The 112,713-nt window shown below is 64.0% G+C and carries 105 protein-coding genes (1 of these 105 only partly in view); 47 read left to right on the top strand and 58 right to left on the bottom strand.

Annotation, left to right across the window (positions count from 1 at the left end):
- Nucleotides 1-268 carry the final stretch of an SDR family oxidoreductase gene (locus ACTJLC_RS02770; protein WP_440843234.1) on the top strand. Its footprint begins 470 nt before the window's first position, so only the last 268 of its 738 coding nucleotides appear in the window; its start codon lies off the left edge, out of view; it ends in the stop codon at nt 266-268.
- Here the strand turns inward: ACTJLC_RS02770 and kynA are convergent, their stop codons facing one another.
- From kynA to kynB, 3 genes are read right to left on the bottom strand one after another with little or no spacing between them, the layout of a single operon-like run.
- On the bottom strand, nt 269-1,204 hold the full coding sequence (kynA, locus tag ACTJLC_RS02765) for a tryptophan 2,3-dioxygenase (protein WP_310129968.1): 936 nt from the start codon (nt 1,202-1,204) through the stop codon (nt 269-271).
- Nucleotides 1,205-1,214: 10 nt separating this feature from the next.
- Entirely contained in the window at nt 1,215-2,465 is a 1,251-nt protein-coding gene (gene kynU / locus ACTJLC_RS02760) for a kynureninase (RefSeq protein WP_310129970.1), read from the bottom strand.
- 27 nt (nt 2,466-2,492) lie between these two features.
- On the bottom strand, nt 2,493-3,131 hold the full coding sequence (gene kynB, locus ACTJLC_RS02755; RefSeq protein ID WP_310121194.1) for an arylformamidase: 639 nt from the start codon (nt 3,129-3,131) through the stop codon (nt 2,493-2,495).
- Nucleotides 3,132-3,262: 131 nt separating this feature from the next.
- Here kynB and ACTJLC_RS02750 point away from each other — a divergent pair, with 131 nt between their 5' ends.
- A complete protein-coding gene (locus tag ACTJLC_RS02750; RefSeq protein ID WP_073426977.1) occupies nt 3,263-3,778 on the top strand; it encodes an Lrp/AsnC family transcriptional regulator in 516 nt (171 codons plus the stop codon).
- Nucleotides 3,779-3,892: 114 nt separating this feature from the next.
- On the opposite strand, the gene ACTJLC_RS02745 is transcribed toward ACTJLC_RS02750, so the two are convergent.
- A complete protein-coding gene (locus ACTJLC_RS02745) occupies nt 3,893-4,402 on the bottom strand; it encodes a flavin reductase family protein (RefSeq protein ID WP_073427221.1) in 510 nt (169 codons plus the stop codon).
- 256 nt (nt 4,403-4,658) lie between these two features.
- On the opposite strand from ACTJLC_RS02745, the gene msrA reads away from it, so the two are divergent.
- On the top strand, nt 4,659-5,207 hold the full coding sequence (msrA, locus tag ACTJLC_RS02740) for a peptide-methionine (S)-S-oxide reductase MsrA (protein ID WP_310129973.1): 549 nt from the start codon (nt 4,659-4,661) through the stop codon (nt 5,205-5,207).
- Nucleotides 5,208-5,270: 63 nt separating this feature from the next.
- On the opposite strand, the gene ACTJLC_RS02735 is transcribed toward msrA, so the two are convergent.
- The 3 genes from ACTJLC_RS02735 to pdxH all read right to left on the bottom strand — a co-directional run bounded on the left by ACTJLC_RS02735 (nt 5,271) and on the right by pdxH (nt 8,599).
- The gene (locus ACTJLC_RS02735; RefSeq protein WP_310129975.1) at nt 5,271-6,491 is read right to left on the bottom strand and encodes a DUF72 domain-containing protein; all 1,221 of its coding nucleotides are present in this window, start codon (nt 6,489-6,491) and stop codon (nt 5,271-5,273) included.
- Nucleotides 6,492-6,602: 111 nt separating this feature from the next.
- Entirely contained in the window at nt 6,603-7,817 is a 1,215-nt protein-coding gene (locus ACTJLC_RS02730; protein ID WP_073426980.1) for an SAM-dependent methyltransferase, read from the bottom strand.
- Between the two features lie 140 nt (nt 7,818-7,957).
- On the bottom strand, nt 7,958-8,599 hold the full coding sequence (gene pdxH / locus ACTJLC_RS02725) for a pyridoxamine 5'-phosphate oxidase (RefSeq protein WP_073426981.1): 642 nt from the start codon (nt 8,597-8,599) through the stop codon (nt 7,958-7,960).
- A 255-nt stretch (nt 8,600-8,854) separates the two neighbouring features.
- Here pdxH and tcdA point away from each other — a divergent pair, with 255 nt between their 5' ends.
- Entirely contained in the window at nt 8,855-9,715 is an 861-nt protein-coding gene (tcdA, locus tag ACTJLC_RS02720; RefSeq protein ID WP_310129977.1) for a tRNA cyclic N6-threonylcarbamoyladenosine(37) synthase TcdA, read from the top strand.
- A gap of 49 nt (nt 9,716-9,764) precedes the next feature.
- On the opposite strand, the gene trxA is transcribed toward tcdA, so the two are convergent.
- Both trxA and ACTJLC_RS02710 read right to left on the bottom strand, forming a co-directional pair.
- A complete protein-coding gene (trxA, locus tag ACTJLC_RS02715; protein ID WP_310121210.1) occupies nt 9,765-10,613 on the bottom strand; it encodes a thioredoxin in 849 nt (282 codons plus the stop codon).
- 89 nt (nt 10,614-10,702) lie between these two features.
- A complete protein-coding gene (locus ACTJLC_RS02710) occupies nt 10,703-11,578 on the bottom strand; it encodes a pirin family protein (RefSeq protein WP_154873451.1) in 876 nt (291 codons plus the stop codon).
- Nucleotides 11,579-11,752: 174 nt separating this feature from the next.
- Between ACTJLC_RS02710 and ACTJLC_RS02705 the strand changes: the two genes are divergently transcribed.
- Entirely contained in the window at nt 11,753-12,634 is an 882-nt protein-coding gene (locus ACTJLC_RS02705) for an EamA family transporter (RefSeq protein WP_310129981.1), read from the top strand.
- A gap of 109 nt (nt 12,635-12,743) precedes the next feature.
- Here ACTJLC_RS02705 and ACTJLC_RS02700 read toward each other — a convergent pair whose 3' ends face one another.
- Nucleotides 12,744-14,312, bottom strand: a complete 1,569-nt coding sequence (locus ACTJLC_RS02700) for an N-acetylmuramoyl-L-alanine amidase (protein ID WP_310129983.1) — start codon at nt 14,310-14,312, stop codon at nt 12,744-12,746.
- Nucleotides 14,294-14,890, bottom strand: coding sequence for a tRNA (adenosine(37)-N6)-threonylcarbamoyltransferase complex ATPase subunit type 1 TsaE (gene tsaE / locus ACTJLC_RS02695; protein WP_310129985.1), 597 nt, complete (start codon nt 14,888-14,890; stop codon nt 14,294-14,296). The genes ACTJLC_RS02700 and tsaE overlap by 19 nt, the downstream gene beginning before the upstream one ends.
- A gap of 17 nt (nt 14,891-14,907) precedes the next feature.
- On the opposite strand from tsaE, the gene queG reads away from it, so the two are divergent.
- The 3 genes from queG (at nt 14,908) to xerD (ending at nt 17,636) form a co-directional block, all read left to right on the top strand.
- Nucleotides 14,908-16,149, top strand: coding sequence for a tRNA epoxyqueuosine(34) reductase QueG (gene queG / locus ACTJLC_RS02690; RefSeq protein ID WP_310129986.1), 1,242 nt, complete (start codon nt 14,908-14,910; stop codon nt 16,147-16,149).
- An 84-nt stretch (nt 16,150-16,233) separates the two neighbouring features.
- A complete protein-coding gene (locus tag ACTJLC_RS02685; RefSeq protein WP_073426989.1) occupies nt 16,234-16,704 on the top strand; it encodes a methylated-DNA--[protein]-cysteine S-methyltransferase in 471 nt (156 codons plus the stop codon).
- Entirely contained in the window at nt 16,701-17,636 is a 936-nt protein-coding gene (gene xerD, locus ACTJLC_RS02680) for a site-specific tyrosine recombinase XerD (RefSeq protein ID WP_154873447.1), read from the top strand. Before ACTJLC_RS02685 ends, xerD begins: the two co-directional genes overlap by 4 nt.
- Nucleotides 17,637-17,693: 57 nt before the next feature.
- Here the strand turns inward: xerD and ACTJLC_RS02675 are convergent, their stop codons facing one another.
- Nucleotides 17,694-19,256, bottom strand: coding sequence for a class I adenylate-forming enzyme family protein (locus ACTJLC_RS02675; protein WP_310129991.1), 1,563 nt, complete (start codon nt 19,254-19,256; stop codon nt 17,694-17,696).
- Between the two features lie 357 nt (nt 19,257-19,613).
- Here ACTJLC_RS02675 and ybaK point away from each other — a divergent pair, with 357 nt between their 5' ends.
- Nucleotides 19,614-20,105 (top strand): Cys-tRNA(Pro) deacylase, encoded by a 492-nt coding sequence (gene ybaK, locus ACTJLC_RS02670; protein ID WP_154873445.1) that lies wholly within the window; start codon nt 19,614-19,616, stop codon nt 20,103-20,105.
- A 161-nt stretch (nt 20,106-20,266) separates the two neighbouring features.
- On the top strand, nt 20,267-20,914 hold the full coding sequence (gene plsY, locus ACTJLC_RS02665; RefSeq protein ID WP_073426993.1) for a glycerol-3-phosphate 1-O-acyltransferase PlsY: 648 nt from the start codon (nt 20,267-20,269) through the stop codon (nt 20,912-20,914).
- Between the two features lie 148 nt (nt 20,915-21,062).
- Here the strand turns inward: plsY and ACTJLC_RS02660 are convergent, their stop codons facing one another.
- Nucleotides 21,063-21,548, bottom strand: a complete 486-nt coding sequence (locus tag ACTJLC_RS02660; protein ID WP_007180572.1) for a YajQ family cyclic di-GMP-binding protein — start codon at nt 21,546-21,548, stop codon at nt 21,063-21,065.
- 195 nt (nt 21,549-21,743) lie between these two features.
- On the opposite strand from ACTJLC_RS02660, the gene murB reads away from it, so the two are divergent.
- Nucleotides 21,744-22,790, top strand: a complete 1,047-nt coding sequence (gene murB / locus ACTJLC_RS02655; RefSeq protein ID WP_440843233.1) for a UDP-N-acetylmuramate dehydrogenase — start codon at nt 21,744-21,746, stop codon at nt 22,788-22,790.
- A 100-nt stretch (nt 22,791-22,890) separates the two neighbouring features.
- Here the strand turns inward: murB and ACTJLC_RS02650 are convergent, their stop codons facing one another.
- Both ACTJLC_RS02650 and argF read right to left on the bottom strand, forming a co-directional pair.
- Nucleotides 22,891-24,117, bottom strand: a complete 1,227-nt coding sequence (locus ACTJLC_RS02650; RefSeq protein WP_440843232.1) for an argininosuccinate synthase — start codon at nt 24,115-24,117, stop codon at nt 22,891-22,893.
- Between the two features lie 240 nt (nt 24,118-24,357).
- Nucleotides 24,358-25,287 (bottom strand): ornithine carbamoyltransferase, encoded by a 930-nt coding sequence (argF, locus tag ACTJLC_RS02645; protein ID WP_073426996.1) that lies wholly within the window; start codon nt 25,285-25,287, stop codon nt 24,358-24,360.
- A 460-nt stretch (nt 25,288-25,747) separates the two neighbouring features.
- On the opposite strand from argF, the gene ACTJLC_RS02640 reads away from it, so the two are divergent.
- Nucleotides 25,748-26,086: a DUF3579 domain-containing protein gene (locus tag ACTJLC_RS02640; RefSeq protein ID WP_073426997.1), complete on the top strand. Its 339-nt coding sequence runs from the start codon at nt 25,748-25,750 to the stop codon at nt 26,084-26,086.
- 224 nt (nt 26,087-26,310) lie between these two features.
- Here the strand turns inward: ACTJLC_RS02640 and rpsT are convergent, their stop codons facing one another.
- Entirely contained in the window at nt 26,311-26,589 is a 279-nt protein-coding gene (rpsT, locus tag ACTJLC_RS02635; protein ID WP_020069158.1) for a 30S ribosomal protein S20, read from the bottom strand.
- A 516-nt stretch (nt 26,590-27,105) separates the two neighbouring features.
- Between rpsT and murJ the strand changes: the two genes are divergently transcribed.
- On the top strand, nt 27,106-28,656 hold the full coding sequence (gene murJ, locus ACTJLC_RS02630; protein ID WP_310129999.1) for a murein biosynthesis integral membrane protein MurJ: 1,551 nt from the start codon (nt 27,106-27,108) through the stop codon (nt 28,654-28,656).
- Between the two features lie 5 nt (nt 28,657-28,661).
- On the top strand, nt 28,662-29,504 hold the full coding sequence (locus tag ACTJLC_RS02625) for a SirB1 family protein (RefSeq protein ID WP_073427222.1): 843 nt from the start codon (nt 28,662-28,664) through the stop codon (nt 29,502-29,504).
- 111 nt (nt 29,505-29,615) lie between these two features.
- Here ACTJLC_RS02625 and ACTJLC_RS02620 read toward each other — a convergent pair whose 3' ends face one another.
- From ACTJLC_RS02620 to lpxK, 5 genes are all read right to left on the bottom strand, one after another.
- The gene (locus ACTJLC_RS02620) at nt 29,616-30,374 is read right to left on the bottom strand and encodes a 3-hydroxyacyl-CoA dehydrogenase (protein ID WP_114163577.1); all 759 of its coding nucleotides are present in this window, start codon (nt 30,372-30,374) and stop codon (nt 29,616-29,618) included.
- Nucleotides 30,375-30,562: 188 nt separating this feature from the next.
- On the bottom strand, nt 30,563-31,228 hold the full coding sequence (adk, locus tag ACTJLC_RS02615; RefSeq protein WP_073427000.1) for an adenylate kinase: 666 nt from the start codon (nt 31,226-31,228) through the stop codon (nt 30,563-30,565).
- 222 nt (nt 31,229-31,450) lie between these two features.
- Entirely contained in the window at nt 31,451-32,251 is an 801-nt protein-coding gene (gene kdsB / locus ACTJLC_RS02610) for a 3-deoxy-manno-octulosonate cytidylyltransferase (protein ID WP_440843231.1), read from the bottom strand.
- Nucleotides 32,252-32,481: 230 nt separating this feature from the next.
- Nucleotides 32,482-32,685, bottom strand: coding sequence for a Trm112 family protein (locus tag ACTJLC_RS02605; RefSeq protein ID WP_007180583.1), 204 nt, complete (start codon nt 32,683-32,685; stop codon nt 32,482-32,484).
- Entirely contained in the window at nt 32,666-33,682 is a 1,017-nt protein-coding gene (gene lpxK / locus ACTJLC_RS02600; RefSeq protein ID WP_114163116.1) for a tetraacyldisaccharide 4'-kinase, read from the bottom strand. The genes ACTJLC_RS02605 and lpxK overlap by 20 nt, the downstream gene beginning before the upstream one ends.
- 589 nt (nt 33,683-34,271) lie before the next feature.
- On the opposite strand from lpxK, the gene xseA reads away from it, so the two are divergent.
- The 3 genes from xseA (at nt 34,272) to ACTJLC_RS02585 (ending at nt 37,436) form a co-directional block, all read left to right on the top strand.
- The gene (gene xseA / locus ACTJLC_RS02595) at nt 34,272-35,651 is read left to right on the top strand and encodes an exodeoxyribonuclease VII large subunit (RefSeq protein ID WP_310130004.1); all 1,380 of its coding nucleotides are present in this window, start codon (nt 34,272-34,274) and stop codon (nt 35,649-35,651) included.
- 219 nt (nt 35,652-35,870) lie between these two features.
- Nucleotides 35,871-36,449 carry a superoxide dismutase [Fe] gene (gene sodB, locus ACTJLC_RS02590; RefSeq protein ID WP_073427004.1) on the top strand — a complete coding sequence of 193 codons (579 nt, stop codon included), beginning with the start codon at nt 35,871-35,873 and terminating at the stop codon, nt 36,447-36,449.
- Nucleotides 36,450-36,863: 414 nt separating this feature from the next.
- Nucleotides 36,864-37,436 (top strand): glycine zipper family protein, encoded by a 573-nt coding sequence (locus ACTJLC_RS02585; protein ID WP_073427005.1) that lies wholly within the window; start codon nt 36,864-36,866, stop codon nt 37,434-37,436.
- A gap of 132 nt (nt 37,437-37,568) precedes the next feature.
- On the opposite strand, the gene ACTJLC_RS02580 is transcribed toward ACTJLC_RS02585, so the two are convergent.
- Together ACTJLC_RS02580 and clpP are read right to left on the bottom strand one after the other, a co-directional pair.
- Nucleotides 37,569-39,011: an NYN domain-containing protein gene (locus ACTJLC_RS02580; RefSeq protein WP_440843230.1), complete on the bottom strand. Its 1,443-nt coding sequence runs from the start codon at nt 39,009-39,011 to the stop codon at nt 37,569-37,571.
- 212 nt (nt 39,012-39,223) lie between these two features.
- Nucleotides 39,224-39,871 carry an ATP-dependent Clp endopeptidase proteolytic subunit ClpP gene (gene clpP, locus ACTJLC_RS02575; RefSeq protein ID WP_073427007.1) on the bottom strand — a complete coding sequence of 216 codons (648 nt, stop codon included), beginning with the start codon at nt 39,869-39,871 and terminating at the stop codon, nt 39,224-39,226.
- A gap of 269 nt (nt 39,872-40,140) precedes the next feature.
- Here clpP and ACTJLC_RS02570 point away from each other — a divergent pair, with 269 nt between their 5' ends.
- Complete coding sequence (locus tag ACTJLC_RS02570) at nt 40,141-41,109, top strand: sigma-70 family RNA polymerase sigma factor (RefSeq protein WP_440843229.1); 969 nt, start codon at nt 40,141-40,143, stop codon at nt 41,107-41,109.
- A gap of 104 nt (nt 41,110-41,213) precedes the next feature.
- On the opposite strand, the gene ACTJLC_RS02565 is transcribed toward ACTJLC_RS02570, so the two are convergent.
- From ACTJLC_RS02565 to ACTJLC_RS02555, 3 genes are all read right to left on the bottom strand, one after another.
- Nucleotides 41,214-42,470 (bottom strand): EAL domain-containing protein, encoded by a 1,257-nt coding sequence (locus tag ACTJLC_RS02565; RefSeq protein ID WP_073427223.1) that lies wholly within the window; start codon nt 42,468-42,470, stop codon nt 41,214-41,216.
- A gap of 424 nt (nt 42,471-42,894) precedes the next feature.
- Complete coding sequence (mdtD, locus tag ACTJLC_RS02560) at nt 42,895-44,346, bottom strand: multidrug transporter subunit MdtD (protein WP_073427009.1); 1,452 nt, start codon at nt 44,344-44,346, stop codon at nt 42,895-42,897.
- A 95-nt stretch (nt 44,347-44,441) separates the two neighbouring features.
- The gene (locus tag ACTJLC_RS02555) at nt 44,442-45,863 is read right to left on the bottom strand and encodes an aminotransferase-like domain-containing protein (protein ID WP_114163576.1); all 1,422 of its coding nucleotides are present in this window, start codon (nt 45,861-45,863) and stop codon (nt 44,442-44,444) included.
- A 198-nt stretch (nt 45,864-46,061) separates the two neighbouring features.
- Between ACTJLC_RS02555 and ACTJLC_RS02550 the strand changes: the two genes are divergently transcribed.
- A complete protein-coding gene (locus ACTJLC_RS02550) occupies nt 46,062-46,367 on the top strand; it encodes a DUF2917 domain-containing protein (RefSeq protein ID WP_073427011.1) in 306 nt (101 codons plus the stop codon).
- A gap of 32 nt (nt 46,368-46,399) precedes the next feature.
- On the opposite strand, the gene ACTJLC_RS02545 is transcribed toward ACTJLC_RS02550, so the two are convergent.
- Nucleotides 46,400-47,629, bottom strand: coding sequence for a citrate synthase family protein (locus tag ACTJLC_RS02545; RefSeq protein WP_440843228.1), 1,230 nt, complete (start codon nt 47,627-47,629; stop codon nt 46,400-46,402).
- 115 nt (nt 47,630-47,744) lie between these two features.
- Here ACTJLC_RS02545 and ACTJLC_RS02540 point away from each other — a divergent pair, with 115 nt between their 5' ends.
- The gene (locus ACTJLC_RS02540) at nt 47,745-49,136 is read left to right on the top strand and encodes a CoA transferase (protein ID WP_440843227.1); all 1,392 of its coding nucleotides are present in this window, start codon (nt 47,745-47,747) and stop codon (nt 49,134-49,136) included.
- 91 nt (nt 49,137-49,227) lie between these two features.
- Here the strand turns inward: ACTJLC_RS02540 and ACTJLC_RS02535 are convergent, their stop codons facing one another.
- Nucleotides 49,228-49,974: a GntR family transcriptional regulator gene (locus ACTJLC_RS02535; protein ID WP_073427014.1), complete on the bottom strand. Its 747-nt coding sequence runs from the start codon at nt 49,972-49,974 to the stop codon at nt 49,228-49,230.
- A 223-nt stretch (nt 49,975-50,197) separates the two neighbouring features.
- Between ACTJLC_RS02535 and ACTJLC_RS02530 the strand changes: the two genes are divergently transcribed.
- The gene (locus tag ACTJLC_RS02530) at nt 50,198-51,043 is read left to right on the top strand and encodes an aldo/keto reductase (protein WP_440843226.1); all 846 of its coding nucleotides are present in this window, start codon (nt 50,198-50,200) and stop codon (nt 51,041-51,043) included.
- Between the two features lie 42 nt (nt 51,044-51,085).
- Here the strand turns inward: ACTJLC_RS02530 and ACTJLC_RS02525 are convergent, their stop codons facing one another.
- The 11 genes from ACTJLC_RS02525 to ACTJLC_RS02475 form a co-directional block, all read right to left on the bottom strand.
- On the bottom strand, nt 51,086-51,592 hold the full coding sequence (locus tag ACTJLC_RS02525) for a Rap1a/Tai family immunity protein (RefSeq protein WP_114163108.1): 507 nt from the start codon (nt 51,590-51,592) through the stop codon (nt 51,086-51,088).
- Nucleotides 51,593-51,669: 77 nt separating this feature from the next.
- Nucleotides 51,670-53,853, bottom strand: coding sequence for an ABC transporter ATP-binding protein (locus tag ACTJLC_RS02520; protein WP_440843225.1), 2,184 nt, complete (start codon nt 53,851-53,853; stop codon nt 51,670-51,672).
- The gene (locus tag ACTJLC_RS02515; RefSeq protein WP_440843224.1) at nt 53,850-54,719 is read right to left on the bottom strand and encodes an ABC transporter permease; all 870 of its coding nucleotides are present in this window, start codon (nt 54,717-54,719) and stop codon (nt 53,850-53,852) included. The genes ACTJLC_RS02520 and ACTJLC_RS02515 overlap by 4 nt, the downstream gene beginning before the upstream one ends.
- Nucleotides 54,716-55,726 carry an ABC transporter permease gene (locus ACTJLC_RS02510; protein WP_073427019.1) on the bottom strand — a complete coding sequence of 337 codons (1,011 nt, stop codon included), beginning with the start codon at nt 55,724-55,726 and terminating at the stop codon, nt 54,716-54,718. The genes ACTJLC_RS02515 and ACTJLC_RS02510 overlap by 4 nt, the downstream gene beginning before the upstream one ends.
- A gap of 77 nt (nt 55,727-55,803) precedes the next feature.
- Nucleotides 55,804-57,486 carry an ABC transporter substrate-binding protein gene (locus ACTJLC_RS02505; RefSeq protein WP_440843223.1) on the bottom strand — a complete coding sequence of 561 codons (1,683 nt, stop codon included), beginning with the start codon at nt 57,484-57,486 and terminating at the stop codon, nt 55,804-55,806.
- Nucleotides 57,487-57,799: 313 nt separating this feature from the next.
- Nucleotides 57,800-58,819: a HoxN/HupN/NixA family nickel/cobalt transporter gene (locus ACTJLC_RS02500; RefSeq protein WP_440843222.1), complete on the bottom strand. Its 1,020-nt coding sequence runs from the start codon at nt 58,817-58,819 to the stop codon at nt 57,800-57,802.
- 29 nt (nt 58,820-58,848) lie between these two features.
- Complete coding sequence (locus ACTJLC_RS02495) at nt 58,849-59,364, bottom strand: cupin domain-containing protein (RefSeq protein WP_073427021.1); 516 nt, start codon at nt 59,362-59,364, stop codon at nt 58,849-58,851.
- 177 nt (nt 59,365-59,541) lie between these two features.
- Nucleotides 59,542-61,647: an elongation factor G gene (gene fusA / locus ACTJLC_RS02490; protein WP_073427022.1), complete on the bottom strand. Its 2,106-nt coding sequence runs from the start codon at nt 61,645-61,647 to the stop codon at nt 59,542-59,544.
- 301 nt (nt 61,648-61,948) lie between these two features.
- The gene (locus tag ACTJLC_RS02485; protein WP_073427023.1) at nt 61,949-62,452 is read right to left on the bottom strand and encodes a DUF192 domain-containing protein; all 504 of its coding nucleotides are present in this window, start codon (nt 62,450-62,452) and stop codon (nt 61,949-61,951) included.
- Nucleotides 62,453-62,597: 145 nt separating this feature from the next.
- Nucleotides 62,598-62,804 (bottom strand): hypothetical protein, encoded by a 207-nt coding sequence (locus ACTJLC_RS02480; protein ID WP_073427024.1) that lies wholly within the window; start codon nt 62,802-62,804, stop codon nt 62,598-62,600.
- Between the two features lie 469 nt (nt 62,805-63,273).
- Nucleotides 63,274-63,843 (bottom strand): pseudouridine synthase, encoded by a 570-nt coding sequence (locus ACTJLC_RS02475; RefSeq protein ID WP_073427025.1) that lies wholly within the window; start codon nt 63,841-63,843, stop codon nt 63,274-63,276.
- A 334-nt stretch (nt 63,844-64,177) separates the two neighbouring features.
- On the opposite strand from ACTJLC_RS02475, the gene icd reads away from it, so the two are divergent.
- The gene (gene icd, locus ACTJLC_RS02470) at nt 64,178-65,434 is read left to right on the top strand and encodes an NADP-dependent isocitrate dehydrogenase (protein ID WP_073427026.1); all 1,257 of its coding nucleotides are present in this window, start codon (nt 64,178-64,180) and stop codon (nt 65,432-65,434) included.
- A 202-nt stretch (nt 65,435-65,636) separates the two neighbouring features.
- Here the strand turns inward: icd and ACTJLC_RS02465 are convergent, their stop codons facing one another.
- Nucleotides 65,637-65,843, bottom strand: coding sequence for a cold-shock protein (locus ACTJLC_RS02465; protein WP_007180614.1), 207 nt, complete (start codon nt 65,841-65,843; stop codon nt 65,637-65,639).
- Nucleotides 65,844-66,392: 549 nt separating this feature from the next.
- Between ACTJLC_RS02465 and clpS the strand changes: the two genes are divergently transcribed.
- Complete coding sequence (clpS, locus tag ACTJLC_RS02460) at nt 66,393-66,707, top strand: ATP-dependent Clp protease adapter ClpS (RefSeq protein WP_028197902.1); 315 nt, start codon at nt 66,393-66,395, stop codon at nt 66,705-66,707.
- A complete protein-coding gene (gene clpA / locus ACTJLC_RS02455; RefSeq protein ID WP_073427027.1) occupies nt 66,704-69,001 on the top strand; it encodes an ATP-dependent Clp protease ATP-binding subunit ClpA in 2,298 nt (765 codons plus the stop codon). Before clpS ends, clpA begins: the two co-directional genes overlap by 4 nt.
- Nucleotides 69,002-69,112: 111 nt before the next feature.
- On the opposite strand, the gene dut is transcribed toward clpA, so the two are convergent.
- The 6 genes from dut to ACTJLC_RS02425 form a co-directional block, all read right to left on the bottom strand.
- The gene (gene dut / locus ACTJLC_RS02450) at nt 69,113-69,559 is read right to left on the bottom strand and encodes a dUTP diphosphatase (protein ID WP_073427028.1); all 447 of its coding nucleotides are present in this window, start codon (nt 69,557-69,559) and stop codon (nt 69,113-69,115) included.
- A gap of 12 nt (nt 69,560-69,571) precedes the next feature.
- Complete coding sequence (locus ACTJLC_RS02445; protein WP_310130029.1) at nt 69,572-70,591, bottom strand: LLM class flavin-dependent oxidoreductase; 1,020 nt, start codon at nt 70,589-70,591, stop codon at nt 69,572-69,574.
- A 71-nt stretch (nt 70,592-70,662) separates the two neighbouring features.
- Nucleotides 70,663-71,877, bottom strand: a complete 1,215-nt coding sequence (gene coaBC / locus ACTJLC_RS02440; RefSeq protein WP_310130031.1) for a bifunctional phosphopantothenoylcysteine decarboxylase/phosphopantothenate--cysteine ligase CoaBC — start codon at nt 71,875-71,877, stop codon at nt 70,663-70,665.
- Nucleotides 71,878-72,007: 130 nt separating this feature from the next.
- A complete protein-coding gene (lspA, locus tag ACTJLC_RS02435; RefSeq protein WP_073427030.1) occupies nt 72,008-72,514 on the bottom strand; it encodes a signal peptidase II in 507 nt (168 codons plus the stop codon).
- Nucleotides 72,514-75,351, bottom strand: a complete 2,838-nt coding sequence (ileS, locus tag ACTJLC_RS02430; RefSeq protein WP_310130033.1) for an isoleucine--tRNA ligase — start codon at nt 75,349-75,351, stop codon at nt 72,514-72,516. Before ileS ends, lspA begins: the two co-directional genes overlap by 1 nt.
- A gap of 167 nt (nt 75,352-75,518) precedes the next feature.
- Nucleotides 75,519-76,514, bottom strand: coding sequence for a bifunctional riboflavin kinase/FAD synthetase (locus ACTJLC_RS02425; protein ID WP_073427032.1), 996 nt, complete (start codon nt 76,512-76,514; stop codon nt 75,519-75,521).
- A gap of 116 nt (nt 76,515-76,630) precedes the next feature.
- Here ACTJLC_RS02425 and purN point away from each other — a divergent pair, with 116 nt between their 5' ends.
- From purN to nadC, 6 genes are all read left to right on the top strand, one after another.
- The gene (purN, locus tag ACTJLC_RS02420; protein WP_073427033.1) at nt 76,631-77,284 is read left to right on the top strand and encodes a phosphoribosylglycinamide formyltransferase; all 654 of its coding nucleotides are present in this window, start codon (nt 76,631-76,633) and stop codon (nt 77,282-77,284) included.
- Nucleotides 77,281-78,540: an RsmB/NOP family class I SAM-dependent RNA methyltransferase gene (locus ACTJLC_RS02415; protein WP_073427034.1), complete on the top strand. Its 1,260-nt coding sequence runs from the start codon at nt 77,281-77,283 to the stop codon at nt 78,538-78,540. The genes purN and ACTJLC_RS02415 overlap by 4 nt, the downstream gene beginning before the upstream one ends.
- 73 nt (nt 78,541-78,613) lie before the next feature.
- Complete coding sequence (locus ACTJLC_RS02410; RefSeq protein ID WP_114163097.1) at nt 78,614-79,969, top strand: mechanosensitive ion channel family protein; 1,356 nt, start codon at nt 78,614-78,616, stop codon at nt 79,967-79,969.
- A gap of 205 nt (nt 79,970-80,174) precedes the next feature.
- Nucleotides 80,175-81,371 carry a DesA family fatty acid desaturase gene (locus tag ACTJLC_RS02405; RefSeq protein ID WP_073427035.1) on the top strand — a complete coding sequence of 399 codons (1,197 nt, stop codon included), beginning with the start codon at nt 80,175-80,177 and terminating at the stop codon, nt 81,369-81,371.
- A 130-nt stretch (nt 81,372-81,501) separates the two neighbouring features.
- The gene (nadA, locus tag ACTJLC_RS02400) at nt 81,502-82,641 is read left to right on the top strand and encodes a quinolinate synthase NadA (RefSeq protein ID WP_440843221.1); all 1,140 of its coding nucleotides are present in this window, start codon (nt 81,502-81,504) and stop codon (nt 82,639-82,641) included.
- On the top strand, nt 82,641-83,540 hold the full coding sequence (gene nadC / locus ACTJLC_RS02395; protein ID WP_310130040.1) for a carboxylating nicotinate-nucleotide diphosphorylase: 900 nt from the start codon (nt 82,641-82,643) through the stop codon (nt 83,538-83,540). Before nadA ends, nadC begins: the two co-directional genes overlap by 1 nt.
- A 91-nt stretch (nt 83,541-83,631) precedes the next feature.
- On the opposite strand, the gene nadB is transcribed toward nadC, so the two are convergent.
- The 4 genes from nadB to radC all read right to left on the bottom strand — a co-directional run bounded on the left by nadB (nt 83,632) and on the right by radC (nt 86,911).
- The gene (gene nadB / locus ACTJLC_RS02390) at nt 83,632-85,230 is read right to left on the bottom strand and encodes an L-aspartate oxidase (protein ID WP_073427038.1); all 1,599 of its coding nucleotides are present in this window, start codon (nt 85,228-85,230) and stop codon (nt 83,632-83,634) included.
- Nucleotides 85,231-85,477: 247 nt separating this feature from the next.
- A complete protein-coding gene (gene rpmG, locus ACTJLC_RS02385; RefSeq protein ID WP_008919555.1) occupies nt 85,478-85,645 on the bottom strand; it encodes a 50S ribosomal protein L33 in 168 nt (55 codons plus the stop codon).
- Between the two features lie 10 nt (nt 85,646-85,655).
- Complete coding sequence (gene rpmB, locus ACTJLC_RS02380) at nt 85,656-85,889, bottom strand: 50S ribosomal protein L28 (RefSeq protein WP_007180631.1); 234 nt, start codon at nt 85,887-85,889, stop codon at nt 85,656-85,658.
- A gap of 239 nt (nt 85,890-86,128) precedes the next feature.
- Entirely contained in the window at nt 86,129-86,911 is a 783-nt protein-coding gene (gene radC / locus ACTJLC_RS02375) for a RadC family protein (RefSeq protein ID WP_310121324.1), read from the bottom strand.
- A gap of 201 nt (nt 86,912-87,112) precedes the next feature.
- Between radC and ACTJLC_RS02370 the strand changes: the two genes are divergently transcribed.
- The 7 genes from ACTJLC_RS02370 to ACTJLC_RS02340 all read left to right on the top strand — a co-directional run bounded on the left by ACTJLC_RS02370 (nt 87,113) and on the right by ACTJLC_RS02340 (nt 94,159).
- Nucleotides 87,113-87,568: an FKBP-type peptidyl-prolyl cis-trans isomerase gene (locus ACTJLC_RS02370; protein ID WP_154873418.1), complete on the top strand. Its 456-nt coding sequence runs from the start codon at nt 87,113-87,115 to the stop codon at nt 87,566-87,568.
- A 2-nt stretch (nt 87,569-87,570) separates the two neighbouring features.
- Nucleotides 87,571-88,530 carry a 4-hydroxy-3-methylbut-2-enyl diphosphate reductase gene (gene ispH, locus ACTJLC_RS02365; RefSeq protein ID WP_073427041.1) on the top strand — a complete coding sequence of 320 codons (960 nt, stop codon included), beginning with the start codon at nt 87,571-87,573 and terminating at the stop codon, nt 88,528-88,530.
- A 538-nt stretch (nt 88,531-89,068) separates the two neighbouring features.
- Nucleotides 89,069-90,268, top strand: coding sequence for a branched-chain amino acid ABC transporter substrate-binding protein (locus ACTJLC_RS02360; RefSeq protein ID WP_073427042.1), 1,200 nt, complete (start codon nt 89,069-89,071; stop codon nt 90,266-90,268).
- Nucleotides 90,269-90,497: 229 nt separating this feature from the next.
- Nucleotides 90,498-91,448 carry a branched-chain amino acid ABC transporter permease gene (locus ACTJLC_RS02355; protein ID WP_073427043.1) on the top strand — a complete coding sequence of 317 codons (951 nt, stop codon included), beginning with the start codon at nt 90,498-90,500 and terminating at the stop codon, nt 91,446-91,448.
- A 26-nt stretch (nt 91,449-91,474) separates the two neighbouring features.
- Nucleotides 91,475-92,644: an ABC transporter permease subunit gene (locus ACTJLC_RS02350; RefSeq protein ID WP_073427044.1), complete on the top strand. Its 1,170-nt coding sequence runs from the start codon at nt 91,475-91,477 to the stop codon at nt 92,642-92,644.
- A 19-nt stretch (nt 92,645-92,663) separates the two neighbouring features.
- Nucleotides 92,664-93,437: an ABC transporter ATP-binding protein gene (locus tag ACTJLC_RS02345; protein ID WP_073427045.1), complete on the top strand. Its 774-nt coding sequence runs from the start codon at nt 92,664-92,666 to the stop codon at nt 93,435-93,437.
- A gap of 17 nt (nt 93,438-93,454) precedes the next feature.
- On the top strand, nt 93,455-94,159 hold the full coding sequence (locus tag ACTJLC_RS02340; RefSeq protein WP_090518686.1) for an ABC transporter ATP-binding protein: 705 nt from the start codon (nt 93,455-93,457) through the stop codon (nt 94,157-94,159).
- A gap of 97 nt (nt 94,160-94,256) precedes the next feature.
- Here ACTJLC_RS02340 and ACTJLC_RS02335 read toward each other — a convergent pair whose 3' ends face one another.
- The gene (locus ACTJLC_RS02335) at nt 94,257-94,727 is read right to left on the bottom strand and encodes a GNAT family acetyltransferase (protein WP_114163092.1); all 471 of its coding nucleotides are present in this window, start codon (nt 94,725-94,727) and stop codon (nt 94,257-94,259) included.
- 21 nt (nt 94,728-94,748) lie between these two features.
- The gene (locus ACTJLC_RS02330) at nt 94,749-95,933 is read right to left on the bottom strand and encodes an acetylornithine transaminase (RefSeq protein WP_073427048.1); all 1,185 of its coding nucleotides are present in this window, start codon (nt 95,931-95,933) and stop codon (nt 94,749-94,751) included.
- Between the two features lie 530 nt (nt 95,934-96,463).
- On the opposite strand from ACTJLC_RS02330, the gene ACTJLC_RS02325 reads away from it, so the two are divergent.
- Nucleotides 96,464-97,396 (top strand): hypothetical protein, encoded by a 933-nt coding sequence (locus tag ACTJLC_RS02325; protein ID WP_440843220.1) that lies wholly within the window; start codon nt 96,464-96,466, stop codon nt 97,394-97,396.
- Here the strand turns inward: ACTJLC_RS02325 and ACTJLC_RS02320 are convergent.
- Complete coding sequence (locus ACTJLC_RS02320) at nt 97,365-98,396, bottom strand: CDP-6-deoxy-delta-3,4-glucoseen reductase (protein ID WP_440843219.1); 1,032 nt, start codon at nt 98,394-98,396, stop codon at nt 97,365-97,367. The genes ACTJLC_RS02325 and ACTJLC_RS02320 overlap by 32 nt on opposite strands.
- A gap of 123 nt (nt 98,397-98,519) precedes the next feature.
- Between ACTJLC_RS02320 and ACTJLC_RS02315 the strand changes: the two genes are divergently transcribed.
- On the top strand, nt 98,520-99,566 hold the full coding sequence (locus ACTJLC_RS02315) for an NAD-dependent epimerase/dehydratase family protein (RefSeq protein ID WP_310130051.1): 1,047 nt from the start codon (nt 98,520-98,522) through the stop codon (nt 99,564-99,566).
- A 119-nt stretch (nt 99,567-99,685) separates the two neighbouring features.
- Here the strand turns inward: ACTJLC_RS02315 and ACTJLC_RS02310 are convergent, their stop codons facing one another.
- Both ACTJLC_RS02310 and ACTJLC_RS02305 read right to left on the bottom strand, forming a co-directional pair.
- Nucleotides 99,686-99,874 carry a hypothetical protein gene (locus ACTJLC_RS02310; protein WP_073427051.1) on the bottom strand — a complete coding sequence of 63 codons (189 nt, stop codon included), beginning with the start codon at nt 99,872-99,874 and terminating at the stop codon, nt 99,686-99,688.
- Nucleotides 99,875-100,041: 167 nt separating this feature from the next.
- Nucleotides 100,042-100,752, bottom strand: a complete 711-nt coding sequence (locus tag ACTJLC_RS02305; protein WP_310130053.1) for a pseudouridine synthase — start codon at nt 100,750-100,752, stop codon at nt 100,042-100,044.
- A 369-nt stretch (nt 100,753-101,121) separates the two neighbouring features.
- Here ACTJLC_RS02305 and ACTJLC_RS02300 point away from each other — a divergent pair, with 369 nt between their 5' ends.
- The 8 genes from ACTJLC_RS02300 to ACTJLC_RS02265 all read left to right on the top strand — a co-directional run bounded on the left by ACTJLC_RS02300 (nt 101,122) and on the right by ACTJLC_RS02265 (nt 110,756).
- Complete coding sequence (locus ACTJLC_RS02300; RefSeq protein WP_310130056.1) at nt 101,122-102,132, top strand: MurR/RpiR family transcriptional regulator; 1,011 nt, start codon at nt 101,122-101,124, stop codon at nt 102,130-102,132.
- Nucleotides 102,129-103,121: an isoaspartyl peptidase/L-asparaginase family protein gene (locus ACTJLC_RS02295; RefSeq protein ID WP_310130059.1), complete on the top strand. Its 993-nt coding sequence runs from the start codon at nt 102,129-102,131 to the stop codon at nt 103,119-103,121. Before ACTJLC_RS02300 ends, ACTJLC_RS02295 begins: the two co-directional genes overlap by 4 nt.
- Nucleotides 103,122-103,205: 84 nt before the next feature.
- Complete coding sequence (locus ACTJLC_RS02290) at nt 103,206-105,128, top strand: dipeptide ABC transporter ATP-binding protein (RefSeq protein WP_073427227.1); 1,923 nt, start codon at nt 103,206-103,208, stop codon at nt 105,126-105,128.
- A 131-nt stretch (nt 105,129-105,259) separates the two neighbouring features.
- Nucleotides 105,260-106,822, top strand: coding sequence for a glutathione ABC transporter substrate-binding protein GsiB (gene gsiB / locus ACTJLC_RS02285; protein WP_310130063.1), 1,563 nt, complete (start codon nt 105,260-105,262; stop codon nt 106,820-106,822).
- A gap of 125 nt (nt 106,823-106,947) precedes the next feature.
- A complete protein-coding gene (gene gsiC / locus ACTJLC_RS02280) occupies nt 106,948-107,868 on the top strand; it encodes a glutathione ABC transporter permease GsiC (RefSeq protein ID WP_073427228.1) in 921 nt (306 codons plus the stop codon).
- A gap of 7 nt (nt 107,869-107,875) precedes the next feature.
- Nucleotides 107,876-108,781, top strand: coding sequence for a glutathione ABC transporter permease GsiD (gene gsiD, locus ACTJLC_RS02275; RefSeq protein WP_073427056.1), 906 nt, complete (start codon nt 107,876-107,878; stop codon nt 108,779-108,781).
- Nucleotides 108,778-109,926, top strand: a complete 1,149-nt coding sequence (locus ACTJLC_RS02270; protein ID WP_310130067.1) for a DmpA family aminopeptidase — start codon at nt 108,778-108,780, stop codon at nt 109,924-109,926. Before gsiD ends, ACTJLC_RS02270 begins: the two co-directional genes overlap by 4 nt.
- The gene (locus tag ACTJLC_RS02265) at nt 109,923-110,756 is read left to right on the top strand and encodes a M55 family metallopeptidase (protein ID WP_310130070.1); all 834 of its coding nucleotides are present in this window, start codon (nt 109,923-109,925) and stop codon (nt 110,754-110,756) included. Before ACTJLC_RS02270 ends, ACTJLC_RS02265 begins: the two co-directional genes overlap by 4 nt.
- A 77-nt stretch (nt 110,757-110,833) precedes the next feature.
- Here the strand turns inward: ACTJLC_RS02265 and ACTJLC_RS02260 are convergent, their stop codons facing one another.
- The 3 genes from ACTJLC_RS02260 to ACTJLC_RS02250 form a co-directional block, all read right to left on the bottom strand.
- On the bottom strand, nt 110,834-111,160 hold the full coding sequence (locus tag ACTJLC_RS02260; RefSeq protein WP_310130073.1) for a hypothetical protein: 327 nt from the start codon (nt 111,158-111,160) through the stop codon (nt 110,834-110,836).
- Nucleotides 111,161-111,369: 209 nt separating this feature from the next.
- Entirely contained in the window at nt 111,370-111,867 is a 498-nt protein-coding gene (locus tag ACTJLC_RS02255) for a hypothetical protein (RefSeq protein ID WP_440843218.1), read from the bottom strand.
- 120 nt (nt 111,868-111,987) lie between these two features.
- The coding region (locus ACTJLC_RS02250; RefSeq protein WP_440843217.1) for an alpha/beta hydrolase at nt 111,988-112,713 on the bottom strand (726 nt) is incomplete at its 5' end.

The following is a 112,713-nucleotide window of genomic DNA, read 5'->3' as shown; positions in this document are numbered from 1 at the left end:
GGATGCGGTGACGCGCGCGTTGTGCATCGAACTCGGGCCGTTCGGCATTCGCGTGAACAGCGTCAATCCGACCGTCACGTTGACGCCGATGGCGGTGCAGGCATGGAGCGATCCCGCGAAGCGCGAGCCCGCGTTGCGGGCGATTCCCTTGCAGCGGTTTGCGGAGTCCGCCGAGGTCGCCGCGCCGATCATGTTTTTGTTGAGCGACGCGGCGTCGATGATCAGCGGTGTGTGTTTGCCGATCGATGGGGGCTATACCGCGAGGTGACTACAGCATCGTCCTCACATGCCAAAGCTCGGGAAACAGCACCACGTCCAGCATCTTTCGCAGGTACGGCGCGCCGCTCGTGCCGCCCGTGCCTTGCTTGAAGCCGATGATCCGTTCCACCGTGGTCACATGCCGGAACCGCCACTGGCGAAACGCGTCTTCGAGATCGACCAGTTCCTCGGCCATCTCATACAACTCCCAATGCTGCGACGGGTTGCGATAGACCTCGAGCCAGGCCGCCTCGACGGAAGCATCGTGCGTGGTGGGCTGCGTCCAGTCGCGCTCCAGTCTGGAAGGTGAAATCGCAAACCCGCGACGTGCAAGCAGCCTCACCACCTCGTCGTAGAAAGAAGGCGCTTCCAGCGAAGCCTTCACCTCGGCAAGCCCGTCAGCGCGATGCGCGTGCGGCTTTAGCATCTGCTCGTTCTTGTTGCCGAGCAGGAACTCGATCTGCCGGTACTGATACGACTGAAACCCGGAAGAACTCCCCAGGTATGGTCGCATGGCGGTGTACTCGGACGGCGTCATCGTCGCGAGAACGCTCCATGCCTGTACGAGTTGTTCCATGATCCGCGAGACGCGCGCGAGCATCTTGAACGCCGGCGGCAACTCGTCGCGATGCACCGCCTTCAACGCCGCGCGCAATTCATACAGTGCGAGCTTCATCCACAACTCGCTGGTTTGATGCTGGATGATGAACAGCATCTCGTTGTGATCCGGCGACAGCGGATGCTGCGCATTCAGCACCGTTCCCAGCGACAGATAGTCGCCGTAGCTCATCGATTCGGAGAAGTCGAGTTGCGCGTCGTGCCAGCCTTCGCCGGAAGAAGCGGACTTCGTGGGTGCGCCAGGCGCCGCGGTCTGCCCATGCCCAAACGGACATCCTTGCGCCGGTTTTTCTTCCGGCAAACCCGGCGTTTGCATGTGATCGGTCATTGCATGCTCCTCAGGTCACAGCGCCGCGTGCGGCGAATTCAGGCGCGCGCCAGGTCTCGTTCGCGAGCACGTCGCGCAGCGTTTCCACGGCATCCCACACGTCGACAAAGCGCGTGTACAGCGGCGTAAAGCCGAAGCGCAATACGTGCGGCTCGCGGTAGTCGCCGATCACGCCGCGCGCGATCAACGCCTGCATCACCTCATAGCCGTGCGGATGCTCGAAGCTCGCATGCGAGCCGCGCTGCCGATACGCGCGCGGCGTGACGAGCTTCAGCGGAAACTCGCCGCAGCGCGTTTCAACGAGTTCGATGAACAGATCGGTCAGCGCCAGCGATTTCTTGCGGATCGCCTGCATGTCGGTCTGCAGGAACACGTCGAGCCCGCATTCGACCAGCGACATCGACACCATCGGCTGCGTGCCGCACAGGAAGCGGCCGATGCCGTCGTCCGGTTGATAGGTCGGGTCCATCTTGAACGGCGCGCGATGACCCCACCAACCGGACAGCGGTTGAGCGAAGTCGTTCTGGTGACGCTGCGGCACCCATACGAACGCGGGCGAGCCCGGTCCGCCGTTCAGATACTTATACGTGCAGCCGACCGCGTAATCGGCGCCGACGCCGTTCAGGTCGACCGGCACCGCGCCCGCCGAATGCGCGAGGTCCCACAGCGCGAGCGCGCCCTGGTCGTGGATCAGCTTCGTGACGGCGGCCATGTCGTGCATATAGCCGGTGCGGTAGTTCACGTGCGTGATCATCGCGATGGCCGTGTCGTTGTCGATCGCGGTCGGTAGTTCCGACGGATCGTCGACGAGACGCAGTTCGTAGCCGCGATCGAGCTGCTCGATCAGCCCTTGCGCGATGTACAGATCGGTGGGGAAATTCGAGCGCTCGGAGACGATCACGCGCCGCTTCGGATCGCGCGCATTCGCCAGCCGCAACGCGGCCGACAGCAGCTTGAAGAGGTTGATCGAAATCGTATCGGTAATGACGACTTCGTCCTGCTCCGCGCCGATCAGCGGCGCGAGCTTGTTGCCGAGCCGGCGCGGCAACGCGAACCAGCCGGCGCTGTTCCAACTGCGGATCAGGCCTTCGCCCCATTCGGCGCCGATCACGGTTTGCGCGCGCTGCGCGGCGGCGGCGGGCGCCACGCCGAGCGAGTTGCCGTCCAGATAGATAGTGGCCGGCGGCAGCGCGAACTGGTCGCGCAGGGCCGCGAGCGGGTCGGCGCGGTCGAGCGCCAGTGCTTCGTCACGATGGTTCATGGTGGTCCAGTCGGTCAGGAAAAGCGTTCAGTGGGTGCTGGTCAGCGCGCGCAACACCGCGCGCACCGGGCTGGCGTCGAGCGTGGTCAGCTTCAGCGGCAGCGCGATCAGTTCATAGTCGCCGGGCGCGACGGCATCCAGCACGATGCCTTCGAGTATCGCCATGCGATGCGCGCGGACGCGGTGGTGAGCGTCCATCGTTTTCGATTCCTGCGGATCGAGCGACGGCGTGTCGATGCCGATCAGCTTCACGCCCTTCGCGGCCAGCAGGTCGATGGTCTCCGGCGCGACCGCGCAGAACGCGCTGTCCCAGGCCGCGGTGGGCGCGTTCCTGTAAGTGCGCAGTAAGACTCGCGGCGGCAGATCGTCGAGCGAACCGTTCAGGTGTTGTGGCGTGACAACAGGCGAGGCGCCGATGCAATGAATCACCCGGCAGCGGCCCAGGTAGGCGTCGAGGGGCACGTGGCCGATGGCGGCGCCCTCGGCGTCATAGTGCAGCGGGGCGTCGGTGTGGGCGCCGGTGTGCGGCGACAGGGTCAGCCGCGCGACGTTGACCGGCGAGCCCGCCTCCATGCGCCACACGCGTTCTATGCCGACCGGCGTGTCGCCCGGCCAGACCGGCGTCGCGGTATCGACGGCGGGGGTGATGTCCCAGAGTGTGTCCATATCTCCATCTGCGGTGTTTTGTCTATCCGGGAATGATAGGTGGCTTGCCGCGAAATGTGATTGCGAAAAAATCTCCTTCTACGCGTTGTCTTGGAACATAATTTGAGTCAAATGGGAAAGGGAGACCGAATATGAACGCGATCTCGCTCGACGCCACCGATTGCCGTATTCTGGCGGTGCTTCAGCAGGAAGGGCGCATCAGCAATCTGGATCTCGCGGAGCGCATCTCGCTCTCGCCGTCGGCGTGTCTGCGACGCTTGCGCCTCCTGGAAGAGCAGGGCGTCATCGAACATTACCGCGCGTGTCTGAATCGCGAAGTGCTGGGTTTTGAACTGGAGGCGTTCGTGCAGGTGTCGATGCGCAACGACCAGGAGAACTGGCACGAGCGTTTTGCACAGGCGCTGCAAGACTGGCCGGAAGTGGTCGGCGCATTCGTCGTGACCGGCGAAACGCATTATCTGCTGCGCGTGCTCGCGCACAACCTCAAGCACTATTCCGATTTCGTGCTGCATCGCCTCTATAAAGCGCCGGGCGTGATGGATATTCGCTCGAATATCGTGCTGCAGACGCTCAAGGAGGATTCGGGCGTGCCGGTGTCGCTGGTGACGAAAACCGGTGGGCATGGCGCGTCGCATAACGATCGTTGAATCCACCGCCGATCGCGCAAGCCCCGAAGTGCCATGCGTTTATCGGACGTTTCACACATCGCCCGCTCATGCTGCGCGGCCTACCTGTACCGCGTGTAAAACAGGGCGTCGCCTTCAGAGTGGTTTGAGTCCGTGGAACTGGCCGTTCTGGAACACCAGCGGCGACACCTCCGCGACATGCTCATGCACGCCGCAGCGCTCCACTTCGCCGACGAAAATCACGTGGTCGCCTTCTTCGTAGCGGCTGCGGTTATGGCATTCGAACCAGGCGAGCGCGCCGTCGAGCACCGGCATGCCGGTATCGCCTTGCGCGTGCGACACGCCTTCGAAGCGATCCCCCTTCACGGTGGCGAAGCGCTTGCACAGATCGAGTTGCGAGCCGGCCAGCACGTTGACCACATAGTGGCTGTTGGCGCGGAATACCGGCATCGACGCCGAGCGCGTGGCGAGACTCCATAGCACCAGCGGCGGATTGAGCGAAACCGAATTGAACGAGCTGGCCGTGATGCCGATCAATTGGCCGGACTCCGCACGCGTTGTAATGACGGTGACGCCGGTGGCGAATTGGCTGAGCGCCTGCTTGAAGGCGTTCTGGTCGAAGTTGGGCGGGCTGGCGCGCTTCATCGGATGAAAGCCTTCGGCGCAAGCCTTGAGAATCCAAGGCTGAACCCATCGCGCGTGCGGCCGGAAACAAATGATTCGAAAGTCATAGTGAAAATCGTCGATTTGTCCCAATTTTAACTGCAATCGCGGCGGGATTGGCCGCGACCCCTGCCGGTATGTGGAAAACCCGCTAAGCTGGAACGCCGCGATGGGCATGAGCGTTGCGGCCACGCGGGGACCGGCATCGGCCGACTATGAGTCTCAAGGAGCGAGCAGCATGAGTCAGACAGGCGAAGTCGCCACCCTCGGTGGCGGGTGTTTCTGGTGCCTCGAAGCGGTATATCTGGGCGTCGATGGCGTGAACTCGGTGGAGTCGGGCTATGCGGGCGGTCATACGCAGCATCCGACCTACGAGCAGGTATGCGACGGCGTCACCGGCCACGCGGAAGTCGTGAAGGTCGACTTCGATCCGGCGAAGATCGGTTATCGCGAGATCCTGGATATCTTCTTTGCGATCCACGATCCGACGCAATTGAACCGGCAAGGCAACGACGTCGGCACGCAATATCGCTCGGTGATCTTCACGCATTCGGACGCGCAGCGCGAAACGGCGCTACAGGCGATTCGCGAGATCGGCGAACAGGGCATTTACGACGGGCAGATCGTCACGCAAGTGCTGCCGCTCGACGGCAACTACTGGCCTGCCGAGGCCTATCATCAGAACTATTTCGCGCAGCATCCGAATCAGGGATATTGCTCGTTCGTGGTGGCGCCGAAAGTCGCGAAGTTTCGCCAGAAGTTCGCGCATCGCGTCAAGGCGAGTTGAGCGGAGCGGTGGTTCGATTCAGCCGGGCGATAGCCAACGAGCCCTCGTTGAGCGAGGGTTCGCCTAGCCTGGTTCGCCGCTTTCGTTTCGTTCATGTTCGCCGGGCGCCGGCTGCATTGGGCCATGCTCATGCTCGTGAGCCAGCCGCGCATACGCCTCGACGATCGCCCGCGCCAGTTCGACGCAACTGAGCGGCGCGGACCCTTCCGCTTTATTGTTGACCGCGATCACCACCGGCTGGCCGGCCAGCGCGTAGCGCGCGGCCAGTTCGGCGAGCGACGCGCGCGTGGCCGGGTCCTGGTCCACCAGTCGATCGAACGGTTCGTACTTCGCCTTCGCCTGTTCGTATTTGAAGCCGCCGTGCAGACTCCAGCGCACGATCAGCGGCCCGGCCGGCTCGCCGTCCAGCAGCGCGAGCGCCGCGGCCTGGCGCAGCGGGTCGGGCATGCGCGCGTGAATGCCGACGCAATAGCGCACGCCCGCCGCCTTCAGCGTGCGGATAAAGCGCGGCGTCAGCAAACTGGCGTCGCGGATTTCGATTGCGTAGCAGGTGCCTTCGGGCAACGTCGGCAATGCCGCGAGGAATCCGGCGAGGCGTTCGATGAACGCCGCCGGCTCGGCCAGCATCTGATCGGGCAACGGCGATAACTGAAACACCAATGCGCCGGCTTTCGCGCCGAGTCCTTCGAGACATGGCGTGACGAAGTCGTCGATCGCCATTTGCGCATTCAGAAAACACGGGTTCAGCGAGACCGGCTCGCCGCGTTCGGCGCGCACGGTGGCGTCGGTGATCGTCATCGGCGCCTTCACGATGAAGCGGAAATGCGCCGGCACTTGCTGCGCGTAGCGCAAATACTCGGTGACGGTGAGCGCCTGATAAAACGACCGGTCGATGCTGACCGTCTTGAGCAGCGGATGCGCGCCGTAGGCCGCGAGACCTTCGCGCGAGAGTTTGCTGTTGCTGTATTCGTCGCCGTAGACGATGCCGTTCCAACCGGGAAACGACCACGTCGACGTGCCGAGGTGGACTTGCGGCGGCAGTTCGGCGGCGAGCGCGAGGAGTTCCGGCGAGGGCGTGGCCGCCAGCACCTCGCGGGCGCGGCGTTTCTTGGGGGCGTCGGCGGGAACGGCCGGGCGCTCCGCTTGTGCGATTTGAGCCGCTTTCGATGGCGATGGCGCGGGCTCCGCCGGCATGCCGAACAGATCGAATTGCCCGGCCTCGGCTGCCGCGTCATGCTCGCCGTTCACCGGCTCTCCCACTTCACTCGTCCCGCTCTGGTCCATCGATGTTCGGCCTGCTGTTCAAAGGTTGCGCCACGTCGGGCCGCCAATGGACGCCGCCCCGTCACGCAACCTGGGTACGCCGCCACGGCAACTCGTGGCGGCGTACCCGTATCACAGCGGTTTCTCGTACATATAGCGGCGCGACCACGGCAAGGTTTTCGCGCTGCGCCCGGCTTTGCGGCACACCACCTGGTAGATGGACACGTCGTCGTTCTCGAACGCATACGCGCAGCCAGCCAGATACACGCGCCAGATGCGGAATTTTTCGTCGTCGACCAGGCTGCGGGCTTCCTCCGCATGCGCCTCGAAGTTCTCCGCCCAGATTTCCAGCGTGTGCGCATAGTGACGGCGCAGGCTTTCCACGTCAACCGCTTCGAGCCCGCCGCGCTGCATCGATTCGAGCGCGAGGCTGATGTGCGGCAGTTCGCCGTCCGGGAACACATAGCGGTCGATGAATTCGCCGCCGCCGAGCGCGGTTTCGCCGCTGTCCGCATCGCTCGACGTGATGCCGTGATTCATCGCGATGCCGTCGTCGACCAGCAGGTCGCGGATCTTCTCGAAGTAGCCCGGCAGATTCTTGCGGCCGACGTGCTCGAACATGCCGACGCTGGTGATGCGGTCGAATTGCCCGACGACGTCGCGGTAATCCTGCAGACGAATCTCGATCTGGCTTTCGAGGCCCGCGGCTTTCACGCGAGCGGTGGCGAGATCGTACTGATTCTGCGAGAGCGTCACGCCCACGCACTTCGCGCCGAATTTCCGTGCCGCGCGCAACACGAGCGCGCCCCAGCCGCAGCCGATGTCGAGCAGGCGTTGCCCCGGCTGCAACTGGATCTTGGTGAGGATGTGGTCGATCTTCTTGATCTGCGCGGTGGCGAGATCCTCGTCGCCGTTTTCGAAGTACGCACACGAGTACACCATGTTCTCGTCGAGCCACAGCTTGTAGAACTCGTTCGAGACGTCGTAGTGATACTGGATCGCCTTCTTGTCCGACGCTTTCGAATGATTGAAGTAGCGCCGCACGCGCGCCAGCTTGCTCGCACTGGTGACGGTGCTGCGCGCGAGCTGGTAGCTGATATTGATGATGTCCGACAGCTTGCCTTCGATGTCGATCTTGCCCTTGACGTAGGCCTCGCCGAGATTGTCGAGGCTCGGTTCGAGCAGATAGGGCAGCGCCGTGGCGCTTTTGACGTGCAGCGTGACCTGAGGCGCGGCGAACTGCCCGAAGTCGTGTTGCTGGCCGTCCCACAGCACAAGGCGCGCTGGCAAGTTCGCCCTCGTTTTTACATCGTCCACCCACTGCGCCAGCTTTTTCTCCCAGAACATGTGATTTCTCCGTGTCTGTTGAACTAAAGCAAAGCTCGTGCGGATCGTTACTCAGTGCGACGCAACTCCCATGCCGCGAGCACGATCCTGCCGCCGCGCGCTGCTGCGTTGGCAACGCGCTGGCGGCGTTGTATCCGGGTTCAAGGCGAGAGGCGGGAGATCAGCCAGTCGCTGCTTTCGCTTGAACGTGTGTAGAGCAGCCGGTCGTGCAAACGCGACGGCCGGCCCTGCCAGAATTCGATGGCCTCGGGGACCAGACGATAGCCGCCCCAGTGCGGCGGGCGCGGCGGCTGGTCGCCGTATTGCAGGCGGATTTCGCGCTCGCGTGTTTCAAGCTGCGAGCGGCTTTCAATTATCTGACTTTGATTGGACGCCCACGCGCCGATGCGTGAACCGAGCGGGCGCGACGCGAAGTACGCATCGCTTTCTTCCTCGCTGGTTTTAACGACGCGGCCCTCGACGCGCACCTGGCGCTCGAGTTCGATCCAATAGAACAGGAGGCTGGCGTAGGGGTTGGCGGCCAGCTCCAGGCCCTTGCGGCTCTGGTAGTTGGTGAAGAACACGAAGCCTCGTTCGTCCACGCCTTTGATCAGCACAATGCGCGCCGAAGGCCGGCCGCGCGAGTCGACCGTGGCCAGAGTCATCGTGTTCGGCTCCGGCAGCCTGGCGTCCACCGCTTGTTGAAACCACGTTTCGAATTGACGGAACGGGTTGCGGTCGACATCGCCAACGTCCAGCGAACCGAGCGAATAATTTTTTCGAAGTTCGGCGAGTGAGGTCATGTTCTTATGCGAACGCTACAGTTCGGCCAGTATAGCTAAGGAGCGAAATCTTTGCGCGCGGCCAGATCAAGGGACCGGACATTGCACCGAGGCATGCCGTCTCGCGCTTGCGCGCCTTTCGTAAAGCCTTCGGTTAGCTGGCGACGCCGCGACGCCCACGGCCATCCCGACCGACGCGTTCAGGCAAAATACCGACTGCGAGTACCCAGGCGTCGCCCCGTTCTGTATTGCCTCTTTTCAACGAGCCTTGTCACCATGTCCAGCACCACCGCGCAATCCGATCTTACTACCAGCGTCGACGGGAGCGAAACCGCCGACCGCGCACGGCGCTTCGGCGGCATCGCTCGCCTGTATGGCGCGCCGGCGCTCGCCGCGTTCGAAGGCGCGCATGTCGCGGTGATCGGCATCGGCGGAGTGGGCTCGTGGGTGGCGGAGGCGTTGGCGCGCAGCGCGGTCGGCACGCTCACGCTGATCGATCTCGACAACGTCGCCGAAAGCAACACCAACCGGCAGATCCACGCGCTCGACGGCAACTTCGGTAAGCCGAAAGTCGAGGCGATGGCCGAGCGCATCGCGGCGATCAATCCGTTTTGCGACGTGCGGCTGGTGGAGGATTTTGTCGAGCCGGATAACTTCGCGGCGACGCTCGGCGGCGGTTTCGATTATGTGGTCGACGCGATCGACAGCGTGCGCACCAAGACCGCGTTGATCGCATGGTGCGTCGAGAGGCAACAGCCGTTGATCACGGTGGGCGGCGCGGGCGGCCAGCTCGATCCCACGCGCATTCGCATCGACGATCTCGCGCTGACGATCCAGGACCCGTTGCTCTCGAAAGTACGTGGGCAGTTACGCAAACAGCATGGTTTTCCGCGCGGGCCGAAGGCGAAGTTCAAGGTGAGCGCGGTGTATTCCGACGAGCCGCTGATCTATCCCGAAGCGGCCGTCTGCGATATCGACGAGGAAGCCGAGCACGTCACGACCTCGCCGGGGCACACCGGGCCGGTCGGTTTGAACTGCGCGGGTTTTGGTTCGAGCGTGTGCGTGACGGCAAGCTTCGGGTTTGCCGCGGCCGCGCACGTGTTGCGGGCGTTGGCGAAGCAGGCGGCAGCAGCTTGAGAGCGCATCCAGGCGCGGCGCACTGGCCGCACCTGAACGGCGGCACGGATCAGAACAGCGACGCGCTCAGCTTGCGCCGCCATTGCGACACGAGTTCCGGCTGATGCGCGGCCAGATCGAACACCGACAGCATCGTCTTGCGGCCGATGTCGTCGCGGAACGTGCGGTCGCGCTGCACGATCGCCAGCAGGTGTTCGAGCGCCCCCGCGTACTTGCGGCGCGCGATCAGCGCGCTAGCCAGATCGAAGCGCGCTTCGAGATCGTCCGGGTTCGACGCGACCCTGGCCTCGAGCGCATCCGTGGGCGGCAGGTCGGCGGCGGCGTCCACGGCGTCGAGCCGCGTCTTGATCGCGTTGAAGCGTGCGTCGATGCCTTGCGTGGTTTTCGGCGACAGCAGATCGACTTCGTTGCGCGCTTCGTCGATACGGTTGTCTTCGAGCAGCATTTCGATGCGGTCCATGCGCGCTTCGTCGAAGCCGGGGTCGTAGGCGAGCGCGGCTTGCAGCGCGTCGTACGCATCTTCACGGCGGCCTTCGGCCAGCGCGGTTTGCGCTTCGAGACGCGACGCGTCCGCGCCTTGCGGCACGAGCCGCTCGATAAACTCGCGCAACTGGCCTTCCGGCAGCACGCCGACGAACTGATCGACCGGCCGGCCGTCGGCGAACGCCATGACGTGCGGAATGCTGCGCACCTGGAAGTGCGCGGCCAGTTCCTGATTCTCGTCCACGTTCACCTTCACGAGCTTCCATTTGCCGGCGGCTTCGGCTTCGAGCTTTTCGAGCATCGGGCCGAGCGTCTTGCAGGGGCCGCACCACGGCGCCCAGAAATCGACCAGCACGGGAGCCAGTGTCGACGCCGTGATGACGTCCTGTTCGAAAGTGGCCAGAGTGGTGTCCATTGCGTCCTCGTCGATAAAACGGTTTGTTGACTAGTTGGGGGCGAGTGCCGTGGATTCAACGCGGCGCGTTCGGCCGCGCCTGCCGGTGTTCATTTTCGTGTCGGCAGCGGAATCCATTCGGTTTCTCCCGGCACCTTGCCCATCTCCTGATTGCTCCACGCGAGCTTCGCGGCTTCGATCTTCTCGCGCGAACTGGCGACGAAATTCCATTCGATAAAGCGCTCGCCATCGAGTTTCTCACCGCCGAGCAGCATGACGCGCGCCCCCTGCGTGCTCGCGAGCGTGACCGTTTCGTCGAGCGCGAGCACCGCCATCTGACCGGGTTCGAGCGGCGCGCCGTCGATCTCCAGGTCGCCGTCCACGAGGTACACGCCGCGTTCCTCGTGCTCCGGTTCGAGCGCGAAGGCGCCGCCCGGCGCGAACTGCGCGGCGACGTACAGCGTGCCCGAAAACGTCGCGACCGGCGAGGTTTCGCCGAAGGCGGTGCCCGCGATCACGCGCAGCGTGACGCCGTTGCGCTCGACCACGGGCAGCGTGTTTGCGGCGTGATGCGCGAACGACGGCTCGATGTCCTCGTCCTCCAACGGCAGCGCAACCCAGGTCTGGATGCCGTGCATGGTGAGGCCGCTCGCGCGGTCTTCGGCGGGCGTGCGCTCGGAGTGGACGATGCCGCGCCCGGCCGTCATCCAGTTGACGTCGCCTGGGACGATCTTCTGCTCGGAGCCGAGGCTGTCGCGATGCATGACCGCGCCTTCGAACAGATATGTGACGGTGGCGAGGCCGATATGCGGATGCGGGCGCACGTCGAGACCGACACCGGGTTCGAGCGTGGCGGGGCCCATGTGGTCGAAGAAGATGAACGGCCCGATCAAACGCGCAGCCAGGGCGGGCAGCACGCGCCGCACCGTCAGATTGCCGACGTCGCGCAGATGCGGCTTGAGGACTGCTTTGATCGAGGAGGACATGGGGGGCTCGGCTGGAAGGATGGGTTGGGATTTTGCTCAATGGATGATTCTACTGCGGAGGGCGGAATGCTGACGGATCGAAGCACGTCGGCGCTCCGGCAATCCGTAGCGCGGCCCATCGCTTGCGGCCGCCTCCGCTAAACTGCCGGATTGAACAACCAATCGGAGACTGGGATGTCGCCCAGGGATTTGCTGCTCGCGCTGGTGGTCGTCCTGGCGTGGGGCGTCAATTTCGTCGTGATCAAGGTGGGCCTGCATGGTGTGCCGCCGATGCTGCTCGGCGCGCTGCGCTTCACGCTCGCCGCGGTGCCGGCGGTGTTTTTCGTCAAGCGTCCGCGCATGCCGTGGGGCTGGCTGCTCGCCTACGGCGCGACGATCTCGTTCGGTCAATTCGCGTTTCTGTTCTCGGCCATGTATGTGGGCATGCCGGCGGGGCTCGCTTCACTGGTCCTGCAGGCGCAGGCGTTTTTCACGCTGATGTTCGCGGCGCTGTTCCTGCATGAGCGCTTTCGCGTGCCGAACATCGTCGGATTGCTGATCGCCGCGGGCGGGCTCGCGCTGATCGGCATGCAAGGCGGTCACGAGATGACGCTCGCCGGTTTCGTCCTCACGCTGTGCGCCGCGTGTTCGTGGGCGCTCGGCAACATCGTCACGAAGAAGGTGGGCAAGGTCGATCTGGTCGGGCTCGTGGTGTGGGGCAGCCTGATTCCGCCATTGCCGTTCTTCGCCTTCTCGTATGCGTTCGAGGGACCGCAGCGAATCGCCGCCGCGCTCTCGGGCATCAGCGCGATGTCGATTTTCGCCGTCGTCTATCTCGCGTTCGTTGCGACGCTGCTCGGCTACGGGTTGTGGAGCCGGCTGCTCTCGCGCTATCCGGCGAGCCAGGTCGCGCCGTTCTCGTTGCTGGTGCCGATCGTCGGGCTCGCGTCCGCCTCTTTGTTTCTCGACGAGCGCTTGTCCGTCGCGCAAATCGTCGGCGCCTTGCTGGTGATGGCGGGGCTGGCGGTGAACGTGTTCGGCGGCTGGGTCGTGCAGCGTTTGTCGCCGGCGCGTTGAGCGTTGAGCGGATGTGAGTCCGGATAGCAGAACGGCCGCGATCGAGCGGCCGTTCTTCGTTGCGCACCAGGGCGCGGCTTGATGCGGGGCGGCGCGACTGCGCGCGCCGTCAAGTCATGCGGTTCTTCGCCAACGGCGGATTCGCCGCGAAATAGCGCTTGATGCCGGTCATGATCGCATCGGCCATCTTCTCGCGATAGGCGTCGTCGTTCAAACGGCGCTCCTCATCGGGGTTGCTGATGAAGGCGGTTTCCACGAGGATCGACGGAATGTCAGGCGCTTTCAGTACCGCAAACCCCGCCTGTTCGACCGAGCCCTTGTGCAGCTTGTTGATGCCGCCGATCTCCTTCAGCACGAAGTTGCCGTAGCGCATGGAGTCGCGAATCTGCGCGGTGGTCGACATGTCGAACAGCGCGCGGTTGACGGTGGCGTCGGCGGATTTGATGTTGATCCCGCCGATCTGATCCGAGGCATTCTCCTTGTTCGCCATCCAGCGCGCCGCCGCGCTCGACGCGCCATGCTCGGACAACGCGAACACCGAGGAGCCCTTCGCGTCGGGCGTGGTGAACGCGTCCGCGTGAATCGATACGAACAGATCCGCGCCGACGCGCCGCGCCTTCTGCACGCGTACGTTCAGCGGCACGAAGAAGTCGGCGTCGCGGGTCATCATCGCGCGCATGTTCGGTTGCGCATCGATCTTCGCGCGCAGCTTCTTGGCGATGTCGAGTGCGACGTGCTTCTCGTAAGTGCCCGAGCCGCCGATCGCGCCGGGGTCCTCGCCGCCGTGACCCGGATCGATCGCGACGGTCAACAGACGCACCGTGTTGCTTTTGCCGGGTTTCGGCGTGGTGAAGGCGTAGGTGTCGTCGCCGCCGTTGTCGTCGCCGAGCTTGCCGGCGCTGCTTCCGCCGCTGGCGCCGCCCTTGTTGCGGGCGATCGCGCTCGGCGGCGTGACGGGCGCGGCGGGCGCGGCCGGCTTGCCGAGAATCGGCGGCAGCGGCGCCGGCGCGTGCGGCACGTTGGGCGTGGCAGAGCCGCCGTTCTGCGCATAACGCTCGAAGAACGCTTCGCTGTTATCGGCGGTGGGCGGTGTGGTGCCGGGGCCGCTCAGCGTGGCGGGCGGCGCGCTGTTTTCATTCAGGCTCTGTTCCTTGCGCTCGGTCTGCGCGAGGAGGTCCATCAACGGATCGGGCGCGACGGCGGGGTACAGGTCGAACACCAGCCGGTACTTGTACGCGCCGACCGGCGGCAGCGTGAACACCTGCGGCTTCACCGAACCCTTCAGGTCGAACACCATTCGCACCACATGCGGCTGATATTGCCCGACGCGCACCGACTGGATCTGCGGATCGTTCGGCGTGATCTTCGACACGAGATCCTTCAGCGCCTGGTCCAGATCGAGGCCGTTCAGGTCGACCACCAGCCGGTCCGGGCCTTGCAGCAATTGCTGCGCGTTTTGCAAAGGCTGATCCGATTCGATCGTCACGCGCGTGTAGTCGCGCGCCGGCCAGACGCGCACGCCGAGCACCGAGCTGGCCCACGCGAGGCGCGGGGCGACGAGGCCGAGCACGAGCGTGGATGCGCCCGCGCGCAGCATCTGCCGGCGCCGCCAGTTATGCGTTGCGGTGGCCGCCGATTCGATCGAGCGGAACGGTTTGATCAACATCTTTCGAGACATGCCTTTCCTGATTCGCTGTAGGCCCGTGCGACGAGTACGCGGCCGTCGCCCGCGTGGTCCAGGTCGAGCGAGAAGACGAGATCCGGCACGCCAAGCAGGCGGCCCGCGCGTTGCGGCCATTCGACGAGGCAGATCGCGCCGCTGTCGAAGTATTCGCGGAAGCCCGCATCGGCCCATTCGGCCGGATCGGTGAATCTATACAGATCGAAGTGATAGAGCGCGAGTTCCCCATTGGGCCGCGCGAGCACATAAGGTTCGACGAGCGTGTACGTGGGACTGCGCACGCGGCCGGTGTGGCCGAGGCCGCGCAACGTGGCGCGCACGAGTGTGGTTTTGCCGGCGCCGAGGTCGCCGATGAGTTGGACTTGCAGCCCGTGAAATGCCTGGCCGCCGGCAGCGACCGGAGCGTGCCGCTGTGCTTCCCGCGACGCTTCTTGCGCCATCGCGCGTACGCTTTCGATCGCCAGCGCGAAGCGCTCGCCGAACGCGTGCGTGGCGGCTTCGTCCGCGAGCGCGAAGGTGCGTTCGAGCAGGAGCTTCGCGGGCGGTTGGATCGCGTGATCGGGATTGACGGGCATTCTCGTAAAATGACGTGATGAACCGAAGTCCGGAGTCCCCTGTGTCCCGCACGCCTGCGTCTGACGACGATGCGCGTGCCGAGCGTCGTTTGGATGAAGCGGCGCTGCATGCGCTCGCGCTGGACATCAAAACGTGGGGCCGTGAACTGGGTTTCGCGGCGATCGGCATTAGCGATACCGATCTCTCCGCCGCGGAGGCGCCGCTTGCAGCCTGGCTGGAAGCGGGTTGCCACGGCGAGATGGATTATATGGCGAAACACGGCATGAAACGCGCGCGGCCCGCCGAGCTTGTGGCCGGCACGCGACGTGTGATTACCGCGCGCATCGCCTATTTGCCCGCGCGGACATTGAACGGAAAGGCGAACGAAAGCGCCTTGCCGGACGCGCCGCCCGCACCGCGAGACTGGCGCGCGGCCGAGCATGCGCGGCTCGCGGATCCGTCGGCAGCGGTGGTGTCGATCTATGCGCGCGGCCGCGATTATCACAAGGTCATGCGTAACCGTTTGCAACAACTGGCCGAGAAAATCGAAGCCGCGATCGGCGTATTCGGCTACCGCGTGTTCACCGATTCGGCGCCGGTGCTCGAAGTGGAACTGGCGCAAAAGGCCGGCATCGGCTGGCGCGGCAAGCATACGCTGCTGCTGCAACGCGACGCCGGTTCGCTGTTTTTCCTCGGCGAGATTTACGTCGACGTGCCCTTGCCGACCGATGCCGAGACCTCGCCCGACGTGGCCCCGGAAACGCCGGGCTCGCATTGCGGCAGTTGCACGCGCTGCATCGGCGCCTGTCCGACCGGCGCGATCGTCGCGCCTTACAAGGTCGATGCGCGCCGCTGCATTTCCTATCTGACGATCGAACTGAAGGGCAATATTCCCCTGGAAATGCGGCCGCTGATCGGCAATCGTGTGTATGGCTGCGACGATTGCCAACTCGTGTGTCCGTGGAACAAGTTCGCGCAAGCCGCGCCGGTCGACGATTTCGACGTGCGGCATGGGCTGGATCGCGCGTCGCTGGTCGAGCTATTTGCATGGAGCGCGCAGGAGTTCGACACGCGCATGCAGGGCAGCGCGATTCGCCGCATCGGTTACGAGAGCTGGCTGCGCAATCTCGCGGTGGGGATGGGCAATGCGCTGCGTGCGTCTTCGGAAAGTCTGAGCGGGGACGCACGCGAGGCGATCGTGGAGGCGCTGCGCTCGCGTGCCGACGACCCGTCCGCCGTCGTGCGCGAGCATGTGGAATGGGCGTTGGAAGCGGCGTAAAGTAGCGGCACTCGAACGCCTGCACGCCACGCAGGTACGCTAGCCAAATCGGAAAAAAGCGCCGCCAGTGAGGAGCAGGCAACCATGTTCAACGCAGTGATCGATGCGCCGTTCGGCAAGGTCGGCATCCGGCTCGAAGGCGATGCCGTGCGCGAGATCGTCTATCTTCCCGACTCGATTGCGAACGTCGCGCCCGAGACGCCACTGGCGAAACAGACGGCCGAACAGATCGAACGGTATTTCGAGCGCGCGTCCGCGAAGTTCGACTTGCCGTTGGCATCGGTCGGCACGGCGTTTCAGCAGCGCGTGTGGCAGGCGATCAGCGACATTCCGCCGGGTGCCGTGCGCACCTACGGGCAGTTGGCGAAGCAACTCGGCAGCGCGCCGCGCGCGGTCGGTCAGGCGTGCGGCGCCAACTATTTTCCAATCGTGATTCCGTGCCATCGGGTGGTGAGTTCGAGCGGCATCGGCGGGTTTTCGCATCACGCCGAAGACGGCTTCTTTCGCAACGTCAAGCGCTGGCTCCTGGCGCATGAAGGCATTCCATACGCATGAGCGACACTCTGGCTGACGACGCACCCATCGCGTCACCTCTTTTTCTGGCGAGCTCCGCGTCGATCGATGCGTTCTGCGACGCGCTGTGGCTCGAACACGGCCTGTCGCGCAACACGCTCGATGCATACCGGCGCGACCTGCGGCTCTTTTGCGAATGGCTCGCGAAAACCCGCAACACGTCGCTCGACACCGCCAGCGAGGCCGATCTCAATGCCTATAGCGCGGCGCGGCAGAAAGACAAATCAACCTCCGCGAACCGGCGGCTTTCGGTGTTTCGCCGCTACTACGGCTGGGCGGTGCGCGAGCATCGCGCGAAGATCGATCCGACGCTGCGCATCCGCTCGGCCAAGCAGCCGCCGCGTTTTCCGTCGACGCTCAGCGAAGCGCAAGTCGAAGCGCTGCTCGGCGCGCCCGACGTCGGCACGCCGTTGGGTTTGCGCGACCGCACGATGCTGGAGCTGATGTACGCGAGCGGTTTGCGCGTCACCGAACTCGTCACGCTGAAGACCGTGGAAGTGGGTCTGAACGAAGGCGTGGTGCGCGTGATGGGCAAGGGCTCCAAGGAGCGCCTGATTCCGTTCGGCGAGGAAGCGCACGGCTGGATCGAACGCTATCTGCGCGAAGCGCGCCCGGCGCTGCTGGGTGCGCGAGCGACGGACGCGCTCTTCGTCACCAGCCGCGCGGAGGGCATGACGCGGCAGCAATTCTGGAACATCATCAAGCGGCACGCTGCGACGGCCGGCGTGCATGCGCCGCTTTCGCCGCATACGCTGCGGCACGCGTTCGCCACGCATCTGCTGAATCACGGCGCCGATCTGCGCGTCGTGCAACTGCTGCTCGGCCATACGGACATTTCCACGACGCAGATCTATACGCACGTGGCCCGCGAGCGCTTGAAGTCGCTGCATGCGCAGCATCATCCGCGGGGGTGAGGGGCGGGCGTTCGCGCCGTGGCGGATGCGGTTATCGTTGCTGTCCCGACGCTTGCTTCAGACGAATTCCCGCAGCCGGTGCTTGAGAATCTTGCCGGTCGACGCCGCCGGCAGCGCGGCGAGCACCTTCACTTCGGCAGGGCGCTTGTACGGCGCGAGACGCTCGCTGCACCACTCGACCAATTCGGCCGGCGTCACCTGCGCACCGGCAATCAGTTCGACGAACGCGACCACCTCCTCATTACCCTCGACCGGGCGTCCGATCACCGCCGATTGCACGACCTGCGGATGCGCGTTCAACACGTGTTCGACCTCGGCCGGATACACGTTGAAGCCCGAACGGATGATCAGCTCCTTGCTGCGTCCGACGATATGCAACGCGCCATCCGCGTCCTGGCGCGCGAGGTCGCCGGTCTTGAGCCAACCGTCTTGGGTCACGACGGCGCGCGTTTGCTCCGGGCTGCGGTAATAGCCGAGCATCACGTTCGGGCCGCGCACCCATAGCTCGCCGATTTCACCTCGCGCGGCATCGACGCCGTCGAGCCCGACGAAGCGCACCTCGACGCCCGGAATGACTTCGCCGACCGAGCAGTCGCCGCGTGGCGCATCGAGCATGGTGTGCGAGACAGTCGGGCTGCTTTCGGTCATGCCGTAGCCATTGTGCAGCGGCAGACCGTAGACGCTTTCGACGCGCGCCTTCAACGCGGCGTCGAGCGGCGAGCCGCCCGAATAGGCAAAGCGCAGATGCGGCGCGCACCACGGATGACCGTGCGTCTCCAGATGTTCGAGCAGTTTGGCGTGCATGGCCGGCACGCCCTGGAAGATCGACACGTGTTCTTCGGCGAGTGCGCGGCGCACGGCTTCCGGCGCGAAGCGCGGCGCGAGCCGCAACGTTGCGCCGGCATGGAGACTGCCGAGGCAAACCGACGCGAAGCCGTACACGTGCGAGATCGGCAGCACGGCATAGACGACGTCGTCGGGGCCGACTTTGCGCAAGCGGCTCGAGATCGCGGCGATGAACAGCAGATTGCGATGCGACAACATCACGCCCTTCGGCGCGCCGGTGGTGCCGGTGGTGTAGATCAGCGCGGCGCATTGGCGGTCGTTGGCGGCTTCGATGGGTTCGGCTTTCGCCGTGGCGTCCACCGTGAACGACCATGCGCCGATGTCCGGCGTGCTGGCCGGCGCCGGTTGCGCTTCATGCCGCTGCGCGTGCTGTTGGGCGTCGGTTGAGCTTTCCACCGCATAGGCGACCACGCGCGGCTGCGCGTGCGCGCGAATCGAGTCGAGTTCCGCCGCGGACAGCCGCGCGTTGGACACGAGCGCCCACGCGTCGAGCCTCGCCGCCGCGAACAGCAGCACGATCTGGACGATGCTGTTTTCCGCGACGATCATCACGCGATCGCCGCCGCGCACGCCCCAATCACTTAGCAACGCGGCGACGATTTCGACTGCCTGCGCGAGCTGCGCGCAGGTCAAACGACGCGCGTCCTCGATCAACGCGATGTGTTGCGGATCGCGCGCGGCCGCGAGCGCCGGAATCTCGGCGATGCGCGTGGGCAGCGCCGCCAGCAGCGCGGGGATATCGATGGTGGAACGGGTGGATAAGTCAATACTCAACACTGTCTCCTGTCGACCAGAGTTGCCGCTTTAGCGGCTTACTCTGGTCCCATGCAAGGCGGTCGACCAGAGTTGCCGCTTTAGCGGCTTACTCTGGTCCCATGCAGAGCGGTCGACCAGAGTTGCCGCTTTAGCGACTTACTCTGGTCCCATGCAAGGCGGTCGACCACAGTTCACGCTAAAGCGCGTTACCCCGGTCCCATGCAAAGCAGCCGACCACAGTTCCCGCTCTAGCGGCTCGCGCCCGGCGTACACTGCGCCGGAACATTCCCGAACGATCGTGCCACAAGCGCCCGACCCGCACAATTGGCCATTCGGCAAATAGCCGTTGTGCAGACTCGCCATTACAATGCGCCGATGAGCAAATCCAGACACGTCTCCGAAACGCCCGCGACGCAGTTTCTGCGCCGTCACGGCGTCGCGTTCGGCGAGCATCCTTATGATTACGTCGAGCACGGCGGCACCGCGGAGTCGGCGCGTCAGCTCGGCGTGGACGAGCATCACGTCGTCAAGACGCTGGTCATGGAAGACGAGCATGCCAAGCCGCTGATCGTACTGATGCACGGCGACCGCACCGTCAGCACCAAGAATCTCGCGCGGCAGATCGGCGCGAAACGCGTCGAGCCGTGCAAGCCGGAGGTGGCGAACCGTCATTCGGGTTACCTGATCGGCGGCACGTCGCCGTTCGGCACGCGCAAGCCGATGCCGGTCTACGTGGAGTCGAGCATCCTCGAGATGGACACCGTCTGGCTGAACGGCGGGCGGCGCGGTTTTCTGGTCAGTATCGAGCCGAAGGTGCTCGCAGATTTGCTGGCGGCGAAACCGGTGCAATGCGCGAGCGTCGATTGACGTTTGCCTGAATGTTTTCCGGGCGGGCGGGTTCGGTAGAATGTGCGCCGCTTTGTTCCGCGCTTTGTTCCGCGCTTTGTTCCGCGCTTTGCTCCGTGTTTCGTTCCCTGTTGCGGTTGGGGTATCGAGTTTCAGACCGCCGATCCTTATAAGAGTCCTAGATGCAAAATCTGATCGTTGCCGTCGTTGCCTATCTGATCGGTTCGGTGTCGTTCGCCGTGATCGTGAGCGCCGCGATGGGGCTGGACGACCCGCGCTCGTATGGCTCGGGCAACCCCGGCGCCACCAACGTGCTGCGCAGCGGCAGCAAGAAGGCCGCGATCCTTACCTTGATCGGCGACGCGTTCAAAGGCTGGCTGCCGGTATGGTTCGTCGTGCACTTCGGCGCGCGTTACGGACTCGACGACACCTCGGTTGCCATCGCAGCCGTTGCGGTGTTTCTCGGCCACCTGTATCCGGTCTTTTTCCGCTTCAAGGGCGGCAAAGGCGTGGCGACCGCGGCGGGCGTGCTGCTCGCGATCAATCCGATTCTCGGCCTTGCGACTTTGCTGACGTGGTTGATCGTGGCTTTCTTCACGCGTTATTCGTCGCTCGCGGCATTGGCCGCGGCGGCGTTCGCGCCGATCTTCGACGGTTTTCTGTTCGGGCCGCACGTCATTGCGCTCGCGATCGTCGTGATGAGTTCGCTGCTGATCTGGCGTCATCGCGGCAATATCGCCAAGCTGATCCGCGGTGAGGAAAGCCGCATCGGCGACAAGAAAAAGAAGGTCGATGCGGCAGGAGGGCCGGCGTCGGGCAACGGAGCTTGAGCGGGAGCTGCGTTGCGCGTCGAACGGTGTTGATTGGTCCAACTTGTAATCGTGGCCGCTTCGCGGCCGGCGCGCGATGACGCAATGACTATCCACCGCGCGTGCGCCAAGCCTTCAGCGCGCGCTCGATACCGCGCGCGCTACGCGTTCAATCGCGGAAGTTGTTGAAGTCGAGCGGCGTATCGGTGACGTCCTTGCGCAGCATCGCGATCACGCTTTGCAGATCGTCGCGCTTGCCGCCGGTGATGCGCACCGCGTCACCCTGAATGCTCGCCTGGACCTTGATCTTGCTGTCCTTCACGAGGCGCACGATTTTCTTCGACAGGTCGCCGGACACGCCTTTCTTGATCTTTATGACCTGCTTGACCTTGTCGCCGCCGATTTTCTCGATCTTGCCGTAGTCGAGGAAGCGCACGTCCACGTTGCGCTTGGCCATTTTCGACAGCAGCACGTCTTTCACCTGACCGAGCTTGAAGTCGTCGTCCGCATAAGCCGTGATCTCGTTTTCCTTGTGTTCGACGCGCGCGTCCGACCCCTTGAAGTCGAAGCGGGTTGAAATTTCCTTGTTGGACTGCTCGATCGCGTTCTTGACTTCGATCATGTTCGCTTCGCAGACGACGTCAAACGATGGCATTGCTTTCTCCCAATAGTGCTGCGGTGCATGACGCGGCCGGTCGGCCGCTCACGGGGCACTCGCTATAATCACGGACCGGATGTCATTTTACCGACGCCACTCCCTTTTGCCCAAGGCCGCCGCGCATTGTCGCGCGGCCGAGGCTCGATCTGGTCTTATCCGCCGCCCATTCGTCGTTTCATTGTTCCCGCTCCGATGTCCGAATCCGCTTCCGCCGCATTCATTGCCGGCTATCCGCTAAAGGCGCACAACACCTTCGGCTTCGATGTTCGCGCGCAGCTTGCGTGCCGTATCGAGCGCGAAGAGCAACTGATGGCGGCCGTGCGCGATCCGCGCGCCGCTGGCCTGCCGCGCCTCGTTCTGGGCGGCGGCAGCAATGTCGTGCTGACGGGGGATTTCGCGGGGCTGGTGCTGCTGGTGGCGCTGCGGGGCCGCCGCATCGTGCGGGAGGACGGCGACGCCTGGTATGTCGAGGCCGCAGCCGGCGAGCCGTGGCATGAGTTCGTCGCGTGGACGCTGGCGCAAGGGCTGCCGGGTCTGGAGAACCTCGCGTTGATTCCCGGCACGGTGGGCGCGGCGCCGATTCAGAACATCGGCGCTTACGGGCTGGAAATGTGCGAGCGGTTTGCGTCGCTGCGCGCGGTGGAGCTGGCAACGGGGGCGGTGGTCGAACTCGATGCGAAGGCTTGCCGGTTCGGCTATCGCGACAGTTTTTTCAAGCGGGAAGGGCGCGACCGTTTCGTGATTACGTCGGTTACTTTCCGCTTGCCGAAGGTTTGGCAGCCGCGCGCCGGTTACGCCGATCTGGCGCGTGAACTGGCCGCGAGCGGCAATGGGGACGACGCCGCGTCGCCGAGCGCGCAGGCTATCTTCAATGCAGTGGTCGCGGTGCGTCGCGCGAAGCTCCCCGACCCGCACGAGCTGGGCAACGCGGGGAGTTTTTTCAAGAATCCGGTCGTGGAGGCAGCGCAGTTCGAGGCGCTGAAGCTGCGCGAGCCCGGCCTCGTGTCCTACGTTCAACCGGACGGCCGGGTCAAACTTGCGGCGGGGTGGCTGATCGATCGATGCGGCTGGAAGGGGCGCGCGATGGGCGCCGCGGCCGTGCATGAGCGGCAGGCGCTGGTGCTGGTGAATCGCGGCGGCGCGAGCGGCGCAGAAGTGCTGGCGCTCGCGAAGGCGATTCAACAGGATGTGCTGACGCGCTTTGGCGTGGAACTGGAAGCGGAGCCGGTTTGTTTGTGATGGCGTGATTTGTCCGCGGGACGGAAAAAGGCGCCGGGAGTCGCCTCCCGGCGCCTTTTTTGTGTCTGCGTTTTGGTTGCTGGCTTGCGCCTTGCGGCGCTTAGCTGCGCTGACGACGCGCGTTTTCCGCGATTCGCATGCGTAGGGCGTTGAGCTTGATGAACCCGCCAGCGTCCGCCTGGTTGTAAGCACCGCCGTCGTCGTCGAACGTGGCGATCGTCTTGTCGAACAGCGTTTCCTTCGAATCGCGCGCAACGACCGAGACGCTGCCCTTGTACAGCTTCACACGCACCCAGCCGTTGACCTTCTCCTGCGTATGGTCGATCAGCACCTGCAGCGCGCGGCGCTCCGGACTCCACCAGTAGCCGTTATAAATCAGCGACGCGTAACGGGCCATCAGATCGTCTTTCAGATGCGCCACTTCACGGTCGAGCGTGATCGACTCGATGCCGCGGTGCGCCTTCAGCATGATCGTGCCACCCGGCGTTTCATAGCAGCCGCGCGACTTCATGCCGACGTAACGGTTCTCCACCAGATCCAGCCGACCGATGCCGTGCTTGCCGCCCAGACGGTTCAACTCGGTCAGCATTTCGGCCGGCGACAAACGCTTGCCGTTGATCGCAACCGGATCGCCGTGCTCGTACTCGATGTCCAGGTATTCCGCCTGGTCCGGCGCCTCTTCCGGCGACACCGTCCAACGCCACATTTCCGGCTCGGCTTCCGCTTTCGGATCTTCCAGGTGACGGCCTTCGAACGAGATGTGCAGCAGGTTCGCGTCCATCGAATACGGCGCGCCGCCTTGCTTGTGCTTCATTTCGATCGGAATGCCGGCCTTTTCCGCGTAGGCGAGCAGTTTTTCGCGCGACAGCAGGTCCCATTCGCGCCACGGTGCGATCACCTTGATGCCCGGTTCAAGCGCGTAGTAACCGAGTTCGAAGCGAACCTGGTCGTTGCCCTTGCCGGTTGCGCCGTGCGAGACCGCTTGCGCGCCGGTGGCGCGGGCGATTTCGATCTGGCGCTTGGCGATCAGCGGACGCGCGATCGACGTGCCCAACAGGTATTCGCCCTCATAGATCGTATTGGCGCGGAACATCGGGAACACGAAGTCGCGCACGAATTCTTCGCGCAGGTCTTCGATAAAGATGTTGTCTTGCTTGATGCCGAGTTGCAGGGCTTTCTTGCGCGCCGGTTCCAGCTCTTCGCCCTGGCCGATGTCGGCCGTGAACGTGACGACTTCGGCGTCGTAGTTGTCCTGCAACCACTTCAGGATGACGGAGGTGTCGAGGCCGCCCGAATAGGCGAGCACGACTTTCTTGATATCGCTCATGGTGAACTCGTAGCTGGAGAAAGCGGGAAAACAAGGCGCGCCGGCGGTTCCGGAGCACGGAAAAACACTATTTTGACACTAAACCGCCGGCGGCCCGCGTTTTTGGGACGGTGCGGTGTGATCGGCGGGGCCGCTTGCGCAATGGACTGCAGCCGGATGCGGCGCGCGCGATGTGGATTCGTAGTCAAAACCCGTCGCACTTCACGCAGCGGCCGGCTGAGCTGCTGAAACGCGGCTCGCTCAGTGATTGAGCTTGCCGAGCAGCAGATACTCCATCAACGCCTTTTGCACGTGCAGACGGTTTTCCGCCTCGTCCCACACGACGCTTTGCGGACCGTCGATCACTTCCGCGCTGACTTCCTCGCCGCGGTGGGCGGGCAGGCAGTGCATGAAGAGCGCATTGGAGTTGGCGCGCGCCATCATTTCGGCGTCGACGCACCAGTCGGCGAAGGCTTTTTTGCGCGCTTCGTTTTCCGCCTCGAAGCCCATGCTGGTCCACACGTCCGTGGTGACCAGGTCGGCGCCCGCGCAGGCCTCGTTCGGGTCGTCGAATTCCGCGTAGAAAGGCGCGCTTTCGGCGGCGACCAGCGCGCGGTCGAGCTTGTAGCCGGGCGGCGTGGACAGGCGCAGCTTGAAGCCGAGAATCTGCGCGGCTTCGATCCACGTGTAGAGCATGTTGTTGGCGTCGCCGACCCACGCGACGGTCTTGCCGCGAATCGGGCCGCGATGCTCGAAAAAGGTGAAGACGTCCGCCAGCACCTGGCACGGGTGATATTCGTTGGTCAGTCCGTTGATCACCGGCACGCGCGAATTCTCGGCGAATCGCTGGATGATGTCCTGGCCGAACGTGCGGATCATGATGATGTCGACCATGCGCGAGATCACTTGCGCCGCGTCTTCGATCGGCTCGCCGCGGCCGAGCTGCGTGTCGCGCGTGCTCATGAAGACAGCGTGGCCGCCCAGCTGGAAGATGCCGGCTTCGAACGACAGGCGCGTGCGTGTCGAATTCTTCTCGAAGATCATTGCCAGCGTTCGGTCGTGCAGCGGGTGGTAAGTCTCGTAGTTCTTGAATTTGCGCTTCAGAATGCGCGCGCGTTCCAGCACGTACTCGTAGTCTTCCAGCGAGAAATCCTTGAACTGCAGATAGTGGCGAATTTTCTTGGCGGTCATGAAACAAATACGGCGGTCTCACCCGGCAGGGATTGCCGGACGGCGCCGCCGTCGTTTGTGGTAACTCAATGCAGCATAAAGGATTTCGCCTGATTTGACGAGTCAGGCAAAAGGCTGGGAAAGCTGTCCGAAAGGCTCGCGGGCCCGTCGGATAAAGCTTGTGTGCGGTGCGGAAAAAGGCACGCTGCGCTATAATCCGCAAGTTATCCCAAAGCCCGGCAGGCTGGTATTTCGCTTGCGGGACATGGCTCACGCGGTTCGAAAAACCTTCCCGGGTGCGGTCATGGCTGGCGCCGAGGTGGCTCAGTCAAGCAACGCAGTCAAGCTAGCTGGCCGGCGCTTCGCCATTGCACCTGGCGCAGTTCGCCAACGCCGCATGCATGGCGGGCTCAGGCATCTCAGAGCCGCATCGCCGTCATGGTGCCGTCATCCCGCCGGGCAGTCACACAGGTATTTCTACATGGCCGAAGCAGCTCCAACCGAATATTTCATTCAGGGCATCACGTCGACGGGAAAGAGGTTTCGGCCGAGCGACTGGTCGGAGCGGCTCGCAGGCGTGATGTCATGCTTCGGCCCCGGTGCAAAGGGGCCGAACGCTTATCTGCAGTACTCGTCGTACGTCCGCCCGACCATGATCGGCGACCTCAAATGCGTGATCCTCGATTCACGCTTGCGCGACATCGAACCCATGGCTTTCGATTTCGTTCTGAACTTCGCGAAAGACAATGATCTCGTGGTGACCGAGGCATGCGAGTTGCCGCCTGAGCACGGCACGCAGCAAGGTAAGAACACGCGTTAAGGCGCACGTCGTCGCAGGGCCGGCAAAAACAAAAAACCCGCGAGCAGCGGGTTTTTTGTGGCCTAAAAGCGGGAAGCTTCAGCGGACGGCCTCTCTCGCTCATGTATGAGACGAGTCGCGGAGCCGGCGGCGGGGGAGTTGAATCGAGGCAAAAAAGCCCGCCGAGGCGGGCTTTTCCGTGCAGCGGAAACAGGACGTGGCCCACCGGAGCGGGCCGACCGGAATTACTGGGCTGCGGACGCTTGCAGACCCTTGATGGCTGCAGCGAGACGGCTCTTATGGCGAGCTGCCTTGTTCTTGTGAACGATTTTCTTGTCGGCGATGATGTCGATGGTCTTCGACGATGCCTGGAAGATTTCAGCGGCCTTGGCCTTGTCGCCGGCGTCGATCGCCTTGCGGACAGCCTTGATAGCCGTGCGGAACTTCGAGCGCAGTGCCGAGTTGTGCGAATTTGCCTTGGCGGCCTGGCGGGCGCGCTTGCGTGCTTGTGCGGAGTTAGCCATGACGGTTCCTTATCCTGTTCCTGTTTCCAGTACCTGACCTTCAAGTGGTGAGGTGCTGCTTTTAGATCCGAACTCTTGGAAGCGATTGCCCAAGAGCGCAAAAAGTGTCGAAAAATTCGATCGAACTACGCGAAGGCGGGCCCGTGTTCCGGCGTGCTTCGAGGTTGGTTGACGCTTTCTCACGCTTGAATGCGGCGTGCTTGATTGCGTACTTTCACCCCGTCCGAAAGTTAAGCGAGCTTCGAAACCGGCGATTATAGCAACAAAATCAGGCACGTGACAACGGGGAATCGCCGATTCCGATGCGCCTGACGATCCGCGCGGCCACGTTTCCATCAGCCCGCCGAAGTCCACGAGCGGGCGGCGATATGAGCGGGCGATGAACCAAACGCGCGCCCTCCTCAACAAAAAACGCCTCGGCCGACGACACCTCAGCGAACGTCCACCTCGAAAAACGGTCCGAATCGCGTTCCGGCTCGTCGTCCGCCTTTGCGGCACCCGTATAATAAGCGCCCCATGAATCTATTCCGAGCCCTGCTGACGGTCAGCGGCTTCACGCTGCTGTCGCGCGTGACCGGTCTGGCCCGCGAAACGCTGATTGCTCGCGCGTTCGGCGCCAGTCAATATACCGACGCGTTTTACGTCGCCTTCCGCATCCCCAACCTGCTGCGCCGCATTTCCGCCGAAGGCGCGTTCTCCCAAGCCTTTGTACCGATCCTCGCCGAATTCAAGAACCAGCAAGGGCACGACGCCACCAAGGCGCTGGTCGACGCGACCTCGACGGTGCTCGCGTGGGCGCTGGCGATCCTCTCGCTGATCGGCGTCGTGGGCGCCTCGGGCGTGGTGTTCGTCGTCGCGTCGGGTCTCGCGCATGAGGGCCAGGCGTACGCGCTCGCGGTCACCATGACGCGCATCATGTTCCCGTACATCATTTTCATCTCGCTGACGTCGCTGGCGTCGGGCGTGCTCAATACGTACAAGAACTTTTCGCTGCCCGCATTCGCGCCGGTCCTGCTGAACGTTGCGTTCATCGTCGCGGCCATGTTCGTCGCGCCGCATCTGAAAACGCCGGTTTATGCGCTCGCGTGGGCCGTGATCGCGGGCGGTGTGCTGCAGTTCGCCGTGCAACTGCCGGGTCTGAAGAAGATCGACATGATTCCGAGCATCGGCCTGAACCCGGTGAAGGCGCTCGCGCATCGCGGCGTGAAGCGCGTGCTCTCCAAGATGGTGCCCGCCATGTTCGCGGTGTCGGTCGCGCAAATCAGCCTGATCATCAACACGAATATTGCATCGCGCATCGGTCCGGGCGCGGTGTCGTGGATCAATTACGCAGACCGCTTGATGGAGTTTCCCACCGCGCTGCTCGGCGTCGCGCTCGGCACGATCCTGTTGCCGAGTCTCTCGAAGGCGCACGTCGACGCCGATCCGCACGAATATTCGTCGCTGCTCGACTGGGGGCTGCGCGTCACGTTCCTGCTGGCCGCGCCGAGCGCGGTCGCGCTGTTTTTCTTTGCCCAGCCGCTCACCGCCACGCTGTTTCATTACGGCAAGTTCGACGGCAACGCGGTCGTGATGGTCTCTCGCGCGCTGTCGGCCTACGGCGTCGGCCTGATCGGCCTGATCCTCATCAAGATCCTCGCCCCCGGTTTTTACGCGAAGCAGGACATCAAGACGCCGGTGAAAATCGGCGTCGGCGTGCTGATTCTCACGCAGTTGAGCAACTATCTGTTCGTGCCGATTTTCTCGCACGCCGGCCTCACGCTGAGCGTCGGGCTCGGCGCTTGCGGCAACGCGCTGTTGTTGTTCCTCGGCTTGCGCAAGCGCGGCATTTATATGCCGTCGCACGGCTGGCCCAAATTTTTCGTGCAGTTGCTCGGCGCCTGTCTGGTGCTGGCCGGCGCGATGCACTGGCTGGCAATCAGCTTCGACTGGATCGGCATGCATAGCCGGCCGCTCGACCGGATGGCATTGCTGGGCGCGTGCCTCGTGCTGTTCGCCGCGCTATATTTCGGTATGCTTTGGCTGATGGGCTTCAAGTACGCGTATTTCAGAAGGCGAGTGAAGTGATCACGATGACGCGGGTTCTCGACTATTTCAGCACACTCGTCGCCGAGGACGAGAGCCTGCCGCTGACCGAGGCGGCGCTCTCGCTCGCGCAGGATGCTTATCCCGACCTCGATCTGCAAGGCACGCTGGCCGAGATCGACGAACTGGTGGTGCGCCTGCAGCGCCGCATGCCGGACGACGCCGACATCAAGCAGAAGGTCGGCATCCTGAACCGGTTTTTCTTTCGCGAGCTGGGTTTCGCCAGCAACCTCAACGATTACTACGACCCCGACAACAGCCACCTGAACGCCGTGCTCAAGCGGCGCCGCGGCATTCCGATTTCGCTGGCGGTGCTGTATCTGGAGATGGCCGAGCAGATCGGCATTCCGGTGCGTGGCGTGTCGTTTCCGGGGCACTTCCTGCTGCGTGTCACGACGCCCGACGGCGATGTGATGCTCGATCCGACCAGCGGGCAATCGCTGTCCGAATCGGAGATGGTGGAAATGCTGGAGCCGTATGTGGCGTCGGCGGGCGAGTCGGTGAGCCGCGCGCTGCGCATCTTGTTGCAGCCGGCCACGCGGCGCGAGATTCTCGCCCGCATGCTGCGCAATCTCAAGTCCACGTATCTTCAGACGGAGCGCTGGCAGCGTTTGCTGGCCGTGCAGCAGCGTCTCGTGATCCTGCTGCCGGAAAGCATCGAGGAAGTGCGCGACCGCGGCTTCGCCTATGCGCGGCTGGATTATCTGCGCCCCGCGCTCGAGGACCTCGAGCGTTATCTCGGCGAGCGGCCGGATGCCGAGGATGCAACGGTGGTGGAGTCGCAATTGCATGAACTGCGTCAACGCACCCAGCCCGACGATCGCGACTGACAGACCGGCAATCGGTCCGAACGATGAGCCAAAACAAAACGCCTGCGCATGACTCATGCGCAGGCGTTTTAATTTGCGGCGCGCCTATCAAACAGCGCACCGGACACCTCGTTATTTCGGCTGCATGCGGATCGCGCCGTCCAGCCGAATCACTTCGCCGTTGAGCATCGGATTGTCGAAAATCTGTTTGGCCAGCATCGCATATTCCGCCGGTTTGCCGAGGCGCGGCGGGAACGGCACCATTGCGCCGAGCGCGTCCTGCACTTCCTGCGGCATGCCGAGCAGCATCGGCGTTTCGAAGATGCCTGGCGCAATCGTCATCACGCGAATTGCGTTGCGCGACAGGTCGCGTGCGATCGGCAGCGTCATGCCGACCACGCCGCCTTTCGATGCCGCGTAAGCCGCCTGGCCGATCTGGCCGTCATACGCGGCCACCGACGCCGTGTTGATGATCACGCCGCGTTCGCCGTTCGCATTCGGTTCGTACTTCGACATGGCCGCGGCGGCGAGCCGGATCATGTTGAAGGTGCCGATCAGATTGATGGAGATGGTGCGCGCGAATGAATCGAGCGGATGCGGGCCGTCCTTGCCGACCGTCTTGATGGCCGGCGCGACGCCCGCGCAATTGACGAGGCCGCGCAGCGTGCCGAGCTTCGTTGCCGCTTCGACCGCTTGCGTGGCGTCGTCTTCGCGGCTGACGTCGCATTTGACGAACACGCCGCCGAGTTCCTTCGCGAGCGCGTCGCCGGCATCCTGATTCAGATCCGCGAGCACCACCTTGCCGCCGTTCTCCACGACGAGGCGCGCAGTGGCCGCGCCCAGGCCCGATGCACCGCCGGTGATCAGGAATACGTTGTCACGAATCTCCATGTCTTCTCCTTTGCTACGGTTCGGTAATGTGTCGATCGAGTATGTTTTGGACGATCGATTGTAGCGACTATGCTGCAACGCATAAAAGAAAGCGGCCGCGCGACAAGGCAGCGCGGGGCGCGCGGCACGCAACAAAAAACCCGCCGACATGGGCGGGTTTCAGCACAACGAATGCAGCGACGAGCGAGTTACTTCAACGCCTCGAACGCGCGTTCGCGAATTTCGTCGACGCTACCGAGACCCGAGATACGACGGTATTGCGGCGCCTTCAGCGGGGAGGCGGCATCACCGTTCTTCGCCCAGTTGTTGTAGTACTCGATCAACGGCTTGGTTTGCGCCTCGTACACTTGCAGACGCTTCTTGACCGTTTCTTCCTTGTCGTCGTCGCGCTGGATCAGCGGTTCGCCGGTCACGTCGTCCACGCCTTCGACTTTCGGCGGATTGAACCTGACATGATACGTGCGGCCCGAGGCCGGATGCGAGCGGCGCCCGCTCATGCGCACGATGATCTCCTCGAATGGCACGTCGATTTCGAGCACGTAGTCGATCGCGACGCCGGCTTGCTTCATCGCTTCCGCTTGCGGGATGGTGCGCGGGAAACCGTCGAACAGATAGCCGTTCACGCAGTCGGGCTGCTGCAAACGCTCCTTCACGAGATTGATGATCAGTTCGTCGGTGACCAGTTCGCCGGCGTCCATGAAACGCTTGGCTTCGATGCCGAGCGGCGTGCCCGCCTTCACGGCCGCGCGCAGCATGTCGCCGGTGGAAATCTGCGGAATGCCGAATTTTTCCTTGATGAACGTGGCCTGAGTGCCCTTACCCGCGCCGGGCGCACCCAAAAGAATCAAACGCATGTGATATCTCCAGATCTATGTGAATTCTTTGGTGGCGCTGCGGCCATCCCGCGATTCGTGGGGACCCGCATCGAACTGCCGTTCAAGTCTCGCGCTGCACATCGGCTATGACGGCGCTGCAAGACTGAAGCGGTGCGACCGGGCAAACCCTCGTTCTCGCTGCTTAACGGGAGGCGCCAGGAGGCGCGCACAACCGTCCGATTATGCCACGGGTTTTTACGCTCAAGACCCGAATAAAGCCCGCACGCGCGCGAGATCGGCGGGTGTGTCGACGCCGGGAAGCGGCACGTCGTGGGTCACGAGCACCGCGATCCGCTCGCCGTGCCACATCGCGCGCAGTTGTTCGAGCGCCTCGGCTTGCTCGATCGGCGAGATCGCGAGACTCGGGTACGTGCGCAGAAATTGCGCGCGATACGCGTACAAGCCGATATGCCGGTGAACGATCGCGGGCGCGGGCGGCGTGGGCATCGCGCCGACGTTGGGCCAATGCGGCTGATAGGCGTCGCGCGCCCACGGAATCGGCGCGCGCGAAAAGTAAAGCGCGAAGCCGCGCGCATCGATCACGACCTTGACGACGTTCGGGTTGAAGATTTCGGCGGGGTCGGTGATCGGATGCGCGGCGGTGGCGATCGCGCAGCCATTGCTGGCCGCGAGGTGCGACGCCACGCCGCACACGAGCGCTGGATCGATCAGCGGTTCGTCGCCTTGCACGTTCACCACGATCGTTTCGTCGCTCCAGCCGAATCGCGCCGCGACTTCCGCGAGACGGTCGGTGCCCGACGGATGATCGGCGCGCGTCAGCACGGCTTCGAAGCCATGCTCGCGGGCGGCGTCGAGGACCGACTGCGCGTCCGACGCGATCAGCACGTGGTGCGCGCCCGATTCGCGCGCGCGTTCGGCGACTCGCACGACCATCGGTTTGCCGCCGATGTCGGCGAGCGGCTTGTTGGGCAGACGGGTGGAGGCGAGCCGGGCCGGCACGACGGCGACGAACGGGGGAGGGCTGACGTTGGCGTGAGTCATCTAAAGACGGGCGGCGATGAGACGGGAAGTAAGCGACCGCGCATGCAGCGGACGCGGATGGGAAAGACGGCAAACGAGGACTGCGGACGCGGCGTGAAAACCTGGGTGGGGGCTCCGACCAGACGCGCGGACCCTGACGCAACCCGGCGGCGTTGCTCGAACCTGCCGCTCAAACCCGCGGGGCGCCGCGACCGAAGCAGCCTCGCAAGCGCAACGCCGATCCCGCCAATTCAAGCCACGGAACCCGGATTCAAATCCACCGGCGTGCCTTCGACGGTCTGCCGCGCTTCGTCGACCAGCATGACGGGGATGCCGTCGCGGATCGGATAGGCGAGCTTGTCAGCGTTGCAAATCAATTCCTGCGCGGCGCGGTCGTAGCTGAGCGGGCCCTTGCAGATCGGGCAGACGAGAATTTCAAGCAGGCGAGCGTCCACGGATTTTCTCCACAACTAATGCAATGAGGCGATGATCGAGCGCGGCTTCGACCGGGACAACCCAGATGCGCGCGTCGTGCCAGGACCCCAATTTTACCGCATCCTTTTCCGTTATCAGGATGGCGTCGGCGTCGACGTCGGTAAACGGATTGCGCTCGAACGCATAGTGATCGGGCAGCGCGCGGGTGGCGGGCGTGAGGCCGGCGGCGCGCAGCGTGGCGAAAAAGCGCTCCGGCGCGCCGATGCCGGCCGCGGCCAGCACGCGCTCGCCCTGGAATTGCGCGAGCGGACGGCGCAGCGCGGGATTGTCGAGATGCCACGCGTCAGCGGGCGCGAGCCGCAGCGCGAACGTGTTCGGCCACGCGGGCAGGCTGCGCGCATACGGATCGTTGATCAGCGTCGCGTCGCGGCGGCGCGACAGCGGCTCGCGCAACGGCCCGGCGGGCAGCAAAAAGCCGTTGCCGCCGAGCCGGTGATCGAACACGACCACTTCGGCGTCGCGCGCGAGGCGGTAATGCTGCAAGCCGTCATCGCTCACGATCACGTCGACATCGCGATGCGCGGCGCACAGCGTTTGCGCGGCCGCCACGCGGTCTGGACAGACCCACACCGGCGCGCCGGTGCGGCGCGCGATCAGCAACGGCTCGTCGCCGCCGACGCTCGCCGTGGAAGCGGGCGTGACCGGCGTCGGCTGGTTCACGCGCGCGCCGTAGCCACGCGACACCACGCCGGGTTCGAAGCCCGCCGCGCGCAGCGCTTCGACCAGCGCGATCACGGTCGGCGTCTTGCCGGTGCCGCCGACGGTCACGTTGCCGACCACCACCACGGGCACGCCGACGCGCACCGATTTCAGCCAGCCGAGCGCAAAGGCGGCGCGGCGAGCGGCGGCGATTGCGCCGAACACGCAGGCGAGGGGCGTCAGCGCCCATGCAAGCGGGCCGCGCCGTTGCCATTCGCGCGCAAGGCGGGCCTCGAGACGGTCGGTGAGATTGCTCATCGGCACGCCGGATGAACGAGCGGCGCGCCGTTCGTCGTCGTAAAGGACGGCGGCGTGGAGAGGCTAGGCGCAATACGCGGGACAGACATCAACGCGGTTCTCCTGGCGATCGAAAAATGAAGCGCAAATGAAGCTGCGGCGGCATCCAATGCAGTTGCGCCGCATGCCGCGCAATTGCCTGCCGATGGGCCGTACTGGCGCGACCGGCGCAGCGTTCGGCATGCGGTCGAACCCGCCACTCTAGCGCGCGCGTGTCCCGCCCGGCAAGTCGCGTGCTTCACCGCCGCGCGGCGGACAAGCGCTTCAGCCGATGCGCGTGGCCTGTGGATAACTTTGTGGAGAACCTGCCATCGAATGGGCTGGAACGGCCGTCGCGAGCGCGACTTATCGGCAATCGCTCTCGTTATTGGGATGGAAACGCGATATAAATCAATGACATGCTTCGACTTCGTGCGCTCCGGCGGATGCACCGGCGCTATTTGCCGAGCGCGTCCCGCCATGTGGACACTTTTAACAATTCAGCCGCCGTGCTGGACGTCGATAGCCACTCGGTCTATCGTCTGTCCGGCCAGTCACGGATAGTCCCCGCATGAATCCCGAAAGTCCTTTTTCTTCGTCCGCCACGCCGGGCGGTGAGGTTGTCGTCCCCGTCTCCGCGCTCAACCGAGCGATCGGCACGATGCTCGAACGCTCGTTTCCGCTCGTCTGGGTGGCTGGCGAAGTGTCGAACTTCACGCGCGCCGCGAGCGGCCATTGGTATTTCTCGATCAAGGACGCGCAGGCGCAGATGCGCTGCGTGATGTTCCGCGGCCGGGCGCAGTACGCGGAGTTCACGCCGCGCGAGGGCGACCGCATCGAGGTGCGCGCGCTCGTCACCATGTACGAGCCGCGCGGTGAACTGCAACTGAATGTCGAGGCAGTGCGCCGCACAGGGCAGGGGCGTCTGTACGAAGCGTTCCTGAGGCTCAAGGCGAAACTCGAAGCCGAGGGGCTCTTCGCCGCCGAGCGCAAACGCGCGTTGCCGGCGCATCCGCGCGCGATCGGCATCGTGACGTCGCTGCAAGCCGCCGCGTTGCGCGACGTATTGACCACCTTGTGCCGCCGTGCGCCGCATATTCCGGTGATCGTCTACCCCGCGCCCGTGCAAGGCGCGGGCGTGAGCGCCAAACTCGCCGCGATGGTCGACAAGGCGAACGCGCGGCGCGAAGTCGACGTGCTGATCATGTGCCGCGGCGGCGGCTCGATCGAGGATCTGTGGGCGTTCAACGAAGAAGTGCTGGCCCGCGCGATCGCGGAAAGCGCGATACCGGTGGTGAGCGGCGTCGGTCACGAGACCGATTTCACGATCGCCGATTTCGCCGCCGACGTGCGCGCGCCCACGCCGACCGGCGCCGCCGAACTCGTCAGTCCGCAGCGCGTCCTGTTGTTGCGCGAGCTCGATCACCGGCATGCGACGCTCGCGCGCGGCTTCGGCCGCATGATGGAGCGGCGCGCGCAACAACTCGACTGGCTCGCGCGCAGGCTCGTGTCGCCGAGCGAGCGCCTCGCGCGGCAACGCACGCATTTGCAGCAACTGAGCATGCGCCTCGCGTCGGCGGGCGCGCGGCCGGTGCGTGACGCGCGAGCGCGGTTTTCGTTGCTGCAGATGCGCTGGCAGCATTGGCGTCCGGACCTCGCCGCGCATCAGGCGAAGCTCGGCAATCTCACGCAGCGGCTGGACGCCGCATTGTTGCGCCACCATGAACGTCAGACCGCTCGCATCGCAACGCTCGCCGCACGGCTGGAAGTGCTGAGTCCGCAGCGCACGCTCGAGCGTGGTTATGCGGCCGTGCTGGATGCGCAAAGCGGACGCGCGATACGCGCGCCGTCGTCGTTGAAACCGGGCCGGCGCCTGACGGTGCATCTCGCGGAAGGCGCCGCGGACATCGCGCTCGCCGATGTGCAGCCGCGTCTTACCGACGGTTTCTGACATTTCGCCGACAGGTTGCGGCAGCGGGATTTCGCGCTCTCGCATGGAGCGGGCACATGCGATGCGAGAGCACTCAATACGCTTTATTCACGGCGGTTTCACCCATGCCGTGCATAAAGTCCGTTGGTTTGCGGGGTTATTCCAACTCGCCTACAATCGAGTGCTCTATAGCGTTATCCGCAGACTCCCCACAACAGATACAGACAGAAGGAAAGCACCATGGAACATACGCTCCCGCCGCTGCCGTTCGCGAAAAACGCACTCGCTCCGCACATGTCGGAAGAGACGCTCGAATTTCACTACGGCAAGCATCACCAGACCTATGTGACCAACCTGAACAATCTGATCAAGGGCACGGAGTTCGAGAATCTGTCGCTCGAAGAAATCGTCAAGAAGTCCTCCGGCGGCATCTTCAATAATGCGGCTCAAGTGTGGAACCACACGTTCTTCTGGAACAGCCTGTCGCCGCAAGGTGGCGGCGCGCCGACCGGCGCACTGGCTGACGCGATCAACGCCAAGTGGGGTTCGTTCGACAAGTTCAAGGAAGAGTTCGCGAAGACCGCGGTCGGCACCTTCGGCTCGGGCTGGGCATGGCTGGTGAAGAAGGCAGACGGTTCGCTGGATCTCGTGTCGACGAGCAACGCCGCCACGCCGCTCACGACCGACGCAAAAGCACTGGTTACGATCGACGTGTGGGAACACGCGTACTACATCGACTATCGCAATGCGCGTCCGAAGTTCGTCGAGGCATACTGGAACATCGTCAACTGGGAATTCGCGGCGAAGAACTTCGCGTGAGGTTGCCGGTGAGCTCAAGTGCGGCGTGATAAACAGGCTGGGCAATCCAGACGCGGCGTTGCACGGTAAAGCTCGATAGCTGACAAGAAGGCCCTCGAATGCGAGGGCTTTTCTTTTTGTGGCGCCGGATCCGGAGTGGTTATCGGGAGCGGGATTCGTCAGTAGAACCGTCCGGCCATCGCTCTTCTGACGGCGTCGTGAAGCGCGTGGCGACGCATCTTTGTCACAGTTAGTAACGACAACGGCAGGCAGAGCAATGCGTGCACCAGCACCCCAGCCGACGCGCGCGACTTTCGCGCAAGCCCTTGGCGGCGCGTGTAGTGCGGATGAAAAACATACGGTAACGATCTGGTAAACATGCTTCACGTGGATTGGCCTAACGTATGTTTCTCATCCCATGCAAGCTGCGCCACCATGATCTCAAGTCTTAAACCGATGCGCGTCGCGTTACCTGTCGGCGCCGTCGCACTCGCGTTCCTCGGCGGTTGTGCGGTAGTGCCGCCGAGCGGTCCCTCCGTGGTCGCGCTGCCGCGCAGCGGGCAGTCGCTCAACCAGTTCCAGCAGGACGACTACGCTTGCCGCGATTACGCCTACCGTTCGTCCGACGCGACCGGCGCGTCGCAAGGCTCGACCGCGAACAGCGTCAACAGCGCCGCCGTCGGCACGCTCGGCGGCGCCGCGGTCGGCGCGCTGATCGGCGCGGCAGCCGGCAACGCCGGCACGGGCGCGGCCATCGGCGCGGGCAGTGGCCTGCTGCTCGGTGGCGCGGCCGGCGCGAACGGCGCGCAGTATTCGGCCAATAGCCTCCAGGCCCGGTATGACGCCGCGTACGCTCAATGCATGACGTCGAAGGGCAACACGATTTCGCAGCCGCAAATGCCGGTCTACGTGCCGCAGCCGGTCTATGCGCCTCAGCCGGTCTACGTCGCGCCGCCGCCGCGTTACTACGGGCCGCCGGTCATGTACGCCCCGTATCCGTATTACTAACGAAACCTGGCTGCAACACGTTCGCCACACCGATGATCGCGCGCGACAAAAATACATACGCGCCACCAACGGTATCGCGCGGTATTCCGCTTACGGTGATGCGGCGCCGCGCACATCACGCAAACCGGACGCTTATTCTGCGTCGCTCGTGGCCGCGGTCTTACGCGGACGGCGGCTGCGCGGCGCGGTTTTCCGCGCGGCTTTTTTTGCAGGCGCGGGCGCCTGTTCTTCCCTGACAGGCTGCGCCGGTGCTTCAGCGGGCGCGGCGATTTCCGGTATCTCGTCGATTGCTCGCGGCGCGTTCTTTCTCGCCTTTTTGGCTGCCGTCTTGCGCGGCGTGCGTTCGTTGCGACGCTTGGGCGGCGCAGCGTTCGCCGGCTGCTCGCCGGTGTTCTCCTCGTTGACCGGTTCGACTGGCGCGTTTTCCGCTTGCGCCCACGGCTGCGCCCACTGCTCTTCCGGCTGCTGAGAAATCGGCTCGCTGCTCGTGGGCGCATGCCAGTGCGCTTCTTCGGCTTGAGCTTGCGCGCTCGCGCCGTATTCGGCCGACGTGCGCTCTTCGTGAACGGCTTCCTGCTGACCACGTCCTGTCTTGCGATTGCCGCGACCGCGCCGGCGTGATTCGTGTTTGCCGCTCGACTCGGCGATCGCCGCTTCGGCAACCTGCGCCTCGTACAGTTGTTCCGCCGATTCCGCGGCTTCGCTCGACTCGCTCGCGTGTTCGCCCGCTACATTCGCCGCCGTGCTCCGATATACGTAGGCGCCGGATTTCTCGTCACGGCCGAACTCGAGCAGCCCGCGCGCATGCGCCTCTTCCAGCAAATTGCCGAAGGCGCGAAAACCATAGTACGTCTCGTTGAAATCCGGCTTGCGGCGTTTGATCGCGTTCTTCAGCACCGAAGCCCAGATCTTGCCGCTGTCGCCACGTTCGGACGCGAGCGCGTCGAACGTTTGCACTGCGATTTCGACCGCCTTGGTGCGGCGTTTTTCCAGGTCTTCCTTGTTGCGGCCTTTCTCTTCGTCGGGCGAGCGTTTGGCCGCCGGCTGCGCCGCTTGTTGCGGACGTGACGACTCGCGTTTGGCGACCGTGCGCTGACTCTCGCGCACGAGGTCGTCGTAGAAGAAAAACTCGTCGCAATTCGCGATCAGCAGATCGGAAGTGGACTGCTGCACGCCGACGCCGATCACCTGCTTCGCGTTCTCGCGCAGCTTCGACACGAGCGGCGAGAAATCCGAATCGCCGCTGATGATGACGAACGTATTGACGTGCGATTTCGTATAGCAGAGGTCGAGTGCGTCGACCACGAGCCGGATGTCGGCGGAATTCTTGCCCGATTGGCGCACGTGCGGAATCTCGATCAATTCGAAATTGGCCTCGTGCATCGCGCCTTTGAAGCTCTTGTAACGGTCCCAGTCGCAATACGCTTTCTTCACGACAATGCTGCCCTTGAGCAGCAGCCGTTCGAGCACCAGCTTGATGTCGAACTTGTCGTACTTCGCGTCGCGCACGCCGAGCGCGACGTTTTCGAAGTCGCAGAATAGCGCCATGCTGACGGTTTCGTTGGATGACGCCATATATCTCTCCATTGAAGCGAACGTCGAATTCGACGAATCGCGATCATGATAGCGATTCCAGCGAGGGTGATCAGCTTTTGTATTCCAGGCGCACCGATGCGGCAAGCGAAAGCTTTCCGGCAGCGAGCGTTTTCCCGCGAAAATTCAGGCGCGGGAGAATCGTTTCGCGAAGCCCGCTTCCGTTGGCGGAACCGCTGGGCGGACGTGCCGCGCTACATGTGCTGATGACGAGTCATGCCGGCGAGCGCCGCGCGGCTTTCCAGCACGTCGTCGATCAACCCGTACGCCTTCGCGCCCTCCGCCGACATGAAGTTGTCGCGATCGGTATCGCGCGCGATCTCCTCGACGCTGCGCCCCGTGCGTTCGGCCATCATGCCGTTCAGGCGTTCACGCAGATACAGCACTTCCCTTGCCTGAATCTCGACGTCGGCGGCGGTGCCTTGGCTGCCGCCGGACGGCTGGTGAATCATGATGCGCGCGTTCGGCAGCGCATACCGCTTGCCGCGCTGGCCCGCGGTGAGCAGGAAGGTGCCCATGCTTGCGGCGAAGCCGGTGCATAAGGTGGACACCTCCGGCTTGATGAACTGCATGGTGTCGTAAATGGCGAGGCCGTCGTACACGGAGCCGCCCGGCGAATTGATGTAAAAGGAAATATCCTTGTCGGGGTTCTCGGACTCGAGAAACAGCAACTGCGCGACGATCAGGCTGGCTGACTGTTCGTTGACGGGGCCGACCAGAAAGACGATGCGCTCGCGCAGCAGACGCGAATAGATGTCGTACGCGCGCTCGCCACGCCCGGACTGTTCGATGACGGTGGGCACGAGGCCGAGGCCGGTGATCTGCGAATAGTTGAAGTGCATGAGTTGCCCCAGGTGATGCGGCGCCGCGCCGATAGCCGTAGCGGCACCTGATTCGAAAGGGCGCACCATTGCGCCGCTTGTTGTCCTTATGACGAGGCGGCGTGATCCGGCGTGACCGAAATATTTTTGCGCCGAGCTGTCACATCGGCCGGTGCCCAGCCGTCAAGCTGAGAGATGCCGGCAGCGTTTGCCGGCAGCGTCGCGCGCCCCGACAAACCCGCAGGCGGCGCGCCGCGTCTTTTCACCACGCACGATCTGGAGGTCTACCCATGACGAAACAAGAAATCGACAAGGCATCCAGTTTCGAGGCCGCGCGCGCCCGCCTGCTCGCGTTGGCGTACCGCATGCTGGGGAGCCGCGCCGAAGCGGAAGACGTGGTGCAGGACGTCTGGCTCAAATGGCATCTCGCCGATGCGCGCGAACTGCATACGCCCGCCGCCTGGCTCACCACGGTCGCCACGCGCGCGGCGATCGACCGGTTGCGGCATGCGCGGCGCGAGCGCGCGTCGCAAGCCGCCGGCTGGTTGCCGGAGCCGTGGCTCGACGAACTGGCGCCCTCGGCCGAGGAACTGGCCTTGCGCGCGGCGGACATGTCTTATGGCGTGATGCTGCTGCTCGAACGTCTGAAGCCCGACGAACGTGCGGCGTTCGTGTTGCACGAAGCGTTCGATTGCGACTACAAGGAGATCGGCGCGATCCTCGAGCGCACGCCGGCTGCATGCCGGCAGATCGTCCATCGGGCGAGAGAGCGCTTGCGGCGTGCGGGTGCGCCGATCGGCCGGCCCGACCCCGCCGCCCATGCGCGGATCGTGGAGCGCTTGCGCACGGCGTTGGAGGCACAAGACAGGGCCGGCTTGCTGCGCCTCTTCAGCGACGCCCCGGAAGTCGTCAGCGACGCGCCGGTGTGCACGCGCGAACCGGCAGTGACGGGCTGGATGGACAAGGTGACGTCGCTCGCGCGGCAGGCGAGCCATGCGGAGGTGCTGTCGATGGAGGGCGCGATGTGTATCGCGTTGCTTTCCGAGGGCGAGGTGGTCGGCTTGATCGAGGTGTCCACGAATCGCTTCGCGGACGGCTCGGCGAAGATCGTCGCGTTGCGCGTCGTGACCAGCGCCGCGCGTTTGCAGGCAACCAACCGTGTGCTGGGCCGCCCGGCCGTCACCCGATTGCTCGCGCGAATCCAGCACGGCCCGGCAGCCGTGGCGGCCCCGGCGGACTCAATGGCGGTGCCGGTCTAAGTGGCCTGGGCGGCGGGCGGCCTTGGTCGTCCTGTTGGGTCGTTCCGTTGCGCCACCCGTCCTGGCGGCCCCGTTTCCGCAGCCGCCTCGATTACGCCGAGCCGCTACTTCCAGTTGATATCGACGCATAGCACCTGGGTGCCGTGCGGCGTGTGCGCGGCGATCGAGGCCGTCACGCACAGGTGTGCTTCGTTGATCGACAGATAGGGCGGCGTGAGATGCACATGGTCGGGCAGGCGCATCGCCTGGATAAAGTAGGGCCGGCGCTCCCAGCTCGCGCCCTCCGAATGCAGCAGCGGGCGAAAGCGCTTGGCGCGTTGCGAGGCGCGCCCTGGCGGCAGCAGGTTGTCGCCGATCTGCCGGCCTGAACCGTCGAGTACGAAGCAGCGCGCCGTTTCGCCGAGCGTGAGCAGCGGCGCCGTCGCGCGGGAAACCGGCTCGCCGGCGACGAGTTGCGCGGCCGCGGTTTCCAGCGCCGTCACGTAGGGGGCGAGCCGCGCGGACTGCGCGCGTTCGCGTTCGGTCACGCGCTTGCGCAGCGCCGCGGAGAGCGAGTCCATCAAACCGGCCGCCGCTTGCGGCTTGACCGGTTCCACGCTCGGACCCGCGAAGAACGCGCCTTGCACGAAGTCCACGTTGCATTCCAGCGCGATCAACGCGTCGCGTTCGGTGGTCAGGCCGCCCATCAGCACCAGTTGGCCGGATTCGTGCAGCAGCGAGACGAGGCCCGGCAGCACGCGTTCGATATGCGAGTGTTCGCTGGCCTGCGCGAGAATGCAGCGGTCGAGCGTGACGATGTCCGGCCGCAGGTTCCACACGCGGTCGATATTCGAATGCTTCGCGCCGAAGCCGTCGAGCGCGATCAGGAAGCCGGATTTGCGCAGCGCGTCGATGATCTCGGCGAAGCGGGTGGTTTCGCCGCCGGCCTGCTCGGACACCTCCAGCACCACGCGCTGCGGCGGCAAACCCATCGCCTTGAGGCCGGCAAGCAGCGCGTCGCCGTAGCTGGTGTCCATCAGCGCGGCCGGATGAAGGCTCAGGAAGAGCCATTCGTCGTGACTGTCGAACGCGTTGAAGTTGCCCAGATGCAGCGATTCGGCGAGCCGTCCGAGTTCCAGCAGATCGCCGCGCCGGGCGGCTTGCGTGAACACTTCGTGGGAGGGCACTTGCAGCGCATGTTCGTCGTGGGCGCGCAGCGACGCGTGGTAACCGATCGCACGCCGGTGCGATACCGAGAAAACCGGCTGAAACACGCTGAAAACGGTGTAGCCGCCGTACAGAACAGTGCGCCGCGAGCCTTCGTCGCCGGCCATCGGGCGCGGCGGCTGGAAGCCGGGTGGATCGAGTTCGATCATGCTCATCATGTCAGTCGTGTGTTGGTGGCGGCGCGCTTGCCTGCTCGGCCCGGGTCAGCACGCGCAAAGCATAAGTTTATAGGATAGCCAGCAAGAACTATGCGAGTGCTGAGACACAGCCTCCGTGCGCGCCCGTCACGCTTGCACGCGTCGATTGGGCGTCAGCGCGGGCGCGAAGGCGATTGTTCGCACTTCGCTGGTGCGAGGCTCGCCCCGTTGCGGTTCGTCGGCGGCTCCTTGGCGGTTCGTCCGCGGCTCGCGTCGCAAGATCGTCGGCGGCTCCTCAGCGGCCCGCGTCGCAAGATCGTCGGCGCTTCGTCAGCGGCTCGCATCGCAAGATCGTCGGCGGCTCCTCAACTGTTTTCGTCACAAGCTCGTCAGCGGCTTATCGCCGGTTCATCGCTCATTCATGAGCGCGCCCGCGCAAGCATCAAGTGCGCTCCGACGGATCGGTCTTTTTCGCCGGCGTGCGGATGTCCGGCGACAGTTGCGCGAAGATCCACGACGAGCCCGCCGTGATGATGCCCACAGCTAGAAAAGTGGCATGAAACGCGGGCAGCGAGTTGGCGGCGGTCACGCGCGGCAGCAAGCCGGTGAAGGTGGCGAGCAGGGCGCCGGCCACCGTCACGCCGAGGCTCATCGAGAGCATTTGCACCAGTGAGAACAGGCTGTTGCCGCTGCTCGCGCCGCCGGTGCCGAGGTCCTTGAGCGTCAGCGTGTTCATCGCGGTGAACTGCATCGAGTTGACGCCGCCGAAGAACGCCAGTTGCACGAGCCGCAGCCATAGCGGCTGGCCCGTGCTGGTGAGCGCGAAGCTGGCCATCGTCAAGCCGACCAGCACCGTGTTGACGATCAACACGCGCCGATAGCTGTACTTCAGGATCAGCGTCGTCACGAGACGTTTGGACGCCATGCCCGCGGCCGCTACCGGCAGCATCATCATGCCGGCCTCGAACGCGCTATAGCCGAGACTCACCTGCAAGAGCAGCGGAATCAGGTACGGCATCGCGCCGCTGCCGATCCGCGCGAACAGATTGCCGAGCAGGCCGACGCTGAACGTGTGAATCTTGAAGAGGTCGAGCGAGAAGATCGGCGCGGGCTCGCGTACCGCATGCAACCCGTATGCAACGAAACAGGCGAGGCTCAGAATCAGCAGCACGAGCACCGTGGCGTGCTGAATGCCGAACTCGGTGCGGCCGTCGAGCGCGAATGAAATCGCCACCATGCCGACGATCAGCAGCAGGTAGCCCTTCATGTCGAACTTGCCGACGTTTTCGTTGCGGCTATCCGGCATGAAGATGAACGTGGCGATGCAACCGACGATGCCCACCGGCACGTTGATCAGAAAGATCCAGTGCCACGAGGCGATCTTCACGAGCCAGCCGCCGAGCGTCGGGCCGATCAACGGACCGATCAGGCCCGGAATCGCGACGAACGACAAGGCCGGCAGATAGCGTTCCGCCGGAAAGGTGCGCAGCACGGCCAGCCGTCCGACCGGCAGCAGCATCGCGCCGCCCACGCCTTGCACGATGCGAAAGACCACCAGTTGATTCAGCGTATGCGCGTTCGCGCACAGCAACGAACCGACCGCGAACACGAGAATCGCGCTGAAGAACACGCGCCGCGTGCCGAACTTGTCGGCGAGCCAGCCGGACACCGGGATCATGACCGCCATCGTCAGCGAATAGGCGATCACCACCGATTGCATGCGCAGCGGCAACTCGCCGAGGCTCGTCGCCATCGCGGGGAGCGCGGTGTTGACGATCGTCGCGTCGAGCGTCTGCATGAAGAAGCCGGTGGCGACCAGCCACAGCATCACGGTGAGCGAGCGGGCCGATGGCGTTGCGGAGATGTCGGCGAGGGGCGGAGTCGGCGTGGACATGGAGAGCGCTTAGGCGCGCAGGGGCTGGCTGGGACTCGCCATTCTAGGGAAAAGCCCGGCCTCGCGCAGGCGCCGTGCCCTTGCGATCGCGCAAGTCAGCCGCGCAGATCCGGCAACGCCGCCGCCGCACGGAAGAACGCCTGGGCACGCGGCTCGTTGCCGAACGCCGCGTGAATCCTGATCCACGGGCTCACCTCCATGCTCGGGCGGAAGTAGTTGCCGGGCGCCACCGTCACGCCCAACGGCGCACCGCATTCCACCAGCCGTTGCGCGTCCTCCACATGCGGCACGCGCGCCCACAGAAACTTGCCGCCGACCGGCTTCTCGAACAGTTCCCAACCCGCGTCTTCCAGCGTCTGGATGGTCGAGCCGAGCGCGTCGCGCATGCGGCGGCGCAGGCGCTCCAGATATTTGCGGTACGCGCCGCGCTCCAGCAGCGATACCGCGACCGCTTCGGCAAAGCGCGAACCGCCGATGCTCGTCAGCATCTTGATGTCGACCAGATCCTTGATGATCGCGTGGCTCGCCACCACGCAGCCGATCCTCAGCGACGACGACAGCGTCTTCGACAGCCCGCCGATGTAGATCACGTGTTCGAGCTGGTCGAGGGTCGCGAGGCGATCGGTGGGGTCGGCCTGGAAGTCGGCGTAGACGTCGTCCTCGATGATCGAGAAGCCGTGCTCGCGCGCCAGTTGCAGCAGCCGGAACGCCACGGGCGGCGCGACCGTGGTGCCGGTCGGATTGTGGAAGACGGTGTTGATGAAGAACAGCTTGGGCCGGTGCAGCTTCAACTGCGCCTGCATCACCTCCAGATCGGGACCGGTGCGGGTGCGCGGAATGCCGACCAGTTTCACGCCGTGCAGCTTCAACAGGCCGTACAGGTTGTAGTAGCCGGGGTCCTCGACGAAGATCGTGTCGCCCGCCTTGAGCATGTAGCGCATCAGCAGATCGAATGCCTGGCTCGCGCCGTTGGTGATCAGGATTTGCGATGCGTCCGCGTGAATCCCCAACTGGCCGATGCGGCCTTGCAGATGCTCGCGCAAGGCGACGTTGCCGAGCGGGGTGGCGTAATCGACCATGCTCGCCGGGTCCGTGCGCGAGACGTGACGGATCGCCTGCGCGATGCCGTCCGTGTCGCGCCAGCTTTCGGGAATGAAGCCGCTGCCGAGCTTGAGCGTCTCGCCCGGATGGTTGAACTGCTGGAGGAGATGACCCGATTCGTCCTCGGCGCGGCGCGGGTCCGAGCTGCCCTGGCACGGCGTGTTCGCCGGCTGGCGATCGGCGACGTAGAAGCCGGAGCCGTGGCGCGAGTCCACGTAGCCGAGCGAGACCAGCCGGTCGTAGGCCTCGATCACCGGAAAGCGGCTCACGCCGTAGTCGGCCGCGAACTGGCGGATCGACGGCAGCTTCGAGCCGGGACGCGCGGTGCGCGAGCGGATCCACGCGGTGACGCCCGTGACGATCTGCTCGGTGAGCGGCACGCCGTTGTCGCGATCGATTGAGATGTCGAGTTTCATGCGGTTCTTTCCTTCGCCCCTGGCCTCCGGTGTGCGCGCGAAGCGTTCAACGCGTGGTTTCGTCACGCGCAGGCGTCGCCAACTGTCTGGTTTTTCGACTGAACAGTTCCGATGGAACTGTTCGGAACTGTGCATGGGTTTCCGATGATCGCACGTCAATAATCAATTCAACGGAAAAGTTCTCTGAAGGAGGAAGCGATGCGTGAAGTCCGGATTTTCGAATTGGAACATGGCGAGCCCGCGGCGGCCTGGCGTGTCGCGCGTCCGTCGATCTTCAAGGTGATCTCGGGCGAGATCTGGCTGACCGTGGAAGGCGACAGCGAGGATCATTGGCTCGCAACGGGGCAGTCGATCGAGTTGCCGCGCAAGGCGGTGGCCTGGGTCAGCGCCGGGCAGACCGGCGCGCGTTTCGCGTTGGCGAGCGGCTCGGAGCGGGCGGCCACGAGTCCGGTGCTCCACTTGCCGGTGTTGCGCTGGCTGCCGCGCTGGTTAGGCGTTGCCTGACAACGGGCCGTGGTGACGCGATCGCCACGCGCTCACCTATTCCCGATGTACCGCGCGCGCGGCCGGATCAAGCGGCCGTCGCGCGTCTGTTCCATTGCGTGGGCAATCCAGCCGACTACCCGGCCCGTCGCGAACAGCGTGAAAGCTGCGCCGGCCGGCAGAGCCAGCACCCGCTCGATGGCGGCGAGCGCGAAGTCGAGGGTCGGCTCCGCGCCTGTTGTGTCCCGTACCGCGCGCGCCAGCGCGAGCACTTCGCCGAGCGGCGAGCGGGCCGGCGCGCAGTCGGCCAGCATCTGCAGCAGCAGTCGCGCGCGCGGGTCGCCCGCGGGATAAAGCGGATGGCCGAAGCCCGACAACACCGGCCCCTGCGCGCGGTGTTCATCGCGCGCGAGACGGTTCGCCAGATAGCGGTCGAGATCGGCCGAACGCGACGCTTCGTCGAACAGCGCGGCGATGCGCGCGGTCTCGCCGCCGTGACGCGGCCCGGCCAACGCCGCCAGGCCGCCCGCCACCGCGCCGAACAGATGCGTGCCCGTCGACGTGATGCAGCGAACCGTGAAGGTCGACGCGTTCAGTTCATGGTCCGCGCAGGCGACCAGCGCCGCGCGCAGCAGCCCAGCCTGCTGCCGGTTGCGCACATGCCACGCTGAAGCCAGTTGCCGATGCAGCGGCTCGTTCGACGGCGCCGCCGAGATCATCGCGGCCGCCAGCAGCCGCATGACGGCGCAGGCATTGTCGAGTTCGGCGTCGCGGCCGAGCGCCCATACTCGCGGCATCTGCGCCGCGGCGGCCGGCAGCAGCACGAGCGCGCGGTCGAGCGGCGTGCTGTCGCTCCAGAGTTTCAGCCATGCCGCCCATTGCGCATTGCCGAGCGGCACGGCAGGCGCATCGGCAATGCGCCGCGTGCCGCATTCCCATAGCAACGCGGCGACATCCTCCAGCGATGCCGTGCGCGCCAGCTCCATCGCGTCGTGCCCGCGGTACAGCAGACGGCCCTCGGCGACCAGCGTGATCGACGATTCGAGCACCGGCACGCCCCAGTCCAACACCTTTTGCGCGACCTTGCCGGCGCGCTTGCCGTCTTTCTTGCGCCGCGCGAGGCGCCGCACTTCGCCGGCGTCGTAAAGCCGGTGCTTGCCTTGCGCGTCCATATTCGGTGACGAACTCAGCATGCCGCGGCTCACATACGCATACAGCGTGGGAAGGCTGACGCCGAGCTCGGCGGCGGCTTGCGGCGCGGTGAGGAAGGTCGATGTCGGCATGGCGAGAAGCAAAAACCCAAGAAATCAGTATATGTTGATTATCATAATCAAGATTGATCCACGCGGGACGAAAACCTAGACTCGGTGTACCTTCCTTTGACTTTGGTGCAACGACATGACGCCTGAACTCGCGCTCGAACATATCTGGACCGTCGCGGGATGCGACCCGGCGGCGCTTCGTTCGGTCTCGCTGACCGGCGCCGATCCGGGCCTGCCGTCGGTCTATCGGGTCGGCACGCTCGCCTCGGCGACCATCGCCGCGACCGGCCTCGCGGCGGCCGAATACCGGCGCTTGCGTAGCGGGCGCGGGCAACACGTCACGGTCGAGATGCGGCGCGCGCTAGCGTCGTTTCGCAGCGAACGCTATTTGCGCATCGACGATGGGCCGCCGCCCGCCTTGCGCGATCCGGTGACGGGCTTCTACGAAACGCGAGACGGCCGCTGGATTCAACTGCATACGAATTTCGCGCATCACTTGCACGGCGTGCTGAAGGTGCTCGGCTGCGAGAACGATCGCGCCGCGGTGGCCGAGGCGATTCGCGGCTGGGATGGCGCGGCGCTCGATCAGACGCTCGCCGACGCGGGCTTGTGCGCCGCGCTGATCCGCTCGCCCGACGAGTGGGCCGCGCTCGACCAGGCGAAAGCGATTGCGGGACTGCCGTTGTTCGAGATCGAGCGTATCGGCGACGCGCCGGCCGAGCCGCCGCGAGAGGGCGGCGCGGATCGTCCGCTGACGGGTGTGCGCGTGCTGGACCTGTCGCGCATCATTGCGGGGCCGGTGGCCGGACGGGCACTCGCGCAGCACGGCGCGGACGTGTTGATGATCAACGGGCCGCACTTGCCGAACATCGCGCCGCTCGTAATCGACAACGGACGCGGCAAGCGTTCGGCGCTGCTCGACCTGCGCGACGCGGCTGGACGCGACACCTTACGCGGACTCGCCGGCGACGCCGATGTGTTCTTGCAGGCGTATCGCCCCGGCGCCCTGGCGGCGCGAGGCTTCGGTCCCGACGATCTGGCGCGCGTGCGGCCCGGAATCGTTTATGTGTCGGTCTCAGCCTACGGGCACGAGGGACCTTGGGCTCGTCGGCGCGGGTTCGACAGTCTCGTGCAGTCGGCAAGCGGCATCGCTTTCACTGAACGCGAGGCGGCAGGCGCGGATGAGCCCCGGCACCTGCCGTGTCAGGCGCTGGACCACGCGACCGGCTATCTGGCTGCCTTCGGCGCGATGGCCGCGCTGGCCCGACGCGCCACCGAAGGCGGCAGTTGGCATGTCAGAGTCTCGCTCGCGCAGACCGGCCGATGGTTGCAGTCTTTTGGCTTGCTTGCCGACGGCTGGAAAACGCCTGACGTTTCCATCGACGATGTGCGGGATTGTCTCGGGACCGTGCAATCCGAATTCGGCCATGTTCTGGCCGCGTTGCCCGCTGAGCGCCTCGATGAAACGCCTGCTTTTTTTGCGCTGCCGCCGGCGAGGGTCGGCGCTCACGAGGCCAAATGGGTATGACGCTTGATTGACGGTTCGGCGCTTCGCGGGCGGCGTCGCGCCAGTCGGCATGACGGTGCGCTTGCCCGCAAGCGCCTCGAAGTCACAACGCTTACTTCCTCAACTCCGCCACGAAATCGTAGTAATCGTTGCGGCAGTACGTGTCGGTCAACTCGATCGCCCGCTGATCGGCGGTGTAGCCCACGCGCGTGATCAACAGCAGCGCCTCGTTGGGGGCGATGCTCATCTGCTGTGCGATTTCGTCGCTCGCGTTCACCGCGCGAAAATGTTGCAGCGCGCGGACGATCGTCAGTCCGCGATTTTCCAGGAACGTGTACAGCGAGTCGCCGATCGCCTGCGGATCGGGAATCACCGCGGCAGGGAACGTGGAATTCTCCACCGCCATCACGATGCCGTCGGCCAGACGCAAGCGCCGCAGCCGGGTCACCGCCGCCGCCGGCGACAAACCGAGCTGAATCACTTCATCGCGGTTAGCCGGCGAGATTTCGCGCGACAGCCACTTCGAACTCGGCGTAAAACCGCGCCGCCGCAGCATTTCGCTAAAGCTCGACAAACGCGACAGCGGATCTTCGTAGCGCGGCGTGATGAAACTGCCCGCGCCTTGGGTGCGCCGGATCAAACCCTGCTCGACCAGTAACGCAATCGCCTTGCGCGACGTGATGCGCGAGACGCCGAGCGCCTCGGACAACACGCGCTCCGAAGGCAGCGCTTCGCCCGCGTTCCAGCGGTTCTCGTGAATCGCCGTGCCGAGCTTGCGAGCGAGTTGCAGATACAGCGGCGTGTCGTTTTCCGGGTCCGGGCGCAGATCGCGCCAGCGGTCTTCCGAGGCAGAGGTCATGGGGCTCACGCAAGAAGGGCAAGCGGCAATTCTAAGACATCGGCGCGCCGTTGTTATAGCGGGCTTTTGCCTGGTGGCCGATGCGAGAGCCGGGCAACGGCTAAACTCGTCGCTATGATTTCCGTAGCATGCGGCGTGAGCGTTCGCGTGAGCCGCTGCATCTTCATACGCATTCGGACCACGCCTTACCGTCCATTCAATTCAGCCACTTCAAGGAGTCAGCATGAAGAGCGAGATCGCAAGCGTGAGCCTGCCCGACGGCGAGCGCATTCCGAAACTGGGGCAGGGCACCTGGGAGATGGGTGAACAGCCGGCGCGCCGAGCCGCTGAAATCGCCGCGCTGCGCTGCGGCGTCGACCTGGGCATGACGCTGATCGACACCGCCGAAATGTACGGCGACGGCGCGACCGAATCGCTGCTTGCCGAAGCACTGGCCGGGTTGCGCGAGCAGGTGTTTCTGGTCAGCAAGGTGTATCCGCACAACGCGAGCCGGCGCGGCGTGATCGCGGCCTGCGAACAAAGTCTCAAGCGCCTGAAAACGGATCGGCTCGATCTGTACTTGCTGCACTGGCGCGGCTCGGTGCCGCTCGCCGAAACCGTCGAGGGGTTCGAGGCGCTGCGCCGCGCCGGCAAGATCCGCCATTGGGGCGTCAGCAACTTCGACACCGACGACATGGAAGAACTGCTGGCCACGCCGGGCGGCGACGCGTGCTCGACCAATCAGATTCTCTACAACGTCGCGCGCCGCGGGGCCGAATTCGATCTGCTGCCGTGGCTCGCCGCGCGCAAGATGCCGACGATGGCTTACAGCCCCGTCGATCACGCCCGTTTGCCGAAACACTCGCCGCTCGACGACATCGCGGGTGCGCGCGGCGTTTCGGTTGTTCAACTGGCGCTCGCGTGGGTGCTGCGCGATCACCGCGTGTTCGCGATTCCGAAGGCGGGCCGCGTCGAGCACGTGCGTGCCAACCACCTTGCTTCGCAACTGCAACTCGATGCGGGCGAACTCGCGGCTATCGACGCTTACTTCAAGCCGCCGCGCGGCAAGCGTCCGCTGGAAATGCTTTGATGAGCGCGGCCCAACGTTGAGCGGCTCGCCGCGCGCGCGTTATCAATTGCAACTGTGATGCATGTGCACGGAACCCAGCACGGCGACTTCGGCGGGCGTGTGCTTGAGCGAGTCTTCGTTGACCTGGGCGGCGTCCGCGACGAATTCCTCGACGATCGACGACACCTGCGCGTTGCGCAAACAGAGCGACACACGCTGCGTTTCATTGGCCGGCAGCGACACGCGCTGACCGAGGAACAGCACGCCGTACTGATAGCCGTGGATGATGCCGCGGATCGCGCCGACGCATTGGCCCTGCGCGACGTTGTCGTTTTTCTTCTTGCAGGTTTGCACGAGCGAGTAGGCGGAAAAGCTGGGATCGACCGGCGGTGCCGCTTGCGACAGCGTTTGTGGCAGCGGCTGCGCGGCTTGCGCCGGGGTTTGCGCGGGTGCGGGTGCCGGAGGTTGCGCCGCGGTTTGCGCATGAGCGAGCGATGCGAGGCCGAGAGCGGCGGCCATCACGAGGCCGGTGGCCGCGCGCGCGGCAAGGCGGGGGACGTTTCGTTGCATGTTGTGGTGCCCTCATATCGAACGTTGAATCTGATATGAGGCAATCGCGCCGGTTTGGTTCCGGTCAGACGTAGGCGCTATTCGTTGCGCGCGGCGCTTTCCGATGGATTTCCCGAGCCGTCGCCGACCTTGCCTGCGTCGTCGCGTCTTGAGGCGGCCTGCAGGACGCGCAATTCATCGACGGGGATATGGCAGCGGATGCGATGCGTGGTCCGTCGACCCGCGTCGCCTGAGCCGGACCCCGCCTCGAGAAACGGCGGGTCTTGCTGCTCGCAGATCGCGCCGAGCTTGCGCGGACAGCGCGTATGGAATACGCAGCCGGACGGCGGCGACGCCGCGCTCGGCAGGTCGCCGGACAGGCGGATGCGCGCGCGGTTTGCGCGAGCGTCGAGCGTCGGCACGGACGACAGCAGCGCTTCCGTATAAGGATGCTGCGGCCCGTCGAACACGGCGGCGGCCGGCCCGATTTCCAGCAGCCTGCCGAGGTACAGCACCGCGATGCGGTCCGACAGATAGCGCACCACGTGCAGATCGTGCGAGATGAACACATAGCTCACGCCGCGCTCGCGTTGCAGATCGGCGAGCAGGTTGAGAATCGCCGCCTGCACGGAGACGTCGAGCGCGGAAGTCGGCTCGTCGCATACCACCACGCGCGGCTCGCCGGCAAACGCGCGCGCGATCGCCACGCGCTGCTTGAGCCCGCCGGACAGTTGCCGCGTGCGTGAGCCGAGGTAGCGTTCGGGCAGGCGCACAGCCGCCGTCAACGTGGCGAGCCGTTCGTCGATCGCGGGGCCGCGCAGCGCGGTGAGGCGCGACAACGCGCGGCCGATCAGCCGCTTCACCGAATGCGCGCGATTGAGCGCCGAGTCGGGATTCTGGAACACGATCTGCAATGACTTGACCTGCTCGTCGTTGCGTCGCGTGACGCGCGCGGCGAGCGGCGCGCCGTCGAGTTCGAGCACGCCGCCGGCGTCCGGTGCGAGCAGGCCGAGCAGCAGTTTCGCGAGCGTCGTCTTGCCGCTGCCCGACTCGCCGACGAGGCCCAGCGTCTCGCCGCTCGCCAGGTCGATCGAGACATTGTCCACCGCGCGCAGCGGCGCGCCGGATACGTGGAACGTCTTCGACAGTTTTTCCGCGCGCAGCACGATGTTCGTGCGGCCGCCGTTTGTCGCTGTCGCGGCATGACCATGCTCCGCCAATGCCTCGGCGCTCGCGCGCGGCAACTCGATCGCGCGTTCGTGGTAATGGCAGCGCGACATCTGATCGCCGTGCGCGGCGCTCACCCGATACGGCGGCGGCGCTTCGCGGCGGCAACGATCGTCGGCGAGGCGGCAGCGATCCGCGTAAATGCAGCCTTGCGTGACCGAGCCCGGCGAGGGCAGACTGCCCGCGATCGTATCGAGCCGCTCGGTGTCCTTGCTGCGCCCCGTGGTCGGCAAGCAGCGCAGCAATCCGACCGTATAGGGATGGCGCGGCCGCGCGAACACATCCTGCGTCGCGCCTTCCTCCACCAGCTTGCCCGCGTACAGCACGCCGACGCGCTCGCACATCCGCCCGATCACCGCGAGGTTATGGCTGATGAAGAGCACGGCCGTGTCGAGCTCCTCGCGCAACTGCGCCACGAGGTCGAGCACTTCGGCTTCGACGGTGGCGTCGAGGCCGGTGGTCGGCTCGTCGAGAATCAGCAGCGCGGGGTTCGAGGCGAGCGCCATCGCGATCACCACGCGCTGCTGCATGCCGCCCGACAACTGATGCGCATAGCTGTCCATCACGCGCTCGGGCGCGGCGATGCGCACGCGCTTCAGCATGTCGAGCGTGCGCTCCACGGCTTGCTCGCGCGAGACGCCGGCGGCCTCGAACGCTTCGGTCACCTGGCGCGCGATCGTCAGCGATGGATTCAGCGCGCGCCCCGGGTCCTGGTAGACCATCGAAATCGCGTTCGCGCGCATCGTGCGCAACGCGTCGGCGTCGAGCTTGTGCACGTCCTTGCCGGCGATCACGATCTTGCCCGCCTTCACCTTGCCGTTGCGCGGCAGATAGCGCAGCGCCGCCATTGCGACCGTCGATTTGCCGCATCCCGATTCGCCTACCAGACCATACGCCTCGCCGCGACGCACGCGAAACGAGACGTCTTGCAGCACTTCGCGATCGCGTCCGCGCATCCGGTACGTGACCGTCAGGCCGACGACGGTCAGCGCATCCGTGCGGTCGCTCTTCGACACGTCGAAGGCGGGGAACGAGGCGGGCGGCGGGCCGTTCATCGGTCGAGCACTCCTTGCACGCTGTCGGCGATCAGGTTCACGCCGACCACCAGACTGGCGATTGCGCCGGCCGCGAACACCACGGTCCACCACGCGCCGCCCGCCATCAGCGTGTACGACTCGGAGAGCGCCAGTCCCCAATCGGCTGAAGGCGGCTGAATGCCGAAGCCGAGGAACGACAGCGTGGCGACCGCGAAGATCGCATAGCCGAGCCGCACGGTCGCCTCGACGATGATCGGCGGCAGCACGTTCGGCAGGATCTCGGCGAACATGATGTACGGCGCGCGTTCGCCGCGCAGTTGCGCGGCGGCGACGTAGTCGAGATGCCGTTCGGCGAATACGGCGGCGCGCACGGTGCGCGCGGTGATCGGCGTGAAGGTGACGCCGATCACGAGAATCACGGTGAAGTTCGACGCGCCGACCGCGGCGAGCGCGAGCAGCGCGACGATCACGAGCGGCAGCGCGAGCACGGCGTCGATCGCGCGGCCGACCACGTTGTCGACCCAGCCGTCGAAGTAGCCGACGATCAAGCCGAGCGCGGTGCCCGCCAGCGTGCCGAGCAAGGTGGCGAGCGGCGCGATGGTCAGGATGTCGCGCGCGCCGACGATCACGCGCGAGAACACGTCGCGGCCCAGTTGATCGGTGCCGAACCAGTGCGTGCGATCGGGCGGCATCAGCGAGTTGAGCGGATCGGATGCATACGGATCGATCCGCACGAGCCATTGGCCGGCGATTGCGCAGACGATCCACCAGCCGACGATCAATACGCCGATCACGAAGGTCGGCGAGCGCAGCAGCACGCGCAACTGATCGAAGCGCGGCTCGGCGACGGCACGCGGCGCGGCCGGCGGAACGATGGTGCTCATTCGGCGCTCCTTACTCGCAGCCGCGGATTGAGCAGCACGTGCAACGCGTCGGCGACGAGATTGGCGACGGTGTAGACCACGCCGATGGTCAGCACGCCCGCTTCGAGCATCGGGAAGTCCTTCGCCTTGGCGGCGTTGTAGATCAGCGAGCCGATGCCTTGATAGTGGAACAGCGTCTCTACGACAACCAGGCCGCCGATCATGTAGCCGAGCTGCGTGGCCGCCACGGTGATGGTCGGCAGCAGCGCATTGCGCAACACGTGCCGCCAGATCACGATGCGGCGCGGCAGGCCCTTGAGGATCGCGGTGCGCGTGTAGTCGGCGTCGAGCGCCTCGACGGTGCCCGCGCGCGCCATGCGCGCGATGTAGCCGAAGAACACCAGCACCAGCGGCAACACCGGCAGGATCAGATAGCGCAACTGTTCGAGCGCGCCGGCGTCGGGCGGATACGACGCCTCGATCGGCAGCCAGCGCAGCCACACGCCGAACACCAGGATCAGCACGATCGACGAGACGAATTCCGGCACCACCGTCGCCGACAATCCCACGATGCTGATCGTGCGGTCGAGCCAGCGCCCCGCGTGCATCGCCGACCACACGCCGCCCGCGATGCCGAGCGGCACGACGACGATGAACGCGAGCAGCCCGAGCTTGGCCGAATGCGCGAGCGCGTCGGCGATGAACGGCCCGACCGGCTCACGGTACGCATACGAGAGCCCCATGTCGCCGCGCACGAAATGCGAGATCCACTCGATGTATTGCGTCATTAGCGGACGGTCGGCGCCGAGTTGATGATTGAGCGCGGCGACCGCGCGCGCGTCGGCAAGCGGGCCCAGCACCGCGCGGCCGATGTCGCCGGGCAGCAGCTGGCCGCCCGCGAACACGATCACCGAGAGCAGCCACAGCGTGATCAACGACAAGCCGACGCGCGTCGCCAGAAAGCGCGCGACGCGGCCCGCGTTGCCGTTCGAGCCGGGGGAGGCGGAAGGGGTCACCGTGGTCGACATCGTGATCTCCAGCCGGGGAAGCACCGTGCGCTCATGCGTTCGAGCGCTTCTACGTCAAAGCGCATCTGCGTTCGACATCACGCGCTCAGCACCGCGCGGTCGAAATACAGTTGCGCGATCGCGGTGAAGCGCACGCCGTTCACGCCCTTGCGCATCGCGATCAGTTGATCGTAGAAGAACGGAATGATTACGGGCGTTTCGTCGAGCAACAGCGTCTGAATCTGTCCGGCGATTTTCTTCTGCGAGCCGAGATCGATCGCCGCGACGAATTGCGCGACCAGTTGATCGTATTGCGGATTCTTGAAGTGCGCGGCGTTCCACGTGCCGTTGCTGGTGAGCGGCGCGTTCAGGAAGACGTTCGGCACGCCGCGATGGCCGTAGTCGGTAATGCCGAGCGGCGAGTCCAGCCAATCCGATTTGCCCGGCGTGCCCGCGCCGTAATACAGCGACTGGCTCTCGACCTTCAGATTGATGCGCACGCCGATCGCCTTCGCCGCGTTCTGCACGACGACCGCGAGATCGGGAATCTCCATGTATTTTTCGGTGGTGAGCGTGACGTCGAAGCCGTTCGGCACGCCCGCTTGCGCGAGCAGTTGCCTGGCCTTCGCGACGTCGATCCTGCGTTGCGCGACCCCCGCATCCGATGACGGAAACACTGGCGCGAACGGACTGTCGTTGCCGAGTTGCGCGCGGCCCTTGAACAGGCCACGCACCAGCAGGTCGCGATCGAGCGACAAGGCCAGCGCCTGGCGCACGCGTTTGTCCTTGAACAGCGGACTGTCGGTGCGCATATGAATCTGCCGATGCGCGCTCGACTTCACGCCCATGGTCTTGAAGTCCGGATTGTTCAGGATCGCCGCGCCGCCCTGCACGGTGAAGGTGCCCATCACGTCCGCCTGATGACCTTGCAAGGCGAGCAACTGCGCCTGCTGGTCGGCGTAGAACGAGAACTGCACGCGCTGCGGCAACGCTTTTTCGCCCCAGTAGTCGGGGTTGCGCACGAACGACGCGCCGACCTTCGGCTGATACTTTTCGAACTTGAACGGACCCGTGCCGATGAAGCTCTTTTCATAACCGCCCGCGTAGCTCGCGGGCAGAATCACGGCGTTGTAATTGTCCGAGGATACGTAGTAGGGGAAGTTGCCGTTCGGCGCGTCCAGATGAAACGCGATCGTGTGGTCGTCGACTACCCTGGCGCCGCCTTTCGACAGCACGCCCTTGAGCACCGATAGCGCCGCCGATCCGCTGGCCGGATCGGCGAGGCGATCGAAGGTGGCGGCGACGTCTTTCGCGGTGAACGGCTGGCCGTCGTGGAATTTCACATTCGGGCGCAGCTTGAAGGTCCACACGTCGCCCTTGTCATTCGGTTTCCACGAGAGCGCGAGCGCCGGTCTCAGCACGCGCTTTTCGCCGTCGTCGTCGATCAGGAATTCGCCGGTCTGGTTCAGCAGCGCGAGGCTCGCGGCGTCCGTCACGGTGAGCGGATCGACGGCGCCCGCAGGTGTCAGGTGAGCGACGCGGATCGTCTGGTTGGAGGGGCCCGGTGTGCCCGATGTGCCCGATGTGCCTTGGGCGCGCGCATGCGGCGCACTCAGCACACCGCCGCCCGCCAGCGACAAACCGATCACGCTTGCATAGCGCAGCAGTTCGCGGCGCGTGATGCGGCCGGCGAGGCATTCGTCGATGGCGTGGTTGCCGTAGGTGTCGGCGGAGTGGCGGGCTAGGTCGAGATCGGGAAAGCGGTCCGCGGGAGTCTTCATCGAGGGAGTATCCAGTCCGTTCTGTTGCCGGTTCTGAAGCGCCGCGCCGAACACGCGCGACAGGGCGATGACGCAAAAGCGGCTTCAGTGTAAGCGATTGACCGCGGATTCGGAGCGCCCGGAGTGGCGCCGGGTTCCCGATTGGCGGATAAAGGGGCGGGTGTGTATCGTCATCGCAACGTTCCGCGAAGCCATCGAGCAAGTTGCGAAGTTCCTGGCCGGCGAATGGCGATGGCGGCCGATGCGCTAACGGATGAACCGCCGACATCACGACGACATCCTTACCGGTCACACCACGTGCGACGAGTTGGATTTACCGCGCCACGGCGTTCGGACGCCGCCAGCGGTGAAACAGCACGGAGCCGATCCAGCACGCCATGAAGCTCGCGACGATGCCGTAGCCGAGCACGCCGAAGCGCGCGTTCACGCTCGCCACCGCGTCCCATGCGCCGCCGTTCAAGCCGAGCTTGTCCGACAGCAGGCCGAGCGCTTCCACGCCGCCGATCGCGATCGCCACCACGGCCGAGACGAACGTGATGCTCGCGTTGTAGTAGAGCTTGCGTTTGGGGTCGTCGAGCGCCCAGCCGTAGGCATGGACCATCAGCACGTTGTCGGTGGAATCGACCAGCGTCATGCCCGCCGTGAAGAGCGCCGGGAACACGAGAATCGAATAGAGCGGCAGACCCTTGCCCGCTTCGGACGCGGCAATCGCGAGCAGCCCGATCTCCGTCGCGGTGTCGAAGCCGAGGCCGAACAGCACGCCGACGGGGTACATGTGCCAGCTTTTCGTGACGAGCCGGAACAGCGGGCGCAATGCGCGCGACAGCAAGCCGGCGGGGACGATCGTCTGGGTTGTTTGAGCGAGCGGTTCGCCGCCGGATTGGACGTGCCGATAGCGGCGCCATACGTCGCGCAGAATCACGAGGTTCACGCAAGCCAGCACGAGCAGAAACACCGACGACACGAGCGTGCCGATCGTCCCGCCCACCGCCTTGAAACTTTCCAGGTGTCCGTGCAGCGAATGCGCGGTCCACGCAATGCCGAGCGTCGCCACGATCACGATCGTCGAATGACCTAGCGAAAACGCGAGGCCGACGCCGAGCGGCCGCTTGCCTGCCTGCATCAGCTTGCGCGTGACGGCGTCGATCGCCGCGATGTGGTCCGCGTCCACCGCGTGGCGCAGGCCGAAGCCGTAGGCGAGCATCGCGGTGCCGAGCAGCAGCGGATAGTCGCGCAACGCGATCAGCGCCCATGCCCACGCGCCGAGGTTGGCGGCGATCAGCACGGCGTACAGCGTGAGGAGGCGAGGGCGCAGCGAAGCGGTCGGCGTCATGAGTCGCGTGAACAAGGCATGAAGAAGGATTAGTGATCGTGCGGATGCTTGTGAATCGGATCGACCCAGTAGACCGTTTCCGGCGCCTCGACGGCGTCGATGTTCAGATTCACCACTACCGCTTCGTTGTCGCTGCGCACCAGCACGCATTCGAGCGGCTCGTCGGTGCTGGCGTTGATTTCCTGATGCGGTACATAGGGCGGCACGAAGATGAAGTCGCCGGGACCGGCCTCGGCGGTGAATTCGAGATGCTCGCCCCAGCGCATGCGGGCCTGGCCGCGCAGCACGTAGATCACGCTTTCGAGCGCGCCGTGATGATGCGCGCCGGTCTTCGCGTTCGGATGGATCGTGACCATGCCGGCCCAGATCTTTTGCGCGCCGACTCGCGCCGCGTTGATCGCGGCCGCGCGATTCATGCCGGGCGTTTGCGCGGTGTTGCTGTCGAGCTGATCGCCCTTGATGACCTTCACGCCATGCTCGCGCCAGTCGACGGGCGGCGCGGGTTGTTCGTCGTTGTAGTGCGGATGTTCGTGGTCGTGGCTCATGACGTGTCTCCTGATTGGCGAATGTCCTGTGGGGACGCGACGCCGTCCGGCATTCTTGCACGGTCAAAAACGTTGCGTGTGGCCGGGCGGTTCGAGCGGCGTCGTGGGATAAAAAAAGCCCGTCCACAGGGAACGGGCTTTCGTGCTTGCTTGCATGGCGATACGGCGTGGCGGTGCTTACTTGTGCTTCGCGTTGATCACGGCCTCGGCCACGTTGTTCGGCGTTTCAGCGTAGTGCTTGAACTCCATCGTGTATGTGGCGCGGCCTTGCGTGGCCGAGCGCAGCGAGGTCGAGTAGCCGAACATCTCCGCGAGCGGCACTTCCGCGCGCACCAGCTTGCCGCCGCCGCCGGCGATGTCTTCCATGCCTTGCACCATGCCGCGGCGGCTCGACAGATCGCCCATTACGTTGCCCATGAAGTCTTCGGGCGTTTCCACCTCGACGGCCATCATCGGTTCGAGCAGCACGGGCCTGGCCTTGCGCATCGCTTCCTTGAACGCCATCGAGCCGGCCATGCGGAACGCGTTTTCGTTCGAGTCCACGTCGTGGTACGAACCGAAGGTCAGCGTGACCTTCACGTCGACCACCGGATAGCCCGCCAGCACGCCGGCCTTCAGCGTTTCCTGGATGCCCTTGTCGACCGCCGGAATGTATTCGCGCGGAATCACGCCGCCCTTGATCGCGTCGACGAATTCGTAGCCCTTGCCTTGCGGCGCCGGCTCCAGCGTGAGGACCGCATGGCCGTACTGCCCGCGGCCGCCCGACTGCTTGACGAACTTGCCCTCGACGTCCTCGACCTTGTTGCGCACCGTTTCGCGGTAAGCCACCTGCGGCTTGCCGACGGTGGCCTCGACGCCGAATTCGCGCTTCATCCGGTCGACCAGGATTTCCAGGTGCAGCTCGCCCATGCCGGAGATGATGGTCTGGCCGGATTCCTCGTCCGTCTGCACGCGGAACGACGGGTCTTCCTGCGCGAGACGGTTCAGCGCGATGCCCATCTTTTCCTGGTCGACCTTGGTCTTCGGCTCGACGGCCTGCGAAATCACCGGCTCGGGGAAGATCATGCGTTCGAGAATGATCACGTGCGCCGGGTCGCACAGCGTGTCGCCGGTGGTCGCTTCCTTCAGGCCGACCGCCGCGGCGATGTCGCCCGCATAGACTTCCTTGATTTCCTTGCGCTCGTTCGCGTGCATCTGCAGGATCCGGCCGAGGCGCTCCTTCTTTTCCTTGACCGCGTTGTAGACGGTGTCGCCCGAATTCACCACGCCCGAGTAGACGCGGAAGAAGATCAGTTGCCCGACGAACGGGTCGGTCATGATCTTGAACGCGAGCGCGGAGAACGGATCGTCGTCTTTCGGATGACGCTCGATTTCGTTGTCGTGCTCGTCGTGGCCGGAGATCGCAGGCACGTCGACCGGCGACGGCAGATAATCGATCACCGCGTCCAGCATCGCCTGCACGCCCTTGTTCTTGAACGCGCTGCCGCACAGCATCGGCACGATCTCGTTGGAGATGGTGCGCACGCGAATGCCGTGCTTGATTTCCTCTTCGCTCAGCGTTCCGCCATGCAGGTACTTGTCGAGCAGTTCTTCGCTGGCTTCCGCCGCGGCCTCGACCATCTTGTCGTGCCATTCCTTCGCGGTGGCCGCGAGTTCCGGCGGGATGTCCCGATACTCGAATTTGATCCCCTGGTTCTCTTCGTCCCAGTAAATCGCCTTCATCTTCACGAGATCGACCACGCCCTGGAAATGATCTTCCGCACCGACCGGAATCTGGATCGGCACCGCGACGCCCTTCAGACGGTCGCCGATCTGCCGCTGCACGCGGAAAAAGTCCGCGCCGACGCGGTCCATCTTGTTGACGAACGCAATGCGCGGCACCTTGTACTTGTTTGCCTGGCGCCACACCGTTTCGGACTGCGGCTGCACGCCGCCGACCGAGTCGTACACCATGCAGGCGCCGTCGAGCACGCGCATCGAGCGTTCCACCTCGATCGTGAAGTCGACGTGACCCGGCGTGTCGATGATGTTGATGCGGTGCTCGGGGTAGTTGCCGGCCATGCCTTTCCAGAAAGCGGTGGTGGCCGCCGACGTGATGGTGATGCCGCGCTCCTGCTCCTGCTCCATCCAGTCCATCGTCGCCGCACCGTCGTGAACCTCGCCGATCTTGTGGGTCACGCCGGTGTAGAACAGGATGCGTTCAGTAGTGGTGGTTTTGCCGGCATCGATGTGAGCGCTGATGCCGATATTCCGGTAGCGCTCGATGGGAGTCTTGCGGGGCACGTGAACCTCCTTGGAATGGCGCGCCTGAAACGCTGGCCGGGCGGCAGCCTGTGCTGCCCGGAGAGCTTGAGTGCTGCTTTTGCTAAGAATACTAGGATAGCGCGTCGGCCCGTCTTTTGCAGGAATCTTGCCAGCCGGTTGGGAACGCCTGCCGGCGGGGCTTCGGCCCATTCAACAGCGGTGCGGCGCCGCCGGCGCACCTGGCCACGCCAATGAAAAAGCCGGCGCCTGGTGAAGGCGCCGGCTTTTCCGGAAAAGCGGCGGGCGAGGCGGTGGCGTTGGCCGCCGTGGCCGCCTGAAACTATTGCGCGGCCGGCAAGCCCTGGATTTTCATCCCCGGTTTGATGCCTTTCGACGTGAACCAGCCCTTGCTCATTTCCAATGCATACACGCCGTTGTTCTTCGGGCAGTGATTGTTGGTGGTCTCGGCCTGCATCTCGTCGATATCGGTGACCGTGCCGTCGGCGCGGATGAACGCGATCGACAGCGGGATCAGCGTGTTCTTCATCCAGAAGCAATGCACGGCGTTCTCGTTGAAGACGAACAGCATGCCTTCGTTCGGCGCGAGGCTCGTGCGGTACATCAGGCCTTGCTCGCGGTCCGCATCGTTGGCGGCGACGGCGGCGTCGATCACGAACATGCCCGCGGTCAGCTTCGCGCGCGGGAAGTCGCCGGGCTGCTTCGCGCCGGCCGGTATCGGCTGCGCGTGAGCGGGGGCGGCGGTGGCCGCAAGCGTTATCGCGGCGAGCGGCAATGCGACGGCAACGGCGAAACGCGCAACCAACGAGCGCATGAAAAATCGCACGGCATGACTCCTTGCTGGAAATTAACCCGCGAATGTTACGCGAGCGCGTCAAAAACAAAAAGGCAGAAAGCCTTGCGGCGATCTGCCTTTCAACGCCGTAAGAACGGCAATGAAGCTAGTTCTTGACTGCGTTTTTACAACAAACTTACTCCGAAGCGGCCGAAGCTGCAGCAGCAGCCGATGCTGCCTTCTTGTGCGACTTCTTGTGAGCGTGCTTCGTGGTCTTCTTTGCCGACGAAGCTGCTGCTGCCGGAGCTGCCGAAGCGGCTGCCGGAGCTGCCGGTGCCGAAGCTTGTGCGAATGCTGCCGTTGCGAAGAGGCCAGCGACCAGAGCGGCGATCAGTTTGTTCATTTTGAAATCCTCAGCTTTAGTTGATTAACCCAATGACCCGGTTATATGAGAGTCATGTCGGTAAACGTGCCATCCACCTTTCGGTTGACATGCGCATCGAACAAATTTTCCGACGCGTCTGCCTAGCGCTCAGACTCCCTGCGCTTCACCGCGAGAGCGGCTTGCACAAAGGCCCTTAGGGCTGAATGCCGGATAGCTTCGGGCGGCATCTGCGTCGAATAACGCGTGAGCTCGCGCACCGGTTGACGCGAATTTCGTGGAAAGTTTATTAGCGGATGTATCGATGCGAAGGCCTGCTGCCGCATGGCGGCGCATGCGATTGTTTCACGCGTTTTTCATCATGGTTTCACGCGTGCTTTTGGCTACCGATACAACGGCTTGGCTTCCACAACGGCCTGGCTTTTCTTTGCCGCCATCGAGCGCGGGCGTTGATGCGCAACCGTGCGATTTGTCGCGCAGGGCGAGGCGTTCAAACGACGCCGTCCCACGGCGCCTTCGGCGGCAATTCGACGCTTTCGCCCGGTTGAAGTCCCAGCGAAAAAATGTCGAGCGCGCCGACGCCGACGCGCACGAGACGCAAGGTCGGAAAGCCGACCGCCGCGGTCATGCGTCGCACCTGGCGGTTCTTGCCTTCGGTGATCGAGAGTTCGAGCCACGTCGTCGGGATTGCGGCGCGAAAGCGGATCGGCGGCGTGCGCGTCCAGAGCGAGTCGCCCGGTTCCACGTACTCCGCGCGGCAGGGCCGGGTGACGTAATCGCCGAGATCGACGCCGCGCGCCAGCTTCTTCAACGTGGCCGCGTCGACCGCGCCTTCAACTTGCGCCCAGTAACGTTTGACGAGCTTGTGACGCGGCTCGGCGATGCGCGCTTGAAGCGCGCCGTCGTCGGTGAGAAGCAGCAGTCCCTCGCTGTCGGAATCCAGCCGTCCCGCCGGATAGACGCCCGGCACCTTGACCCAGTCGGCCAGCGACGCGCGCGTTTCATGCGGCGAGAACTGACAGATGGTGCCGAACGGTTTGTTCAGAGCAAGAAGACGCATGGGGAATCGATGAAGGGCGAGTTGCGCGGGCCGCGGCGCAAGCCATCGTTCAGGCCTCGTGCGCCGCTGCTTCAGTCGCGAATGGCGGGATCATAATGCATAAGCGCTGACGGCAAGTTCGTGGTCTTATGTAAGAGATGAGCGCGGCGTCCTCGCCGGCCGGCCTTGCCGCCATGTTGGAAAACCCCGAGCCGTCGCGGCCTCGTTGCGGCATCCGTGTGGGCTAGAATAGCGGCCAGGCCGCTTGCGGGCGTCCGGCATTGCGCGTAGCGAGGAGCGCCCATTTTCGCAGTCTCCCATCAGCTTTCAGCACAGCCTTCACTGGAGTCCGATCATGCCGTATCAGCACATCAAGGTTCCGACCGGCGGTGACAAGATCACCGTCAACGCCGATTTCTCGCTCAACGTTTCCGACCAGCCGATCATTCCGTTTATCGAAGGCGACGGCACGGGCGTCGATATCACGCCGGTGATGCTCAAGGTCGTGGATGCCGCGGTGGAGAAAGCATACGCGGGCAAGAAGAAAATCCACTGGATGGAAATCTACGCCGGCGAGAAGTCGACCAAGGTGTACGGCCCGGACGTGTGGCTGCCCGAAGAGACCTTGCAGGTGCTCAAGGAATATGTGGTGTCGATCAAGGGGCCGCTCACCACGCCGGTGGGTGGCGGCATCCGTTCCCTGAACGTCGCGCTGCGCCAGGAACTGGACCTGTATGTGTGCTTGCGTCCGGTGCAGTATTTCAAGGGCGTGCCTTCGCCGGTGCGTGAGCCCGAGAAAACCAACATGGTGATCTTCCGCGAGAACTCGGAAGACATCTATGCCGGCATCGAATGGCCGGCTGAATCCGAGCAGGCCAAAAAGGTCATCAAGTTCCTGCGCGAGGAAATGGGCGTGAAGAAGATCCGCTTCCCGGAAACGTCGGGGATCGGCATCAAGCCGGTGTCGCGCGAAGGCACGGAGCGTCTGGTGCGCAAGGCGATCCAGTATGCGCTGGACAACGATCGCCGCTCGGTCACGCTGGTGCACAAGGGCAACATCATGAAGTTCACGGAAGGCGCGTTCCGTGACTACGGTTATGCGCTGGCGCAAAAGGAGTTCGCGGCGGAACTGATCGACGGCGGTCCGTGGATGAAGATCAAGAACCCCAGGACGGGTGGCGACGTGGTGGTGAAGGACGTGATCGCCGACGCGTTCCTGCAGCAGATCCTGCTGCGTCCGGCTGAATACGATGTGATCGCCACGCTGAACCTGAACGGCGATTACGTTTCGGACGCGCTCGCCGCGCAAGTCGGCGGTATCGGCATCGCACCGGGCGCGAACATGTCGGATTCGGTCGCGATGTTCGAAGCCACGCACGGCACCGCGCCGAAGTATGCGGGCAAGGATTACGTGAACCCCGGCTCGGAAATTCTTTCGGCGGAAATGATGCTGCGGCACCTCGGCTGGACCGAGGCGGCGGACCTGATCATTAAGTCGATGGAAAAATCGATCCTGCAAAAGCGGGTGACGTATGACTTCGCCCGTCTGATGGAAGGTGCGACCCAGGTGTCGTGTTCCGGGTTCGGACAGGTGCTGATCGAAAATATGTAAGCCGCTCGCCAGGCTGATCCGGCTTGCATCGATTAACCCGGCGCCGCGAGGCGGCCGGGTTTTTTTATGCGCCGGTGCCGGGAAAAGCGACCAGTCACCCGTTATTTGGGACGTCTCGTGCCGCCAGCACGACGGCCATCACGGCGCCCAAAAAAAGAAACCCGGCACGAAGCCGGGTTTCAAAGGACGGGATCGAGCAGTTTCAGGCAGGTGCCTGGATGTTCGATGCCTGTTTGCCTTTCGGGCCTTGCACGACCTCGAAGGTCACCTTTTGACCTTCCTTGAGGGTTTTGAACCCATTCATCTGGATGGCCGAGAAGTGTGCAAACAGATCCTCACCACCCTCGTCAGGCGTGATGAATCCGAAACCTTTTGCGTCATTGAACCATTTGACCGTACCAGTTGCCATTCCAACTTCCCCTGTAACTCATGTCACTACCACGAGCCCTCGAAAAGCTCGACGACCGCGCGATGCAGCCGCTCCCTCCTCACAAGCTCACCATCGGCATTTTTTCGAAATTATGGCTCAGTGAAAAAAGTGCCAGCTTGATTGTTGGGGCTCTTTATTCGAGTGTCAAGAAAATTTTGAGACGCCGTTGCCGCGTTGCAAACACGGCACTTTCCAGGGTTTTTCCCGCTTCCGTTGTGTGCGCTGGCGCAAGCGGGCGGTCTTGAAAAGTCGCATAATCGACTCACCTGCTGTTCAGCGGTCGCCCGGCGCCAGCCGGCTTGGGCGAGTCCCAGCCGGTCACGGCAGGTTGTGCGATACTCGATCCGACTGCGGCGCAACACAGCCGCGACGCATCACTGGATAGGGGCCGGCTCCGCAATCGGCTCGTCGAATGACGCACGCGTGAAGGGCGATTTCCCATCATGCGGTAGCGAACGGGCTCACCGGCCGCACGTGGCCGGGTTTTGACAGGATTGCGGGCCTGTCCTAGTTGTTTAGAATGGGTGTATGGCGATTATCCCGGACAAGCAGGACAGCACCGTACTGGAGCGGCAGGAGAAAAAGCTCAAGCCGCCGTCCATGTACAAGGTGGTGCTGCTGAACGACGACTTCACGCCAATGGAATTTGTCGTGATGATCGTGCAGGAATATTTCAATAAAGATCGTGAAACCGCAACACAGGTTATGTTGAAGGTGCATCGCGAGGGCAGGGGAGTTTGTGGGGTCTATACGCGGGACATCGCGTCGACCAAAGTCGAGCAAGTCGTTACCCACGCACGGCAGGCCGGGCATCCGCTGCAGTGTGTGATGGAGGAAGCATGATTGCCCAGGAACTGGAAGTCAGCCTGCACATGGCGTTCATGGAAGCACGCCAGGCGCGGCACGAGTTCATAACGGTCGAACACCTTTTGCTGGCACTGTTGGACAATCCGACGGCGGCGGAGGTGTTGCGTGCATGCGCGGCCAATATCGAGGATCTGCGCCAGAACCTGCGCAACTTCATTCATGACAACACGCCTACCGTGCCCGGCACGGACGACGTGGACACGCAACCCACGCTGGGTTTCCAGCGTGTGATCCAGCGCGCGATCATGCATGTGCAATCCACCTCGAACGGCAAGAAGGAAGTGACCGGCGCGAACGTGCTGGTCGCGATCTTCGGCGAGAAGGATTCGCATGCGGTGTACTACCTGCAACAGCAGGGCGTGACGCGGCTGGACGTGGTGAATTTCATCTCGCACGGTATCGCCAAGACCAGCAGCACCGACGCCGCGAAAGCGAGCGACGCGAATGCCGAGTCCGACGACGCCGCCGCGCAGAAGGAAACGCCGCTCGCCCAGTTCACGCAGAACCTGAACCAGATGGCGAAAGACGGCCGCATCGATCCGCTGATCGGGCGCGAGTCGGAGGTCGAGCGCGTGGTGCAGGTGCTGTGCCGGCGCCGCAAGAACAATCCGCTGCTGGTCGGTGAGGCGGGCGTCGGCAAGACGGCGATCGCCGAGGGCCTTGCCTGGCGCATCACGCGCGGCGAAGTGCCGGACATTCTGGCGGACGCGCAGGTGTATTCGCTCGACATGGGCGCGTTGCTCGCCGGCACCAAGTATCGCGGCGACTTCGAACAGCGTCTCAAGACGGTTCTCAAGGAATTGAAGGAACGTCCGCACGCGATTCTGTTCATCGACGAAATTCATACGCTGATCGGCGCGGGCGCGGCTTCCGGCGGAACGCTGGACGCTTCGAATCTGCTGAAGCCGGCGCTCTCGTCGGGCACGCTCAAGTGCATCGGCGCGACGACCTTCACCGAGTATCGCGGCATTTTCGAAAAAGACGCGGCATTGTCGCGCCGGTTCCAGAAGGTCGACGTGACCGAGCCGACCGTCGAGCAGACGGTGGCGATCCTGCGCGGGCTGAAGTCGCGTTTCGAGGAGCATCACGGCGTGAAGTACTCGTCGGGTGCGCTGTCGGCGGCGGCTGAGTTGTCGGCGCGCTTCATCACGGATCGGCATCTGCCGGACAAGGCGATCGACGTGATCGACGAAGCGGGCGCGGCGCAACGCATCCTGCCGAAGTCGAAGCAGAAGAAGACCATCGGCAAGAACGAGATCGAGGAAATCATCTCGAAGATCGCTCGCGTCCCGCCGCAAAGCGTGTCGCAAGACGATCGCAGCAAGCTGCAAACGCTCGACCGTGACCTGAAGAGCGTGGTGTTCGGGCAAGACCCGGCTATCGACGCGTTGTCGGCCGCGATCAAGATGGCGCGCGCGGGTCTCGGCAAGCTCGACAAGCCGATCGGCGCGTTCCTGTTCTCCGGTCCCACGGGCGTCGGCAAGACCGAAGTGGCGAAGCAACTGGCGTTCACGCTGGGAATCGAACTGATCCGCTTCGATATGTCCGAATACATGGAACGTCATGCGGTCAGCCGGTTGATCGGCGCGCCGCCGGGCTATGTCGGATTCGACCAGGGCGGCTTGCTGACCGAAGCCGTCACGAAGAAACCGCATTGCGTGTTGCTGCTCGACGAAATCGAGAAGGCGCACCCGGACATTTACAACGTGCTGCTGCAGGTGATGGACCACGGCACGCTGACGGACAACAACGGCCGCAAGGCGGATTTCCGCAACGTCATCATCATCATGACGACGAATGCGGGCGCCGAGGCAATGGGCAAGTCGGTGATCGGCTTCACGAATCGCCGCGAAACCGGCGACGAAATGGTCGACATCAAGCGCATGTTCACGCCGGAGTTCCGTAACCGTCTGGACGCGACGATCAGCTTCCGCTCGCTCGATGAGGAAATCATCATGCGCGTGGTCGATAAATTCCTGATGCAACTGGAAGATCAGTTGCATGAGAAGAAGGTCGATGCGCTCTTCACCGACGCGTTGCGCAAGCATCTCGCCAAGCACGGTTTCGATCCGTTGATGGGCGCACGGCCAATGCAGCGTCTGATTCAGGACACGATTCGTCGCGCGCTCGCCGACGAGCTGCTGTTCGGCAAGCTGATGAACGGCGGCCGCGTTTCGGTGGACGTGGATGCGGAAGACAAGGTGCAGTTGACCTTCGACGAGCATCCGGCGCCGCGCAATCCGAATCCGGAAGCGGTCGAAGTCGAGTAACGTTCAGTCGGATTAGTAGTGACCCAATAGTAGTGACGCAAAAAACGGCGCGGGCTCAAACCCGCGCCGTTTTTCTTTCTGCCTTGGCGGCCAAACTGCCTCGCCGCCGGATCAATGCTTGCCGGTGCTGCCGAACCCGCCCGCGCCGCGCTCGCTGGTTTCGAAATCGTCGACGATATTGAACTTCGCTTGCACGACCGGCACGATCACGAGTTGCGCGAGACGCTCCATCGGATTCAGCACGAACGTGGTTTCGCCGCGGTTCCAGGTCGAGATCATCAACTGCCCCTGGTAATCTGAATCGATCAGGCCGACCAGATTGCCCAGCACGATGCCGTGCTTATGGCCCAATCCCGAGCGCGGCAGAATCATTGCTGCATAACCCGGATCGCCGACGTGAATCGCGAGACCCGTCGGCACGAGTGCGGTTTCGCCGGGCTTCAGCGTCAGCGGTTCGTCGAGGCAGGCGCGCAGGTCGAGGCCCGCGCTGCCGGTGGTCGCGTAGGCCGGGAGTTGGTCGCGCATGCGCGCATCGAGAATCTTCAGGTCGAGTTTCATGCAGGTTCGGGGTTAAGAGGTGGGAGTTTCGCTTCCGGGTTGGAACGCGTCGGCGAGGAGTTCATAGGAGCGCAGCCGCGCGCGATAACTGCCCGCGACGGTGAGCACGATCAATTCGTCGGCCTGGAATTCGGCCTGCAAGTCGCGCATGCGCGCGGTCACTTTTTCCGGCGTGCCGATGATGCTGCGCGGTTTCTCGCGGTCGATCACCAGCCGCTCGCGCTCGCCATATTCCTGCGCCACGCCTTGTGCGATCGTCGGAATGGGTTCGTTCAGGCCATAGGCCATTTGCACGCGACGCAAGTCGACGGCTTTCTCCAGATCGGCGGCTTCCTGTTCGGTGTCCGCGCAGATCACGAACACGGCGGCGGCGAGGTACGGCTGCTGCGTTTCCTGACTGGCTTTGAATCGCTCGCGATACGCCTGCGCCACCTGGTGCCCGAAATGTGCGTTGATGAAATGCGCGAACGCAAAGCGGATGCCGAGTTGCGCCGCCAGCAGTCCGCCGAATTCGCCTGAGCCGAGCATCCACAATTGCGGACGCGTATCGACTTGCGGTTGCAGCAGCGCACCGTGCGCAAGGTGATCGTCGGGTAAGGTGCCATGCATCAGGCCCAGCAGGTCGGCCACCTGCTGCGGAAAAATATCGCCGCGATTATAGGCGCCCGCTGCGACCGCTTGCGCCGTGCGCATATCGCCGCCCGGCGCGCGTCCCACGCCGAGATCGATTCGGTTTGGAAACAGCGCCTCGAGCATCATGAATTGCTCGGCGACCTTGAACGGGCTGTAGTACGGCAGCATGACGCCGCCCGAACCCAGACGAATGCGTTTCGTGACGCTGCCGAGGTGCGCCAGCATCACTTCGGGGCAAGGGTTCGACACGCCGCGCAAGCCGTGGTGTTCGGCGCACCAGTAGCGTGTGTAGCCTAGATCGTCGGCGAGCTGCGCCAGTTCGACGGTGGCGGCGATCGCGTCCGCCACCGTGTGCCCGTCGATCACGGGCGTTTGATCCAGCACGGAAAGTCGCGTCATGGCAGTACGGCTCCAGGTGATTCGTTTTCGCTTGAACCCGGCGCTTCAGCGGGCGTCGCCGTGAGTGGCGTTCAGCGAATCAGACTCGTGTCGGGCAGACGCCTGGCAATCTCGGCGATCAACGCGCGCGCGAGCGTCTGCTTGTCGGCGCGCGGCAGCTTCGTGGCGGCGCCTGCTTCGAACAGGATCACTTCGTTATCGTCGAGGCCGAAGGTCTGAGGGCCAAGATTGCCGATCAGAAGCGGCACGTTTTTGCGGACGCGTTTTTCTTCGCCGTGTATTTCCAGGTCGCCGCTTTCCGCGGCGAAACCGACCGCGAACGGCGGATGCGGGAGCTTCGCGACGGAGGCCAGGATGTCCGGGTTTTCGACGAACGCGAACGTCGGCATGGCGCGATCGGCGGCCTTCTTGATCTTGTGCTCGCTGGCGTGATCGACGCGCCAGTCGGCCACCGCCGCCACGCCGATGAAGATGTCGGCGTCGGCGACCGCGCGCATGACCGCGGCGTGCATCTGCTGGGCGGTTTGCACGTCCTCGCGGACCACACCCCACGGCGTTTCCAGCGCGACCGGGCCGGCCACCAGATGCACATCGGCGCCGGCCTGCTGCGCGGCGCGCGCCAAGGCGAAGCCCATCTTGCCGCTCGATCGATTGGTGATGCCGCGCACCGGGTCGAGCGGCTCGAACGTCGGACCCGCGGTCAGCAGGACACGCCGGCCGGAGAGAATCTTCGGCGCGAAGAACGAGGCGATTGCTTCATAGGTGGCGGACGCTTCCAGCATGCGCCCGTCGCCGATTTCGCCGCACGCTTGCGGACCCGAATCCGGGCCGAGCACTTCAACGCCGTCCGCGCGCAGTTGCGCGACGTTGCGCTGCGTGGCCGGGTTCTGCCACATCTGCCGATTCATTGCCGGCACGACCAGCAGCGGACAATCGCGCGCGACGCACAGCGTCGACAGCAGATCGTCGGCCATGCCGTGCGCGAGTTTCGCGAGGAAATCGGTGGAGGCGGGCGCGATCACGATCGCGTCCGCTTCACGCGACAGATCGATGTGCGCCATATTGTTCGGCACGCGCCCGTCCCACTGGCTGGTGTAGACGGGGCGGCCGGACAGCGCCTGCATGGTGACGGCGGTGATGAACTGCGTGGCCGCTTCGGTCATGACGACCTGCACGGTCGCGCCGGCCTTGGTGAGCAAGCGTGTGAGTTCGGCGATCTTGTAGCAGGCGATCCCGCCCGTCATGCCGAGGACGAGGTGTTTGCCTGCGAGTTCTGCGGTTGCCAACGAAAGCCTCCGACAAAGCATGGTGGCGGACGAGCGGTGCTTGCAGCGCACCGCCCCGATTTGCCTGAGTCAGACCAGACGCGCGGACGGAGCGTGCTGCGAGGACGCCCGTTCGCGGACCGACGCGGCGTTACCGCGAACCGCGCACCCGGCGCAACTCGTCGATCACGAGCAGCGCCGCGCCGATCGTGATCGCGCTGTCGGCGAGGTTGAACGCCGGCCAGTGCCACGTGCGCACATGGAAATCGAGGAAGTCGATCACATGGCCGTACGCAATCCGGTCGATCACGTTGCCGAGCGCGCCGCCGAGAATCAGCGAGAGCGCCGTGCAGAACAGCTTCTGCGCGCCGTGGCGCTTGAGTAGATAGCAGATCACGAGCGCCGCGACCACGCCGAGCGCGGTGAACGCCCAGCGCTGCCAGCCGCCCGCCATCGCGAGGAAGCTGAAGGCGGCGCCGCGGTTGTACACGAGGATCAGGTTGAAAAACGACGTGACCTCGTGCGCGACGCCGTAGGCGAACACCTTCTGGACCGCGATTTTCGTCAGCTGATCGAACAGGATCACGATCAGCGCGACGCCGAGCCACGGTGCGAGCGAACCGCTTGCGGACGACGATTTCGACAGGCTTCGTGCCATTATGCCGCGCTCCTCGTTTCACCGTTGCCGAACAGATTGCTGAAGCAGCGCCCGCACAGCGTGGGGTGCTCGGCGTTCGCGCCGACTTCCGCGCGGTAATGCCAGCAGCGTTCGCACTTCAGGTATGCCGAGGCGATCACGTCGACGCTTTCCTCGGCCTCGCTGTCAACCTTGACTACGTTCGCCGCCGACGTGATCAGCACGAACTTCAGGTCGTCGCCGAGGCTTGCGAGCGCATCGTAACGCGCGCCGCTCGCGCGGATTTCCACTTCCGCCTGCAGCGACGAACCGATCAGGTTCGCCACGCGCGCTTCCTCGAGCGCCTTCGTGACGTCGCCGCGCGCGGCGCGCAGCAGCGTCCATTTGTCGAGCAGCGCGCCGGCGTCCGGCACGGGCGGGAACGCGTGGTAGGTTTCCGTGAAGATCGTTTCGCTGTTCGGCGAGAAGATCTTCCACGCCTCCTCGGCGGTGAACGACAGGAACGGCGCCATCAGACGCAGCAGACCGTGCGCGATGTGATACAGCGCGGTTTGTGCCGAGCGGCGCGCGACGGAATCCGCCGCCGTGGTGTACAGGCGGTCTTTCAGCACGTCCAGATAGAAGCCGCCGAGGTCTTCCGAGCAGAACGTCTGCAGCTTGGCGACCACCGGGTGAAACTCGTACTTGTCGTAGTGCGAGAGGATGTCGTTCTGCAGATTCGCCGCCAGCGCCACCGCATAGCGATCGATCTCGAGCCAGTCTTCGAGCGGACGCGCGTGTTGCGCGAAGTCGAAGTCCGACAGGTTCGCGAGCAGGAAGCGCAGCGTGTTGCGGATGCGGCGATAGCTTTCCGTCACGCGCTTCAGGATTTCCTCGGAGATGGCCAGTTCGCCCGAATAATCGGTCGACGCAATCCACAGCCGGATGATTTCCGCGCCGAGCCGGTTCGCCACATCATGCGGGTCGATGCCGTTGCCGAGCGACTTGCTCATCTTGCGGCCTTCGCCGTCGACGGTGAAGCCGTGCGTGAGCAGCGCGTTGTACGGCGGGCGTCCGTCGAGCATCGAGGCGGTGAGCAGCGACGAATGGAACCAGCCGCGGTGCTGGTCCGAGCCTTCCAGATACAGATCGGCGGGGAATTGCAGTTCGTCCTTGTGCGAGCCGCGCAGCACGTGCCAGTGCGTGGTGCCCGAATCGAACCACACGTCGAGCGTGTCGCGGTTCTTTTCGTACATGTTGGCGTCGTCGCCGAGCAGTTCGCGCGGATCGAGCGTTTGCCACGCTTCGATGCCGGCTTTCTCGACACGTTGCGCGACTTCTTCGAGCAACTCCAGCGTGCGCGGATGCAGTGCGCCGGTTTCCTTGTGCACGAAGAACGCCATCGGCACGCCCCATTGACGCTGACGCGACAGCGTCCAGTCCGGGCGATTCGCGATCATGCTGAACAGACGCTGCTTGCCCCACGACGGGTAGAACGCCGTGTTCTCGATGCCTTCGAGCGCGGTTTCGCGCAGCGTCTTGTCGGTGTCGTTCGGCTTGACGTCCATGCCGGCGAACCACTGCGACGTCGCGCGGTAGATGATCGGCGTCTTGTGGCGCCAGCAGTGCATGTAGCTGTGCGTGTATTTCTCGGTGCGCAGCAGCGAGCCGGCCGCCTGCAGCGCTTCGACGATCTGCGGATTGGCCGCCCAGATCGACAGGCCGCCGAACAGCGCGAGCGATTCGATGTAACGGCCGTCGCCCATCACCGGATTGATGATGTCCGAATCGGCCATGCCGTGCGCCTTGCACGACACGAAGTCTTCCACGCCGTAGGCCGGCGACGAGTGCACGATGCCCGTGCCCGTTTCGGTCGTCACATACTCGCCGAGATAGACCGGCGCCGTGCGCTTGTAGCCGGGATGCGCGGCCGCGAGCGGATGATTGAAGCGCAGGTTCGCGAGCTTCGCACCGGGCGCGGTGGCGACGATCGAGCCTTGCAAGCCGTATAGCTGCAGGCAGGCTTCGACGCGCTCCGCGGCTAGGATCAGCAGGCCGCGCGGCGTATCGACCAGCGCGTAGACGATTTCCGGATGCAGATTCAACGCCTGGTTGGCGGGGATGGTCCACGGCGTGGTGGTCCAGATCACGATGCCGCCTTCGTTGCGCGGCAGCGCGTTCAAACCGAAGGCTTGCGCCGTTTTTTCCGGCTCGGCGAAGCTGAACAGCACGTCGATGGTGGGGTCGGTCTTGTCCTTGTACTCGACTTCCGCTTCGGCCAACGCCGAGCCGCAATCGAAGCACCAGTTCACCGGCTTCAGGCCGCGGAACACATACCCCTTTTCGATGATCTTCGCGAGCGCGCGGATTTCGCCGGCTTCGTTCGCGAAGTTCATGGTCTTGTACGGATTGTCCCAGTCGCCGAGCACGCCGAGACGCCGGAAGCCGGCCTTCTGCTTTTCGATCTGCTCGGTCGCGTAGGTGCGGGCCTTCTGCATCACCTCGGCGGCCGGCAGCGATTTGCCGAACTGCTTTTCGATCTGGATTTCGATCGGCATGCCGTGGCAATCCCAACCCGGCACGTAGACCGCGTCGAAGCCGGCCATGTTGCGCGCCTTGACGATCATGTCCTTGAGGATCTTGTTCACCGCGTGGCCGAGGTGGATGTCGCCGTTCGCATACGGCGGGCCGTCGTGCAGGATGAATTTCTTGCGGCCTTTGGAGGCGGCGCGGATCTTCTCGTAGACCTTGCGTTCCTGCCACTCCTTGACCCATTGCGGCTCGCGCTTGGGCAAATCGCCACGCATCGGGAACGGCGTGTCGAGCAGGTTGACCGGATAGCGTGACTGCGGTTTCGAATCGGCTTTCTTGTTGCTCATGATGAGGTCGCGGTGAATTCTTTCTATGCGCAGCGTGCGCGGTTTGCGCTCGATGCGCGAGGGCGTTGGGCGCGCCCGGCAGGCATGTCGCGTGATCCACGGACGCCCTTCGATGCGCGCGGCGAGGGTACGCGCGGCGCCGGCGGCGCTCGCGCGTACCGCGGCGGTTATCTAATTCGGTCGGTGGCCGAGGTGGCGAAACCGGTGGAACGGCTGCCCGGCGTGCCGGCGCCGACGGCTGCGAACCACGCGCGCGCGTTGGCGACGTCGCGCGCGATTGCGGCGGTCAGCGTTTCGAGGTCGACGTACTTCTCCTCGTCGCGCAGCTTCTTCAGGAATTCGACGCGCACGAGTTTGCCATATGCGTCGCCGTGCCAATCGAGCAGGTGCACTTCGAGCAGCACGCGGCCGGAATCGGAGACGGTGGGACGCAGGCCGAGACTCGCGACGCCCGGCAGCGGTTCGTCCGTCACGCCATGCACGCGCACGATGAAAATGCCGGCGAGCGCCGGACGCTTATGCGCAATCGGCAGGTTGAGCGTGGGGAAGCCGAGATCGCGGCCGAGCTTCATGCCGTGCACGACGTGGCCGCTGATCAGATAATCGCGGCCCAGCGCGGCGCGCGCCGAATCGAGGTCGCCCGCCACCAGCGCGGCGCGCACGCCCGAGCTGGAAATGCGCGCGCCGGACGGATCGGCCACCGTCGCCATTTGCTCGACCTCGAAACCGTACTGCTGCCCCGCGGCCCTGAGCGACTCGAAGTCGCCGGCGCGCTTCGCGCCGTAGCGGAAGTCGTCGCCGATCATCACCCAGCGCGCGTGCAGCCCGTTGACGATGATCCGTTCCACGAACGCATCCGGCGACTGGCTCGCGAACGTGTGATTGAAATGCTCGACCACCACGCGATCGACGCCGTTGGTGCGCAGCGCCTCGAGCTTGTCGCGCAGCATGGCGATGCGCGGCGGCGCGCCGGCCGGGTTGAAGAACTCGCGCGGGTGAGGCTCGAAGGTCATCACGCAGACGGGCAGGCCGCGCGCGTCGGCCGCCGCCCGCACGTGGGCGAGCAAAGCCTGATGGCCGCGGTGGACACCGTCGAAGTTGCCGATGGTCAGTGCGCAAGGCGCACGGCTTTCAGCATTGGGAAGACCGCGGAAGACTCTCACGATAGCGGGTTGGGGATAGGCGGCCGGGGTGCCGCAAAACAAACGATTATAAACGTTCGGCGCTTGAGACGGCGGCGCCTCGCGGATTCCGTGGCCCCGAATGATAAAATCCGCGGATGAAAAAACTCGTCATCCTGATTTCCGGGCGGGGCAGCAACATGGAAGCGATCGTTCGAGCCTGCTCGAACGAAGCCTGGCCGGCGCAAGTCGCCGCCGTGATTGCCAACCGTCCTGACGCAGCGGGCCTTGCGTTCGCGGCGTCGCATGGCATTGCCACGGCCGTGGTCGACCACCGCCAGTTCCCCGATCGCGAGCGCTTCGACGCCGCGCTGGCGGAACTCATCGACAGTTTCTCGCCGGATCTGGTCATACTTGCCGGATTCATGCGCGTGCTTACACCCGGTTTCGTCGACCATTACGCCGGGCGCATGCTGAACGTGCATCCGTCGCTGCTGCCGAGTTTTCCGGGGCTGAAAACGCATCAACAGGCGCTCGACGCGGGCGTGCGGCTGCACGGCGCGTCGGTGCATTTCGTCACGTCGCAGCTGGATCACGGACCGATCGTCGCGCAGGCGGCGGTTCCGGTGCAGGCCGGCGACACGCCCGCCATGCTCGCCGAACGCGTGCTGGCAACCGAACACATTATTTATCCACGCGCGGTGCGCTGGTTCGTCGAAGGGCGTCTTGCCCTCGACGGCTTGCGTGTCACGCTTACGCCGCCGGAGCCGCAATGGCTCTTTGCCGGTCACACCGCCGGAGAGGGCGCATGAGATTGCATGGTTTTTTGATTGGACAAACTGAGACTTTGCTGGCCGAAGTCCTAAAACTAAACGGCCCGGCTGACGCCACCACCAGCCGCTTTTTCCGCGCTCATCCGAAGCTCGGACACGGCGAGCGCGGCGTGATCGCCGAGGCGGTGTTCGCGGTGCTGCGCCGGCGTATGGAATTTGCTCATCTGGCCGAGAGCGGCGCGGGCAGTCCGGCGCGCCGCATGGCCTTGCTGGGACTCATGCAGACGGCGGGCCGCACGGCGCTCAAGCCGTTCGTGTCCGATGCCGAGTCCAAATGGCTCGAACACGTCGCGATGATCGACCCGGAGAGCCTGCCGCTGCGGATTCGCCTGAATCTGCCCGACTGGATCTATCAGGCGCTTTCGAAGCGCTTCGAGGCCGCGGAACTGGCGCAACTGGCCGCCGCGCTGAATTACCCGGCGCCGCTGGACCTGCGCGCAAACCCGATCAAGGCGAGCCGCGACGACGTGCTGAACGCGCTCTCGAAAGCCGGTATCGAGGGCGGCGCCACGCCGTTCGCGCCGTTCGGCGTGCGGGTGGTCGGCAAGCCGCCGCTCACCAAGCTGGACGCGTTTCAACACGGCTGGGTCGAAGTGCAGGACGAAGGCAGCCAGTTGCTCTGCTCGCTGGTCGCGCCCAAACGCGGTGAAATGATCGTCGACTTTTGCGCGGGCGCGGGCGGCAAGACGCTGGCGCTCGGCGCGGCGATGCGCTCCACCGGGCGCCTTTATGCGTTCGACATTTCGGAGCGGCGGCTTGCCAAGCTCAAGCCGCGCCTCGCGCGCAGCGGCTTGTCGAACGTGAATCCGGTGTTGATCGACAGCGAGCACGACGCCAAGATCAAGCGTCTTGCCGGCAAGATCGACCGTGTGCTGGTCGACGCGCCGTGCAGCGGCCTGGGCACGCTGCGCCGCAATCCGGATCTGAAGTGGCGCCAGTCGCCGGAGTCGGTCGCGGAACTCGCGCCGAAGCAGGCGTCGATTCTGGCGAGCGCGGCGCGTCTGGTGAAGAAGGGCGGCCGGCTCGTCTACGCGACCTGCTCGATCCTCGAAGCCGAAAACGAAGCGGTCGTGCAGCAATTCCTCGCCGATCACCCCGATTTCGCGCTCGTGCCCGCACGTGACGTGCTGGCCGAGCAGCGCATCGACATGGAAATGGGCGATTACCTGTCGCTGTGGCCGCACCGCCACGCAACCGACGGCTTCTTCGCCGCCGTGCTCGAACGCCAGAGCTAAGCGGAAGGCGCTTTATGCCGGCGCGCACAGGTTCGTCTCGTGAATCCGGCGCGCCGGCGAATTCGTAAACATCATGCAAAACCGCATTTTTTCTCATATGTTCGGCGACCTCGCGCGCGATTTCGGCGAGCCGGTGATGCTGTGGCAAATCGGCGTGCTGCTGGCGACGCTCGCCGTGGCGTGGCTGCTCGCGCGTCTGTTGCGCAGAACGCTCGATCTGCGCCGGCAAACGCGCTACCAGACGCTGCGCTTCGGCGCGGAAAGCCTGAATCGCGCGTTTTTTCCGCTGACGGGCGCGGCGCTCGTGTGGCTCGCGCGGGCGATCACCGCCCAGTTCATGCATACGTCGCTGCTGGATCTGGCTTTGGTGCCGCTTTTCGGCATCGGCTTTATCTACATCGTGTTTTTCTTCGCGCGGCGGGTCTTTAGCCACGACGGCGAAACGCATGCGTGGCTCTTTCTGGTCGAAAAGATCGTTTCGCTGGTCGTCTGGATCGCGATGGCGCTCACCGTGATGGGCATTCAGGACGACGTGATCGCGTGGATGGCCAGCGTGAAGTTTCGCGTCGCCAACGCGCACCTGACGCTGCTTTCGCTCACCACGGGCCTGCTGTGGGTGTGCGTGACGATGATCGTCGCGATGTGGCTCGGCGCCGCGTTCGAAGACCGCCTGATGCGCGCGAAGACGCTCGACGCCAATCTGAAGGTGGTGGTGGCGCGGGTCGGCCGCGCGGCGTTCGTGCTGGCGGCAGTGCTGATCAGCCTGTCACTGGTCGGCATCGACATCACGGTGCTGGGCGTGTTCGGCGGCGCGCTCGGCGTCGGCTTGGGGTTCGGGCTGCAGAAGATCGCCAGCAACTATGTGTCGGGCTTCATCATTCTGATCGACCGGTCGCTGCGGATCGGCGACACGATCAACGTGACCGGCCTGCAAGGCATGGTCACGCAGATCCGCACGCGTTACACGGTGGTGCGCGGACTGGACGGCATCGAAACGCTGATTCCAAACGAGAAGCTCATTACGGACGTGGTGCAGAACCAGTCGTCCTATCTGACGCGCGGGTATGCGAAAGCCGCGGTGCAGGTCGCTTACACGTCCGACGTCGAGCACGCCATGACGCTGCTGGCCCAAGCCGCGGAAGGCGTTGCACGAGTGCTGCAGGAGCCGGCGCCCACGCCTTATCTGGCAGGCTTCGGTGCAGACGGCATCAATCTCGAACTGGGTTTCTGGATCGAGGACGCAGCAACCGGTACGTCCGCCGTGCGCTCGGCCGTCAACCGGAACATCTGGCGGCTCTTTTCGGAACACGGCATCTCGATCCCTTATGCGCAACGCGAAGTGCGGATTGTCGGCAACGTCGGCGACACGTTGTCGCGACCGGTAACAATAACCGCTCCTGCTGCCAACCAGGCCGACAAGGCCGGTTGAACGGGGAATTTGCGCGCGCTAACCTGTCTTGAAGAACACGGCGGCGCGCCACGACCCGTTGATGCGGCGCAAAAAATCCCTATTTGTTACAAACACTTGGAACGCTTCCAGTAGAATGTCGTCCAATCCCGCTGTATGCTTTCACTTTCTTGACACGCGTAACTTTGCGTGTGCCTCGTGTCTCTCGTTCCACAGGTAAATTGCCTTGTTGAATTCCTTGCTTGATTTCCTTGCCCACGGTCTGCTGCGCTTTTCCTGGTGGCAACTCGTGGTGTACACACTCGTCGTGACGCACATCACGATCATTGGCGTGACGGTCTATCTGCATCGCTGCCAGGCGCACCGCGCGCTGGAGTTGCATCCGGTCGTCAGTCATTTTTTCCGTTTCTGGCTGTGGATGACCACGGGCATGCTGACCGGCCAGTGGGCCGCGATTCACCGTAAGCACCACGCCAAGTGCGAGACCGAAGAAGATCCGCACAGCCCGCAAACGCGCGGCATCTGGAAGGTGCTGCTCGAAGGCGCGGAGTTGTACCGCACTGAAGCGAAGAACGAAGAAACGATGCGCAAGTTCAGTCACGGCACGCCGAACGACTGGATGGAGCGCAACGTGTACACGAAGTACCCGATTCTCGGCGTGAGCCTGATGATGGTGCTGAACGTCGGACTGTTCGGCGTTGTCGGGCTGACGATCTGGGCCGTGCAGATGGTGTGGATCCCGTTCTGGGCGGCCGGCGTGGTCAACGGTCTTGCGCACTTCTGGGGTTACCGCAACTTCAACTCGTCGGATGCCAGCACCAACATCTTTCCGTGGGGCATCATCATCGGCGGTGAGGAACTGCATAACAATCACCATACGTATGCGACCTCGGCCAAGCTGTCGAACAAGTGGTACGAGTTCGATATCGGCTGGATGTACATCCGCATCATGTCGGCGTTTCGCCTCGCCAAGGTGAAGAAGATCGCGCCTACGCCGCGTCTGACCACCGGCAAAATGGTGCTCGACCAGGATACCCTGCAAGCCGTGCTGGCAAATCGCTATGAAGTGATGGCGCGTTACGGCAAGGCGCTCAAGCGCGCTTATCGTCAGGAACTGGCGCATCTGAAGGAAGTGGGTGCGCGTGAGAAATACCAGTTGATGCGCGGTGCGCGTAGCTGGTTCCACAAGGAAGAAGCCGGTCTAGACGAACCGCAGAAGCGTCAGTTGCCGCAAATCTTCGCGAGTAGCCAGAAGCTCAAGACGTACATCGACATGCGCAATGAACTTGCGGCAATGTGGGAGCGCTCGAATGCGTCGCGCGACCAATTGCTGGTGCAGTTGCAAGACTGGTGTCATCGCGCTGAACAAAGCGGCATTAAAGCGCTGCAAGAATTCGCCATGCGTCTGCGTCGCTATGCTTGATCGCGAAATCCATTAAAATTTCGTTACGTCACAAAACCCCGCGTTGGCGGGGTTTTGCTTTTTGGGCTGCGGAAACCGCAACGACGTACGATTGACAGTCCGCAGCGGCAGAGCGAGGGCAGAGGAGATCATGGATCAGCAGGCGATCAGGACCGTCGAATACGACCGGCCACAGGCGCAGGGCACCACCTGCGGAATCGGGCAGGCGTGGGCGAAGGTGCCCGACATGCCGTCGGCGGAACAGAAGGTGGCGTTGAAGGCGCGCATTCGCGCATTGCTCGAGCGCGAGCAAGCCGTGCTCGTGGCCCATTACTACGTTGATGCGGAACTGCAGGAACTTGCCGACGAAACCGGCGGCTGCGTGGCCGATTCGCTCGAAATGGCGCGCTTCGGCCGTGATCACGAGGCACAAACGCTGGTGGTCGCCGGCGTGCGCTTCATGGGCGAGACCGCCAAAATCCTCAGCCCGGACAAGCGCATTCTGATGCCGGATCTCGACGCGACGTGTTCGCTCGATCTCGGTTGTCCGGTGGATGAATTCTCGGCTTTCTGCGACGCGCACCCGGATCGCACGGTGGTCGTGTATGCGAACACAAGCGCGGCGGTCAAGGCGCGCGCGGACTGGATGGTGACGTCGTCGATCGGATTGGAGATCGTCGCCGATCTGCATGCGCGTGGCGAGAAGATCATTTGGGCGCCGGATCGGCACCTCGGCAGCTATATCCAGAACAAGACCGGTGCCGACATGCTGTTGTGGCAGGGCTCCTGTCTCGTGCACGATGAATTCAAGGGCATCGAACTAGATCTGCTGCGCGCTGAATATCCGGGCGCGAAAGTGCTGGTGCATCCGGAGTCGCCGGCTAATGTAGTCGCGCAAGCGGACGTGGTCGGTTCGACCACGCAACTGATCGACGCCGCTCAAAAGCTCGACGCGACGCATTTCATCGTGGCAACCGATCTCGGCATTCTGCACAAGATGCAGCTCGCCGCGCCGGGCAAGGTCTTGATTGCCGCGCCGACGGCGGGCAACAGCGCAACGTGCAAGAGTTGCGCGCATTGTCCCTGGATGGCCATGAACGGTCTCGCGAACCTGGCCGAGGTGCTCGAGCGCGGTCATAACGAAATTTTCGTCGACCGTGCGATTGGCGAGCGGGCGCGTCTGCCGATCGACCGGATGCTGGATTTCGCGGCGCGTCACAAGAAACGCGTGCAGGCAAGCGGCGATCTCACGCGGGACGCGCAACTTTATTCGAACGTGGGAGCAGCGTAATGGGGGCGATGGAGCGCAATCCGACCGATGCGGTGTCGCCGCTGTTCGCTGACATTCACGCTCAGTACGGTGCCGCGTTCGATGCTGCGTTGGCTCGCAATGTTGCCGATGCGTTGATCGAAGACGTTGGCGCCGGCGACCAGACCGGTCGCCTTGTTCCCGCAGACGAAGTGCGCGATGCGCGCATTATTGTGCGCGAGGATGCGGTGCTGTGCGGCGTGCCCTGGTTCAACGCGGTGATGCACGAGGTCGATCCACGGATCGAGGTGCGGTGGCGGTATCGCGAGGGCGATCGCATGATGTCGGACAGCACGGTTTGCGAACTGCGCGGTCCGGTGCGTGCATTGTTGACCGCTGAACGTAACGCGCTGAACTTCCTTCAACTGCTCTCAGGTGTGGCGAGCGTAACGCGCCGCTATGTGGACGCGATCGCGCATACGCGAACGCGCATTCTCGATACGCGCAAGACTTTGCCGGGCTTGCGGCTCGCGCAGAAATACGCCGTGCGCGTCGGCGGCGGCGCGAATCAACGGCTCGCGCTGTACGACGGCATTCTTATCAAGGAAAACCACATCGCCGCGGCGGGCGGTGTCGGCGCGGCGATGGATGCGGCGCTCGCTCTGAATGCGGGTGTGTCGATCCAGATAGAAGTCGAGACGATCGAGCAACTCGAAACCGCGCTGGCCCATCGTGCGCAATCCATTCTGCTGGACAATTTTTCGTTCGATGCGATGCGCGAAGCGGTCCGCATTACGGCGGGCAGAGCGGTGCTGGAAGTCTCGGGCGGTGTGAACTTCGAGACGGTGCGGACGATCGCCGAAACGGGCGTCGATCGTGTGTCGATCGGTGCGCTCACGAAAGACGTACGCGCAACGGATTACTCGATGCGGATCGTCTAACGCGCGTCGCCGAAAGCGACTGTATCCACCGATAAAAGGCCATCGCCGGTTAAAACCAGCGGTGGTCTTTTCATTTCGGGCTCGATATCGATCACACGTTGCGGTTGCGCACGTGTTCCGGCGAGAGAACCGTCGGCAGCGCTTTCGGCAAGGTCGCGGGCCAATCACGGCTGAAGTGCAGGCCGCGGCTCTCGCGCCGCGAACGTGCGCCGTCGACGATCAGCGACGCCACGTCGACCAGATTGCGCAGTTCGAGCAGATCGCGGCTCACCTTGAAGTTCGCGTAGTACTCGTGGATCTCGTCGCGCAGCAGCGCAAGCCGATGCCGGGCTCGCGCGAGCCGTTTGTCGGTACGCACGATGCCGACGTAATTCCACATCAGCCGGCGCAGTTCGTCCCAATTGTGCGCGACCACGACCTCCTCGTCCGGATCGGATACGCGGCTCTCGTCCCAGTCCGGCAGCGGCGCGTGGACGGCTGCACAGAAGCCTTCTTCCTCGATGGCCTGCGCGGCGGAGCGTCCGATCACGAGGCATTCGAGCAACGAATTGCTGGCAAGCCGGTTTGCGCCGTGAAGGCCGGTGCACGAGGTTTCACCAACCGCGTAGAGGCCCGCCAGATCGGTGCGCCCCGCCAAATCGGTCACCACGCCGCCGCAGGTGTAGTGCGCGGCCGGCACGACAGGAATGGGCTCTTTGGTGATGTCGATGCCGAACTCCAGGCAGCGTGCCAGGATCGTTGGAAAATGTTCACGCAAGAATTCAGGCGGTTGATGGCTGATGTCGAGATACACGCAATCGATGCCGCGCTTCTTGATCTCGAAATCGATCGCGCGCGCGACGATGTCGCGCGGCGCGAGTTCGGCGCGTTCGTCGTGATTCGGCATGAAGCGCGTGCCGTCCGGCAGCTTCAGGATGCCGCCTTCGCCGCGCACCGCCTCGGAGATCAGGAACGACTTCGCGTATGGATGGAAGAGGCAGGTGGGGTGGAACTGGATGAACTCCATGTTCGCCACGCGGCAGCCGGCTCGCCATGCCATCGCAATGCCGTCGCCGGTCGCCGTATCGGGGTTGGTGGTGTAAAGGTAGACCTTGCCGGCGCCGCCGGTGGCGAGCACCGTGTGCGGCGCTTCAATCGTGACGGTGCGGCCGCTCTGCAGATCGAGTGCGTACAAGCCGTGGCAACGGCGCCCCGGCAAGCCGAGCCGGTCGGACGTTATCAGGTCGATCGCGTAATGATCTTCGAGGAGCGTGATGTTCGGATGACGGCGCACACGCTCGCTGAGCGTGGCGACCACGGCGTGGCCGGTTGCGTCCGCGGCATGAATGATCCGGCGATGGCTATGGCCGCCCTCACGCGTCAGATGAAAGCCGAGTTCGGCGGCGTCGTCCTTGGTGAAGGGTACGCCTTGCCCGATCAGCCATTCGATCGCAGCACGCCCGTGCTCGACGATGAAGCGGGTCGCGGCTTCGTCGCACAGGCCGCCGCCGGCGATCAGCGTATCGCGCACATGGTTTTCGATGCTGTCCGCCGAATCCAGAACCGCGGCAATGCCGCCTTGCGCCCAGTCACTCGCGCCTTCGGTCATCGATCGCTTGGCGACCACCGCAACCCGCCGGGTTTGAGCGAGATTGAGCGCGACGCTCAACCCGGCCAAACCGCTACCGACAATCGCCACATCGAATTCCATGCCCACATCTCCGTCTTTCGTTTTGCCGTGACGGCGCGCCATTTGCTCGCCGCTAAAACGAGAAAGGATACGCGCCGCGACGAACTAGGGAAAGCTGGCCGAACAGGATAGGACCGTCTTGCGAGATGAGAGGGCTCGATGAACGGGTAAGCACCGCGCAATGCGACGGCGTGCTGAAAACAAAAAAGCCCCGCACGAATGCGAGGCTTTTTGCATGTCTTTGTCTTCGTCAGGCAGGAACCAAGGCTTACTTGATCTTGGTTTCCTTGTAGTCAACGTGCTTACGGATGACCGGATCAAATTTCTTGATCAGCATCTTTTCCGGCATGTTGCGTTTGTTCTTCGTCGTCGTGTAGAAGTGACCCGTGCCTGCGGTCGATTCCAGCTTGATCTTGTCGCGTGCGCCTTTCGCCATGATTTACTCCTTAGGCTTCACCGCGTGCGCGCAGGTCTGCGAGCACAGCGTCGATACCGTTCTTGTCGATCAGGCGCAGGCCAGCGTTCGAAACGCGCAGACGCACCCAACGGTTTTCGCTTTCCACCCAAATGCGGCGGTTTTGCAGGTTCGGCAGGAACCGGCGCTTGGTTTTGTTATTCGCGTGGGAAACGTTGTTGCCGCTCATCGGCGCTTTCCCAGTTACTTGGCATACGCGTGCCATGAGAGCACTCCTAATACGCTAATTCTGAGTTCGAACGCCGTGAAAGTTTCCTGAAAAGAGCCGCGCTGAAGTTTATTGAAACCGCAGTCGCTTTTCCTTTCCGGAACGCCTTGGTGGCTTCGGAACAGGGGGTTGGAAATAGGCAAACCGGAATTCTAGCAGAAAAAAAGCCGCAAAATCAAACCTTATTTGGACTCCGCATACGGCGCAATGCCTTTCCGTTCCGCGCTCAGGCCGTGTCACGGCCAGCCGGCGCGGGCGAACGAGTAGGTGCTGTCCGCGCCGATCACCAGATGATCGATCAGTTGCACGTCGATCAACGCAAGGGCGTCGCGCAGCGTGTGCGTCAGGCGGCAGTCGCTCGCGCTCGGCTGAACCGCGCCGGACGGGTGATTATGCGCGACGATCAGGCTGGCGGCATTCAGATTCAGCGCCCGTCGGACGATCTCGCGCGGATACACCGCCATGCGCGTAAGCGTGCCCTGCGCGCTTTCCTCGCAACGAATCAGCCGATGCCGGGCGTCGAGAAAGAGCGACACGAAAACTTCCTGCTGCCGACCGCCGATCAGCAGCCGCAGGTAGTTTTCCACGGCTTCGGGCGAGTTCATCAGCGAGCGCTTGCGCATTTTATCGACCAGCGAGCGCCGCGCCATTTCCATGATGGCGAGTAATTGCGCCTTTTTCGCAGGCCCGATGCCGCGCAGGCCGTCGAAGTCCGCATACGTCGCGTCGAGCATCGCACGCAGCGAGCCGAACCGGTCGAGCAAGGCACCCGCGACGCTGAATACGTCGTGGCCCGGCAAGCCCGCACCCAGCACCAGTACGATCATTTCCGTATCCGATAGCACGCCAGGCCCTTGCTCGATCAGCCGCTCGCGCGGCATGTCGTTCTTGTGCCATTTGCCTCGCAGGAGCGCCGGCGACGAGCGCGCGGCGGACTCCGGTGAACACACACGAGCGTCCGGTTCCGGCGAGGCCGATTCCAGCGTCGTTTTATCAATCGTGCAGGCGTGATCGGCCATATATATAGAGTCCTCCGGTTTCGGGTTCGGCGCGGCGGGCGACGCCGCGGGCACCTCGCGGTGCGCGCGACGGCCGCAAGCCGCTGCACGCTATGTGGCTTACAATAAGCGCTTTGCGCACGGCACCCCGATGGTTTGCCACACGCGTCGCCTGCGCCCGCGGCGCACGCGTGCAGCGCGCTTCGACAGAGCGAGCATTGCATGAGCATCATCGACATTTCCGAAGTGAAGCCCGGTTCCCACGTGACGCTTCATTACCGGCTTTCCCTTGCCGATGGCGCCGAAGTCATCAACACGTTTACCGACAAACCAGCCACGCTTCTGCTCGGTGCGGGTCAATTGGCGCCGCCGCTGGAAGATATTCTGCTAGGTTTGAAGGTGGGCCACCATTCGACCTTTCAGCTAGCGCCAGGTCAGGCGTTCGGTCCCCGCAATCCCGAACTGATTCAGCGCGTCTCGCTGGCCACGCTGCGCGAAAACAGCATGATCGGCGAGGATTTTTCGCCAGGCGATCTGGTCGAATTCAACGCGCCGGGCGGCGGCCGTTACGCCGGCGTCCTGAAGGAAGTCGGCGAAACGTCGGCCCTGTTCGATTTCAACCACCCGCTTGCCGGCCAGGCGCTGGCGTTTGAAGTGAAAATCATCGGGATTTTGTGAACATGAGCATCACGGATACGACTCTTGCCGAAACCGAGATCCTGCTGGCGCAGCCGCGCGGGTTCTGTGCCGGCGTCGATCGGGCGATCGAGATCGTGGAGCGGGCCATCAAGCTGCACGGCTCGCCGATCTATGTACGCCACGAAATCGTCCACAACGCCTACGTCGTCGAGGATCTGCGCAAGAAGGGCGCGATCTTCATCGAGCGGCTCGAAGAGGTGCCGGCCGGCAATACGGTCATCTTTAGCGCTCACGGCGTCTCCAAGGCCGTGCGTTCGGAAGCCGAGTCGCGCGGGCTGCGTGTCTACGACGCCACCTGTCCGCTCGTGACCAAGGTGCATATCGAGGTCGCGAAGATGCGCCAGGACGGCTTCGACATCGTCATGATCGGCCACAAGGGCCACCCCGAGGTGGAAGGCACGATGGGGCAGGCCGGCGAGGGCATGCATCTGGTCGAGGACATTGAAGATGTGCAAGCTTTGCAACTGGCCGATCCCGAGCGGATCGCGTTCGTCACGCAAACCACTTTGTCGGTCGACGACGCTGCGGAAATCATCGGCGCATTGAAGGCCAAATACCCGTCGATCCGCGAGCCCAAGAAGCAGGACATCTGCTACGCCACGCAAAACCGCCAGGACGCGGTGAAGTTCATGGCGCCGCAGTGCGACGTCGTCATCGTGGTCGGCAGCCCGAACAGTTCCAACTCCAACCGGCTGCGCGAACTTGCCGAAAAGCTCGGCGTGCCCGCCTACATGGTGGATTCGCCGGACCAGATCGACCCGGTCTGGGTCGAGGGCAAGCGCCGGATCGGCGTGACGGCCGGCGCATCGGCGCCGGAAGTATTGGCGCAAGCGGTGATCGCCCGCTTGCGCGAGCTCGGCGTGCGCAATGTGCGCGCGCTCGACGGTATCGAGGAAAACATCGCTTTTCCGCTGCCGCGCGGCTTGGGCTTGCCGGCCTAAGAGCAAATATCTCCTCACAAGAAGCGCGCCCAAGGGCGCGTTTTTTTTCGCCGTCCGGTTCGCGCTGCGACCAAAAGATAAAGTGCCGGATCGCGCCTTTCGCTCGTTTTTCGTGCGCTGGCGCGCAAATTTTTTTGAAATCCGACCCGAGTATTAACGCGTTTCGCACGGTAGCGCCCCATTTAAATGACGTCGAAACCGCTGCGCCGATTTTTGGCGCACTAAAATAGTGCGTCGCTCCGAATGCGCGCAAAAACGTAATACCTAACGCGAGCCAAGGCGGAATCGGGCGCAGGGCGAATCGGCCGCAACACTTGATGCCAGTGGGCGCGACGATGGTGCAACTGATGCACGAAAAACAGTCGCAACCCGGTTGCGCCCATTGACGGATTCCGCTCTCAAAATAAGGTTGCAATGCAGGAAAACCCTGCCGGTTCAACAATATTGCCCGTCGCAAAATTGGAGTTACAATGCGCGCGTTCTCAAGGCCTCCGGGTCCCGGACAATAGATTTTTGCAAGGCGCGGGAGACCTACTTAATGCGAGTCAAGTTTGCTTACGCCGTGTCCATCGCGGCCGCGGTTGCGATGTTGACCGCGTGCGGCAAGAAACAGGATGGCGAGGCGGGAGCGGGTGCATCGGCTGCGACGGCGGCAAGCGCACCGGTTAGTGAAGCGACGATCGTGAAGATCGGCCATGCGGCCCCATTGACGGGCGGCATCGCGCATCTTGGCAAGGACAATGAAAACGGCGCGCGCCTGGCGGTCGAGGAAATCAATACGCAGGGCTTGACGATCGACGGCCGCAAGATCCAGTTGCAGCTCGACGCGCAAGACGATGCCGCGGATCCGAAAACGGGCACGGCGGTCGCACAGAAGCTGGTCGACGATCACGTCGTGGCGGTGGTCGGGCATCTGAATTCGGGCGTGTCGATTCCGGCCTCGAAGATCTATAGCGATGCGAGCATCGTGCAGATCTCGCCGTCGTCGACGAATCCGGCGTACACGCAGCAGGGTTTCAAGACGGCCTACCGGGTCGTCGCCACCGACGCACAACAAGGGCCGGCGCTCGCCAATTACGCCACGAAGGCGTTGAGCGCCAAACGCATCGCCGTAGTGGACGATGCGACCGCCTACGGTAAGGGGCTCGCGGACGAATTCGCGAAGACCGTGGAGGCGAGCGGAGCAAAGATCGTCGCGCGCGAAGCGACGAACGACCGGGCCACGGATTTCCGGGCCATCCTCACAAAGATCAAGAGTGTTCATCCGGACGTCATCATGTTCGGCGGCATGGACGCGACGGGCGGGCCGTTTACGAAGCAGGCGGCGGCGCTCGGAATCAGGGCAAAAATCCTTGGCGGCGACGGCGTGTGTACCGACAAGGTGGGTGAGCTGGCGGGAACCGCCGTGCAAAACCTGGTCTGTTCGGAAGCGGGACTCGCGCTTTCGAAAATGGACAGGGGAGCGGACTTCGAAAAGAAGTACGTCGACCGCTTCCACACGCCGGTGCAGATTTACGCACCGTTCACGTACGACGCTGTGTACGTGATTGTCGATGCAATGAAGCGCGCTAATTCGATCGAGGCGCCCAAGGTGCTGGCTGCGATGCCGTCCACCGATTACACCGGGGTAATCGGCCACATCGCGTTCGACGACAAGGGTGATTTGAAAGAGGGCGCCATTACGCTTTACGACTTCAAGGACGGCAAGAAAGCGGTTCTCGACGTCGTGAAGATGTGATGACGGGACGTTCAGCCTGACGGCACCGAAACCACCCAACGGTGCCGTTTTTGCATCCGCTCAAGGCGAGCCCGCGACCGCATCCCGGTCGTCAAGGCTAACCGGCGGCGGATAACCCTTACCGGTCTTTTACATCAGTACCCGCAGTGCCGTTGAGATTCCGTAACGCATCACCGCCCACCGGCTGATGAAGAACGCGAATCCGGCCGCACGGGCTAAGGAGCATTAAATGGATATCTTCATCCAGCAGGTCCTCAACGGGCTGGTGCTTGGCAGCGTTTACGCCATCATCGCACTGGGCTATACGATGGTTTACGGCATTCTGGGCATCATCAACTTCGCTCATGGCGACGTGTTGATGGTGGGCGCGATGGTCGCGCTCTCCGCCATAGGCGTGCTGCAGAACCACTTCCCCGGCTTAGGCAACGTGCCGACGCTGTGCATCGCGCTGGCGATCGCCGCCGTGGTGTGCGCGGCGGTCGGCTACACGATCGAGCGCGTGGCTTACCGGCCGTTGCGCAAGGCGCCGCGTCTCGCCCCGCTGATCACCGCGATCGGCGTGTCGATCCTGCTGCAAACGCTCGCGATGATGATCTGGTCGCGCAACCCGCTGCCGTTCCCGCAACTGCTGCCCACCGATCCGATCAACGTGATCAAGGCCACCGAAACGACGCCCGGCGCCGTGATCTCGATGACCGAAATCGTGATCATCGTGGTGGCGTTCCTCGTGATGGGCGGCCTGCTGCTGCTGGTTCACAAGACCAGGCTCGGCCGCGCGATGCGCGCGATCGCCGAGAACCCCGGCGTCGCGAGCCTGATGGGCGTGAACCCGAACTTCGTGATTTCGGCGACCTTCATGATCGGCTCGGCGCTCGCCGCGCTCGCTGGCGTGATGATCGCGTCCGAATACGGCAACGCTCACTTCTACATGGGCTTCATCCCCGGCCTGAAGGCCTTTACCGCGGCGGTGCTGGGCGGCATCGGCAATCTCGGCGGCGCGATGGTCGGCGGCGTGATTCTCGGCCTGATCGAACAGTTGGGCGCCGGCTACATCGGCAACCTGACCGGTGGCGTGTTCGGCAGTAACTATCAGGACGTGTTCGCGTTCATCGTGCTGATCATCGTGCTGGTGTTCCGTCCGTCGGGCCTGCTCGGCGAACGCGTTGCGGATCGCGCTTGATCCCGGGCCATAAGGAGTAAACAGACATGACCTCAATTCAACCGATCGAGCCGTCCACGACGCTCATCCCTGAAAAGAACCTCACGAAGACGCTGGTCGTCGGCATCATCACCGCGATCTTCGTGATCGCCGCGCCGATGATCATCGGCGCCGCCGGCGGCAACTACTGGGTCCGCGTGCTCGACTTCGCGATGCTGTACGTGATGCTCGCGCTCGGTCTCAACGTGGTGGTCGGCTTCGCCGGCCTGCTGGATTTGGGCTACATCGCGTTCTACGCGATCGGCGCGTACACCGCGGCGCTGCTGAGCTCGCCGCACCTGGCCTCGCAGTTCGAGTGGATCGCGCATCTGGCGCCGAACGGGCTGCATACGCCGATCTGGATCATCGTGCCGTGCGCGATGGCGCTCGCCGCGCTCTTCGGGGTTCTGCTCGGCGCGCCGACCTTGCGTCTGCGGGGCGACTACCTCGCGATCGTGACCCTCGGTTTCGGGGAAATCGTGCGGATCTTCATGAACAACCTCGACCGTCCGGTGAACATCACCAACGGACCGAAGGGCATCACGGGGATCGATCCGGTCAACGTCGGCGGCTTCAGCCTCGCCCAGACGCACACCTTCCTCGGGTTCTCGTTCCCGTCGGTGTACATGTACTACTACCTGTTCGTGATCTGCTCGCTGTTCGTGATCTGGACGTGCACGCGCTTGCAGCACTCGCGTATCGGCCGCGCGTGGGCCGCCATCCGCGAAGACGAAATCGCCGCGAAGGCGATGGGCATCAACACCCGTAACGTGAAGCTGCTGGCGTTCGCGATGGGTGCGTCGTTCGGCGGTCTGTCGGGCGCGATGTTCGGCTCGTTCCAAGGCTTCGTGTCGCCGGAATCGTTCACGTTCTGGGAATCGGTCGTGGTGCTCGCCTGCGTGGTGCTCGGCGGCATGGGCCACATTCCGGGCGTGATTCTCGGCGCGGTGCTGCTCGCCGTGTTCCCGGAATTCCTGCGCTCGACGATGGGTCCGCTGCAGAACATGATCTTCGGCCATGAAATCGTCGATACCGAAGTGATCCGTCAGTTGCTGTACGGCCTCGCGATGGTCGTGATCATGCTGTACCGCTCGGAAGGCCTGTGGCCGTCGCCGAAGCACGAGGACAAGATCGCGAAGATTGCGAAACGGGCCGGCAAGAAGCCGGTGCGCGCATAAACCGGCAGGGAGAAAACACATGAGCGACAACATTCGACTGTCGGTGAAGGGCGTCAACAAACGCTTCGGCGGCCTGCAGGCGCTGTCCGACGTCGGCCTCGAAATCAAGGCCGGCCAGATCTACGGTCTGATCGGCCCGAACGGCGCCGGCAAGACCACTTTCTTCAACGTGATCACGGGGCTGTACACGCCGGATTCGGGCGACTTCAAGCTCGACGGCGAGAACTACACGCCGACCGCCGTCTATCAGGTGGCGAAGGCCGGGATCGCGCGCACGTTCCAGAACATCCGTCTGTTCGGCGGCATGACCGCGCTGGAAAACGTGATGGTCGGACGCCACGTGCGCACGAAGCACGGCCTGGTGGGCGCGGTGTTCCAGACTCCGGCCGAGCGCCGCGAAGAGCGCGAGATCAAGGAACGCGCGATCGAACTGCTGGAATACGTCGGCATCGCGCAGTACGCGGACTACACGTCGCGCAACCTGTCGTACGGCCACCAGCGCCGTTTGGAAATCGCGCGTGCACTGGCAACCGATCCGAAGCTGCTCGCGCTGGACGAACCGGCGGCGGGCATGAACGCAACGGAAAAGGTCGAGCTGACCAAGCTGCTCGACAAGATCCGCACGGACGGCAAGACGATCCTGCTAATCGAACACGACGTGAAACTCGTGATGGGTCTGTGCAACCAGATGACGGTGCTCGACTACGGCAAGGTGATTGCGCAAGGTCTGCCGCAAGACGTGCAGAAGGATCCGAAGGTGATCGAAGCTTATCTGGGTGCGGGAGTCCACTGATGTCCACAACGCAAGCAATGTTGAAAATCAAGGGCCTGCAGGTCAATTACGGCGGCATCCAGGCAGTCAAGGGCATCGACCTCGAAGTCGCGCAGGGCGAACTCGTCACGCTGATCGGCGCGAACGGCGCGGGCAAGACCACGACGATGAAGGCGATCACGGGTCTGAAGCCGTATTCGGCCGGCGACATCGAGTACATGGGCCAGTCGATCAAGGGCATCCCGGCGCACGAGCTGCTCAAGCGCGGCCTCGCGATGGTGCCGGAAGGCCGCGGCATCTTCGCGCGCATGTCGATCGTCGAGAACATGCAGATGGGTGCCTATCTGCGCAACGATACCGACGGCATCAAGGCGGACGTCGATCGCATGTTCGGCTTTTTCCCGCGCCTGAAGGAACGCGCGACGCAGTATGCGGGCACGCTCTCGGGCGGCGAACAGCAGATGCTGGCGATGGCGCGCGCGATCATCTCGAAGCCGAAGCTGCTGCTGCTCGACGAGCCGTCGATGGGTCTGTCGCCGATCATGGTCGAGAAGATCTTCGAGGTGGTGCGCGCTATTTCGGCTGAAGGCATGACCGTGCTGCTGGTCGAGCAGAATGCGCGTCTCGCGTTGCAGGCCGCGAACCGCGGCTATGTGATGGACTCGGGGCTCGTCACGATGTCCGGCGACGCGAAGCAGATGCTGGATGATCCGAAGGTGCGGGCGGCTTACCTGGGCGAATGAGTGGGTCATTGACCCGAGCCAGGTTTGCCATGCCGATGAAAAAGACCGCATGCGTGATAAACGCATGTGGTCTTTTTTTCATTCGGGCGGCGCGGCTTTACGCAGCCGGCGCGGCGTCCGCGAATTCGCCGAGACGCTTGCCGAGACTGATCACCGCGTCGGCGCGATAACCGAGCGCTTCGTAAAACGCGCGCACGTCCGCCTTCGCGGACAGGACTTGCAGGTTCAGCTTCGGGCAGCCACGTTCGGTCAATGCGGTTTCGACATGCGCGACCAGACGCGTGCCGATGCCATGACGACGCAGCGACGCATCCACCGCGAGCGAATATAGCCAGCCACGGTGTCCGTCATACCCACCCATCACCGTGCCGACGATTCGCTCGCCGAGCACCGCCACAAAGAACAGTTCCGGTTGCGTCGCCAGCTTGTTGGCGATCGACAGATGCGGGTTGCGCTGCGGCCGCGTCACGTCCCGATACTCGGGGAACGCTTCCTGCCATAGCGCGACCACGGCATCGGTGTCGCTCGCGTCGAAGCGGCGAATCGATAGCGCGGCGCTCGTCGTCATAGGCGTGTCCTGTCCGATTGATTACAGCGTGTCGAGGATCGAACGCAGCATCGCCATCATCTGGTCGATTTCCTCGTTCGTCACGTTCAGCGCCGGCATGAAGCGCAGCAGGTTCGGACGCGCCGCGTTCAGCAGCAAACCGTCGGGCTGCATGTCGCGCGCCTTCTCGACGATCTGGTTGCCGATGTCCTTGCCGAGCAGCAGCGCGCGCAGCAGACCCTCACCGCGTTCACCGATAAAGCCGCGTTCTTCCGACAACTCGAGCAGTTTCGTGCGCAGATAGTCGCCGCGCTCACGCACGCCTTCGAGGAAACCCGGCGCGGTCAGTTGCGAGATCACCGAATAGCCGACCGCGGTCATCAGCGGGTTGCCGTTGTAGGTGCCGCCCTGATCGCCGGCATCGAACACGGCGACGTCCGCTTTCGAGAGCAGCGCCGCGAGCGGCACGCCGCCGCCGATGCCCTTGCCGAGCGTCATGATGTCCGGCTCGATGCCCGACAGCTCATAGGCGAACAGCGTGCCGGCCCGGCCGCAACCGCTTTGCACTTCGTCGACGATCAAGAGGATGTTGTGTTGCTTCGTCAGCGCACGCAGTTGCTGCATGAATTCGCGCGTGGCGGGAATCACGCCGCCTTCGCCCTGGATCGGCTCGAGCATCACGGCGACCGTTTTCGCGTTGATGAGTTTTTCCACCGATGCGATGTCGTTCAGATCCGCCTTCGGAAAGCCGGGCACTTGCGGTGCGTAGATCGTGTCCCAGCCCGGCTTGCCGCTCGCGGACATGGTGGCCAGCGTGCGGCCGTGGAAGCTGTGATCGAACGTGATGATCTCGAACGCGCCGTCCTTGTATTTCCTGCCCCACTTGCGCGCGAGTTTGATCGCGCCTTCGTTGGCTTCGGCGCCGCTGTTCGCAAAGAACACCTTGTCGAAGCAGCTGTGCTGCGTGAGCAGAGCGGCGAGCTTTGCCATCGGCTCGTTGTAGAACGCCGGCGAAGGATTGATCAGCAGTTGCGCCTGCTTGTTGAGTGCTTCGATCATGCCTTCATTGCAGTGGCCGAGACTGTTGACCGCCCAGCCCTGGATGAAGTCCAGATATCGCTTGCCGTCGTTGTCGTAGAGCCATGAGCCCTTGCCGTGCGTGAAAACGATTTCGGGCCGGTTCGTGATGTACATCAGCGACTCGATCGGGTACTCAGTGAAGTTCATGACGGCAGGCTCCAGACAGCAGGGTGAAAAGTGAATGAAGGGTGGCCCGGTAGGGAAGAAGGCCAGGAAAAACAAAAAAGCCACGGCATGCCGTGGCTTTCATGATTCGAACAGCTTGCGCCGTTGTGCGGCGCGAATCCGTGGCGAAGCCGGCGGCGTCCCTAAGGGAGCGGCGAGCGGCGACGTCGAAGTTCGGATTGGATGCGGTTCATGCGCGAAAGAATACGACAAGGAAAGCGCTGGTGTAAACCGTGAATTTGCGTTGTGCCGATATTTTTGTGGGCAGCGCGAGTTCAGATCGCAGACCGATTATGAGACGTATGGCTGACTAAAATGTGACGCGGATCATTTCTGCGCGGGCGGTGCCGGAATCGGTGGCGCATGAAAACAACCGCTGGAAATGCAAACGGGCGCTCGAGTGAGCGCCCGTTTTGAATGAGGAAGCCGGGGGTCCGCCCATCCGAGGATAGCTGCCGACGCTGATCCCGACTTATCGCCGACGATTCTAAAAGCCCAGGAGCCAAACGTCAATGGAACATCTGACTGACGAAGACATTGCGGCAGTCGCCGCGCTGCTTTCGGGCGAACGCCTTAACACCTTTCAGTCGCTGGCGGGCACCACGCGCGCGGCGGTCGCGCTTCATCAGCAGATGCTGCAAGTGGCGGGCGCGCTGATGAGCGTAACCGCGGTGGTCGAAATCGCACTGCGCAACGCAGCCTGCGACAGGCTGACCGAACATTTCGGCGTTGGCGGCTGGTTGCGTCGCCCACCGGGGCCTTTTACATGGAAGGACGAGGAGCGCGCCAAGATCGAAGCGGCGGTGCGCGGTGCCCAGCGTGCCGCCTACGCCAAACTTAAGCCCACTGAGAAACACGCATTGGACGAGGCAGCATTTCGCCGCGGCGTGCCGGCCGCGCTGCGCCATGAGTTTCGGCTCGATGCACGGCAAAGAGCAATCTCTGTTCGGAGCGGGCAAGTCATCACTCAGCTCACGATGTACTTCTGGAAGCGGCTCTTTTCCAGCGATTATGAACAGACACTATGGAAGTCGGCGCTCAAGCGCATTTTCCCCAACAAGCGGATAAACCGGTCGGCGGTGGCCATCCGGTTGGAACGCATTTATCAGACGCGTAATCGTGTCGCGCATCACGAACCCGTGTGGGGTGAGATGCTGTTCGACACGCTGGCGGCAGTCGACTTTGTCGCATCCAATCTCGGTGTAGCCGGAACAGACGGCCATACGCCCTTGCCCAAATTGCTTTTGCCCGAGCATGCGGCGCTTGAAAATCAGGCGCGCGCACTGCAGGTCAAAATCGACGCGTTTATCGGCATCCGCCATCCATGCGCCAAGCGCGGCCGCGTGCACAGCCGCGCTTGCCGAACTCAGCTCCGCGAGCATCGACGCGTGTACGCTGACGCTGCGTTACCGCTCAAACCGGATTCGCCAGATCCGCCGCGCTAGTAAACGAATCCGCATAAAACTCGTCTTCCGGCAGCCGATGATGCTGCGTGAAATCGCGCTGCGCCGACTCCACCATCACCGGCGCGCCGCATGCATACACCTGGTAAGCCGACAGATCAGGCAGATCCTCGACCACCGCGCGATGCACGAAGCCGACGCGGCCCGTCCACGCATCGCTCGCGTCCGGCTCCGAGAGCACCGGCACGAACTTGAAGTTCGGAATCTCGCGAGCCCATTGCTCGGCCAGGTCGAGCAGATACAGATCCTTCTTGCGGCGCGCGCCCCAATACAAGGTCATCGGCCGGTCGAGGTTCTTGAACGCCGCGTGCTCGACGATCGCCTTCAGCGGCGCGAAGCCCGTGCCCGAGGCGAGCAGCACGATCGGCTTATCCGATTCCTCACGCAGGAAGAACGTGCCGAGCGGCGCTTCGAAGCGCAGAATGTCGCGCTCTTTCATCGTGTTGAATACGTGATCGGTGAAGGCGCCGCCAGGCATGTGACGAATATGCAATTCGATCGGGCCTTCGGTGTGCGGCGCGCTCGCCATCGAATAACTGCGGCGCTTGCCGTCCTTCAGGATGAATTCGAGGTACTGGCCGGCGAGATATTGCAGACGTTCGTTGGCGGGCAGTTGCAGCTTCAGCACGACCACGTCGTCGGCTTTCCGTTCGATCGCGTTCACGCGGCAGGGCAGCTTCTTGACCTGCACATCGCCGACACCGGCCACTTCGCGGATGTCCACTTCGAGATCGGAGCAGGCCGTGGCGCAGCAGAACAGCGCCATGCCGCGCGTTTTCTCGTCGTTCGACAAAGCCGATGACGAATGCGAGCGCTGTTCGATCTCACCGCTCACCACGGTGCCCTTGCACGAACCGCAGGCGCCGTTCTTGCAACCGTAGGGCAGGCCGATGCCCTGGCGCAAGGCGGCGGTGAGCACCGGTTCATCCTGTTCTACCTGAAACTGCCGGCCGCTTTGCCGGAGCGTGACGTTAAATGCCATAGAGTGTTCGAAATCGAAAAGTCGGTAATCGTTATCGGACCCGCGCCATGGGACCGGCGTCATGGAACGCGCGGTCTCAACTGCGCGATACCTGCCGCGCTTGACGGCTACAATGCCTGCACCATGAAAGCGACACGAAATTTACGCCGGCCGCGCGTGTTAATCGTAGGTTGCGGCGACGTCGGCATGCGCTGCGTGCCCTTGCTGCGACCGCGCGCGCATATCTTCGCGCTGACCAGCCACGCCGAGCGCAGCGCCGAATTGCGCGCCGCGGGCGTCACACCGCTGGTCGGCGACCTCGATGCGCGCCGCAGTCTGAAACGGCTCGCCGGTCTCGCGCCGACGGTGCTGCACCTCGCGCCACCGCAAAAAACCGGCGACGACGATCGCCGGACTCGCGCCTTGCTCGCCACGCTGGGCACTCGCCGCGATCGCGCGCTGCGCGCAGCACGCGGGGCGGTGGCGCCGGTAGGGCGGCTGCGCCGCGGGTTGCGCAACCTGAGCGCTGCCTCGTGGCCTGAATCTGAAGCAGCCAATATTGTACCCGACGGGGTGCGCCGGACCGCCGGCTCACGCGCGCCGATACGGCTCGTCTACGCAAGCACGACGGGCGTCTACGGCGACTGCGGCGGCGCGTGGATCGACGAAACGCGCAACACGCAACCGGCCAACGCTCGCGCGAAACGGCGCGTGTCGGCCGAGCGGCAATTGCGGCGCGCGACGGCGCGCGGCACGCTCGCCGCCAGCATCGCGCGCATTCCTGGCATCTATGCGCGCAATCGTCTGCCGTTGGCGCGCCTCGAAAAGCGCACGCCCGCCTTGATCGATGCCGACGACGTCTACACCAACCATATCCACGCCGACGATCTCGCCGCGATCCTCGTGCGTCTCGCGACGCACGGCCGGCCGGCGCGCGCGATCCACGCGTCCGACGACACGTCGCTGAAGATGGGGGAGTATTTCGACCGCGTCGCCGACGCGTTCGGCTTGCCGCGCGCGCCTCGCATCACGCGCGCACAAGCGGAACAGGAGATCGAGCCGACCCTGCTGTCTTTCATGCGTGAATCGAGGCGGCTCGTGAACCGGCGCCTCAAGGAGGAATTGCGCGTGCGCTTGCGTTATCCGAGCGTCGAAGATTTCTTGCGTGAGAGCGCAACGGGCGAGCCGTGAATATATGGCCGCGTGAGGGTCAATCGACCCACGGTCGACGAACCACGGTGCCGGACATCCTCGGCCACCACACCACATCACGCCGGCCGAACGAGCCGGCGCCGAGCGGCGTCAATGCATCAGGTCAACGCCGGCAACGCTTCCAGCAGCAGGAAGCACAGCATCGCGCCGATCAACGCCCCGATCAGATTAGGTTGGTATTTGTGCCGCCGCCGCATCACGATCAGCAGTCCGCCGATCACCACCAGCCCGAGGCCGGCGAAAGCAACCATCATGTACCAGATCCCGCTTGTGTCGTGGACGACCATGGCACCCTCCTTGAACTTTTTTAGTCCTTGTTTAATCGAGTATAGAGGGCGCTGAAAGGAAGGGCATGCTGCGACGCAGCGCATCCATGCGCGTCCCGCAGCCGATGTGCGCGATCGCGCACATGTTTTTCGTGCTGCATCAATGCGTTAAAGGGGACGCTACCGGTTTACCCGCTTCGTAAAGATCCGAGGTCGGTTTCGTCGAGCCATTGCCATGCGCCGGGTGCCAGCGCGGCGGGCAAGGCGAGCCCGCCGATCCGCTCGCGATGCAGCGCCTCGCAACGATTGCCGGCTGCCGCGATCATCCGCTTGACCTGGTGGTATTTGCCTTCCATCACGGTGAGCGCCAACTGACGGTCGCCGCGCGCCTCGGCTTCGACGGCGGCGATCGGCTTGGGCTCGCCATGCAGCAACACGCCGTCGCGCAGCGCGGCCAATTGCGCGTCGTCGACCGGATGACGCGTGGTCGCGACATACACCTTGCGCACCTTGCGTTTCGGCGACGTGAACAGATGGACGAACTTGCCGTCGTCGGAGAGCAGCAAGAGGCCGGTCGTGTCCTGATCGAGGCGGCCCACGCATTGCACGCCGCGCTCGGCGAATTGCGGCGGCAACAGGCTGAACACGCTCAGATGATGCTGCGGCTCACGCGAGCATTCATAGCCGGCGGGCTTGTTCAGAAGCAGATAGGCGCGCTCGCGATACGGCCAGGCAACGCCGTCCACGCTGAAGCTGAACGCGCTGTCGTCGATTGAAAAATCGGCGTCTGCATCGGTGCGGACCGTGCCGCCGACGCTCACGCGGCCGTCGGCGATCAGCGCGCGGCATTGGCGGCGCGAGCCGAAACCTTGAGTGAAGAGGATGCTTTCGAGATTCATGGCGAGCGAAGAATAACACCGCAAGAAGTGGAGCGCCGCGCCGCGCGATAGCGGCGACGACGGTCTCCCCTACCTCGTTGCGGGAGTTCATCGATGCATGCCTAGTCTTCTTCGCCGACTTCGTCCGCGATCCGTTTTCCCGGTTTTCCCGCCGCATTTCAGCGGCTCGCGTGGTCGAATCGGGTCGCGCAGTCCGCCGAACAGATCAGTCTCGCCGCCGCGCCGCTCGTCGCCGTGGTGAGCCGCCTTGCGTGCCCCTGAAACGTTCGGGAAAACCCGCGCGAATGAAAATGAATTTTTTTCCAGGCGTTTTCTATGTAAACATACTTTCATGCATTTGGCTTACATCAGGTGGTCCGCCTCGCTCGTATGATTCATCACCCATCCGTTGCTCCCAACTCCGCCGAGCAGGCCATCGCCTCGCGCATTGCCGCGGCCATGCCGACTCTCACGCCGATTCACCGGCGCATGGGCGAATACGTGCTGGCCAATCTGTTTCGCGCGGCCACCATGCGTATCGACGAACTCGCGAGCGTGGTCGGCGCGTCCGTGGCGACGGCGAATCGCTTTGCGCGCACGCTCGGCTTCGACGGCTATCCGCAGTTTCGTGAGGCGCTGGTGCGCGGTTTCGAAGCGACGCTCGCGCCGGTCGAGCGATTGCGCAGCGCGCAGGAATCGCTCGCGGCCGGCGACAACCTGATCGACGCGTCGCTCGAACAGGCCGCCGCCAACCTGCACTCCACGCGCAGCGCGATCGATAGCGCCGCGGCCGAAGCCGCCGTCGAGGCGATCCTCGCCGCGCGCCGGGTGTTCGTGCTGGGCGCGGGCACCAGCTCGTTTCTCGCTGGCCTGATGGAGCACGGGCTGATGCCGTATCACGACAACGTGCAATCGCTCGCGCTGATCGGCGGGCCGTCGCATGCCGCGCGGCGTCTCTTCAATTCCGACGAAGGCGATCTGGTGATCGGCATCGTATTCCCGCGCTATGTCGAGGACACCATCGAACTCGCGCGCCGTGCCGCGAGCCGCGGCGCGCGCGTGCTTGCGCTAACCGACAGCCCGCGCTCGCCGCTCGCGCATTTCGCCGATCTCTCGCTGTACGTGCGCTCCGAGCGGCGGCTCGCGGCCAATGCCGACTCCGCCGTGCTCGCCGTGATCGAGGCACTTTGCGACGCGGTCGCGTATCGCGCCAAGCGCTCGGTGAAAGCGGCCGCCGACGTCACCGAATTCGTGCTGCCCTGGCTCACCGATCCTCAGCCCGCGCCGATCGCCGCAATGGACAAACCCGCGCGCGCCTCCAGCGGCGCGGCCCGCGACAAGTGCGGCGCGAGCACCGCCCGCACCAGCAGCACCACCCGCACCAGCAAAACCAAACGATGAACTCCAACGCAGTCATTGCCATTCATGGCGGCGCAGGGACGATCCTGCGCGCGTCGATGTCGTCCGGCGCCGAAGCCGAATATCACGCAGCCTTGCATGCCGTGCTGAGCGCCGGCCAGCGCATCCTCGCCGACGGCGGCAGCGCGCTCGACGCCGTGAGCGAAGCCGTGCGTCTGCTCGAGGATTGCCCGCTCTTCAACGCGGGTCGCGGCGCGGTCTACACGGCGGCCGGCACGCACGAACTCGACGCCGCCATCATGGATGGCGGCACGCTCGAAGCCGGCGCGATCTGCTGCGTGAAACGCGTGCGCAATCCGATTCTGGCGGCGCGCCGCGTGCTCGAAAGCAGCGAGCATGTGCTCTTCACCGGCGAAGGCGCGGAAGCCTTCGCGGCCGCGCACGGACTCGAATTCGTCGAGCCCGGGTATTTCCATACCGAGGCGCGCCACCGTCAATGGCTGCTCGCGCGCGACCGGCAGCGCGCGATGCTCGACCACGACGGCGCGACGCTCGCGGGCTTGCCGTCCACGAACGACGACGATCCCGCGCCGCACGAGCCGATCGACCCGAACCGCAAGTTCGGCACCGTCGGCGCGGTCGCGCTCGATCGGCATGGCCACGTGGCGGCGGCTACTTCAACGGGCGGCGTCACCAACAAGCAGGTGGGCCGGGTCGGCGACACGCCGCTGATCGGCGCGGGCTGTTATGCGGACGACGCGACGTGCGCGGTCTCGACCACCGGCTCCGGCGAGATGTTCATGCGCATGGTCGCCGCCTACGACGTCGCCGCGCAAATGGCCTATCGCCAGGTTTCGCTGGAAGAGGCGGCGCACGACGTCGTGATGCACCGCCTGCCGAGGATCGACGGCCGTGGCGGCCTGATCGCCGTCGATGCGCGCGGCAACGTCACGCTGCCGTTCAATACCGAGGGCATGTATCGCGGTTTCGCGCGTCCCGGCGAAACGCCGGTGACGGCGATCTACCGTTGATCCGCTCGCCGGGTTATTGCCTGATTATCGCCAGAGCCATCGCCTGAACTTTCGCTAGCCGCGTTCGAATTCAAAGGAACCACCGTGCCGACTTCATCGCACACCGCCCGTCCGCTTATCGAAACCTTGCCGCCGCAACGCGTGCTCGCGGTCGACGATCTGTCGGTCGCGTTTCGCAGCGGCGACGCAACCGTCAACGCGGTGCGCCATCTGTCGTTCACCGTCGAGCGCGGCGAGACGCTGGCGATCGTCGGCGAATCGGGTTCGGGCAAATCGGTGACCTCGCTCGCGTTGATGCGGCTGATCGAGCATGGCGGTGGGCGCCTTGCCGGCGGCGGCATCGCCTTCCGGCGCCGCGACGGCAGCGTGCTCGACCTCGCGAAAGCGTCGTCGGGCACGATGCGCTCGATTCGCGGCGCCGACATCGCGATGATCTTCCAGGAGCCGATGACCTCGCTCAATCCGGTCTTCACGGTCGGCGATCAGATCAGCGAGGCGATCGCCTTGCATCAGGGCAAGAGCCGTTCGGCCGCGCACGCGGAAACGCTGCGTCTGCTCGAACTCGTGCGCATTCCCGAAGCGCGCCGGGTGGCGGCGCGGTTTCCGCATCAACTGTCGGGCGGCATGCGCCAACGCGTGATGATCGCGATGGCGCTCTCGTGCAAGCCCGCATTGCTGATCGCCGACGAACCGACCACCGCGCTCGACGTGACGATCCAGGCGCAGATCCTGCAACTGATCCGCGGCTTGCAGGACGAGATGAACATGGGCGTGATCTTCATCACGCACGACATGGGCGTGGTGGCTGAAGTGGCCGATCGCGTGCTGGTGATGTATCGCGGCGAGAAGGTGGAAGAGGGCGCGTCGGATGCGCTCTTCGCCGCGCCGTCGCATCCTTATACGAAGGCGCTGCTCGCGGCGGTGCCGCGCCTCGGCTCGATGCAGGGCACCGATCAGCCCGCCAGGTTTCCGATCCTGACGGTCGAGCAGGCGGGCCTCACCGGCGCGGACGAAGCCGTGCGTCCCGCCGCCGCGGTCGCGCAGGAAGCGCAGCCGCTCGTGCTCGTCAGCACGCCGCCGATTCTGCGGGTGCGCGATCTGGTCACGCGCTTCCCGGTCAAGAGCGGCGTGTTCGGCCGCGTGACGGGCCGCGTGCATGCGGTCGAAAAAGTCAGCTTCGATTTACGGCCGGGCGAAACGCTCGCGCTGGTCGGCGAATCGGGCTGCGGCAAGTCGACCACCGGCCGCTCGCTGTTGCGCCTCGTCGAAACTCAAAGCGGTTCGATCGAATTCGACGGCAAGGAAATCAGCTCGCTCACCGGCCCCGCGTTGCAGGCGCTGCGCCGCAATATCCAGTTCATTTTCCAGGACCCGTTCGCGTCGCTGAATCCGCGCCTGACGGTCGGCTTTTCCATCATGGAGCCGCTGCTCGTGCACGGCGTCGCACAAGGCGCCGAAGCGCAGGCGCGCGTCGCCTGGCTGCTCGAAAAAGTCGGCTTGCCGCCGGAGGCCGCGCGCCGTTATCCGCACGAATTCTCCGGCGGTCAACGGCAACGGATCGCGATTGCGCGCGCGCTGGCGTTGAATCCGAAGGTGGTGATCGCGGACGAATCCGTGTCCGCGCTCGACGTCTCCGTGCAGGCGCAGATCGTCAATCTGATGCTCGATCTGCAACGCGAACTCGGCGTGGCGTATCTGTTCATTTCGCACGACATGGCGGTGGTCGAGCGCGTCAGTCATCGCGTGGCGGTGATGTATCTCGGGCAGATCGTCGAGATCGGCCCGCGCCGGGCGGTGTTCGAGGCGCCGCAGCATCCTTACACGAAGAAGCTGATGGGCGCGGTGCCGGTCGCCGATCCGGCGCGCCGTCACGCGAAACGGATGCTCGCCGCCGATGAGATTCCGAGCCCGATCCGCGCGCTGAACGACGAACCGGCCGTGGCGCCGCTGATCGCGGTGGGACCGGATCATTTCGTCGCCCGGCATCGCGTCGGCGGCGCCTACTGAACCGAATAAACCGAACCTAAAGCAACCTAAAGCAACCTAAAGCAACCTAAAGCAACCTAAAGCAACCCGACGTACCCAGACCTTTCTCGCAGCACCTCAACCTGTTTCATTTCGCAGCCTGGAGCCAACTCATGAACCTGCTGGTCCCGTCTTCTCCGTTTCGTTTGCGCGCGCTGGTCAGCGGCGGCGCGGTGGTGTTCGCGATGCTCGCGGGCAATGCGGCGCACGCCGATACCACGGCTGTGATGGCCGTCGCCTCCACCTTCACGACGCTCGATCCGTACGACTCCAACGACACGCTCTCGCAAGCCGTCGCCAAGTCGTTCTATCAGGGCATGTTCGGCTTCGACAAGGACATGAAGCTCGTCAACGTGCTCGCCGACAGCTACACGGCAAGCCCGGATGCGCGCGTCTACACGATCAAGCTGCGCCAGGGCGTGAAGTTCCAGGACGGCACCGACTTCAACGCCGCCGCGGTGAAAGCGAACTTCGACCGCGTGATCGATCCGGCGAACAAGCTCAAGCGCTACAACATGTTCAACCGTATCGAGAAGACCGAAGTGGTCGATCCGTACACGGTGAAGATCACCCTGAAGGCGCCGTTCTCGGCATTCGTGAACGTGCTGGCGCATCCGTCGGCGGTGATGATTTCGCCGGACGCGCTGAAGAAGTACGGCAAGGACGTCGCGTTCCATCCGGTCGGCACGGGTCCGTTCGAGTTCGTGAAGTGGGACCCGGCGGGCGATCTGACGGTGAAGAAGTTCGCCGGCTACTGGAAGAAGGGCTACCCGAAGATCGACGCGATCGACTGGAAGCCGGTGGTCGACAACAACACGCGCGCCGCGCTGATGCGCACCGGCGAAGCGGATTTCGCCTTCCAGGTGCCGTTCGAACAGGCCGCGCAATTGCAGTCGAGTCCGAAGGTCGATCTGATCGCGTCGCCCTCGATCATTCAGCGCTACATCAGCCTGAACGTGAACCAGAAGCCGTTCGACAACCCGAAGGTGCGGGAAGCGCTGAACTACGCGATCAACAAGGAAGCGCTGACGAAGGTCGTGTTCGCCGGCTATGCGACGCCGTCCGACGGCGTGGTGCCGGAAGGCGTCGATTACGCGACGAAGCTCGGACCCTGGCCTTATGACCCGGCCAAGGCGCGCGCGCTGCTGAAGGAAGCGGGCTATCCGAACGGTTTCGAAACCACGCTGTGGTCGGCCTATAACTACTCGACCGCGCAGAAGGTGATCCAGTTCGTGCAGCAGCAACTGGCGCAAGTCGGCGTGAAGGCGCAGATCGAGGCGCTCGAGGCGGGCCAGCGCGTGGCGCGGGTGGAGAGCGCGCAAGACCCGGTCACGGCGCCGGTGCGGATGTACTACATGGGCTGGTCGTCGTCGACGGGCGAAGCGGATTGGGCGATCACGCCGCTGCTCGGCTCGGTCTCGTTCCCGCCGAAGATGATGAACGTCGCGTACTACAAGAACGACGCTGTCGACAGCGATCTGAAGCAGGCGCTCGAAACCACCGACCGCGCGCAAAAGACGTCGCTTTACGCGGATGCGCAAAAGCGCATCTGGGCCGACGCGCCGTGGATTTTCCTCGTGAAGGAGAAGGTCGTGTACGCGCGCAGCAAGCGTCTGGCGGGTGCGTATGTCGCGCCGGACGGCTCGTTCAATTTCGACGAGATTGCGATCAAGTGATTCGCGCGGCGGGCTGACCGTTCCGTTCCGGCGTATTCGCTGAAATACACCGGAACGCTGGACGAACGGCGGCCCGTCGCACAGAACGATTTCTCGTTGCCCGCATCATTGCCGGATTGGGTTTCATGCTGAACTTCATCGTCAAACGTCTCTTTGGCCTGCTGCCGACGCTCTTCATCGTCGCCGTGCTGGTGTTCCTGTTCGTGCATCTGTTGCCCGGCGACCCGGCGCGGCTCGCCGCCGGTCCCGACGCGGACGAGGCGACCGTCGCGCTGGTGCGCGCCGACCTCGGCCTCGACAAGCCGATGCCGCAGCAATTCGCCCACTTCTTCGCGAGGATCGCGCAAGGCGACTTCGGCACCTCCACGCGCAGCAAGCGGCCGGTGAGCCAGGAAATCGCCGAGCGTTTCATGCCGACGCTGTGGCTCACGCTCGCCAGCATGGTGTGGGCGGTCGTGCTCGGCATGGCGATCGGCATCGTCTCGGCGGTGTGGCGCAACCGCTGGCCCGATCGGCTCGGCATGACGCTCGCGGTCTCGGGTATTTCGTTTCCCGCTTTCGCGCTCGGCATGCTGCTGATGGAAATCTTTTCGGTGAAGCTCGGCTGGCTGCCTATCGTCGGCGACGGTTCGTGGCAGAGCTACGTGCTGCCCTCGCTCACGCTCGGCGCGGCCGTCGCGGCGGTGATGGCGCGCTTCACGCGTGCGTCGTTCGTCGAAGTGATGAACGAGGACTTCGTGCGCACCGCGCGCGCCAAGGGCGTGCCCGAGCGGCTCGTGATCGTCAAGCACTGCCTGCGCAACGCGATGATTCCCGTGATCACGATGATGGGTCTGCAATTCGGCTTTCTGCTGGGCGGCTCGATCGTGGTCGAAGTGGTGTTCAACTGGCCGGGCCTCGGACGCCTGCTGGTCGACGCGGTGTCGATGCGCGACTACCCGGTGATTCAGGCCGAGGTGCTGTTGTTCTCGCTCGAATTCATCATCATCAACCTGATCGTGGACGTGCTGTACGCCGTGATCAATCCGACCATCCGTTTCAAGTGAGGCCCGCATGAGCACGACAGCCACCGAGCCGAATGCGGCCAAGTCCGTCAACGAAGAACGCGCGATCCGCACGCCGTGGAGCGAGTTCTGGCGCAAATTCCGTAAGCAGCGCGTGGCGCTCGCCGCGGGCATCTTCGTATTGCTGCTGATCGTGGTCGCGCTCGCGGCGCCGCACATCGTGCCGTACGACCCGGAAAATTTCTTCGACTACGACGCGTTGAACGCGGGTCCTTCCGCGGCGCACTGGTTCGGCGTCGATTCGCTGGGCCGCGATATTTTCAGCCGCATTCTGGCGGGCTCGCGCATCTCGCTCGAAGCCGGCTTTTTGTCGGTGGCGATCGGTGCGGTGATCGGCACGTTCTTCGGGCTGCTGGCCGGTTACTACGAAGGCTGGTGGGATCGCATCACGATGCGCGTGGCCGACGTGCTGTTCGCGTTCCCCGGCATTCTGCTGGCGATCGGCGTGGTGGCGATTCTCGGCAACGGCATGATCAACGTGATCTGCGCGGTGGCGATCTTCAGCATTCCCGCGTTCGCGCGGCTCGTGCGCGGCAATACGCTGATGCTCAAGCAGCTCACGTATATCGAGGCGGCGCGCAGCATCGGCGCGTCGGACTGGACGATCATCGTGCGTCACATCTTGCCGGGGACGATTTCGTCGGTGGTGGTGTACTTCACCATGCGCATCGGCACCTCGATCATCACGGCGGCGAGCCTGTCGTTTCTCGGACTCGGCGCGCAGCCGCCGACGCCCGAGTGGGGCGCGATGCTCAACGAAGCGCGCGCCGATATGGTGACCGCGCCGCATATCGCGCTGTTTCCGAGTCTCGCGATTTTCCTGACGGTGCTGGCGTTCAACCTGCTCGGCGACGGCTTGCGCGACGCGCTCGATCCGAAGCTGGATCGCGCATGAGTGTGGCTGAAAACATGGGCGGAAACGTGGGCGAAGGCGCGCCGCATATCGGCGTATTGACGAGCGGTCCGCTTGGCACGATCGCCGATGTCGATGGCGTCACGGTCGGTCACCGCACGCTCGATGAAGGCGCCGTGCAAACCGGCGTGACCGTGATTCGCCCGCATCGCGACGATCCGTTTCTGCGCAAGGTGCCCGCGGCGGCGTCGGTGATCAACGGCTTTGGCAAAAGCATCGGGCTCGTGCAGGTCGAGGAACTCGGCGTGCTCGAAACGCCGATTGCGTTGACCAATACCTTCGGCGTCGCGGCGCTCGCGCAGGCGCAGATTCGCGCGGCGATCAAGGCCAATCCGCGAATCGGGCGCGAGTGGCCGACGGTCAATCCGCTGGTGTTCGAATGCAACGACGGATACCTGAACGATATCCAGGCGCTGGCCGTCAACCAACGGCATTTCGACGACGCATTCGATGCCGCAAGCACACATGTCGTGAGCGGCTCGGTCGGCGCGGGGCGGGGCATGTCGTGCTTCGATCTGAAGGGCGGAATCGGCAACGCGTCGCGCGTGGTCGAGGTGGCCGGTCAACGGCATACGGTCGGCGCGCTCGTGCTGGCGAACTTCGGCCGCTTGCCGATGCTGACGATCGACGGTGCGGCGCTTGGTCGTGTGCTGGCGGAGCGCGCGGCGAAAGCCGCCGATGCCGCCGATGCGCCCGGCGCCGGCTGCGCCGCGAACACGAACGCCGCGACAGCGCCGATAGCAAAACCCGAGCAAGGCTCGATCATCATGATCGTCGCCACCGATGCACCGCTCGACGCGCGGCAACTCAAGCGTCTGTCGTTGCGCGCCGCAGCCGGTCTTGCGCGAACCGGCTCCGTCTACGGTCACGGCAGCGGCGACATCGCGCTGGCGTTTTCAACCGCCTATACCGTGCCGCACGATGCCGACTTCGTCACGCTGCCGCCGTTACTCGCCGACGCGTGCCTCGATCCACTGTTCCAGGCTTGCGCGGACAGCGTCGAGCAGGCAATCGTCGATGCCTTATGGCGCGCCACTTCCGTGACGGGCCGCGACGGCCGCAAGCGGCTCTCGCTGCACGACAGCGTCCCCGATCTCGCTCAACTCCTCAAGCAATCTTCCCGATGAAAGTCCTCATTTCCGCCGACATAGAAGGCGTGGCCGGTGTGTTCCATCCCGAGCAAACGCGCGCGGGCAACGGCGAATACGAAGCCGCGCGCCGCTGGATGACGCTCGAAGCCAACGCCGCGATCGAAGGCGCATTCGCCGGCGGCGCGACCCAGGTATGGGTCAACGATTCGCACGGCGGCTTTCGCAACCTGCTGCCCGATCTGCTCGACGCACGCGCCCAGGTGGTGCTCGGCAAGCCGCGCACGCTCGGCATGATGGCCGGGCTCGAATACGGCGCAGCGCTCGTGTTCATGATCGGCTATCACGCAAAGTCGCAAACGCACGGCATCCTCGCGCATACGATCAACAGCTTCGCGTTCGCGCGGGTTTCGCTGAACGGCGTCGAAGTGGGCGAGGCGGGTTTGTATGGCGCGCTGGCCGAAGAATACGGCGCACGTGTGGCGCTTTTATCCGGCGACGACGTTTTTGCCGAGGAAACCGCGCCGCGTTTTCCGGGCGCGCGTTTCGTCGTGACGAAGAGCGCGACGGGGCATGCCAGCGGCGTCACGCAAAGCCCGGCCAACGCGCGCGATGCGATCGGAACGGCCGCGCGCGAAGTGGTGCGGCAGCATCTCGCCGAGGGTCATGCGCCGCACGCCACGCGCGCCGGGGCGAAACCCGTCGAGTGTGAACTGCGTGTGCAAACCACCGCGCTCGCCGATCTGTTTTGCCAATGGCCGACGCTCACGCGTGTCGATGCCGTCACGCTGCGTTTTGATGCGGCGTCGGCGGAAGATGCGGTGCGGATGCTGAATTGTTTGTCGGCGATGTCGTTCATGCTGCGCTAGCGTCGCCTTCCCTTGTTAGCCGATTGGCGTGCGCGCCGCTACCTGCGTCGTCGTCGCCCGAAACGCAGAATTCATGCTCAGGGAAGCTTGCGGCGGGGAGGAAGGTCGGACTCCCTGTACACGTATCGCAAGTCCGCCCCACCGATGCGTTTCCCCGCTTCCATGATCATGAGGCTGTCGCCTGGCTCCGGGTAGGCGACAAGCGGTTCTCCATCGAGACGATCGATGGAAAAAGAGTCCAGGACATAGCCTGTCTGTGTTTCAACCATGTAAACGTAGATAAGCACTGACACACCCTCGTCACTTCCGACCAACTCACGCGCGAGCGTAGTGAAACCGCCGCCGGGCAATCTGGCTTCTTCATGACTGATGTCCAGACAATACGGCACGTTGACTTCGCGCACCCGGCACGTTTTGACCTGCGCTTCTCACCGGGTAACGTACGCGCCATAAAAGGAGCGGTTTACGGCGAGAAGAAACTCCAGTAGATGACGTTCGTGAGTTGCTAAAGGTCGTTGCATGGTTTGAAGCGCCTGGTGCTCTTGATCGTGGTGATTGCGGTCGAATGGAGCCGACTCTAATCTCGGTCGGCGACAATCAGTGCGAGGAACCCTCAATCACCCGGCCGTTGACCGTCACGTAGAATTTCTATCTGGCAAGGCGCCCGTCGCGTGATTAGGGGGAGTTTACGAACGCGATCCGCCATATAGATGGCGCAGGTCCGCTCCACCGACCTCGTGTTTCGCTGAACAATCATTAAACTGGCGCCAGCCTCGGGATAGTCAACAAGCGGCTCACCGTCCAACCGGTCCACATTGAAAATATCAATGACCCACTCTGAGGGGGTTTTCATTGCAACCGCGTAGATGAGAACCGGCACGCCGTGGTCAACGCCCACCAATTCGTAGCCAAGTGTGACTGCATCGCAGCCTGCTCTTTCGGTGCCTTCATCATGAACCACAGCCAGGAAAAAGGGCGAGTCGATCTCTCGTACCAGACACGTTTCAATCTGCGTCTTCCATTGACCAATTCGGTCACCGTACAGCGGCTCATTCGCCTCGATCAGAAACGTGAGCAGTGCACGTTCCTTCTGAGAGAGTGGTCTTGACATTCGTTGCTTCCTTACTTTGGGCGATGTTGTCGCGTCATCCCCTAATTGAATTCGGTTGTTTTGCCCGAGCCCTCGCAACCACCGATTCCTGCCGCCACATAATCCTTCGCTATCGGCCGGCTACTGCTGCCGGCTCAACTCCCGCGCCGCGCGATCGATCACGTCGGCGATCGCACCCGCATGCGACACGGGCGCGAGATGGCTCGACGCCATCGGCACGACTTTGGCGCCCATCCGCTCGGCCATGAATTTTTCGACGTCCGGCGATACCGCGCGGTCCTTCGTGGTCAACACGTACCACGACGGCTTCTCCTTCCACGCCACCTGGCTGACCGTTTCGCCGAACGCCTTCGCGGCGATTGGCTGCTGCGCGGCGGAGAGCACGCGCGTCAGGTTTTCGGGCACATCGGCGGCAAAGTCGGCGCGGTATTTCGCGCGGTCGAGCCAGAGAAAGCCGCTCGCGTCCGTGGTGATGCCTTTGCCTGCCGGCATCGGCGCGGCGCGCTTCATCAGATCGGCGGTCGACTCGTGCAAGTCCGGCGCGATCGCCGCGACATACACGAGGCCGGCGACGTTCGGCGCATTCGCGCCCGCTTCGGTGATCACGACGCCGCCCCATGAATGTCCGACCAACATGGTCGGGCCGTCCTGGCGCGCGAGGACGCGGCGTGTGGCGGCGACATCGTCGGCGAGCGAGGTGAGCGGGTTTTGCACCGAACTCACGTGATACTGACGGGTGCACCAAATAGTGCCTTGCGCGTTATACGGGTATGAAGACGAAAACTGATGCCCGAAAACTGGACCAGGCGACGCAGGCGCACCTGAGGAAGATGGTGGTGCAGGCGG

Source organism: Paraburkholderia sp. 22099 (genome assembly GCF_052045835.1).
In the GTDB taxonomy this organism is placed as follows: Bacteria; Pseudomonadota; Gammaproteobacteria; order Burkholderiales; family Burkholderiaceae; genus Paraburkholderia; species Paraburkholderia terricola.
Note: the sequence above shows the minus strand (reverse complement) of the source record. Positions and strands in the feature narration are given on the sequence as shown.

Coding starts and splice junctions, on each gene's coding strand:
- kynA (WP_310129968.1), bottom strand. CDS start 1,204: ATGACCGATCACATGCAAACGCCGGGTTTGCCGGAAGAAAAACCGGCG.
- kynU (WP_310129970.1), bottom strand. CDS start 2,465: ATGAACCATCGTGACGAAGCACTGGCGCTCGACCGCGCCGACCCGCTC.
- kynB (WP_310121194.1), bottom strand. CDS start 3,131: ATGGACACACTCTGGGACATCACCCCCGCCGTCGATACCGCGACGCCG.
- ACTJLC_RS02750 (WP_073426977.1), top strand. CDS start 3,263: ATGAACGCGATCTCGCTCGACGCCACCGATTGCCGTATTCTGGCGGTG.
- ACTJLC_RS02745 (WP_073427221.1), bottom strand. CDS start 4,402: ATGAAGCGCGCCAGCCCGCCCAACTTCGACCAGAACGCCTTCAAGCAG.
- msrA (WP_310129973.1), top strand. CDS start 4,659: ATGAGTCAGACAGGCGAAGTCGCCACCCTCGGTGGCGGGTGTTTCTGG.
- ACTJLC_RS02735 (WP_310129975.1), bottom strand. CDS start 6,491: ATGGACCAGAGCGGGACGAGTGAAGTGGGAGAGCCGGTGAACGGCGAG.
- ACTJLC_RS02730 (WP_073426980.1), bottom strand. CDS start 7,817: ATGTTCTGGGAGAAAAAGCTGGCGCAGTGGGTGGACGATGTAAAAACG.
- pdxH (WP_073426981.1), bottom strand. CDS start 8,599: ATGACCTCACTCGCCGAACTTCGAAAAAATTATTCGCTCGGTTCGCTG.
- tcdA (WP_310129977.1), top strand. CDS start 8,855: ATGTCCAGCACCACCGCGCAATCCGATCTTACTACCAGCGTCGACGGG.
- trxA (WP_310121210.1), bottom strand. CDS start 10,613: ATGGACACCACTCTGGCCACTTTCGAACAGGACGTCATCACGGCGTCG.
- ACTJLC_RS02710 (WP_154873451.1), bottom strand. CDS start 11,578: ATGTCCTCCTCGATCAAAGCAGTCCTCAAGCCGCATCTGCGCGACGTC.
- ACTJLC_RS02705 (WP_310129981.1), top strand. CDS start 11,753: ATGTCGCCCAGGGATTTGCTGCTCGCGCTGGTGGTCGTCCTGGCGTGG.
- ACTJLC_RS02700 (WP_310129983.1), bottom strand. CDS start 14,312: ATGTCTCGAAAGATGTTGATCAAACCGTTCCGCTCGATCGAATCGGCG.
- tsaE (WP_310129985.1), bottom strand. CDS start 14,890: ATGCCCGTCAATCCCGATCACGCGATCCAACCGCCCGCGAAGCTCCTG.
- queG (WP_310129986.1), top strand. CDS start 14,908: ATGAACCGAAGTCCGGAGTCCCCTGTGTCCCGCACGCCTGCGTCTGAC.
- ACTJLC_RS02685 (WP_073426989.1), top strand. CDS start 16,234: ATGTTCAACGCAGTGATCGATGCGCCGTTCGGCAAGGTCGGCATCCGG.
- xerD (WP_154873447.1), top strand. CDS start 16,701: ATGAGCGACACTCTGGCTGACGACGCACCCATCGCGTCACCTCTTTTT.
- ybaK (WP_154873445.1), top strand. CDS start 19,614: ATGAGCAAATCCAGACACGTCTCCGAAACGCCCGCGACGCAGTTTCTG.
- plsY (WP_073426993.1), top strand. CDS start 20,267: ATGCAAAATCTGATCGTTGCCGTCGTTGCCTATCTGATCGGTTCGGTG.
- ACTJLC_RS02660 (WP_007180572.1), bottom strand. CDS start 21,548: ATGCCATCGTTTGACGTCGTCTGCGAAGCGAACATGATCGAAGTCAAG.
- murB (WP_440843233.1), top strand. CDS start 21,744: ATGTCCGAATCCGCTTCCGCCGCATTCATTGCCGGCTATCCGCTAAAG.
- ACTJLC_RS02650 (WP_440843232.1), bottom strand. CDS start 24,117: ATGAGCGATATCAAGAAAGTCGTGCTCGCCTATTCGGGCGGCCTCGAC.
- argF (WP_073426996.1), bottom strand. CDS start 25,287: ATGACCGCCAAGAAAATTCGCCACTATCTGCAGTTCAAGGATTTCTCG.
- ACTJLC_RS02640 (WP_073426997.1), top strand. CDS start 25,748: ATGGCCGAAGCAGCTCCAACCGAATATTTCATTCAGGGCATCACGTCG.
- rpsT (WP_020069158.1), bottom strand. CDS start 26,589: ATGGCTAACTCCGCACAAGCACGCAAGCGCGCCCGCCAGGCCGCCAAG.
- murJ (WP_310129999.1), top strand. CDS start 27,106: ATGAATCTATTCCGAGCCCTGCTGACGGTCAGCGGCTTCACGCTGCTG.
- ACTJLC_RS02625 (WP_073427222.1), top strand. CDS start 28,662: ATGACGCGGGTTCTCGACTATTTCAGCACACTCGTCGCCGAGGACGAG.
- ACTJLC_RS02620 (WP_114163577.1), bottom strand. CDS start 30,374: ATGGAGATTCGTGACAACGTATTCCTGATCACCGGCGGTGCATCGGGC.
- adk (WP_073427000.1), bottom strand. CDS start 31,228: ATGCGTTTGATTCTTTTGGGTGCGCCCGGCGCGGGTAAGGGCACTCAG.
- kdsB (WP_440843231.1), bottom strand. CDS start 32,251: ATGACTCACGCCAACGTCAGCCCTCCCCCGTTCGTCGCCGTCGTGCCG.
- lpxK (WP_114163116.1), bottom strand. CDS start 33,682: ATGAGCAATCTCACCGACCGTCTCGAGGCCCGCCTTGCGCGCGAATGG.
- xseA (WP_310130004.1), top strand. CDS start 34,272: ATGAATCCCGAAAGTCCTTTTTCTTCGTCCGCCACGCCGGGCGGTGAG.
- sodB (WP_073427004.1), top strand. CDS start 35,871: ATGGAACATACGCTCCCGCCGCTGCCGTTCGCGAAAAACGCACTCGCT.
- ACTJLC_RS02585 (WP_073427005.1), top strand. CDS start 36,864: ATGATCTCAAGTCTTAAACCGATGCGCGTCGCGTTACCTGTCGGCGCC.
- ACTJLC_RS02580 (WP_440843230.1), bottom strand. CDS start 39,011: ATGGCGTCATCCAACGAAACCGTCAGCATGGCGCTATTCTGCGACTTC.
- clpP (WP_073427007.1), bottom strand. CDS start 39,871: ATGCACTTCAACTATTCGCAGATCACCGGCCTCGGCCTCGTGCCCACC.
- ACTJLC_RS02570 (WP_440843229.1), top strand. CDS start 40,141: ATGACGAAACAAGAAATCGACAAGGCATCCAGTTTCGAGGCCGCGCGC.
- ACTJLC_RS02565 (WP_073427223.1), bottom strand. CDS start 42,470: ATGAGCATGATCGAACTCGATCCACCCGGCTTCCAGCCGCCGCGCCCG.
- mdtD (WP_073427009.1), bottom strand. CDS start 44,346: ATGTCCACGCCGACTCCGCCCCTCGCCGACATCTCCGCAACGCCATCG.
- ACTJLC_RS02555 (WP_114163576.1), bottom strand. CDS start 45,863: ATGAAACTCGACATCTCAATCGATCGCGACAACGGCGTGCCGCTCACC.
- ACTJLC_RS02550 (WP_073427011.1), top strand. CDS start 46,062: ATGCGTGAAGTCCGGATTTTCGAATTGGAACATGGCGAGCCCGCGGCG.
- ACTJLC_RS02545 (WP_440843228.1), bottom strand. CDS start 47,629: ATGCCGACATCGACCTTCCTCACCGCGCCGCAAGCCGCCGCCGAGCTC.
- ACTJLC_RS02540 (WP_440843227.1), top strand. CDS start 47,745: ATGACGCCTGAACTCGCGCTCGAACATATCTGGACCGTCGCGGGATGC.
- ACTJLC_RS02535 (WP_073427014.1), bottom strand. CDS start 49,974: ATGACCTCTGCCTCGGAAGACCGCTGGCGCGATCTGCGCCCGGACCCG.
- ACTJLC_RS02530 (WP_440843226.1), top strand. CDS start 50,198: ATGAAGAGCGAGATCGCAAGCGTGAGCCTGCCCGACGGCGAGCGCATT.
- ACTJLC_RS02525 (WP_114163108.1), bottom strand. CDS start 51,592: ATGCAACGAAACGTCCCCCGCCTTGCCGCGCGCGCGGCCACCGGCCTC.
- ACTJLC_RS02520 (WP_440843225.1), bottom strand. CDS start 53,853: ATGAACGGCCCGCCGCCCGCCTCGTTCCCCGCCTTCGACGTGTCGAAG.
- ACTJLC_RS02515 (WP_440843224.1), bottom strand. CDS start 54,719: ATGAGCACCATCGTTCCGCCGGCCGCGCCGCGTGCCGTCGCCGAGCCG.
- ACTJLC_RS02510 (WP_073427019.1), bottom strand. CDS start 55,726: ATGTCGACCACGGTGACCCCTTCCGCCTCCCCCGGCTCGAACGGCAAC.
- ACTJLC_RS02505 (WP_440843223.1), bottom strand. CDS start 57,486: ATGAAGACTCCCGCGGACCGCTTTCCCGATCTCGACCTAGCCCGCCAC.
- ACTJLC_RS02500 (WP_440843222.1), bottom strand. CDS start 58,819: ATGACGCCGACCGCTTCGCTGCGCCCTCGCCTCCTCACGCTGTACGCC.
- ACTJLC_RS02495 (WP_073427021.1), bottom strand. CDS start 59,364: ATGAGCCACGACCACGAACATCCGCACTACAACGACGAACAACCCGCG.
- ACTJLC_RS02480 (WP_073427024.1), bottom strand. CDS start 62,804: ATGAACAAACTGATCGCCGCTCTGGTCGCTGGCCTCTTCGCAACGGCA.
- ACTJLC_RS02475 (WP_073427025.1), bottom strand. CDS start 63,843: ATGCGTCTTCTTGCTCTGAACAAACCGTTCGGCACCATCTGTCAGTTC.
- icd (WP_073427026.1), top strand. CDS start 64,178: ATGCCGTATCAGCACATCAAGGTTCCGACCGGCGGTGACAAGATCACC.
- ACTJLC_RS02465 (WP_007180614.1), bottom strand. CDS start 65,843: ATGGCAACTGGTACGGTCAAATGGTTCAATGACGCAAAAGGTTTCGGA.
- clpS (WP_028197902.1), top strand. CDS start 66,393: ATGGCGATTATCCCGGACAAGCAGGACAGCACCGTACTGGAGCGGCAG.
- clpA (WP_073427027.1), top strand. CDS start 66,704: ATGATTGCCCAGGAACTGGAAGTCAGCCTGCACATGGCGTTCATGGAA.
- dut (WP_073427028.1), bottom strand. CDS start 69,559: ATGAAACTCGACCTGAAGATTCTCGATGCGCGCATGCGCGACCAACTC.
- ACTJLC_RS02445 (WP_310130029.1), bottom strand. CDS start 70,591: ATGACGCGACTTTCCGTGCTGGATCAAACGCCCGTGATCGACGGGCAC.
- lspA (WP_073427030.1), bottom strand. CDS start 72,514: ATGGCACGAAGCCTGTCGAAATCGTCGTCCGCAAGCGGTTCGCTCGCA.
- ileS (WP_310130033.1), bottom strand. CDS start 75,351: ATGAGCAACAAGAAAGCCGATTCGAAACCGCAGTCACGCTATCCGGTC.
- purN (WP_073427033.1), top strand. CDS start 76,631: ATGAAAAAACTCGTCATCCTGATTTCCGGGCGGGGCAGCAACATGGAA.
- ACTJLC_RS02415 (WP_073427034.1), top strand. CDS start 77,281: ATGAGATTGCATGGTTTTTTGATTGGACAAACTGAGACTTTGCTGGCC.
- ACTJLC_RS02410 (WP_114163097.1), top strand. CDS start 78,614: ATGCAAAACCGCATTTTTTCTCATATGTTCGGCGACCTCGCGCGCGAT.
- nadA (WP_440843221.1), top strand. CDS start 81,502: ATGGATCAGCAGGCGATCAGGACCGTCGAATACGACCGGCCACAGGCG.
- nadC (WP_310130040.1), top strand. CDS start 82,641: ATGGGGGCGATGGAGCGCAATCCGACCGATGCGGTGTCGCCGCTGTTC.
- nadB (WP_073427038.1), bottom strand. CDS start 85,230: ATGGAATTCGATGTGGCGATTGTCGGTAGCGGTTTGGCCGGGTTGAGC.
- rpmG (WP_008919555.1), bottom strand. CDS start 85,645: ATGGCGAAAGGCGCACGCGACAAGATCAAGCTGGAATCGACCGCAGGC.
- rpmB (WP_007180631.1), bottom strand. CDS start 85,889: ATGGCACGCGTATGCCAAGTAACTGGGAAAGCGCCGATGAGCGGCAAC.
- radC (WP_310121324.1), bottom strand. CDS start 86,911: ATGGCCGATCACGCCTGCACGATTGATAAAACGACGCTGGAATCGGCC.
- ACTJLC_RS02370 (WP_154873418.1), top strand. CDS start 87,113: ATGAGCATCATCGACATTTCCGAAGTGAAGCCCGGTTCCCACGTGACG.
- ispH (WP_073427041.1), top strand. CDS start 87,571: ATGAGCATCACGGATACGACTCTTGCCGAAACCGAGATCCTGCTGGCG.
- ACTJLC_RS02360 (WP_073427042.1), top strand. CDS start 89,069: ATGCGAGTCAAGTTTGCTTACGCCGTGTCCATCGCGGCCGCGGTTGCG.
- ACTJLC_RS02355 (WP_073427043.1), top strand. CDS start 90,498: ATGGATATCTTCATCCAGCAGGTCCTCAACGGGCTGGTGCTTGGCAGC.
- ACTJLC_RS02350 (WP_073427044.1), top strand. CDS start 91,475: ATGACCTCAATTCAACCGATCGAGCCGTCCACGACGCTCATCCCTGAA.
- ACTJLC_RS02345 (WP_073427045.1), top strand. CDS start 92,664: ATGAGCGACAACATTCGACTGTCGGTGAAGGGCGTCAACAAACGCTTC.
- ACTJLC_RS02340 (WP_090518686.1), top strand. CDS start 93,455: ATGTTGAAAATCAAGGGCCTGCAGGTCAATTACGGCGGCATCCAGGCA.
- ACTJLC_RS02335 (WP_114163092.1), bottom strand. CDS start 94,727: ATGACGACGAGCGCCGCGCTATCGATTCGCCGCTTCGACGCGAGCGAC.
- ACTJLC_RS02330 (WP_073427048.1), bottom strand. CDS start 95,933: ATGAACTTCACTGAGTACCCGATCGAGTCGCTGATGTACATCACGAAC.
- ACTJLC_RS02325 (WP_440843220.1), top strand. CDS start 96,464: ATGGAACATCTGACTGACGAAGACATTGCGGCAGTCGCCGCGCTGCTT.
- ACTJLC_RS02320 (WP_440843219.1), bottom strand. CDS start 98,396: ATGGCATTTAACGTCACGCTCCGGCAAAGCGGCCGGCAGTTTCAGGTA.
- ACTJLC_RS02315 (WP_310130051.1), top strand. CDS start 98,520: ATGAAAGCGACACGAAATTTACGCCGGCCGCGCGTGTTAATCGTAGGT.
- ACTJLC_RS02310 (WP_073427051.1), bottom strand. CDS start 99,874: ATGGTCGTCCACGACACAAGCGGGATCTGGTACATGATGGTTGCTTTC.
- ACTJLC_RS02305 (WP_310130053.1), bottom strand. CDS start 100,752: ATGAATCTCGAAAGCATCCTCTTCACTCAAGGTTTCGGCTCGCGCCGC.
- ACTJLC_RS02300 (WP_310130056.1), top strand. CDS start 101,122: ATGATTCATCACCCATCCGTTGCTCCCAACTCCGCCGAGCAGGCCATC.
- ACTJLC_RS02295 (WP_310130059.1), top strand. CDS start 102,129: ATGAACTCCAACGCAGTCATTGCCATTCATGGCGGCGCAGGGACGATC.
- gsiB (WP_310130063.1), top strand. CDS start 105,260: ATGAACCTGCTGGTCCCGTCTTCTCCGTTTCGTTTGCGCGCGCTGGTC.
- gsiC (WP_073427228.1), top strand. CDS start 106,948: ATGCTGAACTTCATCGTCAAACGTCTCTTTGGCCTGCTGCCGACGCTC.
- gsiD (WP_073427056.1), top strand. CDS start 107,876: ATGAGCACGACAGCCACCGAGCCGAATGCGGCCAAGTCCGTCAACGAA.
- ACTJLC_RS02270 (WP_310130067.1), top strand. CDS start 108,778: ATGAGTGTGGCTGAAAACATGGGCGGAAACGTGGGCGAAGGCGCGCCG.
- ACTJLC_RS02265 (WP_310130070.1), top strand. CDS start 109,923: ATGAAAGTCCTCATTTCCGCCGACATAGAAGGCGTGGCCGGTGTGTTC.
- ACTJLC_RS02255 (WP_440843218.1), bottom strand. CDS start 111,867: ATGTCAAGACCACTCTCTCAGAAGGAACGTGCACTGCTCACGTTTCTG.